Here is a 115,343-nt window from a genome sequence, read left to right on the forward strand (position 1 = left end):
CCGAAAAACCCGAGGGGGGGGCGGGCACTCGCCCCCCGTCAATGCGCGTGTTTAAGGCGTGAAGAACGGATGTAAATGTTCTTCAGTCGTGGTCTTTGTGTAAGAACGTCACACCAACGGCCACCGCGGCCGGCACGACGCAGAGAAGCAGCGAGTAGTCGGACAGCGTCGGGTACAACCAAGTCGATCGGACTCCAAGCAGGCTCGGCAGCCAGAACCAGCCTGTGATCGACACGAGTGCGACGACTAGGAACAGCACGCCCCGAAGGCGCGGAGCGACCGGGTCGATCGGCTGCTCATCCGCGTCCGTTGCTGCGTACTCAAGCGTCGGGGCCATCTGCACCAAGGGTAACCGACCCGCCACCGGCGTGGGCGTTATCCACCCGGCGAGCGGACTCTCAAAGCGTCGGGACAAAAGCCCACGACCCGCGCCGTGGCCGACGCGGGTCGTGGGCGTGTTGGCGAGTTTCCCTTGCGGTTACTTCAGCGCCGCATGGGCGGCGGAGAGCAACGCGATCGGGACGCGATACGGGCTGCAGCTGACGTAGTCGAGGCCGACTTCGTGGCAGAAGTGGACGGACTTGGGGTCGCCGCCGTGTTCGCCGCAGATGCCGAGCTTGATGCCCTCGCGGCCCTTGCGGCCGGCCTTGGCGGCGTGGTCAACGAGGAAGCCCACGCCGTCGGTGTCGAGCGACTCGAACGGGTTGCGCTCGAGGATGCCGACGTCCGGCTTGATGTACTCGTTGATGAACGGACCGGAATCGTCACGCGAGTAGCCGAAGGTCATCTGCGTGAGGTCGTTGGTGCCGAAGCTGAAGAATTCGGCTTCCTTGGCGATCTCCTCAGCGGTGACCGCGGCGCGGGGCACTTCGATCATCGTGCCGACTAGGTACTTGACCTTGGTCTTGTGCTCCTTGAACACGGCCTTGGCTTCGTCCTCGAGGTGCTCCTTGAGGAAGGAAAGCTCTTCCACGACGCCCACCAGCGGGATCATGATCTCGGGGATGACCTTGATCTTTTTCTTCTTGCACTCGATGGCGGCTTCAAGGATGGCACGGACCTGCATGCGGAGGATCTCCGGGTAGGTCACGGCCAGTCGGCAGCCGCGGTGGCCAAGCATCGGGTTCATCTCGTGCAGCTCCTCGACACGGGCGTGGAGCTCGGAGAACGACAGGCCCATTTCCTCGGCCAGTTCCTTCTGCGTGTTGTTCGAATGCGGCAGGAACTCGTGCAACGGCGGGTCGAGCAGGCGGATGGTCACCGGCAGGCCCTTCATCGCCTTAAACAGCTCGAAGAAGTCCTTCTTCTGGAACGGCGCGAGCTTGTCGAGGGCGATCTTTCGGCCTTCTTCCGAATCCGAGAGAATCATCTGCCGCATGGCGCTGATGCGCTCGGGGTCGAAGAACATGTGCTCGGTGCGGCAGAGGCCGATGCCCTGGGCGCCGTAGTCGCGGGCGACATGGGCGTCCTCGGGCGTGTCGGCGTTGGCGCGGACCTTCATGGTGCGGTACTTGTCGACCAGCTTCATGAACTTGGCGAAGTCGCCGGAGACCTTCGGCTTGAGCGTGGGCAGCTCGCCTTCGTAGACCTCGCCGGTGGTGCCGTCGATGGAGAGGAAGTCGCCGACGCCGAAGGTCTTGTTGCCGATGACGCACTTTTTCTTGGCCGCGTCGATCTTGACCTCGGCGGCGCCGCAGACGCAGGGCGTGCCCATGCCGCGGGCGACGACGGCGGCGTGGGAGGTGTTGCCGCCTGTGGAGGTGAGGATGCCTTCGCACACCTTCATGCCGCCGATGTCGGCCGGCTCGGTCTCGCGGCGGACCAGCAGAACCTTCTCACCCTTGGCCACGCGCTCTTCGGCCTCGTCGGCGGTGAAGGCGAGCTTGCCGACCGCCGCGCCGGGGGCGGCGTTGAGACCCTTGGTCAGTGCCGTGGCTTTCGCCTTGGCCTTGGGGTCGATCATCGGGTGCAGCAGCTGGTCAAGGTGCTCGGGGTTGACCATGCGGACCGCCTGCTTCTCGTCGACGAGCTTCTCCTTGAGGAAGTCGAGGGCGATCTTGAGCGCCGCGACGCCGCCGCGCTTGCCGTTGCGGGTTTGCAGGATGTAGAGCTTGTTGCGCTCGATGGTGAACTCGAGGTCCTGGATGTCGCGGTAGCGCTTCTCGAGCTTGGCGCGGGTGTCCATCAACGCCTTGTACCACTTCGGGTGGGTCTTTTTCATCTGGGTGATCCAGATGGGCGTGCGGATGCCCGCGACGACGTCCTCGCCCTGGGCGTTGATGAGGTACTCGCCGTAGAAGGAGTTCTCGCCGGTGTTGGGGTCGCGGGTGAAGGCGACGCCGGTGGCGCAGTCATCACCCATGTTGCCGAAGACCATCGTCTGGACGTTGACGGCAGTGCCGGCCAGGCCGGTGATGTCGTTGATCTGGCGGTACTTGATCGCCCGCTCGGTCATCCACGAGCCGAACACGGCGCGGATGGAGGCTTCGAGCTGCTTCATCGGGTCCTGCGGGAAGGGCTTGCCGACTTCACGCTTGTAGACCTTCTTGTAGCGGTCGACGACGTCCTTGAGCTGATCGGCGGTGAGCTCGTTGTCGTTCTCGACGCCGGCCGCTTCCTTGACCGCGACCAGCTCGTGCTCGAAGTGCTCGTGCTCGGCGCCCATGACCACGTCGCCGAACATGTCGATCAGGCGGCGGTAGCTGTCGTAGGCGAACTTGGGGTTGTTCGTCGCCGCGGCCATCGCCTCGACGGCCTTGTCGTTGAGGCCCAGGTTGAGCACGGTGTCCATCATGCCGGGCATCGAGACGAAGGCGCCCGAGCGGACCGACACGAGCAGCGGATCCTTGTCGTCGCCGAACTTCTTGCCGGTGGCCTTCTCGACCTTCCGCAGCGCCTTGCCGACTTCGTCCATGAGGCCCTCGGGGAGCTTCTGGCCGAGGTCGTTGTAGGCCTTGCAGGTCTCGGTGGTGATGGTGAAGCCGGGCGGGACGGGGAAGCCCGAGACGGTCATGTCGGCCAGGTTCGCACCCTTGCCGCCGAGCAGGAGCTTGTCATCGCGGCCGCCCTCGGCCTTGCCGTCGCCGAAGAAGAACACCCGCTTGCCGGCTTTCGCCTTCGCACGGGTCACGGCTTTTTTCACGGCCTTCTTGGCCTTTTTGACGGTCTTCTTGGCGGTTGCCATGGTCTTGGAGCTCCGAGGTGAGTTGAAATTCAAAGGAAAACCGCCCATTTCCGGCGGTCAAAGGTCCGGAATATAGAAGTCGCGCAACCCCGGTTCAATCGGCCGACTTGTCCAAATCCGCCGCTAACACCCGCAGGATGTACCACGGCATCCACACCACGCACCGCCCGGTCACCGCGACGAGCGTCCCGACGATCACGCCAGCCAGCCCGAAGCCCAGCAGCACCGCCGCCGTCGAGATCGCCGCGTTGAGCGCCCCGAACGCGATCACGCTGATCGCCAGCGCCTTGGCCCGGCCCATGCCCAGCAGTACCGACCGGCCCACCGCGCCGCTGCCGCCGATGATCGTGTGGAGCAGCACGAACGGCAGGATGGCCCGGGTGGCCGGCAGGTCCTCGCCGAGCCAGAGCCGGAAGACCAGCGGTGCCGCGAGCCAGACGACGACCGCCCCGGCCACCAGCAGCGCCACCGACGCCAACGTCCCCCGCACATACTGCCGCCGCACCGCGTCTCGATCCCCGGCCGCATCCGCCAGCGCCGAGTACGGCAACACCACTGCCGCGATCCCCGATCCGACCAGCAACAACGCCGAGTCGAACATGACGGCAGGTGCATATGTCTCGATACCGCCGGGGACGAAACGGTTGAGCAGGATGTAGTCGATCGGCGCGTAGAGGTAATCGGCCGCAGCGGCGAGGGTGGTGAAGCCGCCGAGGGTGAGGAGGCGGGCGATCGGTACTCGAATCCCAATCGCCGTCGAGAGTGAAACGAGCAATCGCAACCCAGCCCCGATCGCTTCGGCCACGAAGAGTGCGAATCCGGCGTCACTCAGATTCCAGCGACCTGCCATCGACATCACGAGGACGATCGGCCACAGGAGCTCCGTGAGCGTCAGTATTGAGTTGTCGAGCCAGAGCCAGCCGCGGCTCTGCAGGAACCCGCTTGTCCAGTCCGTTCCCACGCGCAATGCCACGGCGAACGACAGCCACATGACCATCTGCTCCGCATGCCCGTACCACACTCCCGATGTCACCGTGAGCTTGTGCCATTGGTGGAAACTCTCCGCGTAGACCATGCCGGCGATGCCGATCACGAAGATGATTGGGAATCCAAGCAGGGCCGGATGGAGGAGCACCGGGCGATGAATCGGCTCGCGTGGAGTGTCGTATTCCAACGCAATCGGGACCGCATTGCCCGAGGCTTCGCTGCGCTCAGCCTTCGGCGTCGAGTCGGCGCGGTCCGCGTCCAGGGATTCGCGTGGCTCATCCCTCGGCGTTGGGGTTGCGTTGGTGATCGATCCGGGGGAAGCCGAGGGATGAGCGGAGCGAATCCCCGGGCCGGCGTCGGACGCGGTCTCCCCATCGATTGGCGACCGGCGAGAGCTTTCCTCCAAAGGCTCCCTCCGGTCGCCGCTCAACGGTTCGACCTGCCGCGCCCGCTCCTCCGCCAACAACCGTAGCGTCGCCGGGCCGAGCCCCAATCCCGTCACGCGCAGAATGCCGATCGTGCTCCGCGCCAACGCCAACACCGCGAACGCTTCCGGGCCTAGCTGCCGCCAGACGATCGCGAACACCGCGGCCCAGCTCACGATCCGGCTCACGCTCAGCGCGTAGCTGCTGGCCAGATCGACGCCGAGCCGACTCATTCAGAAGTGACCTCGTCATTTATGACCTCGGCCGGAACGGTCTCGTCGACCTCCTCGGCCGCGATGAAGTTCGCGTACACCCACCACGCCGCACCGAGCACGAGCAGCAGAATCCCGAGCACTTGCCAGAAGTTGAGCTTCACGGACGCCAGCATACCCGCGCAACCGAAATTCGCACGCGGTTCATATACGATGCTTCACCCGTGAGTGAGACCATCGCCCAACAGCTCGAAGACGTCCGCCGCAAGCTGCTGGACCTGACCCGCCGCAATCGGCTGCTCAACCACCGCGACAAGGGCCAGCGGACCTGTCGCGTCGTCCACGAACTGCCCCAGCAGGTCATCGAACGCCTGCTCGGCGGCAAGCGGTTCCAGTTCCTCTCCCGCGACGAGGCCCCCGAGGAAGTGGCCGACCTGCTCGACCCCTTCGACGATCCCGAGGACAACGAGGCGGACGCGCTTGCCTTCGATCTCGCCCCGATCCGCCGCGGCAAGGACGACCCGCAGAAGGACGACGCACTGCAAACCCTGCTCCCCGGCAAGGTGCTGCAGGACCGTTTGCTCAAGCTCAGCCGCGAGGCCGACGCCGCGCTGCGCGAGCAGGGGTACAACATCCTCTTCCTCACGCTTGGCGTCGTCGAATGGAAAGAGGACGACGATGATCCCGTCAGTCGCGCGCCGCTGTTGTTCATTCCCGTCGACCTGACCCGGCGGAACATCAACAGCCGCCACACGCTCCGCTGGCGCGGCGAGGACGTGATGGTCAACCCGTGCCTGATCGAACTCTGCAAGCGCGAGTTCGGCTTCGACCTGCCCGAGTTCGACGAGGAGACCGGCATCGGCCCGCTGCTCAAATCCGTCGGCGAACTGATTCCGAAGGACAAGGGCTGGGCGTTGGAGAACGAAATCCACCTCGGCCTGTTCAGCTTCCAGAAGCTGCTCATGTGGCGCGACCTCGACCTCGAAGCCTGGCCCGACGGCAAGCTCGCGGAGCACAAGCTGATCCGCGTCTTCGCCGGCGATGAGCCGGCGGATGTGTCGGGTCAGATGCCCGATCCCGACAAGCTCGACGACGAGATCCCACCGAGCGAAAACTTCCAGGTCATGGACGCCGACAGTTCACAGCAGTCGGCGATCATCGCGGCCAAGCGCGGCCTCGACCTCGTCATCGACGGCCCGCCCGGCACCGGCAAGTCGCAAACCATCACCAACATCATCGCCGAGCTGCTGGCCGAGGGGAAGACGGTGCTCTTCGTCGCGGAGAAGTCCGCAGCGCTCAACGTCGTGAAGCGCCGCCTGGAAAAGGTCGGCCTCGGCGACTTCGCGCTCGAACTCCACTCGCACAAGACGAGCAAGAAGCTCGTGCTCGGCGAGCTGTCGCGCGTGCTCAACCAGCCGCCGGGCGAGGCTGCCGACAAGCGGCTCGACGGCTCGGAACTCCAAGCGGTGCGCGATCGGCTCAACGCTTACGCCCGGCAGCTGCACCGCACGATCGGTGCCCAGGAGATGAGCGTCTACGAAGCGATCGGCCGACTCGTTGAGCTCGCCGATGCGCCCGATGCGCGGGCGGACTTGAAGAACGTCATGCAGTGGGATCGGCCGACCGTCGCGGCCGCGCTCGAACGACTCCGCACCATCGACACCCGCCTGCACCGCGTCGGCAATGTCAACGAGCACCCCTGGCGTGGCGTCGGCCTGACGTCGGTTGGTTTCCAGGACGTGCAGAAGCTCGGCGACGAAGCGACCACCGTCGCCGACACGATCGGGCAGACGCTCGACACCACGGCGAAGCTCGCCGAACACCTCGGCACCGACACGCCACACAAACCCGCCGGCGTCCAGCAACTGCTCCGCGACGCCAAGACGCTGCTGGTCGCGCCCAAGGTCGACCCGCACCTGATCGACGACGCCCAACTCGCCGGCGTCCCCGCCGAGGTTGAGGAGATCGTCGGCCACCTGCGCCTGCGCAACGAGCTCAAGTCGCAGTGGAACAAGCAGCTCAAGCCTGACGCGGAAACGCAGGACTGGACCGACGTGTTGGATCGTCGCCGCAAGCACGGCGAGTCGTTCACGCGGCTCTTCCGCCCGAGCTGGTACCGCGACAGCAAGCGGATGAAGCAGGCGTCTGTCACGTCATTGCCGCCGACGCCGCAGCAGATCAAGGTGCTGCAGGCGGTCGGTGAGAGTCGACGTGTGCGTGGCGAGATCGAAGCCGAAGCTGCCGCCATCAAGCCGTTGCTCGGCGACGTGTGGCAGGGCGTCGAAACCGAACCCGACACGATCCTTGCGCACATCGACGCGCTGCGAAAAGTGTGGGCACTCGTCCAGCGCGGCGGGGCAACCATGGACGCGGCGAAGGCGGCTCTGAGCTCTGAGGGCCGGGAGATCCTGCGGCGTAAGACCGACCCCGCCAACGAAGCGGCCGAGGCGATGAACCAACGCCTCCGCGGCTTCTTCGACCAAACCCAGGCCGACCCGAAGACCTTCCTCGACGGCGAGTGGCTCGACGCCGACCTGCCGGCATTGAAGGAACGTCTCGCGAGCCTGCCACAACACGCCGACCGGCTGAGCGACCTCGCTGATTTGAACAGTGCCCGCAATCAAGCCGGCGACGGCGTCGAAGCGCCCTTCCTCGGCTGGGCGCTCACCGAGGACTTACCCGAAGGCCAGCTCGCCGACATCTTCGAACGCCACTACCTGCGGCTCTGGCTCGAGACGGCGATGAAGCAGCTGCCGGCGTTGCACGGCTTCCGCGGCGCGGAGTTCCAACAGCTCACCGACCGCTTCCGCCAGCTTGACGTGCAATGGCTAGACGCCACGCGCGACCGACTCGCCGCCAAGGTCTCTGCACGAAAGCCCGACTACCGCCACAAAGCACAGAAGGCCAGCAAGCTCGGCACGCTCCAGGCCGAGGCGCGTAAGAAGTCGCGGCACATGCCGCTGCGCAAACTGCTCGACGTCTGCGGCGATGTGATCAAGGACGTGAAGCCGTGCTTCATGATGAGCCCGATCAGCGTCGCGCAGTACCTCAAGCCGGGCGCGATTGAGTTCGACGTGGTGATCTTCGACGAGGCGTCACAGATCGAGCCGGCCGATGCGTTCGGGGCGATCGCGCGGGGTAAGCAGCTCATCCTCGTCGGAGACGAGAAGCAGCTGCCGCCGACGAACTTCTTCTCGAAGATGGACGCCGGCAGCGAGTGGGACGACGAAGACGATGCGTACGTCGGGGCCGGCGATCTCGAGTCGATCCTCTCGCTCGGCATCGTGCGCCTGCCACACCGCAGCGGTCTACGTTGGCACTACCGCTCCAAGCACGCGTCACTCATCGGCTTTTCCAACCGCCACTTTTACGACGGCACGCTGCGCATTTTCCCCTCGCCCGACACCGACCGCCGCAACCTCGGCGTGACACTGCGCAAGTGCGAAGGCATCTACAAGCGAGGCCGCGGCCGCACCAACCCCGACGAAGCGAAGGCCGTCGCCGAGGCGGTGATCGAACACGCCCGCACCAAGCCCGAATGGTCCCTCGGCGTCGCCGCCCTGAACCTCCCGCAGCAGCAACAGATCCTGGACGAGGTCGAAAAGCTTCGCCGCGAACTCAACGACAAGGAAGTCGAGAAGTTCTTCGCGCTGCACGAGGACGAGCCGTTCTTCGTGAAGAACCTTGAGAGCGTGCAGGGCGACGAGCGGGACGTGATCTACATCAGCGTCGCGTTCGGCCGGGACGAGGACGGCAAGATCAGCATGAACTTCGGCCCGCTCAACGCCGACGGCGGCTGGCGGCGGTTGAACGTGCTGGTCACGCGTGCCAAGCGGCGGTGTGTGGTGTTCAGCACGATCACGGCGGATGACTTTGCGAGCGACCTGACGGCTGAGGGGGTGATCGCGCTGCGGGACTACCTTTACTTCGCCGAGCACGGGCGGGCACCGAGCGAGTCGGAAGAGCGCGATCCTGAGGCGACCGTTGAGGCTGTCGTGGCGAAGGGGCTGGAAGAGAAGGGCTGGACGATTCGTCCGCGCGTCGGCGAAGAGGGCTTCGCCGTGCCGTTGGGCGTGGTCGATCCGAAGGACGACGCGAAGTACCTCGCCGGCATCGAGTGCGATGGCCGCGTGTACGACCGTTGCCCAACAGCGCGCGATCGCGAACGGACCCGTCCGTCGGTGCTGAAGATGCTCGGGTGGGACGTGCTGCGCTTGTGGAGTCCCGATGTGATGCGCGATCCCGACGAGGTGATCGACCGCATCGACGAACAGCTTCGCAAACCCGACCTCGCGTTGCATGACGACGCGGCTACCGAAGAAGCCACTCCCGAAGAACCAAGTAGCCCGGTTGCCACGCAACCGGAGGCCGAACCGACTCCCACCCCCGACGACCCGCCCCTCACCCGCCCGTACACCCACAACCGCGGCAAGACCTACGGCGACGTCGAGGACCTCAAGGTCATGCCCCCGTCCGGGCTCGCGCGCCAGGTCCACTCCATACTCAAGTCCGAAGCCCCGATCCACCTCGACGACGCCGTCGCGGTGCTCGCTGACCGTTATCAGACCAAGCGTTCCAAGGGCGTGCGACGCTGCTTCAACCGCGGCCTGGAAAAGGTCCTCGACAAAGGCAAGGCCGTCATGCGCGGCAAGTTCATCTGGCTCGCCGAGGACGATCCGGACGCGATCGTCCCGCGCGATCGCGGGGCCGACGACTGTCCCGTGACCAATCCCAAGCGCATCCCGCCGCAGGAACTGGCCGCGGCCGTACGTATCGCCGTGGCCAGGGAATACGGCGTTCCAGCCGACGCGCTGCCCACCGCCGCCGCCCGGCTCATGGGCTACGACCGCACCACCCGCACCGTCCGTGAGGCCTTTGCGGCGGTCGTCGATCACATGGTCGAGCAGGGCGAACTGATGGCCGACGGTGAGTTCCTACAGCTTCGTCCGACCGACGGGGCGGACTGATTACCGGACGCAGTATCCGGCGGTTTGTGCCGGGATTTGGGGCTGTCCGAACTGAAATGGGTCGCCCGAAAATTCGATGCTCCCTGTATGGGCCGTGCCACGGGTGATCCGTGCGCCGCCCCCCGCAGGAGCGCACGTGACCGATCCGAAACCAAGTAAGCCGACGACTACCCCGAAGTCCCTGACGGACGCCGCCGCTTCGGCCGCGCCTTCCGTGGACGGCCTGGCGATGCCCGCCGCGGGAGAGTTGCGCGCCGAGATGCTCGAGCAACGCATCCTGCTCAGCGGCAGTTGGTATGACGCCGACGGTGATCCGCAAGGTGGCGGGACTAGCGGCGCGGACGCCTACGGTGGCGACGGCGACGACGAACTCGCCGACGGCTTCGGCGGCGACGACACCCTTTTCGGTGGCCTCGGCGATGACACCCTCGCGGGCAGCAGCGGCTTCGATCAACTCTCCGGCGACGGCGACTTGCGCCAACTGATCACCCGCACCAATACTTTCGACGACGCCAACAACGGCTGGGCCGGCTTCCACAACGACGATGCTGGCTTGGGCACCGACTTCGGTTGGCAAAGCGCCAACGTTGCCGGCGGTGACGCTGCCGGCGAAGGCGGTGGCCACTTCTCACGCGCCGCCGAGGTCAACTGGTATGCTGACAGCGACATTGGCACACTCACCCTCGCCGATGATCTTGCATTCTCCACGAACCTTACCGTCGAGGGCTCGGTCACCCCCGACAACGAGGTGCAGCTGGGTTGGTTCGACGCAAAGGACAACTTCCTGGGCATCGAGGTCCGTGAGCCGGGATCAGGTGGCTTTCGCTTGTTTGTCGTCGCCGAGCATCCCGGCGGCGAGATCCAAAGCACCGTCATCGAGATCGCGGAAGACATCGACTTTACCGTCAACTACAGCTACGACGCAGCCACGACCACCGCGAGCGTTGAGGTGCGTAACGCATCGACCTCGGCACTGATCGGGCAGCAGTCGTTGAACATTTCCGGCTCCGGCATCAGCGGCGAGGCCTTCAACCGCTTCGGCCTTCGGGCCGACAATCTCGCCAGTGCCTCGGCGTCGCAGTCGATCGACCTGCGGATCGACGATGTTAGCTATACCGTCGCCACCGAGGCGAACCACGGCGTCGGTGGTGCCGACAGCCTTAGCGGAGGCGATAACGATGACACGCTCTACGGCAATGCCGGCGACGACACGCTCGACGGCGAGGGTGGCAACGACTATCTCGTGGGTGACGCGCCCGATATTGCGAGGATTCTGCTGGACCATCCCGAACTGAGTTACAGCGTTGAGACCGGTAAGTTTTACAAGGTCGTGCTCAACGAGATGACCCGGGAAGAGATCGCGGCGAATCTTGATCAGTTCGATGTGGCCGGCATGTCGGCCAAACTCGCCCGCATCGAAAGCGCCGCAGAGAACGCGTTTCTAGCACAGTTGATCGCGGGCTCGGTGGCGGATGCATATATCGATGCGAGCGACGCGGACACCGAAGGCACATTCCTCGACGCCGACGGCAAACCGATCGTTTACAGCAACTGGGCTGGCGGCGCGCCCAACGCCGACACGACCGATCACGACTCGGCGGTCCTGAGCAGCGATGGTACCTGGTTTAACCAGACTAACTCCAAAGCCGACGACTTTATTCTTGAGTTCGACCCGGCCGACTTGCTCGGTGGCAACGATTCGCTTGTTGGCGGTGCCGACAACGACACGCTCATCGGCAACGCCGGCGACGACACGCTCTCCGGCGGCGACGGCGACGACGTGCTGCTCGGCGATGGCATCGATGTTCAGGCGATCCTTGACGCCGACAGTTCGTTGGCATGGAACCCGGCGACAGGCAAGTTTTACCGGCTCGTCACGACGTTGGAGACCTTCGACGACGCGGTTGTACTCGCCTCCGAGGAACAGGTTGCCGGCGTGCAGGGTCGGCTTGTCCAGATCCAGAGTGCTGATGAAAACGCGTTCGTTGACACGCTCGCCGGAACGAACAAGGTGTTCATCGGAGCAACCGACCGCTCGGACGAAGGGACGTTTCGCTGGACGGACGGTACCGCGCTGCGCTACGACAACTTTGTCACGCCTGCCGACAACGCCGGCGGCAACGAGCACGCGGTCGAGCTGCGCGATGGCGGCTCGTGGAACGATATCGATCCTTCCTTCCCCAGGGCTTACGTGGTCGAGTTCGACGTATCCGCGCAGGTTGTCGGTGATGACCAACTATCCGGGGGCGACGGGGCGGACACGCTCATGGGTGGGCTCGGCAACGACACGCTCACCGGTGGCGCAGGCGACGACCTGTTGGTCGGCGGCAACACGACCGACTCGCCTTCCAATCTCATCTCGGACAGCGGCTTCATTGGCTTGTCGGGCAACTACGACGCGGGCGAGAAAGTCGGCAACTGGCAGGTGGAATCCGGCGATATCAACGTGCGCGGCTTCTCGAGTCATCGCGCGCCCGGTGGGGGCATTGGTGTCGATCTCAACGGCCAGTCGTCGCCGGGGGCGATCAGCCAGTCGTTCCCCACTGTTGTCGGTGAGACATACACGGTCAGGTACGCAATGGGCATGCACTCGCATGGCCCGGTACTTGACCGCACCATGGACGTCTCAGCGGGAGACAACGTCCATAGCGACACTTATGTCTATGAGAGTGACCTGGGGCACTCGAACTATGGCTGGGAGCCGCGATCCTTCTCGTTCACCGCGACGGAAGATGTCACCACCCTGCGGTTCGCGAGCACGACGCCAAGCTCGCAAGGGCCGCATATCAGTGACGTTCAAGTCTTCGCGAACGACTCGGTCGAGACGGCGGGTAACCTCGTGGTCGACGGGCAGTTCGGCCAAGACGCGAGAGAGGATGACACCGATTTTTCAGCCGGCGGCATGGTCGGTCGGTGGGACGTCGACGGTGGCACGGTCACCATCCTCGGCGAAGACTGGGACCGCACGCCCGATGGCGGCCGCGCGCTCGATTTGTCCGACAATCCGGATACGCCGTCTGTCTCGCAAACGATCACGACGGAACCTGGCAAGACATACACGCTCTCGTTCGCCCTCTCGGGCAATTTCGTCGACGTGGCCGGCACTGGGGCGACCGTTGCCGTCACCGCGGGCGACGTGGCGGACACGTTCGTCTACACGAAACCGACCGGCTACAGCCAGACCGATCTCAAGTGGGCCTCCCACACGCTCACGTTTACCGCCACGTCGACGACGACGGACATTTCGTTCGCCAACAACGTCAGCGGTGACATAACCGGCCCGATCATCGGCGACATCCATGTCTACGAGCCGGTCAACAACGACGTTGCCGTCTTCTCCGGCAACGCCGCCAACTACACCATCACCGACAACGGCGACGGAACCCACACCGTCACCGACAACGTCGGCACCGATGGCACCGACACGCTCTACGGCATCGAGACGCTCGACTTCGCCGACGTGCGAATGGACCTCGCGGGCAACATACTGGCCTACAACGCGCCCGTGGCCGGCAGCGCGGGCGACGACACGCTCGTCGCCGGCGAAGGGGACAACACGGTCTCCGGCGAGGGCGGCGATGATGTGATTCTTGGCGACGGGTACGACGTGCAGCCGCTGCTGAACGCCGACCCAATGCTCAGTTGGAACCCTGAGACCGGCAAGCTGTATCGTCTGGTCACGGACCCCGCCACATACGAGGACGCCATTCTGGCCGCCCAGCAGAGTGAGGTGGCTGGCGTCAACGGGCGGTTGGTCCAGATTCAAAGCGCTCAGGAGAACGCGTTCGTCCATACGGTTGCGTCGGGGAACAGCGTTTTCATTGGCCTCCAAGACCTTTCCAACGAGGGCGACTTCCGTTGGACCGACGGGTCGACGCCGACGTTCGACAACTTCGTGTTGCCGCCAAACAACGCCGGTGACGAAGATGCCGTGGAGATGAGCGCCGGCGGAGACTGGAACGACGTCGATGTGAGCGTCATGCGTGCCTATGTCGTGGAATACGACTTGGCATCGGCGGCGATAGGTGACGATCAACTCGCCGGGGGCGATGGGGCCGACACGCTGTTCGGTGGCCTCGGTGCGGACACGCTCACCGGCGGTGCCGGCGATGATTTGCTCGTCGGTGGCAACACCACCGACAGTCCGGCGAACCTGATCGACAACGGTCAATTCCTCGAAACCTACACCGGCTCGGAGCAAATCCTTAGTGCCGGTGCGACTCTTGGGGCGTGGTCCGTCGACTCAGGCGAGATCAATTTTCGCGATGACAACTACCAGCGATCCCCCGGTGGCGGTTTTGCGGTCGATCTGAATGGCATGTCCACCCCGGGTTCGATCAGCCAATCGTTCGAAACGATTCCCGGCCAAACGTACACGGTCAGTTACGCCATGGGCATGCTCGCACACACGCAAAGCGGTGACCGCACCATGGACGTTACCGCCGGGGACACGACGCATAGCGACACCTACGTTTACGACGGCTCCACGACCCACGGCAACTTTGCTTGGCAGCCACGCTCCTTCGAGTTCGTCGCGACTGACGAGGTCACAACATTGGCATTCGTTAGCACCAATGCTGGCGGCCAAGGCCCGCAGCTCGGCGACATCCGGGTCACCGCGAATACCGGCACCGACACCGCCGTCTTCAGCGGCAACGCCACCAACTACACCGTTACCGACAATGGCGACGGTACCCACACCGTCACCGACAACGTCGGTACCGATGGTACCGACACGCTCTACGGCATCGATCGCCTCGAGTTCGCCGATGCCCAGGCCGACATCGACGGGAACATTCTCGCCTATTACGACCCGACCGCCGGCGACGATCTTGTCACGCACACCGATGCGGGTGCGCCCGTAACGTACGTCTCGGCATCCGGCAGCGACACGTTCCGGTTCACCACGATCGGCAACTACGCCAGTAGCGTTCTCATCGAGGACGCGGACACCTACAACGCACGGATCGGCGGGAGCGTCGATGCCGGCCGAGTGTTGATCTCCGTTGACGGCACCGTGGCTGCGGAGCTCGACGGGTTCTCCGCTATCGAGGTCGTTGCCGCCCACGAGCAGGACACGCTTCAGTTTGCCAGCGACATTTCGGCGGGTTCGTTGACCGCGAGCGCGATCAGCTTCGACGACACCGGTCCGCAGAACACCGGTGCCGGCACCGGCCCGCTCGGTTACACGGCTTACGCGCCACAGGTCTCAGGCGTCACGATCGACGGAGCGCTCGATGCGGCCTGGGCTGACGTGCCGACGTTCGCGATCGACAGCGTCGTTCAAGGCAGCGCGCCGGCCAACGCGGCGGACTTCGACGCCGACTTCCGCGTCTCGTGGGACAGCACCAACGTCTACCTGATCGTGGACGTGTCCGACGATGCGATCGTCGGCGACTCGGGGTCGGCTTGGTACTACGACGACACGATCGAAGTCATGTTCGACATAGGGCATGACGCGGACGGTGCCTACGACGCGACCGACTTCCAGTTTTATTTCGGCGTCGCGGGCGAGACCTTCGGGGAGGCCAAGCACGGGGACGTCACCGGCGTTCAGTTCAACCGGACGACGGTCGCGGGCGGATATCTTGCCGAAATCGCGATCCCGTGGTCCACCCTCGGTACGACGGCCGACGCCGGCAATGTCGAGGGCTTTGGCATACAGATCGACGACGACGATGACGGCGGCATTCGTGAACGTCAGGTTGCCTGGCACACGACCAGCGATCTGATGTGGAACGACACATCGCTGCTCGGTGATCTTCGGCTGGAGGACACGCCCGGCGATTCGACCGGTACCAGCAGCTCGGAGGTCATGTTCGGATCGTCGGCGAACAACCAACTCACCGGCGGCGAGGGCGATGACTACATCACCGGCGGTGCTGGTGACGACACGCTCAAGGGTAATGGCGGGGACGATACACTCATCGGCGGAGACGGCTTCGACTACTTCGAGGTCGATTTCGGCAATGATGTGGTTGAAGGCGGAGGCGGTTTCGACGGTGTGCTCATCAACGGCCACTACCGCGACCACGTCTTTACCGACAACGGCGACGGCACATACAGCATCAGCGGCCCGACCGGTGTCAAGACCGTGAGCAGTATCGAGTACTTCGACTTCGTCGACGGACGTTACTCGCTGGCCGCCAACCCGGTCGAAGGCACGGCTTCCGACGATGTCATCAACGGTTCGAACAACCCCCAGACGATGATCGGCAACGCCGGCGATGACACGCTCATCGGTACCGCCGGCGATGACATCATCTACGGCGATTCCCGTATCACCACCGTCGTTGCCAACGAGAACTTCGAGTCCGGTGCAACTGGCTGGACTGACAATTCGACCTACAACCTGCTTGATGGGAATGGCATACTCGGCCGTTTCGGCGACTCCGGGGAGGCCCAGGCGGTCTCGAAGACCTTCACTTTGCCGACCGACGCTCTTGAGGCCAAGGCCACGCTCGATCTCTGGGCGCTTGACAGCCACGACAACGGCGAGGACATCACTGTCTACGTCAACGACGTCGCTATCGGCACGTTCAATGTGGACAAATACGATGCCGGCTATCACGACACCGGCACCATCGGCAATGTCCGCTGGACCATTATCGCGACCGAGGAACAGGACCAGCATGGCGGAAACCTGGGCACCGATCCGTGGTGGAAAGATCAAAAGGCTCAGCTCACCATCGTCATTGACGATCCTGGCGCGGACTTGAAGCTGGGCTTCGGTGCGGACTTTAACGGTACGATCATCGACGAGTCCTATGGCGTCGACAACGTCGTCATTACCGCCGACACCGCCTCGGGTACGGGCGACGACACCGCCGTCTTCAGTGGCAACTTCGCCGACTACACCGTCACTCACAATGCCAACGGAACGGTCACCGTGGACGGCCCCGATGGCGCTGACACTGTGGTCGGCGTCGAGACGTTCGTCTTCGATGACGGAGCGTACGACGTCGCCACTCAGACGATGGACGCAGCCCCGACGGATCTCGCGCTGTCCAGTGCGACCGTCGATGAGAACGCAACGCCTGGGACAACTGTTGGGACACTCACGCCGACCAACACCGACGGCACGGACACGCACACCTTTAGTCTCACCGATGACGCCGACGGCCGTTTCACGGTCGATCCCAACAGCGGCGTTGTTTCGACACTCGTTGCACTCGATCACGAAACCGCGGATAGCTACGACATCACCGCCCGCGTTGTTGATGCGGAGGGCAATGGATACGAGGAAACGTTCACGATCGCCGTCGCCGACATCAACGAAGCCCCGACATTGGATAACCCGCTGGTGGACCAGGGCGCCACGGAGGACACGCCGTTCAGCTATCAGTTTGCGGCGAACTCCTTCAGCGATGTCGATTCGGGCGACACCATCACGTACGCCGCGACGTTGGCCAATGGTGACCCGCTGCCCAGTTGGCTGAGCTTCGATGCAAACACCCGCACGTTCACCGGTACGCCGGCCAACGGCGACGTCGGCACGGTCACCGTCCGTGTCACCGCTGAAGACGGGAATGGCACAACTGTCAGCGACGATTTCGATCTGACCGTGGCCAACACCAACGACGCGCCCGACGCCCTCACGGTGACCCCGCCCAACCTCCTATCCAACGGCAGCTTGGAGAGCGGCACGGCCGGGTGGGATCTCACCGGTAACGTCTTCCGCACCATGTCCCTTAATGGCGGCGGCTTCTCCAGCGATGGCGACTATCGCTTAGTGTTCGGTGCCGGTAACAACGATGGCGGCGTGGCGGAAACGACTCTCCAAACCGTCCCCGGCAAAACCTACACGCTCTCGTTCGATTACGGTGCCAACTCTGCCGCCAACCTTCAATCTCTTGAAGTTCAGGCCATCGGTTCGACGACACTGCTTACCCAAACCGTCATCGACACCGGTTCCAACCCGATGACCTACGAGCGGTACACGTACACGTTTACCGCAGACTCGGATCAGACGACGCTGCGCTTCGACGATGTGTCTGCCACAAGTGGTCAAACCGATGGCAACGTGGACAATGTGGTGGTCACCGCAAACGACCCGCTTGTCGTTGAGGAAGCAACCGGCGGTACCGTGGTTGCGACGGCCGACGCCACCGATCCCGACGTTGGCGACAGCATCACCTATTCACTCTTCGAAGACGCTGACGGCCGGTTCGAAATCGATCCGAACACTGGAGTCATCACCGTGGCTGCAGGGGCCGATCTGGACTTCGAATCCAGCCCGACGCATGACATCACCGTTCGTGCGACGGATTCGTCTTCGGCAACGCGTGACATGACCGTGACAGTCATGCTCGTCGACATCAACGATGCCCCGACGCTCGACAACGCCTTGGCCGACCAGAACGCGACCGAGGACGCTCCGTTCAGCTACCAGTTTGCGGCCAACAGCTTCGGCGATGTCGATGCCGGCGACACGCTCGCCTACACCGCGACGTTGAGCAATGGCGATCCGCTGCCGGGCTGGCTGAGTTTCGATGACGCGACCCGCACCTTCACCGGCACGCCGCTCAACGACGATGTGGGCACGATCACCATCCGCGTGACGGCCGACGATGGCAACGGCGGCTCCATCACCGACGACTTCGACCTGGCGGTTGCGAACACCAATGACGCGCCGACCGTGGACAACGCACTGGCCGATCAGTCGGCCACCGAAGACGCACCGTTTAGCTACCAGTTCGCGTCGAACGCTTTTGGTGACATCGACGCCGGCGACACGCTCACTTACTCGGCGACGCTCGCCAACGGCGATCCGCTGCCGAGCTGGCTCAGCTTCGACGACGCGACACGCACGTTCACCGGCACGCCGGCGAATGATGACGTTGGCACCCTCACCGTGCGCGTCACCGCGGACGACGGCAACGGCGGCACGGTCACGGACGACTTCTCCGTCACTGTCACCAACACCAACGACGCCCCAACGGTTGACAACGCACTTGTCGATCAGAACGCAACCGAGGACACCGCGTTCTCCTACCAGTTCGCCACTGGTAGCTTCGGCGATGTCGATGCTGGTGACACGCTCGCCTACACGGCGACGTTGTCCAACGGTGATCCGCTGCCGAACTGGCTGAGCTTCGATGACGCGACCCGCACGTTCAGCGGCACGCCGGCCAATGACGACGTCGGCACGATCACCGTCCGCGTGACGGCGGAAGATGCGGCCGGTGCGACCGTGACCGATGACTTCGATCTCGTCGTCGCCAACACCAACGACGCGCCGACACTCGATAATGCTCTGGCCGACCAGAATGCGACCGAGGATGCTCCGTTCAGCTACCAGTTCGCGACGAACTCCTTCGGTGATATCGATGCCGGTGACACGCTGACTTACGCCGCGACGCTGTCCAACGGTGATCCGCTGCCGAACTGGCTGAGCTTCGATGACGCGACACGCACGTTCACCGGCACGCCGCTCAACGACGACGTCGGCGCGATCACCATCCGCGTCACGGCCGACGACGGCAACGGCGGTTCCATCACCGATGATTTCACCGTCACTATTGCGAACACGAACGACGCCCCGACGGTCGACAGCGCGTTGGCCGACCAGAACGCGACCGAAGATAGCCCGTTCAGTTATCAGTTCGCCGCGAACTCCTTTGGCGATGTCGACGCCGGCGACACGCTTGTCTACACGGCGACGCTGAGCAACGGCGATCCGCTTTCGGGCTGGCTGAGCTTCGACGCCAACACGCGCACTTTCAGCGGCACGCCGACCAACGATGATGTCGGCGGCGTCACCGTGCGTGTCACCGCCGATGACGGCAACGGCGGCACGGTTAGCGACGACTTCACGGTCACGGTGACCAACACCAACGACGCACCCACCGTCGACGGTGCTTTGGCCGACCAAAACGCGACCGAGGACAGCCCGTTCAGCTACCAGTTCGCCGCGAACTCTTTTGGCGATGTTGATGCCGGCGACACGCTGACGTATGCCGCCACGCTCTCGAATGGCGATCCGTTGCCGTCGTGGCTGAGCTTCGACGCCAACACGCGTACGTTCACCGGCACGCCGGCCAACGACGATGTTGGCACGGTCACCGTCCGCGTCACCGCTGATGACGGCAACGGCGGTACCGTCACCGACGACTTCGACCTCGTTGTCGCCAACACCAACGACGCGCCGACCGTCGACAACGCGCTGGCGGACCAGGGCGCGACGGAAGATGTGGCATTTAGCTACCAGTTTGCCGCGAACTCCTTCGGCGATGTCGATGCTGGCGACTCGTTGACTTACGGTGCGACGCTTGCCAACGGTGACCCGCTGCCGTCGTGGCTGAGTTTCGACGCCAACACCCGCACGTTCTCCGGCACGCCGCTCGAAGGCGACGACGGCACTTTCACCGTCCGAGTCACCACCACCGACGGAAGCGGGGCGGACACGGCCGACGACTTCGACATCACCGTTGCTGCCGTCAACGACGCGCCCGATGCCGACGACGCGACGTTCGCCATCGACGAGTCGGCCGAGCCCGGTGCGACCGTTGGTACCGTCAGCGCCACCGATGTTGATAGCACCTTCACTTTCGCGGTCACCTCGGGTAACGACGACGGCAAGTTCACCATCGATCCCAACACCGGTGTCATCACCACCGTTGATCGGCTCGACTACGAAGACACCACGCAGTACGTCCTGAACGTTCGCGTGACCGACACCGGCAGCGCGGTTGATGACGCGACGGTCACCATCAATGTCAACAACATCGGTGACCGGACCATCACCGGCACCACCGGCGACGATCAACTCGTCAGCGGTGACGAGAACGACACGCTCGTCGGTTTGGCCGGCGATGACACGCTCATCGGCGGCGATGGCGCGGACGTGGCCAACTACAGCGGCAACTATCGCGACTACGCCATCACCGATAATGGCGACGGCACCTTTACCGTCGATGGCCCGGACGGAACCGACCTGGTACACACGGACGTCGAGACGCTCGCGTTCGATGACGGCACTTTCACGACGGTCGACAAGACGTTCCGCGGCACCGCTGGTAACGACACGCTGATCGGCTCCGGCGACGGCGACACGATCGCGGCCGACGATGGCGATGACCTCATCACCGGCGGGGCGGGTGACGACTCGATCACCGGCGGCGGCGGGACCGACACGGCCGTCTTTGCCGGAGACTACGCCGACTACCTTGTCACCGACAACGGCGACGGCACCTTCACCGTCACGGGGCCCGATGGCGCCGACACCGTGAGCAACGATGTCGAGACGCTCCGCTTCGACGACTACGACTACGCGACCGCCGACGGGTCGATCACGCTGACAGCCGGCGATGACATGTTCACCGGTGGCGACAGCGATGACAGCATCCTAGGCCTCGCGGGTGACGACACGCTCTCCGGCGGACGCGGCGACGACGTGCTTGATAGCGGCGACAACGACGATGTGCTCACGCCCGGCCTTGGGAATGACACAGTCATCGGCGGCGACGGTACCGACACCGTCGTCTTCGGCGGTCTCTTCGAGCACTACACGATCGCCGACAACGGCGACGGCACCCACACCATCACCGGGCCGACCGGCACCGCTGTCGTCCACGACGATGTCGAGAACCTCCAGTTTGCCGACGGCACGTTCGTCTTCGCCGACAACCCCGCGACGGGTACGTCAGGCGACGACGCGCTCACCGGTAGCACGAACCCCGAGACGCTCATCGGCGAAACGGGGGATGACACGATCATCGCCGGTGATGCCGACGATGTGATTTACGGCGACGGTCGCACGGTCACCGTCGTCGCGAGCGAGGACTTCGAGTCCGGCGCGACAGGTTGGTCCGACAACACGACGACAGTGTTGCCCAACGGAAACACAGTCCTCGGCAACTTTGGCGGCTCGGGTGGGGCCCAGGCGGTTTCGAAGACGTTCACGTTGCCGGGCGACGCCCAGCAGGCGACGGCGACGTTCGACGTTTGGCTGTTCGACAGCCATGACGCCGAGAATGTGACCGTCTTTGTGAACGACACAGCGGTGACGTTGCCGCGCTTCCGTCCGGACGATGCGGGGACCGTTCACACCGGCACCTCCGGCGGGATCTCGTGGACGTTGGTCGTCCCTGAAGAACTGGATCATGTCGCGTTCTCCGATACCACGGATGTCTTCATGGACCGTCGCGGGGAAGTCACCCTCACCGTGGCCAATCCCGGCGATGATCTGAAGATCGGTTTCGGTTCTGATCTGAACGCGCCGCTCAATGACGAGTCCTATGGCATCGACAACCTCGCCATCACCGCCGCCACCACCAGTGGTAGTGGTGACGACCTGATCACCGGTGGCGCCGGCGACGACACCATCCTCGGCGGTGGCGGTGACGATGCTGCCATCTTCTCGGGCAACTACGCCGACTACACCATCACCAACAACGTCGACGGTACTTACACCGTCGACGGCCCCGACGGGACCGACCTCGTGTTCGACGATGTCGAAGCGTTGGTCTTCGATGACGGCACGTTCATTCCCTCGGCCAATGGCTTTGCAGGCACCGATTCCGACGACAGTCTCGTCGGTACGGCGGCCGATGAAACCATCGCCGGTTTCGGCGGGGATGACACGATCGTCGGTAACGGCGGCGACGACAACATCATCGGCGGCGACGGCACGGACAACGCCCAGTACAGCGGCGCCTGGGACGACTACACGGTCACCGACAACGGCGACGGCACGTTCACCGTCACCGACAATCGGCCCGGCAGCCCCGACGGCACCGACCAGATCGACAGTACCGTTGAGAACCTGGTTTTCACCAACGGCCGGCTTGACCTGACCACCGGTTACTTTGAGGACACCGCTGCCGATGACGACATCACGGGAACGAGCGGTGACGATGTCATTCTGGCTGACGCCGGCAACGACACCATCGATGGCGGTACCGGGGACGACGGTATCGGTGGTGGCGATGGCAATGACAGCATCGTCGGCGGCAGCGGTGATGACATACTGGACGGTGCCGAAGGGGATGACACGCTCGAAGGCGGAAGCAACGTCGATGTGCTTTCGGGCGATGCCGGTGCGGACCGGCTCGACGGTGGAAGTTCCAACGACACGTTGATCGGCGGTGCCGGGGACGACACGCTCATCGGTGGCGGCGGTACCGATGATCGCGCTTACTACTTCGGCAACTTCGCTGACTACACGGTAACCAAAAACGGCGACGGCACCTACACCGTCGTCGATACCCGCCCGGGCAGCCCCGACGGCACCGATATCGTTCACGATGACGTGGAGTACCTCTACTTCAACGATGTCGCCTTCCGCACGTCCGACGACACGGTGGTCGATCAGTTCGACACCAACACGCTCGTCGGCGGCGTCGGCGGCGATCGCATCGACGGCCAGTCCAACGACGACAGCATTCACGGCGGCCAGGGCAACGACACGTTGATCGGCGGCTCGTCCGATGACACCCTCGACGGCGGGGAAGGCGATGACGAGCTTTACGGCGATGCGGGCGACGACACATTGCTCGCCAGTGCTGGCAACGACACGCTCCACGGCGGTAACAACAACGACGTCGCCGTCTACACCGGCAGCTACACCGACTACACCGTCACCCCCAATGGCGACGGCACCACGACCGTCACCGATAACCGGCCCGGCTCGCCCAACGGTACCGACACGGTCCACGACGACGTCGAAACGCTTCGCTTCGACGACGCCACCGTACGCACCAGCGACGGGGCATTGATCGACGATGGCAGCGACGTGATCACCGGTACGTCCGGCGACGATCTGATCGACGGCGGCAACGGTGGCGACACGATCAACGGACTCGGCGGCAACGACACCATCGCGGGCGGTAGTGGTAGCGATGCCATCTACGGCGGTGCCGGCGACGACGACATCGACGGCGGCACCGGCGGCGACACGCTCGAAGGCGGTGCCGGTAACGACACCATCGCCGGGGGCGACGGTACCGACTTCGCCGATTACTCCGGCAATTTCGCCGACTACAGCGTGACCAACAACGGCGATGGCACCTGGACCGTGACCGACAACCGCCCCGGCAGCCCCGACGGGACCGACGCCATCCAGTCCGACGTCGAGCAGCTCCGCTTCGCCGACGCGTACTACGACATCGCCACCGACACGTTCACCGACGGCTACAACACCAACGTACTCACCGGCGGGGATAGCGCCGAGCGAATCGACGGCGGTAACAGCGGCGACGCCATCACCGGCGGCGGCGGCGGTGACACGCTCATCGGCGGTATTGGCAATGACACGCCCGCCGGCGAGGCCGGCGACGACGTGATCATCGGCGGCGACGGCGGTGGCGATGTCGCCGTGTACGCCGGTAACTTCGGCGCACACACCATCACCAATAACGGCGACGGCACCTACATCGTCGCCGGGCCCGAGGGCACCGACACCGTCCATGACGATGTCGAGACCATCCGCTTCGCCGATGGCGATTTCACCACCGCCGACGACAGGTTCACCGCCACGACCGGAAACGACACGGTCGCCGGAACCGCCGGGGATGATCGCATCGCGCTGCTCGACGGTGACGACACCGTGCAGGGCGGCGGAGGTGCGGACACCCTCCTCGGTGGTGACGGTAACGACGTCGCCGTCTACGCCGGCAATCGCGCCGACTACACCGTCACCGATAACGGCGACGGCACCCTCACCGTCACCGACGATCGCTCCGGTTCGCCTGACGGCGTCGATACGGTCCACACCGACATCGAGACCCTCCGCTTCGCCGATGCCGACTATGACGTGGCGACCGGTCATGTCACCGGTTTCGCCGGCAACGACACCATCACCGGCACCGCCGGCGACGACCGCATCGAGACATTCGACGGGAACGACAGCGTCTTTGGCGCCGGCGGCGACGACACCCTCATCGGCGGCTCGGGCAATGACACCCTCGAAGGGGCAAGCGGTCGCGATGCCCTCGACGGTGGTACGGGCGACGACACCCTCGAAGGCGGCGGTGGGAACGACACCCTCGACGCCGGCGATGGCGACGACCGCGTCGACGGCGGTACCGGCAACGACACCCTCGTTGGTGGCGCGGGTGACGATACCCTCATCGGCGGGGCCGGCGAAGACGACGTCTTCTACACCGGTGCATGGCACGAGTACGACGTGAACGACAACGGCGACGGCACCTACACCGTTGTCGACAATCGCCCCGGCAGCCCCGACGGAACCGATTTGGTTCACGACGATGTCGAGCGACTCGTGTTCAGCAACGGCACGCTCGAACTCGCGACCGGTGCCTTCACCGGAACCGCCGGTAGTGAAAGCATCATCGGCACTGCGGCTGGTGAATATATCGATGGCCACCAAGGCAACGATACTATCGACGGTGGCGCTGGCGACGACACCATCACCGGCAGCAACGGCAAGGACAGCCACGATGGCGGCGATGGAACCGACACGATCGACTACAGCTTTGTCGGTCCCAATACCGGGATGCACATCAATCTCGGTGCAGGTGAAATGGTGCATGATGGCTTCCGCGAAGACGTGATCAACTTCGAGAACGCCATCGCAACGCAGAACGATGACACGTTGACCGGCACCGCTGGCGATAACATCCTCGATGGTCGTGGCGGCGATGATCAGCTTTACGGCGGTACCGGTGACGACACCCTCATCGGTGGTGTGGGTGACGATACCGCCCACCTCACCGCCAACTTCGCCGATGTCACGATCACCGATAACGGCGATGGCACCTTCACTGTCGACGGTCCTGACGGTACCGATGTCCTCGATGGCGTCGAAACCATCCAGTTCGCGGACGGAACTTACGATGTTGCCAGTGCCACGTTCGGAGGCAGCACCGGCGCGGACAACCTTGTTGGTGGCAATGCGGCGGATACTCTCGACGGCAACGCCGGCGACGACACACTTACCGGCGGCGCGGGTAACGATCTACTCATCGGCGGCGATGGCAACGACGTCGCCACCTACGCCGGCAACTACCGTGACTACACGATCACCGACAACGGCGACGGCACCTACACCGTCACCGACAACGTCGGCACCGATGGCTCCGACACCGTCACCGACGACGTCGAAGTTCTTCAGTTCGCCGACGGTACCTACACCACCAACACCGGAACCTTCAACGGCACGACCGGCGACGACTTGCTGGTCGGCAGCAGCGGCGGCGATACGATCCTTGGCCACGACGGCAACGACACGATCGACGGCGGAGCCAACGATGACCAGGTGACCGGCGGTGCCGGCGACGATGTGCTGCTCGACAGCAGCGGTTCGACCAACGACACCGCGCACTACTCGGGCAACTTCGCCGACTACACCGTGACCAACAACGGCGACGGCACTTACACCGTTACCGACAACCGTCCCGGCAGCCCCGACGGGACGGACACCGTCTCTGACGCGTTCGAACGGTTCATGTTCGCCGATGTGGCGTTCCGCACGGCCGACGACACGGTGATCGATGTCTACGACACGGACGTCCTTGCCGGCGGGGCGGGTGACGATCGGATCGATGGCGGCAGCGGTAACGACACCATCACCGGCGGCGCGGGCGACGACACGCTCATCAACGGCTCGGGTGCCGACACCTTCCAAGGTGGCGACAACACCGACACGGTTGTTTTTGCCGGTAACATCGCTGACCACACCGTCACGGACAATGGCAATGGCACTTACGCCGTCACCGGGCCTAACGGCACCGACACCGTTCATGACGATGTCGAGATCCTCCAGTTCGACGATGCCACGCTGGCCCTCACGGATAACAAGATCACCGGCACCGCCGGCAACGATGACCTCACCGGTACCGGGGGTGACGAAGAACTCGACGGCGATGCTGGCGATGACACGCTTGCCGGTCTCGGTGGCGACGACACGCTCGTCGGCGGCGATGGCACGGATGTCGCCGTGTACGCCGGCAATTTCGCCGATTACACCGTCGCCGACAACGGCGATGGCACACTGACCGTGACCGACAACCGCCCGGGTAGCCCGGACGGCACCGATACCGTCCACACCGACATTGAGATGCTCGAGTTCGCCGACGCCACCTACGACGTGGCCACCGCGACCTTCGAGGGTACCGGCGTCGGCGAAACGCTCACCGACAACGACGATGGACGCAACATCTTCGGCTCGGGCGGCGACGACACCATCGCGGGCAACGGCGGTGACGATTCCATCACCGGCGGTGCCGGTGACGACGTGCTCGACGGCGGCGCGGGTGCCGACACTTTGCAGGGATGGGCGGATGACGATTCCATCACCGGCGGCACCGGCGACGACGTTCTCGACGGCAATGCCGGCCGTGACACGCTCCGCGGCGGTGACGGCAACGACGTGCTCTACGGCGGCGATGGCGACGACAGCCTCTTCGGTGACGCCGGCAATGACACGCTCTACGGCAGCCCCGGCAACGACACGCTCGAAGGTGGCGATGGTGACGATCTGTTGAGCGGCCGTGACGGCGACGATGTGCTCACCGGTGGTGCGGGCAACGACACGCTCCAGGGCGACGTCGGTGCCGACACGGGCGACGACATCGCCAACTACAGCGGCGACTACCGCGACTACGCCATCACCGACAACGGCGATGGTACCTTCACCGTCGCCGACAATCGCCCCGGCAGCCCCGACGGCACCGACCTCGTCTATGACACCGTCGAGACTCTCGTCTTCACGGACGGCACCTACACGACGGCCGACCAGACGTTCCGCGGCACCGCCGGTGCCGACGCCATGATCGGCTCGTCCGATGACGATCGCATCGATGCCGGTGCGGGTGATGACGGCATCGACGCGACCCTTGGCAACGACACCGCGCTAGGCAATGCCGGTGACGACACGATCGATGGCGGCCTTGGTGATGACCAACTTGACGGCGGGGCCGATGACGACTTGCTCATCGGCGGGGACGGCAACGACACCATCATCGGCGGGGACGGCGACGATACCGCCGTCTTCACCGGGGACTTCCGTTTCTACACCGTCACCAACAACGGCGACGGCACCCTCACCGTCGACGGCCCCAACGGCACCGACACGGTCCACACCGACGTCGAAACACTCGTCTTCGACGACGTGACCTACGATGTCGCGAGCGGTGCGTTCCGTGCCACCGAGTCCGGTGACAACCTCACCGGCAGCGCCAACGACGAACGCATCGAACTCCTCGGCGATGACGACTACGTCAACGCCGAAGGCGGCGACGACACCGTCCTTGGCGGTAGCGGCGATGACACGATCGCTGGCTCCGACGGTGCTGACCAACTCTTCGGCGGCAGCGGGCAGGATCGGATCGACGGCGGCGAAGGCGATGATTATATCGACGGCGAAAGCCGCAGCGATACCCTCGTCGGCGGCAGCGGCAACGACACCCTCGTCGGCGGCGCTGGAAACGACACCGCCGTCTACACCGGCGACTGGGCCGACTACACCGTCACCGACAACGGCGACGGCACCCTCACCGTCGCGGGTCCCGACGGTACCGATGTCGTCACCAACGACATCGAGCAGCTCCAGTTCGACGATGTCACCGTCGCGCTGGCCGATGCCGTCAACGACGCGCCGGTCGTCGATCATCCGATCGCCGATCAAGCGGCAACGGAAGATGTCCCGTTCAGCTTCCAGGTTCCGGCCAACGCGTTCAGCGATCCCGACGCGGGCGATGCGATCACGTACTCGGCCACGCTGAGCGACGGCAGCCCGCTGCCCGGTTGGCTGAGCTTCGACGCCAACACACGGACCTTCGCCGGCACTCCGACCAACAGCGATGTCGGTGCCGTGGACGTTCGCGTCACCGCCATCGACCTCGCCGGTGCGGCCGAGAGCGATGTGTTCGCGCTGACCGTCGCCAACACCAACGACGCCCCGACGCTCGACAACGCGTTGGCCGATCAGGGCGCGACCGAGGATGCGGCGTTTAGCTACCAGTTCGCGTCGAACGCTTTTGGTGACATCGACGCCGGCGACACGCTCACCTACTCGGCAACGCTCACCAACGGCGATCCGCTGCCGAGTTGGCTCAGCTTCGACGACGCGACACGCACGTTCACAGGCACGCCGGCGAATGTTGACGTTGGTACCCTCACCGTGCGCGTGACCGCCACGGACGGCAGCGGCGCGACGGCGACCGACGACTTCGATCTCACCATCGCCAACGCCAACGACGCACCGGTTATCGATAACGGGCTCGCCGATCAAAGCGCAACGGAGGACGCGGCGTTCTCGTATCAGTTTGCTTCCGATGCGTTTGGCGACCCCGACGTCGGCGACACGCTCACTTACGCGGCGACGCTCTCCAACGGCGATCCGTTGCCGAGCTGGCTGAGTTTCGACGATGCGACACGCACGTTCACCGGCACGCCGGTCAATGACGACGTCGGCGCGATCAACGTCCGCGTGACCGCGACCGACGGGGGCGGTGCGACGGTCACCGATGACTTCAGCCTCACCGTCGCGAACACCAACGACGCGCCGACGCTGGACAACGCACTCGTCGATCAGGCCGCGATCGAAGACGCCGCGTTCAGTTATCAGTTCGCATCCGACACGTTTGGCGACGTGGATGCGGGTGACACGCTGACTTATGCCGCGACCCTTGCCAACGGCGATCCGCTGCCGAACTGGCTGAGCTTCGATGACGCGACACGCACGTTCACCGGCATGCCGACCAACGACGACGTCGGTACGGTCACGATCCGTGTGACGGCGGACGATGGCAACGGCGGAATCGCAACCGACGACTTCGATCTCACCGTTGCCAACACCAACGACGCCCCGACGCTCGACAACGCATTGGCGGATCAGAGCGCGACGGAGGACGTGGCGTTCAGCTACCAGTTCGCGGCGAACAGCTTCGGTGACGTGGATGCCGGCGACACGCTGACTTATGCCGCGACACTCGTGAACGGCGACCCGCTGCCGGCTTGGCTGAGCTTCGACGCGAACACCCGCACGTTCAGCGGGACGCCCGGGAACGGGGATGTCGGTGCCTTGGACGTTCGTGTCACCGCCACCGACGGCAGTGGTGAGACGGTCACCGACGATTTCGCTCTGACCGTGTCGAACGTCAACAACGCGCCGACCGATTTGGCGATCGACAACGACCAAGTGAGTGAGTCCGTCGCGCCTGGCACCCGCGTGGGAACGTTCACGGTCGCCGACATCGACGCGGCCGAGAATCACACGTTCGCATTGCTCGACGATGCCGACGGCCGGTTCACCATCGACGCCAACACGGGCGAACTCTTCGCCCAAGGGCCGTTCGACCACGAGACCGACACGCAGCACACCGTCCGCGTCGAGGTCGCCGACATCGCCGGCGCGACGTATGCCGAGGACGTGATCATCGGCGTCACCGACAACGACGATCTGCCGACACTCTCGACCGTGGCAACGTTTGCCGCGACCGAAGACACCGGCCGGGCGTTGGCCTTCGCCGATCTCCTCGCCGCTTCGGACGCGTCCGATCCAGACGGCCCGATCGAAGGCTTCCTTATCGCGTCGATCGACGTGGGATCATTGCAGGTCAACGGTACCGACGCGATCGCGGGCGTGACCGAGGTCCGTGCCGGTGACACGCTGGTCTGGACCGCGCCGTCGCACGCCGACGGCAACATCGCCGGCTTCCAGGTCCGTGCCATCGACGGGACGGGCAACCTCACCGACCCGGCCACCGTGGCGTTCGATGTCACGGCGGTTGCCGATGGGCCGACGATCACCGCGTCCGTGCCCTCGACGTCACCGGAAGACGCGAGCGTGCCGATCTCGATCGCCGTGGCCAGCGCCGACACCGACGGCAGCGAAACGCTTGCCGTGTCGATCGCCGGCGTGCCGACCGGCGCGACGCTCTCGGCCGGCGTTGATCAGGGCGGCGGCGTGTGGAGCGTCGATGTGGCCGATCTGTCCGGCCTGGCGTTCGAGCCTGCCGACAACTTCAGCGGCCCGGTCCAACTCACGATCACCGCAACCGCCACCGAAGCCGCCAACGCCGACACGGCCACGTCGACGCAAACCCTCTCGTTCACCGTCGAGGGTGTCGCCGATGCCCCGACGCTGACGGTGTCCGACGCCTCGGGCGATGAGGACACGACGATCCCGCTGGCCATCGACGCCGGCCTGAACGACACCGATGGCAGCGAAACGCTCGCGGTTCGCATCGCAGGCGTGCCCGCCGGTGCGACGCTCTCGGCCGGAGCCGACCTGGGCGGCGGAGCGTGGAGTCTCGCGCCCGAGGAGCTTGCCGGTTTGCGGTTCACACCCGCAGAGAACGCCAACGGTCCGGTCAATCTCATCGTCACCGCGACGAGCATCGAGGGCGACACCGGCTCGGTCGCGACGACCCAGTCGGCGCTGCTGGTCGATGTGGCACCGGTGAATGACGCCCCGACGGCACTGGCCCTCGACGGCGCCAGCGTTGCCGAGAACAGCCCGGTCGGCACCGTCGTCGGCCGAGTCACCGCCGGCGATATCGACTTTGCGACCGAGGCCGACGAGCGACTCACCTACACCCTGGTGGAGGGCGACCAACGCTTTGCGATCGATCCCGATACGGGTGAACTGACGACGCGCGTCGTGTTCAACCATGAGGTGACGCCGACCGCGACGGTCGTGGTTCGCGTCGCCGATGCGGCCGGTTCCGCGATCGTGCGTTCGTTCGTCATCGACGTCGAAGATCGGGCCGAAGTGCCGACCGATCTGCGGGTCGCGGCCGGTCCGCTACCCGAAGAAACCGAGGTCGGCACGGTGGTGGGTCGAGCGTTCGCCGCCGATCCGGATGCGGGCGACGAGGTGCGCTTCGCGCTGGCCGACGACGCCGACGGCCGGTTCGCGATCGACCCGGTGACCGGGTTCGTGACGGTGCTCGATCCGACGCGTATCGACTTCGAGTCGGCCCCGTTCCACGACATCGTCGTCCGTGCGACGGACACGACGGGACTCGCGTCCGAGGTGCGGTTCGAGGTGAAGCTCGAGGACTTGCCCGAGCCGATCGTGCCGGCGGAGCCGGTGTCGGTGTTTGAGCCGGTCCCGACGGTCGAAGAGCCGCCCGTGTCGGTCGAGCCGACGGTCGGCGACGAGCCTGCCGCGTCCGAAGAACCCACTGACGCCGAGCCCGTGACCACCGAGCCGGCCGGCGATACTCCGGTTGCGCCCGCAAGTGCCCAGGAGCCCTCCGCCGAGGCGACCGGTACGGAAGCACCGTCATCCGCCGACTCGGCCATGGCACCGGAGATGCCCCAGTCCATCGGCAACATGTTCGGCCATGTCGACGCGATCGAACTCGACGATGTCACCACCGTCGACACGAACTCGACCGACACGCCGAGCGTCGGTGACTACACGGTCCAACGGTCGCTCGCCGACGGCCTTGTCGGGCGCATCGGCACCGGCGGCGACGGCCCGCAGGTTGTCGAGTCGGCCGACCTTTGGGAGACGGCGTCCGAAACGCTCTACCTCCGCGAGGATCGCAATGTCGCGGAGGATGCGGTCGAGCGTTCCGAGGCCGAGTCCGGCAAGCAGCAGCGCGAGGAGCCGTACAAGTTCGGCGCGGGGCTCTGGCTCATGCTCCGCCAGATGGTCGGTGCGACGCCCAAGCAGGACGGCAGCCCGACGCTGCCGACCAACCCCCACGGCGCACGTGACGAGAACAGGCGGAAGTCCGCATAAGGCTCAGTTCAGCCCCGGTTCGTCGGGGATGCGCTCGGGGTCGATGTATTGCTCGAGATGCAGCCGTGTGAGTAGACGCTGCCAAAGGTCGGGCGGCTCACGGAACACGTCGTCGGCTTTCGCGTCGGCGATGAGCCAGGCGTCTTCGGAGACCTCGTCTTCGAGCTGGGCCGGTCCCCAGCCGGCGTAGCCCGCGATGTACTTGCTCCGCGCGGGGTCCGAGCGCATGAGCCGTTCGATTTCCGCACGGTCGTTGGTGAACCTAACGCCCTCGATCACATCATGGCCAATGGCGTTGTCGTCGTGCAGCACCGAGAGCAAGCCCGGACATGGTCCGCCCAAGTGCAACTGGCTCTCCAGCCCGTCGGCTGCCTCGACATCATCGTCCACCGCGTCGGCGACGGTCAACTCCATCGGCCGATTGACGATCAGGCCCAGCGCACCTTCGTCATCGTGCTGCACGATGAGAATGACGCTGCGGTAGAAGTTCGGATCCCGCAGCGACGGGGCGGCGATGAGAAACTGACCGGCAAGCGAGGGCACGCCCGATCATAACGAAAAGCCTGCGACGATGCCGCAGGCTTTCCGTGGGATCAAGTTGGTCGACCGGCGTTACGCCGAGCGACGACGCAGCAGGCCGAGGCCCGCGACACCGAGCAGCGCGATGCTGGCCGGCTCCGGGATGACGTTGCTCACGCCGGGCGTGTCGAGGCTGTCGTCACCGAAAGCGCCGGGGACGAACGTGAAGTCGCCGGTGATGTCCGGCGTGCGGAGCACCAGTGCGGCCGGGAACGTTCCGTCGGGACCGACGACCGGGCCGCCGCCGAAGAAGATGTCGGTGGTCGCATCACCGTCGGTCAGCGAAACGGCGTCGAGGATGTTGCCGATGACGCTCGGGTCGTCGAGGACGCCGTCGTCGTCGGCGTCGAGATCGTCGCCGGCCAAGCCTTCGAAGTTGTCGGTGATGATGAAGCTCACGGGCGAGCCGAAGAAGTCGGGGCCGCCGATCTGGTCGGCGACCGCATCATCGTCACCGCTGCTGAGAAGCCAGAAACCATCGGCGGGGATCGCGCCGGTCAGGGGCACCGCGAAGTCGACCTGACCGGGGGCAAACTCGGCACTGATGGCGAGAAGCGTCAGGCTGCTGAGGTCGGTGCCGGGCGTGCCGGCGATTTCAACGAAATTGCTCGTGTCATCCGAGCCACCTGGGCTGGAAATGCGAATCTCGTTGAGGACCTGCGCGGAAGCGACGGTCGAAACGGCGAGCACACCGGCCGAGGCCAGAAGAAGGGATTGCTTGTGCATGGGGGATATTTCTCCGGGATTTTGTCGGGCGACACGTGCTCGGGACATCCGCTCACGCGTTGGCGAAAGAATAGCCACATCCGGGGCCGGTGAGAATGAAGAACTGGTAAAGGTTGATGTGGGGCGTGGGGGAATAGGAAAAGCCGCCGGTTTGTACCGACGGCCGTTCCTGATTTGGGGGTTTGTTCAAAGCGTTACGCCGAGCGACGACGCAGCAGGCCGAGGCCCGCGACGCCGAGCAGGCCGAGGCTGGCGGGCTCGGGGATGACGCCGACCGACGGGTTGACTTCGCCAAAGGTCGGGGTGACCGGATCGAAGCCGAGGCTCGCGATCTCGAACGTGTTGCCGTCCTGATCGAAGATCAGCTCCCCGGCCGGGTCGTTGACCGCGAGGATCGTGCTCGGGTTGGCACCGTCACGGAAAACCAGACCCGGCTCGTCGCCGGTGAACGCGAAGTCGACGCCACCGAGCTCCGCGCCATAAACCGGCTCATCATCGGCGTCGGAAATGCCGATAGCGTCGAAGATGGTGCCGAACGCGCTGAGGTCATCAACGAAGCCGTCATCGTCGGTGTCGATGTCGGTTGGGACGCCGCCGGCTGCCGGGTCGGTCGCCGAGCCACCGTCCTCATTGAAGCCGGTGAAGGTGTCGGTGAGCAGAAGGGTGAAGCTGGGGTTCTCCAAGTCGCCGATTTCGACGAGCAGGAGTCCGTTGGCGTCGAACGTGCCGGAGATCGGTTCGATGTCGTCGTCCGGGCCGGAGTTGCTGATCACGCCGGGTGCGCCGGGGTCACTCTCGATGCTGATGAGGAAACCGTCGAAGGTTTCCCCGGGGGTGCCGAGCAGTTCGATGACCTGGGTGGCGGCGTCGGCGCCCACCTGGTTCGGCTCGAACTCATTGATGAGCACTTGCGCCGAGGCGGCGGAGGTCATGGCGGTGGCCGCGATGGCGGCAGCGAAAAGGTTGGTCTTACGCATGGTGTCGTTTCTCCCGCTCGCGGTTGGCGAGCGTCTTGATTTGGCGGAGTGCTCAACCGACACCACGCGGTGCCGAATTCGTGTTCGCCTGTGACGACCACGCCCACCGGGCCGCGTCGCAACCTCCTCATCGAACACGGCACCCCGTTTACGGGTGCCTCGCACTCACTCTCCTGTCTCCGGGTGGAAACATATCGGTGCCCTGATCAGGCCGATTGAGCGTTGCGTGAATGGGTTGGCAATGTCGCGCGATGAACCGGCTAAGGAATCGTGAAGTACCCACGACCCACGCCGACGATCGCGCCGGCGAGGATGAGCCACGTCGCGTTGGGCTTCTTCCAGAGCAACAGCCCGAGCGCCGCCGCGGCGATGGTGATCGCGAGCCAATCCGTCCGCACCGTGCCGGCCAACCGCACGGCGACCAGTGCGATGAGCCCGACAACCGCAGCATTCATCGCCGCAAGCGCCGACGACGCCAGCCGGTGACGCCGCATCTTCTCCAACACTGGACCGAACACCGCCACGAGGATGAGCGCCGGCGCGAACATCGCCGCCGTCGCGAGCAGGGCGGCGGTGATCGGGTCCATCCCCGGCGTTTGCGCACCGATGAGGTAGCCGACGAACGTGCTGGTCGTCAGCAACGGCCCCGGCGTGGTCTGGCCGATGGCGATCGCGTCGAGGAGTTGCGTTTCGGTGAGCCAGCCGAGGTTGCGGACCAGGCCGGTGTCGAGGTAGCTCACCAGCACGTACCCCGAGCCGAAGAGCGTACCGCCGACGATGAGCATGAACGTCGCGAGCTTGAGCAGCGTCGGCTCGTCGGTGACCACCGGAAGCGTCGCCGGCAACGCCACCGCCAACGTCGGCAACTTCGCATGTGCCACGCCCAGCGCCGCCGCGACGGCCAGCACCGCGATCTCCGGCTGCACCGGCGACCCGGTCAACAGCCAAGCCCCCGGCAACGCCAACACGGCCACCCCGATATGAAACGCCGACCGGCACGAAGTCTGAGCGAACCGCACCCCGGCATTGACGATGATCGCCAGCACCACCGGCGCGATGCCCGCCATGATCGCTTCAAGCCACGGCCGAAACTCGCCCTGCTGTCCCGCGACGTACAACCACGCCAGCGGCAGGATGATCAGCACCGCCGGCCCGATGAAGCACGCCCCGGCCACGACCAGCCCCGGCAGCCCGCCCCGCAGCCAGCCCATGTGGATCGCCAGTTCCGTCGAGTTGGGCCCCGGCACGACCTGCACCGCCGCGACAGCGTCGAGGAAGTGCTGCCGGTCGAGCCATTTTCGCTTCTCGACGAGCTCGTCCTCCATCATCGCGACGTGCGCTGCTGGGCCGCCGAAGGCGAGGAACCCGAGCTTGGTGAAAACCGTGGCGATCTCCCGCAAATAAGCCATCGATCCGCACGGTAGCCCGCTGACGGCGTGGAATACGCGCCCTTAGTCCCGCCGAACGCATACGCTGTCCGTGGAGTGACTGCCACGGTCGATCACAACTCGACACACGACACCCGCGTCCGACTTCTCGACGCGGCGGGGAAGGTCTTCGCCGAGCACGGCTTCGAGCAGGCGACCATCCGCGACATCTGCGCCATCGCCGCGGCCAACGTGGCCAGCGTCAAGTACCACTTCGGTGGCAAGACCGAACTCTACCGCGCGACCATGCGCCACTTCCGCGCCACCGCCGAGGAGCGCATCCCAGAGTCCGCGCCGCCCGACGCCGAGCCTGCCGAACGCCTGCGGGCCTACATCCGCCGCGCGATCTACCTCATCCTCGACCAGGGCCCCGAATCGGTCCACGGCCGGCTCATGGCCTGGGAAATGACCAAGCCGACGCCCGCCCTCGACGACCACGTCGAGGAAGTCGTGCGCCCGATGGCCGGCGAACTGCGCGAGATCGTGCTCGCCCTGAGCCCCGGCCTCGACGAGCAAGCCGCCCGCGCGATGATGGGCTCGATCATCGGCCAGGTGCTCTTCTACAAGCACAGCCGCCCGGTGCTGGAAAAACTCTTCCCCGGCCAACCCACCGACGCCGAAGCCTTCGAACGCCTCGCCGAACACATCACCAGCTTCAGCCTGCGGGGGCTGGGGGTGGAGGGGTAGGAACGTTCCTTGTGCCGCTACTTCAGTGGGTAAAAGAATGCAGTAGCATTGGGCAACAGCGAAGTTTGTGACTAATCGTCGATTAGTGCGGCAGCCATCTCGTTATCCGAGACAACACGGGGGCCATCCTCAACAATTTTTCTCGATCCAAGACGGCGATCGAGGACACCCACACGTCCTGCCGGTACTTCGATCCCAAGAACATCATCAGTGAGGGACATGGAGTGATACTCTGTGACTGCGGCATGGAAAATAGTATCGTCAGCTTTCCACACCGAGATTTCACGAACAAGGCCCGGCACTTGTTTGAAATCACCAACACCGAAATTTTCAAAATGATAGATGATGCTAAGGCGGTTGTCGTCAATGTTGACGGATGAGATGCGAACAAAATCGCCCCCAGCAACTATATCTACATTTGCGGTTACGGTTGTGTTTTCGTAGCGAAAGAGAAGGACGGCACTCTCGGAGGTAATCGACTCGATCTGCCAGTTCTCGTACGGAGGATATCCCTTTTTGTGGTTTAGGGCAAAAGGTAGAGAAAAGCCGATGACTTGCGGCGCTGCAGAGGGGCGTCCGATGAAGAACGCATAATCATACCCGCCGCCATGGCTAGGTTGAAGATATTCTGACCGCTCTCCTGTGTTGCAAGTAGCCCACATGAAGCTAGGATCAACAAAATCATTTGATCGCGCGAGATCGGGGAGTCCGCGGCCTTCCACTTTCCAAGAAAATCGTGTTGATGAATGCCAGAGATGAGATTCGCCACCGCTTAGGGCGGAGATAGATTGCTGTGCATCGAGCGATAGCAGCTGCCGGATGGATTTGGCTTCGCGTGCATCAGCAGAAACGTCTTGTGACAAGACCCCAAAGGATGCTTCGCAACGAACACTTACGTTAGCTAGTTCGCTTAATCGCTGTCGAAATACTTCGGGCGAAGCTTCGGCCGGCGGAGTAGCGAAGACAATCGTAGCAACGAGATGTAATAGAACATTCATGGGCCAAATAGGTGTTTATTGTGCCACATCGCCGTAACAATTCGAGGGACTCGTTTTGATCAGCGGATCAAGAGCATTGTGCGGATTTTCACACTCACCTAAAGGATTTTTGTTCATAAAGTATATTCTTCTTGCACACGCGATCTCTGGATCATTTACGTTAACTGCGGCATCGCAGTCACTGTCGATTTCATCGTGAGGTTCGCACTGCACGTAATTGATAGGGTCGTCTTTCGCAAACCAAGGCCCGACCGGATAGCACTCGTCTATCGCACAATCAGATAATTGGCAAACAAACCTTAGCTCTGCGATCGGGCCGTCACTCGGAAGTCTAAATTGGCCGAACGTTATCGCTGCTGCTCCGCAGGCTAGCAGAGCAAGAGTTGATGGTATGATCAAGCGTGTCATTATGTGCTCCGTGAAAGTTGGATGATTACCGGTGTAGTGAAATCACATGTCCAAAAAGAACAAGTTCATGCCGACCGTTGGGAAGGCCGTTTAAATCGACCTGAATAGAGACTACGGCTCTATCTCCTGATCTTTCCCGGGGTACATCTAATATGGGGTAGTTTCCGTCCCACTTGATTTTTGACGGGATCTGATCGCGTATTTCGATAGGGCAAACCACGGTCAATGTTGTTGATGTTAAGCCCGATTGTGCATTGATCGCCATTGGAACAATGTCGATCAATGGTGCAACAACATCCATGACAATGGGTAATGAGTAGACGGCTTGCTGGAATTCACCTAGTTCCACGGAGATTCGGAGGGTTCGTTGAGTGACACCGAGGTCTCTACTCGCGGGGTTCGCTAATATGTCAAACTGTGTGTCTTCACCAGGAGCCAACTCAACTGGCAATGCCTGGGTCGGTGTTGTTACGCACCCACAATCGGATTCAGCACCAAGCACGCTGATCGTTGCATCGGATGTATTGGTTATGTTTACACCTGTCGAGGATCTCTTGCCGCCTGTGATGATGCCGAAATCAATCACATGTGGCTCGAATACCAAATCATCTTGAACAGGCTGAGACACCTCGATGAAGCTTGTGCTTGGTGTAATCTCTTGTTCCTCTTCGCATCCGACAATGGTAGGCACGAATGCCAATAAGCATGCGAAAAAGAAACCAGTTCTATGCATTGTATCGGCAAGGTAACAATCCCCTCGCGTGGTTGCAATGGCAAACTCAGAAATACCCGTATCGGCCGGGACTGTTTTGGCTGTTTCCAGGGATGGTCGCAAGTTAAGCAGGGTGGGCAATACTCGTCTCACCCTCGAACATCCGCTGCTGTTGTCGCTCCTTCGCTTTCCGGCGGCGGTCGCCTTCGCCGAAGAACTGGACGTTGCCTTTGCCGAGGAGCGTTTCGAGCTTGGCTTGCAGGGCGGGGCTGGGGATGACGCCGAGCTTTTTGTCGAGCTTGACGATGACTTGGCCGGTGCCGTTGCGCGGGTGGCTTGTGTAGACGTCGACGCGGCCTTTGTTTTCCATCAGGACCGGCTTGAGGTCGTGGACCACCGCCGGCGGGTGCTTCTCCGCGTCGAACTTCAGGATCACCAGCTGCGTGAGCTTTCGGCAGGCCTCCTCGATCGGCAGGACTTCCTGCACGATCAGGCACGGCGTTTCGCGGCGGCGGTCGATGGTGGCGCTCACGAAGACGGACGTGTCCTTGGTGATGACGCCGGGGTACTTCTCTTCGGCCTCGGCGTAGGCGTCGGCGAAGACCATGCCGTCGATCTTGCCGTCGAGATCTTCGAGTTCGATGATGGCCCATTTCATGCCGGCGGACCGGCCGGACTTGCCGACCTTGGGGCGGACGACGTTGATCATGCCGCCGACCCAGACGGGGCTGCCCTCGGGGAGCTTGTCGATGTCGGCGATCGTCGCGGTGGCGAAGCTGTCGAGCGAGGCCTTGTGCTCCTGCAGCGGGTGGGATGAGACGTAGAAGCCGAGCAGGTCTTTCTCGAGTTGGAGCAGTTCGGACTTTTGGAGCTCTTTCATCTTCGGCAGCGCGACGGCGGGGGCGTCCTCGGTGGCCTCGCCGCCGCCGAAGAGGTTGGACTGGCCGGAGCGCTTGTCCTGCTGGGCTTGTTGGCCCATCTCGACGGCGCGTTCGACGGAGGCGAGTTGGGCGGCGCGGGTGCCGTCGGTGTTGGAGAACGCGCCGCACTTGATTAGCGCTTCGACCGTCGACTTCCCCGCGGCCCGCAGGTCCACGCGGTCGCAGAAGTCGAACAGGTCGGTGTAGTCCTTCTCCTTGCGACCCTCGATGACGGCGTCGACGGCCTTCTCGCCGACACCCTTGATCGCGCCCAGGCCGAAGCGAATCACTTCTTCGGTTTCATTCTTCCCCACCTTGCGTTTGGTGGGCGTGAAGTCCTTGCCGGATAGGTTGACGTCCGGCGGCAGCACCGCGATGCCCGTCCCGCCGGCGGCGTTCTTCATGCGTCGGCATTCGTCGAGGTACTCGATCGCCTTCTCGGTGTTGTGCGCTTCGAAGGTGAGCAGGGCGGCCATGTACTCGGTCGGGTGGTACGCCTTCATGTAGGCCGTCTGGTAGGCGACCATGGCGTAGCGGGAGGAGTGCGACTTGTTGAAGCCGTAGCCGCCGAACTTGAGAATGAGTTCGAACACTTCCTCGGCCTTGTCCTTGGCCAGACCGCGTTGTTCCGCGCCTTCGATGAACTGCGGGCGGAAAGCGTCGATGATCTCCTTCTTCTTCTTGGAGATCGCCTTGATCATCTTGTACGCCTTGGCCAACTCGACGCCGCCGAGCTGGTTGAAGATCTGCATGACCTGTTCCTGATAGACCATGATGCCGTAGGTCTCTTCGAGGATGGCGTCCATGACCGGGTGGACGGTGGGGACCTGCTGCCGGCCGTGCTTGCGGTCGCAGTAGTCCGGGATCAGCTCCATCGGCCCGGGTCGGTAGAGCGCGTTGGCGGCGATGAGGTCTTCGAGGCGATCGGGCTGCATCTTCATGAGCAGGTCCTGCATGCCGCCGGACTCGAACTGGAAGATGCCGCGCGTCTCGCCGCGGCAGAAAACGGCCAGCACATGAGGGTCGTCGTAGGGAATCGCCTCGATGTCGATCTCGATGCCCTTGGTCTGCTTCACGAGATCGACCGAACGCGTGAGGATGGTGAGGGTGCGCAGGCCGAGGAAGTCCATCTTGAGCAGGCCGCATTTCTCGGCGGTCGGCCCTTCGAACTGGGTGAGCACGTTCCCGTCGCGATCCGTGTAGAGCGGCACCAGCGTGTCCAGCGGCTGGTCGGCGACGATCACGCCTGCGGCATGGCAGCCCGCGTTGCGGTTCATGCCTTCGAGCTTCCTGGCGATTTCGATGACCTTGCCGATGTTGCGGTCGTTGTTGATCAGGTCCTTGAGTTCGCCGGAGGACTTGATGGCCTTGTCGAGGGTCATGCCCGGAACGCCGGGGATGAGCTTGGTGAGCTTGTCGATGTCGGCCAGCGGCACGCCCATGACCCGGCCGACGTCCTTGCAGGCAGCCTTCGCGGCGAGGGTGCCGAAGGTGATGATCTGCGCGACGTGGCCGTACTTCTCGCGGACGTACTCGATGACCTTGCCCCGGCCGTTCATGCAGATGTCGATGTCGATATCCGGGAACTCATTACGGCTCGGGTCCATGAACCGCTCGAAGAGCAACCCGAACTCCAGCGGGTCGACATTGCACAGCCCCAGCAGGTACCCCACGATCGTCCCGACACCAGAGCCACGAGCGCCGACCGGGATGCCATGCTCCCGGGCGTAGTTGCAGAAGTCCCAGACGATCAGGAAGTACGACGCGAAGCCCTTGCCGACGATGACGGTGAGTTCTTTCTCCAGGCGTTCGCGGACTTCGGGGGCGACGTCGGTGGTGCCGTAGCGCCACTTCAGGCCGTCTTCGCAGAGCTGGCGGAGGTAGATCTCGTCGGCCTTGAGCTGCGAGACGTCGGTGTTGTCCGGCTCATTCGCAAGGGCGGGGACGTCGCTTCGGAGGATGCTGTTGTCGACCTGGTAGACTGGGGCGTAGGTTCTGCCAAAGTCGAGCTCGATGTCGCACAGCTGCGCGATGCGGTTGGTGTTGTCGGCGGCTTCGGGGAACTCCGCGAACGCCTCGACCATCTCGTCGGGGCCCTTGAGGTAGAGCTCCTTGGAGTAGGTCATCCGCGTTTCGTCGGTGACCATCTTGCCCATGCTGATGCAGCAGAGGCAGTCGTGGGCGTAGTGGTCTTCGCGGGTGAGGTAGTGGACGTCGTTGGTACCAACGAGGCCGACGCCGAGCTTACCGGCCAGCTCGGCCAGTTCGGGGTTCACCTGGTCCTGCTCGGGGATGGCATTCTTCTGGACCTCGATGAAGAAACGGTCGGGGCCGAAGATGTCGAGATAGGTTTCCGCCATCGCCTTGGCGGATTTCATGTCTTTCTTCAAAAACGCTCCGGCCACCTCACCGCCGAGACATGCCGACGTGCAGATCAGTCCTTCGGAGAACTCACGCAAGATCGCCTTGTCGATACGCGCCTTGTAGTGGAAGCCCTCGGTGTAACTGAGCGTGGAAAGCTTGAGCAGGTTGCGGTAGCCGGTGAGGTTCTGGGCGAGCAGCAGCAGATGAAAGCAGTCGTCCTTCTGCTTGCGCGTCTTGTCCGCCATCGACGTCGGCGACATGTACGCCTCGATCCCGAGGATGGGCTTGATGTCATGCGCCCGGCACGTGTCGTAGAAGTCGATCGCCCCGAACATTGCCCCGTGGTCCGTGATCGCGAGGCTATCCATGCCCAAGTCTTTGGTGCGCTTCACCAGGTCCTTGACCTTGCAGGCCCCGTCGAGCATCGAGTAGTGGGTGTGGACGTGGAGATGGGTGAAGGACGACATCGTCGCAGTTTAGGTGGCTGTTCGAAAATGCCGAATGACGAGTGCCCGAATGACGAACGCTCCACAGCATGTCCCGCTTTCGGATTTCGACATTCGGCTTCCATTCGTCATTCGGGCACTCGTCATTCGTCCTTACCATCGCCCCATGTCCAAAAACGCCGAGCTGGCCAAGCTCTTTGAGACCGCCGCGAAGATTCTCGATCTGAAGAACGACAACCCGTTCAAAGCCATCGCGTTCAACAAGGTCGCCCGGCTGCTCAAGGACGGCGACGTCGACGCGGAGAAGGCTTACGCCGACGGTAAGCTCGAGAAGACCAAGGGCATCGGCGGCAGCAGTGCGGACATGATCCGCGAGTACCTCGACACCGGAAAGTCCACCGACTTCGAGGAACTCAAGGCGAGCATACCCGAGGGCCTGATACCGATGTTCGACCTGCCGGGCATGGGCCCCAAGACGATCAAGCTGCTCTGGGACGAACGCAACATCACCAGCATCGGCAAGCTCAGTACCGCCATCGAGCGCGGCAAGCTCAAGGGCGTCAAAGGCATCGGCCCCAAGAAGATCGAAGGCTTCAAGGACGCGATCGCCATGGCCAAGCGCGGCGGCGAGCGGCGGGGCATCTGGAAGGTACTCGCCGTCGCCGACGAGTTGCTCGAAGCGGGCCGCGGCTTGGAAGGCGTGCTCGAAGCCGAGGCGGCCGGGTCCCTGCGGCGGCGGCGCGAGACGGTGAAGGACGTCGACCTGATCGCACGCGTCGCCGATGATGCCGACGGCTCCGCGATCACCGCCGCCTTCGCGAAGCTCGACGTCGTGAAGAAGGTGCTGGTCCAGGGCCCGACCAAGTGCAGCGTGCTCGTCGGCGACGACCTGCAGGTCGACTTGCGGATTATTCCCGAGAAGCATTACGGCGCGGCCCTCATCCACTTCACCGGCAGCAAGGAACACAACGTCGCCTTGCGTGGTATCGCCAACGACAAGGGCCTGACGCTCAACGACTGGGGCCTGTACGAAACGAAGAAGTGGGAGAAGGCCGACCGTAAGCCGGGCCTGCCGCCGGCGGACGTTGAGCCGGTGGCGTCGGCGAATGAGGGGGACGTGTACGCCGCGCTGGACATGACATGGATCGCGCCGGAGCTGCGCGAGGATCGCGGCGAGGTGCAGAAAGCGCAGGCCGATGAGCTCCCCGACCTGCTCGAACTCAAGGACCTGCGCGGCGACCTGCACACCCACACCGTCGCCTCCGACGGCCGTGCCACGATCGAGGAGATGGCCGAGGCCGCCAAGGCGTTGGGCCACAAGTACCTCGCCATCACCGACCACTCCAAGAGCAGCGTCATCGCCAACGGCCTCGACGCCGACCGCCTGCTCCACCACATCGACACCATCCACGAGATCAACAAGAAGATCGACGGCATCGAAATGCTCGCCGGTAGCGAGGTCGACATCCTCGCCGACGGCACGCTCGACTACCCCGACGACGTCCTCGAAAAGCTCGACTGGGTCGTCGCCTCCCCGCACACCGCGCTCAAGCAGGACCGTGCCAAAGCCACCGCGCGGATCATCGCCGCGATCGAGAACCCCAACGTCTGCGTCATCGGCCACCCGACCGGGCGGTACATCAACAAGCGCGAGGGCTTGCCGCTCGACTTGGACGCGGTGTTCGAGGCGTGCAAGGCGACCGGTTGTGCGCTGGAGATCAACGCGAGCTATCCGCGTCTTGACCTCGGTGACGTCCCCGCGCGAAAAGCCGCCGCGGCCGGGGTGATGCTCGTCATCAACACCGACGCCCACGGCACCGACGGACTCTCGGGTTTGCAGCCCGGCATCGACGTCGCCCGCCGCGCCGGTTTGGAGAAGAAGCACGTGCTCAACACGCGCACGTGGAAGCAACTCAAGGTTTGGCTCGATAAGAAGCGCGGCCGATAGCGCGCCCAACGCCCATGGCTTCAGCCGTGGGTCCGCGCCGACGCGTTCGCGGTTGCCGACCCACGCCTGAAGGCGTGGGCGTTCGAGCGCGAATCAAAACTGCGCAAACAAAAACGGTTCGAGGGGGAGCCACTTCCCTCGAACCGCAAGTTCATCACCGTTGGGTGATTGAACACCTTTGGTGATGTCATGAATGTAACGCGATGATGCGTTCGGTCAACTGTTTGTCGGCGTTTCGCGCGCGGCTCATCCACCGAAAAGTTCGCGCGCCAACGGCGCGATGCGCTCGCGCATCTGCTGGTCACGCGCCGCGTAGATCAGGTTGGTCTCGAGCCAGTCGGTCGGGTTGCCGATGTCGTGGCGTTGTGCCTCGAGAACGACGCCATGCACCGGCTCGATATTGCACAGGCGTTGCAACGCATCGGTGAGTTGGATCTCGCCGTCGGCGCCGGGTTTGGTGTCTTCGAGCAGCGGGAAGATCGTCGGCGAAAGCAGGTACCGCGCGGCGATGGCGAGGTCGCTCGGAGCCGCATCTGGAGCGGGTTTTTCCACGAACCCGCTCACGCGCATCGTCGCGTGATCAACCATCTCGCCGGCCGCGATGCCGTAGCGACCCACGCGATCGGTCGGCACGCGCTCCAGGCCGACGACGCTGCCGCCGAGGCGCTTCTGGGCTTCGATCAGTTGCGTCGCCGGCGCGGTGCCGCCGGAGAAGATCGTGTCGCCAAGCGCGCAGATGAAAGGCTCCTCGCCGACGTGCCGCTTGCCCTGGAGCACCGCGTGTCCGAGCCCGAGTTGCTCGCGCTGACGCACCGAAAAAACTTGCACCCGCTCCATCAACGCGTCCACCGATGCGACGAACGCGCGCTTGCCTTTTTCGTCGAGTCGGCGTTCGAGTTCGCCGCGCCGGTCGAAGTGATCCTCGATCGCCTTCTTGTCGTCGCTGACCACGAGCAGCACGTCGTCACACCCGGCGTCGGCGAGTTCTTGCACGACGTACTGGATCACCGGCACGTTGAGCACCGGCAACATCTCCTTGGGCACCGCCTTCGCGGCGGGCAGCATGCGCGTCCCGAAGCCGGCGGCGGGGATGAGCGTCTTCATGACTGGGCCTCCGCGAAGATCGTCGGCTTGAACGTGGTGCAGCCGATGCCGGCGAGCGCGTTTTTCGCGGCGGCGTACTCGGCGTCGTTGCGGTAGACGCCGACGATCGCACCGCCGCTGCCGGCGAACTTGGCGCTCACGCCGGCGGCGCGGGCGGTGTCGATCATGCGTTGGTTCTCCGGGGCGATGGACATGATCTTCTTGCGGATGTCGAAGTTGGCGTTGGTCACTTCGTGGAGTTCGTCGACGTCGCCAGCGAGTAGCGCGGCGCGGCCACGGTCGGTCAGGTCGCGCAGGTCGGTCATGGCCTGCACCACGTCCTTCTCGCCCGCCTCCCATGCGGCCCGCAGGTTGCGGTGGGCGACGTCGCTCACCTCGGCACGCTCGGCGTCGAAGGCGACATAGATCGGCGGCTGCACCTCCGGCGTCAGCGACTCGTAACGACCGCCGCCGGTCTCCTCGACGAGCTTGCGGTCGAAGTCCATGAACACAATCCCCTCGTACGTCTGCACCACGCGGTCCTGCAGCCCCGCGGCGATGTGCAGCTCCTTGGTTTCGGTTTCGAGGGCAACGGTCGGCATCTGCGACATCGGGATCATCACGCCGTAGAACTTCTCAAGGGCGCGGAGCGTGGCGACGACGATCGCGCTGCTGCCCGAGAGGCCGACGAGGCGGGGGATGTCGGTCGTGAAGGCGAGTTTGAAGTTGCCGCGCCCGGCGAGGTCGTGCCCTGCGGCGTCGGCCCACGTGTGGAACCTCGCGACGGCCGCTTTCATGAGCCGAAGCGCGCCGTAGTAGCCCATGAGTTTCGTGTGGCGCAGGAACTCGTCGACCGAGTCGTGGTCGCACAGGTCGGCCGGGCTCGGCTCGATGGTGAGCCGCTCGGCCGGCGTGAGCGTGGCGGTCACGCCGAAGTCGCGGACGATGATCGAGATCGTCTTGCCGAAGTAGCCGTCCGACGGATTGCCGACCAGCCCGGCGCGGGCGAAGGCTCTAGTTTGGATCGCTTGAGGCATCGGTTTCGACAACATACACCGCCCACCGTCGGTCGCCAGAGACGAACGCGGCCGACTCGCCGTCGGTCGGCGGCGCGACGACAAAGTCGGCGTCGTAGTCCGTGGCAACGCCGCGTAGTTCGTGCAGCGGGCGCGTTCGGTAGCGCTGGTCCATCCACGAGAGCTTTTCCGGCAACGTGCCGGGCACCGTGGTCAGGTCGTCGATCGCCAACACGTCCTGCAACGCGTTGCGCCAGGTTCGCATCTCGCCCGAGAGTTGCGGGACATGCTTGAACGTCACGACGGCGGCCCGCCGGGCATCGAGGCGAAAGGCGGTGTTGCCCGGTGGCACGACGAACACCGCGTCGGCCGGCGTGTTGGTTTGGGCCCATGCGGCGACTTCGCGCAGGGCGGGGTCGCCGGGCTTCTCGGCGGTGCCGTTCCAGCCGAGCGTTGCCACCATCAACGCCAGCCCCGGCAACGCGAACCACCAACGCCCCAGCGCGATCGGCAAACCGGCGGCGATGCACGCAAGCACCGTCCAACCGGTGAGCACGTGATCTTCGGGGACGATGCCGGTGAACAGCGAGACAAGTCCGATGGCCGGAACACCACCGGCGATGAACCACGCGCCGCGCCGGTCCCACGCCGTTGTCCGGCTGGACGAGTCTCGCCCACGGTTCAAAGCGGCGACGAGCCAGACGCTCGCCGCGACGCAGAGGATCAACTTCGGGAAGACGCTGAAGCGCCAAAGTGACATTTGAATGAGCGTGCCGCTGGTCCAGAAGATCCCCGCCCCGAGCAAAGCGATGAGCAACACCGCCAGCGTTGCGTACACCAAGGCCGAGCCACGTCGCCAGGCGATGGTTCGTGGCACGATCTTCCAAGCCCGCCATGCCAGCGGGATCGGTGCGAGGAAGGTGATCCACATCACCACCGGCCAGGAGACGGGGTGGTAGTGGTGGGGGTGGCGCAGTTTGACGTACAGGTCGACGTACTCGTCGAGCGGGATGCGCAGGTCGTCGGTCTGGGCCTTGCCGATCAGTGCGGGGATGATGTTGAGCAGGCACGGCCCCCATGCCGCGAGTGTCGCCCAGGCGAGCGGTCGCCAGTCACCCCGGGCAAACCCCAACCGCCACACGAGGTAAATCCCCCACGCGCCAACCCCGACGACCGCGTAGTTCAGATGCCACACCCCGGCAAATCCCACGCACAGCCCGGCCGCGACATCCCGCCGAATCAGCCAATACGAAACTCCCCACAGCAATGCCACCGCCGCGACGTTGCTCGGCAGAAACGCGCTGTCCTGCAGGAACGCGTAGAACCCGAGCCCGAACCCGCCGAGCAGCGCGTGATACAGCAACACGCTCACGATGTACGTCGCGACGCCACCCCGATATAGCCGCACGATCCGCCACCATGCAATGTGCAACAAAACGACGGTCGCGAGGTGTGCAATAAAGAAGGCGGGCACCTCGATACCCAGCCGCATGACCGCAGCGGCGAAGTACGAAAACAGCCAGTGATATTGCAACGTGTTGGCGGTCCACCAGTCATTTTGCAGCAACGCCGGATCGTTGATTCGCAGGGCGTCGAGCAGGTAGACCTGGTGGTTGCTCAGCCCGAACTGATAGCCGCGGACCGCGTAGGAAACGAAGACGCCGAACGCGATCACGGCAACGGTTTGGAGCGGGACACGACGCAAGGTGGGCGGCGATCGTAGCCGATGCCGCCGAGAAACGTTGACCCCGGTCCCCGACCAGCGCATGCTTATTGGCACACCTCGCACGGGAGCGGAACATGGCCGATCAACCGAAGAACACCGACGAGAAAACTCACGGCAGCACCGCGACGGCCGCCCGGCCCGAAAGTACCCACAAGCTCGAAAAACTCCCGCCGTACAACGTCGTTCTCCTCGACGACGCGTCGCACACTTACGAGTACGTTATCGAGATGCTCGCCGGCCTGTTCGGCTACAACGAAGTGAAGGGCTTCCAACTCGCCAAGCGGGTCGACAGCGAAGGCCGCGCGATCGTTGCGACGATGCACAGGGAGAAGGCCGAGTTGAAGGTTGCACAAATCGAAGCCTTCGGCCTCGACCCGCGCATCCCCACGTGCAAGAGCGGAATGAAAGCGTTCATCGAGCCGGCGGAGGGGTAGCGGGTTCGCGTCCCGTCGCGGCAAGCCCGGCGGCGAAGAGCAACACCGTGCCGCCGATGATCGTGCCGACGGTCATCGCCTCGCCGTGGAACGCCCAGACGAGCGTCGGATTGAGCACCGGCTCGATGAGCACGATCAGGGCCGCCGCAACCGGGACGACCGTGCGGATGCCGTGCTGGAACAGCACATACGGGATCGCCATCTGCACCACGCCGACGCCGAGGATGAACACGGTCACCGCGACGCCCGGCATCGCGTCGACGCCGGCCGCGATCGGTAACAGCACCGCCGCACTCCCCGCGTTGTTGAGCAACACGATCTTGAACGCATCCACCGGCCCGTCCGTCACTGCATCGATCCGCTCCAGCAGGAAGATCACACTGCCGTAGGCGAGCCCGCTAGCCGTGCCGAGTAGCAGCGGCGTGAAGTCGCTTGGCACGCCATCGGCGAACACCATCACACCCACGCCGACCACCGCGGCGATCAGGCCGAACCGAACGTTTCGGCGCAGCGTCCGGCCTACCAGGGCGTACCCAAGCAAGGCACACACCACCGGCCCGACGTATTGCAGCAGAATTCCTTGCGCCGCCGTGCCAACGGTCATCGCCGCGATCAACGTCCCGACCATGACCGTGTGTGCCACGACGCACGTCCCCATGACCGATCCGCGTGGCCAACCGCCGTTGCGTAGCGCCATGGGCAGCAACACCAACGCCGCCCCGAGTGACCTCAACCCCGCGAACCACAACGGCGGCGCATCGGCCAACTTCACCGCGATGCCCGACAATGACCACATCACCCCGGCAAGCAACAACAGGAGAATGCCGGTGCGCCGGGACATGGACAGTGAGCTTACAGCCGCGCCGTGGTTTGAACGACGGATGTGGGCCGGCGCTTACTTGCCGGGCGCTTACTTCTCGAAGTCCGGCGTGCTCGGCATCGTGGTCGGCTGCGTTGCCGGTCCGGTGGCGGGCTGGGTCGAGGTGTCCTTGCCCATCGTCGGGGCTTCGTCGGTCGCCGGGGTTGCCGCCGGGGCCGTCGTCGGACTGTCCTTGCTCATTTCCGGGGCGGCGTCTTTGCTCATCTCGACCTGCGGGGTCGCTTCGGCGGCATCGGCCCGTGCGGCTTCGGCGGCCTTGGCCGCTTCCGCCTTACGCTTCTCGGCGTCGGCTTTTGCCTTGGCCGCGGCGTCCGCTTTGGCTTTCGCGTTGGCGGCTTCACGTTCGGCCTGAGCCTTCGCGGCGGCTGCCTCGGACTCACGCTCGGCTTTCGCCACCGCCTCGGCACGCTCGGCGCGGGCTTTCGCCGCCGCAAGCTCCGACTCCCGCGCGATCCGGTCGGCCTGCTCCTTTTCGAGCTGTGCCGCGAGCCGGTCCCGCTCGTCCTTGACCGCTTCGGCCGAAACGTCGTCGCTCGACTTGGCGCAGCCGGCGAGGCCAACGCTCAGGGCAGCGATACCGACGGCATTCAACAAGGTCTTCACTTTTTTCGAGGTCATACCGCAATCATCGCGATTGCACGCGGGACCGCAATGCTGAACTGACTTGATGCCGATCGCTGCGTTGCCGGTCGGCTGCCTGCAACTGAGCGGCGAGGGCATGATCGCCTCTGGCCCGTGCCAAGTCGAGCGGGCGTTGGCGTGAGCTGGCCGGGTTGGGGTCTGCCCCTGCGTCGAGCAACGCGCGGGCGGCGGCAGGGGAACCGCTGCGACACGCCAACACCAAGGCCGTGTTTCCGTCGGACCCGGCTGCGTCGACCGATGCCCCTTGTGCGAGTAGTCGGCGGATCAGGTCGGGCCGATCGGCCCGCGCCGCCAGCATCAACGGCGTCATCCCGAACACCACCGGCCGGTCCAGCACGGCCGAACCGCCCAACGCCACAAGCGCGTCTTCGAAAGCCGTCATGCCTGGTATGTGCGCGGCCTCCTCCGCACGCAGCATTGCGACGATCTCGTCGTGTACGTTCGCCTGTCGTTGTGCCAGCACTTGCCCAAGGAAAATCGCTGTCAGAACAAGCAACAGCCCCCAAATGCCAACGCACTGGCGAAACACCGGCTTCATGTGCTCATGGGTCATGCCCCTGAAACGTCGGACTCCGGGCACTTTTGCGAGATTTCCGGATTTTTTTGATCGTCGGTGCCAATTTTTCGGATGCGGGCGTCTTAGGTCTAAGCAGCGATGCCACGAAATCGGTCCCGGGCCATGCAATCAACGTCAAAGCCAGCGCTGGATGAGCCGGGCGTGCGGGATTGGTACGCGCTCATCGAACACCAACGGCCCCTGGTCGCATCGGTCTGCCAACGCTGGCTGAGCGATCCGAACGATGTGGATGACGCGATCCAGCAGACGTTCCTGCGATTCTGGCAGCATCGTCAACGCGTCCACGGTCGCCTCGAAGCGTGGCTCGCGGCGACGGCCCGGAGTGTGTCGGTTGATCTGATCCGCCGCGAGGTGCGTGAGCGGGATCGGCGGGTGAAGGTCGCCGGTGAAGCCGACGTGCATCGCAGTGCCGCGTTCACCAGGGAGCTCGCGCGGAATCAGTTGCCGGCGGCGTTGCGTGTGCTCCCGGACAACGATGCCGAGTTGCTGCGGCGCCGGTTTCTGAGTCGGGAACCGCTGCGCGTGTTGGCGGATTGGGCACGGGTCGACGTATCCACGATGAGTCGACGGGTGACTGCGGTTTTGGAGCGGCTCGCGTCGGTTCTGCGGGAGATGGGCGTGTTCGACGCGGATGTCGTCACCGTGGCCTCGATCTTCGACGATGCCGTTCATCTCGCGTCGGCGTTGTGGTGCAATGTCCACGTTGAGCCGGACGGTTTGCGTATGGCCGCCAGTTGGGAGGGGTTGCTGCAGGATGTAGCGGCTAACGCCGTGTATCTCCCGGGTTGGTCTCGGCCGATACGTGCCGGCGTGTTCGTCGGTTGGGGCACGATCAGCCGTCAGAGTTCGATGATGCGCATGATCGTTCCGCCGGAGTGGCAGGTGAGCATCAGCAAATACGTCGAGCGCGGTCCGGTGGAACTGGTCGGGCTGATCGAGCCCGGCACGAGCGACAAGGGGCCGGTCGAAGCAACGCTGCGCGACTACGAGCTCAATGCCGGGCTGATCGATGCGACCGACGCGGAGGCGCTGCGGACGCTGGACGTGATCTCGTTGGGCTTTGACCTGATGACATCGGCCGCCGTGCTACGCGCGGTTTGCGATGCCGTTCAGAGTGGTGTCGGATTACACAACGAAGGTTACATTGGCCTCGATACGATCCCCGCGAACAATCCGGACTTGCGAGCGGTCTTTCTCTCGGCAAGTGACGTGACGGATTTTCACAGCACGCCGCATGGTTTGCCCGTGCCTCTGCGGGTGGTCGGGCGGCATCCTGCGGTGCCATCGGTGGTCGAACGGGATCGCACGGCCAGTGCCTGCGGCCCGGTTTATCAGCCGCGGGCCGATGCGACCACGGTTTTGCGGAAGAACCTGCAACGGCTCAAGGCGACCCATCCCAACGCCCCAGCGACGGTGCCGGCGCTGGTGTGCGGTGAACTCGGCTCGGGGCGGGTCGTCGTCAATAGCCTGCAAAACAATGAAATCCTTGTCGATCTGTCCGCATTGGACGGTCCGGCGCTGGTGCTCGACCTGCTGCGGTGGCTCGCCGAGCCGCGTCGCAAAAGCACCGATGGCGACGGGGCCGCCGATCCCTAGGATCGGGCGTATGAGCCAATCTGCCGCACAAGCCGTCTATTTGAACGCCGACCACAATCCGCTCGGGAGCCGCAAGACGTTGACCAGCGGGGGGCGGGAGTTGACGTATTTCGACATTGGGGTGCTCGGAGACGTGTCGAAGCTGCCGTTCTCGATCAAGGTCTTGCTCGAAGCGGCACTACGGAACATGGACGGGTTCGAGGTGGACGAGGACGCGGTGCGGGCGCTGGCGGCGTGGAGTCCGACGGGCGAAGCGACCGAGGTGCCGTTCAAGCCGGCGCGGGTGATTTTGCAGGACTTCACCGGCGTGCCGTGCGTGGTGGATCTGGCGGCGATGCGGTCGGCGATGAAGCGGGCCGGCGGCGATCCGCAGAAAATCAATCCGTTGGTGCCGGTGGACCTTGTCATCGACCACTCGGTGCAGGTCGACGAGTATGCCAACCCGCTGGCGCTGGTGAAGAATGCGCAGATCGAGTTCGAACGGAACCGGGAACGGTACGAGTTCCTGAAGTGGGGGCAGAAGGCGTTCGACAACTTCGGCGTGACCCCGCCGAGCATCGGCATCGTGCACCAGGTGAACCTCGAACATCTCGCCGGCGTGGTCTTGGAGCAGGGCGGCGTCGCGATGCCCGACAGCCTCGTCGGTACCGACTCGCACACGACGATGATCAACGGCTTGGGCGTGCTGGGCTGGGGCGTGGGCGGCATCGAAGCCGAGGCGGCGATGCTCGGGCAGCCGACGTACATGCTCACCCCCGAGGTCGTTGGCATGAAGCTCACCGGCGAACTGCCCGAAGGCGCGACCGCAACGGACCTTGTCCTGCGTGTCACGGAGATCCTCCGCGGCCACGGCGTGGTCGGGAAGTTCGTCGAGTTCTTCGGCCCCGGCATGAAGCACATGTCCGTCGCCGACCGCGCGACCATCGCCAACATGGCCCCCGAGTACGGGGCGACGATGGGCTTCTTCCCTGTTGACGAGAAGACGCTCGACTACCTGCGTCTGACCGGCCGCGAGGAGTCGCAGATCGAACTCGTCGAGGCGTACACGAAAGCGAACCACCTTTGGTGCGACAGCGATTGCGAGCCGGTGTTCACGGACCTGCTGGAGCTTGACCTCGGCACGATCACGCCGAGTGTCGCCGGCCCGCGCCGTCCGCAGGACCGCATCGAACTCACGCAAACGCGCAGCAGCTTCCGCAGCGTGCTCATGGACGATTTCGGCCAGAACCTCGACGGCCAAGTCCCGCGGCTCGATCGCTGGGCGACCGATGGCCCGGTACACAGCGACATCAGCGCCGACGCTGCCGATGCGGCCCAGCACGCCGACGAAAAGCCGAGCGTTGTCGGCAGTGCGCTCCAGGCCGTCGCCGACACCGCCGCGTCCGTTGCCGGGGCCATCGAGCAGAAGCTGCACCCCAAGGACGGCCTTCAACACGGCGACATCGTCATCGCCGCGATCACGTCCTGCACCAACACGAGCAACCCGAGCGTGATGGTCGCCGCGGGTTTGGTCGCGCAGAAAGCCAACGCGCTGGGTCTGAAGGTGCCGAGCTTTGTCAAAACGTCGCTCGCGCCCGGCAGCCGCGTTGTGACCGACTACCTGGAGAAGTCCGGCCTGCAAACCGAGCTCGACAACCTCGGTTTCAACACCGTCGGCTACGGCTGCACGACCTGCATCGGCAACTCCGGCCCGCTGCCGGAACACATCAGCCGTGAGATCGAGGCCAACGACCTCGTCGCGTGCAGCGTGCTCTCGGGCAACCGCAACTTCGAGGGTCGGATCAACCCACACGTCAAAGCGAACTACCTTGCGAGCCCGCCGCTGGTCGTGGCGTTTGCGTTGGCCGGGAGCATGGACGTCGATCTCACCGACGAGCCGATCCAGAACGTCGACGGCCGCGACATCTACCTCAAGGACATCTGGCCCACGCAGGCCGAGATCGAGGAGACCGTCGCCAAGTGCATCACGCCCGAGATGTTCCGCGCTCAGTACACCGGCGTCGCCGACAAGAACGAAGACTGGAACAAGATCCCCGTCAAGGGCGGCGAGCTGTTCGAGTGGGACGAAAAGAGCACGTACGTGCAGGAGCCGCCGTTCTTCGTGGACCTCGGTGCCGAGCCGGAGCCGATCAAGCCGATCAAGGGCGCGAAGGTGCTCGTGAAGGTCGGCGACAGCGTCACGACCGACCACATTAGTCCCGCTGGCGCGATCAAGACCGACAGCCCCGCGGGCAAGTACCTCATCGACAACGGCGTGCCGCGCAGCATGTTCAACAGCTTCGGCGCACGCCGCGGCAACGACCGCGTCATGGTCCGCGGCACCTTTGCCAACATCCGCCTCAAGAACCAACTCGCCCTCGGCACCGAGGGCGGCTGGACCAAGTACATGGGCGATGGCGACCTACCCGCCGGCACCGTCACCACCACCGGCGACGACGGCGACTACCCGAGCATCTTCGACGCCGCCCGCGCCTATGGCGTGGCCAACACGTCCGATCCCGACATTGCCCCGACCGCCGGCGCGACGCCGCTGGTCGTGCTCAGCGGCAAGGACTACGGCATGGGCAGCAGCCGCGACTGGGCGGCCAAGGGGACGATCCTGTTGGGCGTGAAGGCCGTCATCGCCGAGAGCTTCGAGCGCATCCACCGCTCCAATCTCGTCGGCATGGGCGTGCTGCCGTTGACGTACGCCGAGGGCCAGTCCGCCGACACGATCGGCCTCGACGGCACCGAAACCTTCGACATCGCCGTCGACGACAACCTCAAGGCCCGCCAAACCGTCCACGTCACCGCGACCCGCGTCGACGGCACGACGATGCAGTTCGATACCGTCTGCCGCGTCGATACTCCCGTGGAAGTCGAGTACTACCGCAACGGCGGCATCCTCCAAACGGTGCTACGCCGGTTGATGAAGAACTGACCGATGTTGGGTAAGCGACGATGGCTGACACGTCGAAGATTTCGGCGTTGACCGACCGAGGCGGCCGCTGGGGCGAGGATGCGGTGAGCCGTTCTTTGATCGATTCGAATAGCTCGTGAGTGACGGTGCATCTTCGGCTTAGCCGCCGGTCCGAAGGTTGATACACTCGTGCGATGCTTCGCTCGCTGATCTGTTTGCCGTTGCTGTTTCTATTTGCCCTTGCCCCGCTGGACGTTTCGGACACTGACGCGCTTCTTGAGAAGGTCGATGACCGTGTTACCGTCGAGGGGATGGTTGAGCATGCGGCGTGGAGTCGTAGCGGAAAGGTCATGAACATCCGCTTCAAGGATGTCGGGGAGAAGGGCTTCATGGCGGCGCTGTTCGAGCGGCAGCGGGAGAAGTTCGACGAAGCGTTCGACGGAGACGTCGCCAAGGCGATCGCCGGCAGGCGCGTTCGCATCACGGGGAAGCTCGTGCTTTATGGTGGCCACATCGAGGAACTTAAGGGCCGGCCCGAGATCATCCTGCGCGATCCCGACCAACTTGAGATCGTCAAACCGGATAGTCCGACATCTCGGCCCGCCGACGACGAGGAAGAACCCGACGCACCGTCCACTCAGCCGTCGGAGACCGAAGGAACCAAGAAGGGGTTGAAGCTCAACAACGAAAGCGATCAGTAACGTGACGCCGATGTTCGCAGCGGCCGCGCTGGCTTCGTCGGGGGTGGCCTCACCGGTCGATCAGGGAACCGCGTTGCTGGTGATGTTCGCTTTCACGGGCCTGCTCACGGCCGGCATTGTTGTCTTGGCGGTCGGGTTGGGCTTGCTTCGATGGAAGGGCGTCCTGCTCGGTACACGTCAGCCCGAGCGCAACGAAGCACCGATCCGTTGGGCGTTGTTCGGCATCGGCCTGTTCGTGTGGTTCTTCGCCCAACTCGCGGCCGTCGGGATTGTCGTCGCCTTCGTCGGCGGCGTGGAAGAGATGCAGGAGGCGATCCAGGAGATACGCTACCTGCTCGCGGTGAGTGTCGGCCCCTGGCTGGTCATCATCCCGGTCGTGGCGTTGGCGGGCGTGTTGCTTCCGCTCAAGCCGTGGCATCGACTCGGGTGGAAGCCGATCGGGTTCGCGCACGGCGCACTGTCGGTGCCCATGATCATCCCGGTGGTGTTGTTTGTCACCATGGGTACGCAACTCGTGCGGTACCACCTTGGTGCGTCGCTGGACGAGTCCCATCCGCTGCTCGCCGGCCTGGAAACCGACTGGTTGTTGGTGGCCGGGATGTTCCTTGGTGTCGGGTTGCTCGTGCCGATCGCGGAGGAGATCGCGTTTCGTGGGCTGCTGCAGGGGGCGCTCGGGGCCGGGCTGACGCGTTTGGCTGATCCGATGAAGGAGGCGGGCATGCGGTGGCTGGCGATCCTCATCAGCTCGCTGGTTTTCGCGGTGATTCATCCGTTCTTTTCCTGGCCGGCGATCTTCACGCTCTCGATCCTGCTCGGCTACGCCTACGACCGGTCCGGTTCGATCTGGACGCCGATCGTCGGGCACGCGGCGTTCAACACGTTCAACCTCTCGTTGGCCGTCTTGCTGCTCTATGCCGACGTGCCCGCGTAGCATGCCGGTCCCATGAGCCCGGCCGATCAAATCGAAACCCTCCGCCGCCGCTGCGAGCGCATCGTTTCCGAAGACGAGCTGATCAAGAAGCTCGGGTACGCCGCGAAGTCGGGCAAACAGCTCCGCGTGAAGCTCGGCATGGACCCAACCGCGCCGGACGTGACGCTGGGCCACTGCGTGCCGCTCAAGGTCATCCGCCAGTTCCAGGACTGGGGCCACAAGGCCGTGCTGATCATCGGGGACGCGACCGCCGCCGTCGGTGATCCGACCGGCGTGAACACGACGCGGCCGCTTTTGAGCCCCGAGCAGATCGCCGCCAACGCCGAGACGTACATCGCCCAGGTCGGCAAGGTCTTGCGCACCGACGATGATGCCCTCGAAGTCCGCCGCAACAGCGAATGGCTCGGGCAAATGGACCTGACGCAACTCATCAAACTCGCCGCAAGAAAGACCGTCGCGCAGGTGCTGGAGCGTGATGACTTCAAGCAGCGCTACGAGAGCAACACGCCGATCGGTCTGCACGAGTTTATCTACCCGTTGCTGCAGGGTTGGGACAGCGTCGCGATCGACGCTGACATCGAGTTCGGCGGGAACGACCAACTGTTCAACAACCTCGTCGGTCGCGACTTCCAACAGCAAGAGGGCAAGGCCCCGCAGGTCGTGATCGTCACGCCGCTTCTGGTCGGCACCGACGGGGCGCTGAAGATGTCCAAGTCCAAGGGCAACTACATCGCCGTTACCGACCCCCCTGGCGGCGACGGCGGCATGTTCGGCAAGGTCATGTCGCTGCCCGACGAGCTGATGGCGCAGTACTTCACGCTGCTGACCGAGTCCGAGCAACACGACGGCGAGTCGCCGCGCGATGCGAAGGTACGCCTGGCCAAGCTGATCGTCACCGAGTTCCACGACGCTGCCGCGGCCGACGACGCCGAGAAGCAGTTCATGACCGCCACCCACGGCGGCATCCCCGACGACATCCCCACCGCCTCGGCCACCGGCAACATCCTCGACGTCCTCGTCAAAGTCGGCTTCTGCAGGAGCAAGGGCGAAGCCAGACGAAAGATCAACGAAGGCGGCGTCCGTGTGGATGGCGAGAAGGTCGCCGACATCGACGCGACCGTGAGTGGTGGCGTTTTGCAGTTGGGGAAGAAGAAGTTTGTGAGACTCGGCTGAAGCTGCGATTCGATGGTGTGCCGCTGATATATTTGGGTCGGACGTCACTGATGAGGAGTGCGGCCGATGAAATCGACAGAAGTCAGCGAACTGGTTTCCAAAGCCGACAGTGTGATCGCCCGATTCATGGCGCGGACGGGTCACGGCGTTGAGCGGCTCATGCTCGGAGGATTGTTCGTTTGGTTTGGCACGCTCAAGGTCTTCGGCGAAGTGTCGGCCACGAGCATCGTGGCCAAGACGGTTTACATCGGCCGGCCCGAGGTGACGGTTCCGTTGCTCGGGGCGTGGGAAGTGATGATCGGCATATGCCTTTGGTTTCACGCGATGCTTCGGATCGCAATCGGTTTGCTCGTGATCCGGCTCATGGGAACGATCATCGCCTTCGTCGCTGCGCCGACCGATGTGATTTTCCATCACGTGCCATGGGCGCCGACGATTCAGGGGCAATATCTGGTCAAGGACGTGTGCCTGCTCGGGGCCGCCTTGGTCATTGGTGGGACCGTTCGGCATCGACACCGGAAGAAAGGCGTCCATTGACGAAGCGTCGGAATGTGACCGACCATTGCATTTTGTGACGCTGCTTAGGCGTGGTGCGGTTCGAAGAGCATTCGTGGGCGTTGTTCGGACTGGTTGATTTTGTTACAACCTGACCGTGAGGTTTACTTTGCTTGCGCTGTTGCTTGTAGCCGTGGTCGGTTGCACGCGCGGTCCGCGCGTGCCTGACCTGGGCGGGATCTACAACGAGGCCGCGCAGGAACTCTCGGGCACACCTGATCGAAATCCGGTCATCGTGATCCCCGGCATCCTCGGCTCGCGGCTCGAAACGCCGGACGGGCAGGTCGTCTGGGGGCAGTTTGGCAGAGGTAGCGTCAATCCGCGGACCGAAGAAGGCATTGCGCTCATGTCCCTGCCCGCTGACGGGTCCGACGACGGTGTCCGTGCGGTCGGCGTGATCGACCGTTTCAGCCTCAATCTGTGGGGCGGCTTGGGTTTCCAACAGGCGGCGTATGAAAACCTGCTCAAGACGCTTGGCGTTGGCGGTTACATCGACCGCGACATGAATTACAACCCGAGTGATAGTGTCGACTACGGCGAGGAGCATTTCACCTGCTTCCAGTTTCCCTACGACTGGCGGCGTGAGTTGAGCGAGTCGGCGATCGCGCTGCATGCATTCATCGAGACCGAGCGCGAGGTCGTGCGCCGACGGCGTATCGGGCTGTTCGGTGCCGAGGCGGTCGAAGCGGCGGGGCCGATCAAGTTCGATGTCGTCGCCCACAGCATGGGCGGGCTGGTGCTGCGGTACTACTTGATGTACGGCCCGACGCCGCTGGACGAGGTGCCGGATACGCCGACCTGGGCGGGGGCGAAGTACATCGACAAGGCGATCTTCGTCGGCACGCCGCACGGCGGGAGTGTCGAGGCGTTACGGACGCTGATCGAGGGCAAACGATTCGCGCCGATCCTTCCGCATTACCCGGCCCGCGTGCTCCAGTCCTACCCGTCGATGTTCCAACTCGTACCGACGCACGAGTTGTGGCGCATTCCCGTCGGGGCACGCAAGGATGCCTTGCCTTTGGAAACGCTCGAGCGGCATGTGGACATGGCCGAACGATTCCATGCGGCGATCCGTGTCGAGGCCGATCCTCCCGCGAACCTGCGACAATATCTCTTCGTCGCGGACGCCATCCAGACCGCCGACAAGCTCGGCCCCGACCTGCGGACGGTCGCCAGTGCCCCCGGTGACCAGACCGTTACCCGTGATGCGGCCATCCTCGATCGCGACCCGGGGCCGCTGCTGGACAGTCCCATTCCCTGGGACCGAATCCAGTTCCTGCACACCGATCACCTCGGCATGACGCAGGACCCGGGGTTCACCGACAACATGCTGTTTCTTTTACTCATCCAAAAGTGATATGGACGTCCGGTGATTGCGGGAGGATGGTGCAGTTTTACGTGACACGCACATGAACCCCATCGCCGCATATACCAACTGGCTCCACACGCGCTGGCCCGCCGGGAAGCCCGAGAAGCTTCCGATCGCTGACGAGAGAGGCCGGACCAACGTCAAGGGCCTGTACATCGTTGGCGACCTCACCGGGATTCCGCTGCTCAAGCTCAGCGCCAACGCCGGTGTCAACGCCGTGCGCGAGATCGCCGAGGAACTCAAGGGCGAATCGGCGCAGGACGGCGTGCTCGACGTGGCCATCATCGGCGGCGGTACCTCCGGCTTCGCTGCGGCGACCGAGTGCGAAGAACTCGGCCTGAAGTACTGCGTCTTCGAAGCGAGCAAGCCGTTCTCGACGATCAAGGACTTCCCCAAGGGCAAGCCGATCTTCACCTATCCGACCGACACGCCCATCGAGGGGCGGATCTCGCTGCACGAGAAGTCGGACATCAAGGAAGGGCTCATCGAAGACCTCGAGGAGCAGACCGTCGACACCGGGCTCAAGTGGGTCAAGGGCAACGTCACGCACATCGAGAAGGGCAGCCCGCTGACGGTGGTGCTCGGCAAGAAGGCCGAGACGCCCGAGAACGTCCATCTCAACGGCACCGGCTTCGTCACCGAAGGCGAAAAGATCAAGGCCAAGCGGGTCATCGTCGGCATCGGCCGCAGCGGCAACTACCGCTCCCTCGGCGTCCCCGGTGAGGGCATGACCGAAAAGGTCAGCCACCGCCTGCACGACCCGGCCGACTACTGCGGCAAGAACATTCTCATCGTCGGCGGCGGCGACAGCGCGCTCGAGACCGCCATCGCCCTGACCAAGTGCGGTGCCGACGTGACGCTCAGCTATCGCAAGCCCGAGTTCAACCGGCCCAAGCCCGAGAACGCCGAGACCATCGCCGTTCTGGCCCAGAATCCCGAGGCCGAGGTCGGCGTCGAGCAATCCTCCGATCCGCGTCAGTCCAGCAGTGTCGGCGAATGGATGAAGGACGACGGCGGTTCACCCCCACCGAACATCGAGGCCAAGGGCACGCTCAAGCTGCTCATGAACTCCGATGTCACCGATATCCGACAGGACGCGGTCGACATCAAGCTCAAGGACAACGGCGAAACCACGACGGTCGAGAACGATCAAGTTTTCCTGATGATCGGCCGTGAAGCCCCGCTTGGCTTCTTCCGCAAGTCCGGCGTGCGCATCCGCGGGGAGCGGACGCTTTGGTGGTGGACGTCGCTGATCCTGTTCCTCACCTTCTGCATGTGGATGTACCACTGGAAGGCGGGCAAGGGTCTGCTCGGCTTCGAGGCACTTGCCCCGGATGCGTGGCCTGGCTGGCTCGTCTGGGAACCGAGCGCGACCTGGCAAGCGGTCACCGGTTTATTCGCCGCGCCGTTCACCAACTACTTTCGCGCCGACGACACGCTCGGCGGCGTCATCGTCAACTCGATGGGTAGCCGGTCGTTCTATTACTCGCTCGCCTACTCGTTGTGCGTCGTCATCTTCGGCATCGACCGGATCATGCGCCGCAAGACGCCTTACGTGAAGGTACAGACCTACTCACTGATGGCGATCCAGGTGATCCCGTTGTTCCTGTTGCCGGAGATCATCCTGCCGTACATGGGCGCGACCGGCTGGTTCGACGGTGGGCCGCTGGGCTGGATCGCGGATCAGTTGTTCCCCGGCGGGTCCTACTGGCGGGCATACGGGTTGATCCTGGCGTGGCCGTTGATGGCGTGGAACTGGTTCACCGGCGATCCGATCTGGGGCTGGCTCATTCTCGGCTTCGTGCAGACGTTCATGATCATCCCGGCGATGGTCTACTACCTCGGCAAGGGCAGCTACTGCGGGTGGGTCTGCTCCTGCGGCGCGCTCGCCGAGACGCTCGGCGACCGTCACCGCGAGAAGATGCCGCACGGGCCGTTCTGGAATCGGTTCAACATGGTCGGCCAGGCGATCCTCGCCTTCTCGCTAATCATCATGGCCTTCCGCCTGATCGGCTGGCTGGCCGCTGGCAAGCTCATCCCCGGTGTCGAGGTCGGCTGGCTCATGTGGGCCGAGGACGGTTACGAGTGGCTCGCCAACAAGGCGCCGCTCATCAGCTTCGCGTGGTTCGTCGATTTGCTGTGGGCGGGCGTGCTGGGTGTCGGGCTGTACTTCTGGTTCTCCGGTCGATTCTGGTGCCGGTTCGCCTGTCCGCTGGCCGCGTTGATGCACATCTATCACCGCTTCGGCCAGTTCGCGATCATCCCTGACAAGAAGAAGTGCATCAGTTGCAACGTCTGCACCAGCGTGTGCCACCAGGGCATCGACATCATGAGCTTCGCCAACAAAGGCCGGCCGATGCGTGATCCCGAGTGCGTAAGATGCAGTGCCTGCGTGCAGATGTGCCCGACCGGCGTGCTGAGCTTCGGACGTGTGAACAAGGACGGCGTGACCATCGCCGTCGACGGGCTGGCCGCCTCGCCGGTGCGGATGAAGGAAACCCAACTGACGGTCAACGGAAAGGCATTGTCATGAGTACCGCAAACCACTACGGAAAAGCCGGCTGGATCGCAGCCATCATCGTCAGCGTCGTCGTAACTTTCGTCGGCACGTTGCTGTTCGCGCAGAGCGTCTGGAGCCACAATCAAGGTCCGACCGCGGGCGCCAAGCCGACGACCAATCCCGCGACGCAGCCGGCGACCCAGCCCGGTGCCGGGTCCGCCGAAGCGACCGCGATGATGGGCGGTCCCAATGACACGCTCGTCTCCACCGCCGCCGGTAAGATCGCCGGCGTCGGCAGCTTCGACGGCACCATGGATGTCGATCACTCCGCGTTCCATGACCTGCTCCAAGCCCACGTCGACAACGAACGTGTCGACTACGCCGCGCTCAACGGCGGGGCCGAGCGCCAGAAGTTCGATGCTTATCTCGACATGATGAGCAAGGTCGACATCGACGCGCTCTCCGAGGCCGAACGGCTCGCATATTGGATCAATCTCTACAACGCGTCGATGATCGAGGCGGTGTTGCTCGAATATCCCGTCGATCACGTCGAGAACGATCTCGGTTTCGGCGTGTTCAAGAAGCAGTTCATCGAAACCACCAAGGGCACCATGAGCCTCGACGACATCGAGCACGCGACGATTCGCGAGCAGTGGGACGAGCCCCGCATCCACGCCGCACTGGTTTGCGGCGCGATCAGTTGTCCGCCACTGGCCGACACGGCTTTCACCGCCGAAAATGTCGACGCGCTCTTGGAGAAGAACTTCACGCAGTGGATCAACGGTGCCCGCAACGAGTTCGATCACGCGGGCAAGAGGGCCAAGCTCTCGAGCATCTTCAGCTGGTACGGCGTCGATTTCGGTGACTCGAACGCCGACACGCTGGCTTACATCAACAAATACCTCGACCAGGACATCACTGGCTACAGCGTTGAATTCCTCGACTACGACTGGTCGCTTAACACCCAATGATCGCCGCGTGCGACACGTCGCCTAGGGTTGAGCATGCTTGATGAGGCCAAGCCGCAACTTGTTCATCCGGTCTGCAACGAGGATCACGTCAAAGGCGCAAAGGATGCGGTCGTCACCATCGTCGAATATGGCGACTACGAGTGTCCATCGTGTGCCAACGCGATACCGGTGCTCGACAGACTGATCGAGGACTTTCACGACCAGCTCTGCGTGGCGTTTCGGCATTTCCCGATGAACAGCGTCCACGCTCACGCCGGGGTCGCTGCCGAGGCCGCCGAGTGCGCCGCCGCTCAAGGTAAGTTCTGGGAGATGCACCACCTGCTTTACAAGCACCAGCAGGAGTTGTGTGACATCGACATGGCCTCACTGGCGGTGCGTGCCGAACTCGACCTGTACAAGTTCAATCATGACCTGGCAAATCACACCTATGAGGCTCGTATCGCCGAGATGCGGACGCTCGGCGAAAAGTCGGGCGTGACCGGTACGCCGGTGCTTTTTCTCAACAGCATCCGCTACGTTGGTAGCATCCACCCGTTGTCCATCCGCCAGGACATCGAATCCCTCCTGGAGACTTCATCATGATCGCATCGCTCATGCTTGCCGCGGCCATTGGGCCACTGACCAGTCCGCCGCCCGCGACCCAGCCTGCCGTGACCGATCCGGCCGCCTTCGTTGCGCAGATCGAGACGGCTCACGGCGGCGCCGACGTGTACTACGCCAAGCCCGCCATCAAGGCCCAGGTCGTCGTCGAGTTCGGCGGCGCGGTGCGCCATGACGGGCCGATGTGGTACTTGCCACCGGCGCATGTCACGCGTCTGGAGTCCGGTGGCCAGACCATCGTCTTCGACGGCGAGACTTGTCACGTCGCGCCCGCCGCCGAGGCCGATCCGTCCGATCGCTTCGCCGCGCTGACTTGGCCTTACTTCTTTGCCGCTCCGTTCAAGCTCGACGACGATGGCGTGACCCTCGCCGACGGGGGCATGCAGCCGCTCACCGGCGACCCGCAGCCGACGATTTCGTTGACCTTCGGCGACGGTGTCGGTGACGCGCCCGATGACTGGTACCTCGTTTGGAAAAACGATGACGGCTCGCTCGCCGCGCTGGCGTACATCGTCACCTTTGGCGGCGGCCCGCCCGAGCCGCATGTCGCGCTCTACAGCGATTACGTCGATGTCGGTGGCAACGCGCTGCCGACCAAGCTGACGTTCTACGACTGGTCGCCGGAGAAGGGCGTCTTTGGTGACCCGCTCGGCGTCGTGACCGTCGCGTCTTACGAAGTCGTCGACCCCCCGGCGGGCGCGTTCGAAGCGCCCGAGGGTTCGGTGGAAGTGCCGCTGCCGTAATCAGGGATGCCCGACCTCGCGTCAATCCCGATCCCCGCCGTCCGTCTTGACGACGAGCGTCGGGTGGTCGATGTTAACGAGGCGGCGTGCCTGTTCCGTGGACGCGTGCTCCCTGAACGGGCGGATGTCGAGTTGCCGACCGACGCGGGGCTCGGCGTGTTCCGTTTGCAGGACGCGGGCGATGGCTGGTACCTACTGACCGACGTGACCGACTTTCGCCGGCAGTACGAGGCCATCGCCGAAGTGAGCAATTCGGTATTGAGCAACGCCGAGAGCTTTCGCCACGAAACCAACCTGCTCGGCGACGTGGTCAAGCAACAGACCGTCGATCTGCAAGCGGCGTATGAAGACACCGTCACCATGCTCGCCGTCGCGTCCGAGGCCAAAGATCAAGACACCGGCGAGCACGTCCGCCGCATCCGCCGAACCGTCGAAGCGCTCGCGATCGAACTCGGAGAGGGCAAGGCCGTCGCACGGCGGATCGGCATCGCCTCGGTCTTGCACGACATCGGCAAGATCCATGTTCCTGACGCGGTCCTGAAAAAGCCTGGCAAGCTCGATCAGGACGAACGCCGGATCATCGAACGCCACACCATCGACGGCGAACGCATCCTCGGCGACAATCCGACGTTTGATCTCGCCCGTCGCATCGCGCGGCACCATCATGAAAACTGGGACGGCACCGGTTACCCCGACGGTGTCGCCGGCGAGTCGATCCCGGTCGAGGCGAATCTGACCCATGTCGCCGATGTGTTCGATGCACTGACCAACCGGCGCGTGTACAAGCCCGCGTGGACCAACGACAACGCCGCCGGTGTGATCCGCGAGAGTATCGGGCTGTCGTTCGCCCCCGACGCCGTGGCCGCGTTCGATCGGCTGTGGAAGCGCGGCTTCTTCGAGCCGGACGCCCAGCCTTAATCGCGCTCACCGTGGATCACGGCATGCCGGATCACGCCGTCGATCTCGACTTCCATGACGAGTTGCGTCCGGCCATCTTTCCCGGTGCGGCCCTCGACGGACACGCGTCCGCGTCCGTCGGGTAGTTGCAGTGATTCGCCATTCATCGCGGCGATGAAGAGCAACCGCGCCTGCGCGTCACGGTGAAGTTGCTCGGTGCGTTTGGCGTCGTAGCGGACGTAGCCGATGCCCGCCGCGATCGCGCCGGCGACGATGGTCAGGATCAACACGGCGAGCAGCGTCGCCATGCCGCGTTGTCGGGGCAATCCACGGTTCATCGCGTACCCCGCAATCGCTCGGCGTTGGCCAAGACCAGCACGTCGCCGTCGCCAACGATCAGGCGGATGCCAACGTCGCACGGCTCAAACCGCAAACCGTCCAGGCGCGTGAAGTAGATACGCTCGCCGCGAACGAGTCGTTCACCGTCGATCACCCAGGTTGCGCCGGCGTCGAGTTGGCCGGGCGCGACGCGGAGTGTGCGTGCGGTGCGAATATCATAACTCATCTGAAGCACGGCTTCGTCGAACGCCGTCGCCGCTTCCTGGAGGTCGCGTGACTGTTGCACCATCCGCAGGCTCAGCCGGGTCGCTTGCGCGGCGATGAGCGCGACGACGGCAAAGACAGCGAGAATGAAGAACATCGACAGCAGGCCGATGCCACGCCGGCGTTGCGTGTGTCTCATCGCGGCACCTCCGACAGAGCGGCGACGAGCGAGGCGGACTGTTCATTGACCGTCGCGGTCGCTTCGACCCAGCGCCGCCCATCGCCTGTTTGACCGAGGTCGGCGAACGTCACGCCGGCATCGTCGGGCAACGCCTCGGGTTCGAGTAAGGCCCGCTCGGCAAGCCGCAGCGCGGCACGGCGATCGGCCTGCACTTCGCTCGATCGGTTGATCGCCGTCGCCGCGACGACGATCGTTGCGAGCACCGCGGCGAGAATGAAGACCCCGAGGGCGGCGTCGATTTCAAAGAAGCCACGTTGGCGTTGGACGTTTCTCACGGCATGCCCTCCATGTTCATCACGGTGTCGGCCAGGTCGATGAGCGGCAGGAACATCGCCAGCGCGATCCAGCCGATGAGCGTGGCCAATAGCAGCGTCACCGCCGGCGTGAGCAACGCGGCGGCGAGGTGGGCGAGTCGGTGATGCGTCGCGGCGAAGGTGCGCGCGAGGAACCGGCAGGTGGCGGCGAGGCTCTGGGTTTGCTCGGCGCTGCCGAGGAACTGTGCCATCCGCCCGCCGATGCCGGCCTGGCTTGCCGCGGCCGACCACGGCTGGCCCCGGCGCAACGCGCCTGCCATCTGGTTCACACGGACCCGCAGCGGCCCAGCGATCCCCGGGGCCGCGGCGATTTGCAACGCCTCGGCTGCAGGGCGTCCCAGTTCGATCCCGTCGGCCGTCGCGTCGAGCACGGCCGACCATTGCCGGGCCTTCCACGCACGTCCGACCAACGGCAACCGCCACGCAACCCATTTGAACATCGGCAAGAACAACGCCCGCCGTGGTTCCGATGAACGGATTTCCCGCAGCGTCTGCCCGGTGATCCATGGCAAGATCAGGAGCAACGGCAGGAACAAAACCCAACCGTACGAGTCGACCACGAAGCGGCTTGCCGCGAGCATGGACTTGGTGATGGCCGGCAGCTCCGTACCGAAATCGGCGAACAGTTCCTCATACCTCGGGATGACGAAAATCATCAGCGCCGCCGTGATGATGAGCGTGAAGACGACCACGACCGTTGCGTAGACGGCGAGCATGCGGGCGTTGGGGTCGACGCTCGCGGGCTGGTCGTTGGTGGTATGGTGGATCCGCGCCAGGGCGGCGGCGAGGGTGCCGTTGCGTTCGGCGGCGTCGAGGCGGGCGGCGGTTTCGCCGTCGAGATGGGGTGTGGTGCGATGGACGGCGTGGCCGATCGGTACGCCGGCGGTAATCGCTTCGGCGGCGGTGGTGAGTTGTCGGCGACGCGTGGACGTTTCGCCTTGGGCGGCGGCACGAAGCATCTGCGGGATCGGCAGGTTCAGCCGAACCGCCATCGCGATGTGCCCGAGGATTGCGTCGATACGGCGTTGGCGTAGGCGGCTGAGATTGCTCGCGAGCATGACCGCCGCGAGCAGCAGTAGCGGGCCCGACACCATGAAGATGGTCGCCAGCCCGAGCCCACTCACCCCCAACAGCACGGGCGGTCCGTAAACCAGGCCGAACAGCACGCCCACGCCTGCTCCAAACCACAGAAGCCGAACCCCGATCTCGGCGATCACGCTGCGCTCGCTGCCGGACTCGGCGCGGACCGTGGCCGGTTCGACGTACTCGAGTGTGACGGGTGTTGGCTCGTGGTGCGCGTCGTTCATCCGGCCACCGTCTGGATCAAGGTCAGCAACGGCGCGATTAGCGCGATCATCAGCACGGCGACAACGAGGCTGATGACGCCGAGCATGATCGGCATGAGCACCAACGGCAACCGCTGCACCGACTGCTCGGCGCGACGGCGGTAAAGATCCGAGAGGGTTTGCAGCGTTCGCGGCAGTTCTGCTTGTTGTGCGGCGAGGGCCATGGCGGCGGGCACGGCGGCGGGGAGCGTGCGAACGCGCCCCTCGATGCGGTCCGGCGGCAGACCACGCTCGACGGCGTCGCGGACGAGCTTGGTGTCCCGGCTCAGGCGGGGCGAGTCGATCGCATCGTCGGCCAGCCCCATCGCGGCCGGTAGGTCCAGCCCGCCGCGCGTCCCGACCGCGGCGGCGTTGAGCCACCGCGCGACCAGGCCGTACCGAAACACCGGCCCGATCATCGGTACCCGCATGAGCGTCTGGTCGATCCACATCTGACCCTTGCCGCCGGCGATGAACAGACCGTAAACAATCGGCCAAACCACGAGCAAAACGACCGTTGTCACGAGAACGGCGGGCGTGAGCCGACCGACCGTGAGAACGAACTCGGTGATCACGGGCAGTTGCACGCCGAAGTCGTCGAACACGACCTCGAACTGCGGCAACACCGCCAGCGAGATGAACCCACCGACGACCAGCAACGCGAGCAAGAGCACCACGGGATACGTGAGTGCCCGCCACATTGCACCACGCAACCGGGCGCGCAAGTCGAGATGTTCGCCGAGGCCGAGCAGCACGCCGGGCAGGTCGCCGCTGGCGCTGCCGGCGGCGATGAGTTTGCCGTAGAGCGGGGGGAGTTTGCCGCCGACGGACTTGATCGCTTCCTCGGGCGGCTGGCCGGCTTCGAGCGCGTCGGCCAGCCGGCGGACGGTCGCGGCCTGCCCGGCACGCATGTCGTCAGCGATGAGCCGAAGGCCTTGTTCGAGCGGCAGTCCCGCGCGGGTCAGGTGCAAGAGTTGTTCGTTGAACGCGGCGAGTTCGTCGCCAGTGATCGGCCGGGTGGCCTTGGTCTCGGTCGGGGAAAGTGACTGAACTTGCAGACCGAGTTGGACCAGCGCGGCCTCCGCGGCGGAACCGTCCTCGGCGTTGATGTGCCCCGACAAGCGTCGTCCCGCGGCATCATGCGCGACATACTCGAACGCTGCTCCCATGCCGGCGGTTATACCGACCTGCGGGCGAGGTTGCGAAACCATCAGTCGGCGGGATCGTTTCTGCCAAGAACGAGCACGAGCTCCGCGTCGTCGGTCACGCCCCGCCGAACCAGTTCGGCTCCGGCGGCGTGAAGCGTGGGTAGATCGACCGGTTCCCTCGCCGCCAGTTGGCGCAGCAGGTCGTCGCGGGTGCGAACGAAGGTGGCGACCGGTGTGCGGCCGCGATAGCCGGCGTCGGTCTTGCGCCGCACGAGCCGCTGGCTGAGCACGCCGAAGAGCGTGCCCGTGATCCCGAACGGCTCGACGCCCATTTCCAAGAGCCGACCGACCGCGCCGGCGGCGTCGGCGGCATGGAGTGTCGCGACCAGCCGATGCCCCGAGAGCGCGGCCTGCACCGCGAGCCGGGCCGTCGCGGCATCGCGGATCTCGCCGAGCATCAGCACCTGCGGGTCCTGCCGGAGCATGCTGCGCAGGGCACGTTCGTAAGTGAGCTCGCCGAAGGGCGTGACCTCGATCTGCGTGACGCCGGGTAGTTGGCGTTCGACCGGGTCTTCGAGGCTGACGATCGAAAGCCCGGGCTGGCGTTCGGCGATGTGACCGAGCAACGCGTAGAGCGTGGTGGTCTTGCCGCTGCCGGCCGGGCCGACAACCAGCAGCATGCCGCTGTCGCCGTCTGCGAAGTCGTGCAGGTGGGTAACGGCATTGTCGGGCAAACCGAGTTCACCGAGCGACCGCTCCGCCTCGGGCGTCGGCAGACGCAACACCGCACGCAGCCCCCGGGTGGTCGGCATGACGCTGACGCGTACCGCTTCGTCGCCATGGGTTAGCCGGCCTTCCTGCGGCACGTCCTGGCGGTACGTCAACAGCCCGGCCATCACCATAAGCCGGGCGACGACCGAGCGGCCGTCGCCCGTGGTGAGCGTCGCGTCGGTCGTGAGCAGGCCGTCGATCCGCTTGCGTAGCTCGTACCCATCGGCGACCGGTTCGACATGAACGTCCGACGCACCGGCGGCGTCGCGCAGGAAGTCGTCGACGAACTGAACCGCGTCGAAGTTCATGCCCGAAGCGTAACCGCCATGCGATCACGCGTCGGCGGGTGTTTCGGGGTATTGCCGGACAGCGACGGTGGGGCGGTGGCGCTCGGAGAGGGTTTTGCAAAGATCAACGGCCAAAGCGTAAGCACCCGACGCGCTGGTGTCGGGCAGCAGGGCGACGATCCCGACCCCGCCGACGCGTTGCAGCGGGCCCGAGTCGTCGGCATGGCCGACCAGGTCCGAGAGCCGCATCCGGTCGCGCATCCGCCGGCGGACCTTGCGGGCGCTGGCGGCGGACCGGCAGTAGAGGTGCAGCACCACGAAGGTACCGCCTTTTCGTTGGACCAATGCCGACTCGCGGGCGATGGCGGCGCTCATGCGTTGGGGGCTGAGCAGTTCGCCGGTGGAGAGGCGATTGTCGGGGAAGAGGCTGCGGAGTTTGCCGATCCGCTGGCCGAAGGTGGCGGTGTCGGTGCGGGCGGTCGTGAGTCGGGGCGCGAGCCCCCGGCGTTGGGTGGGCGAGATGGACGGTGAACTGGACATGGCACTGTCTCCCTTGGGGAGGTCCCCAGGCGGGGATACGCATCCTGCGACGTGATGTCGGGCGGGCGTGGGCCACGACCGACGGTGATTCCGTTGTAACTGCAGTTTCCCCCGCCGGCCCGAACGGGTCAGCGGCTTGGCTGCACGGTAGCTTGGCAGATGGACCGGTCGCGCTGCAAGGGAAAAGAAGTCCGATAGTCCATATGTTGAACCTGCGGGATTTGCCCGTGGTCGCCAGCCGTGCTGGCCGTCACAACCCGTCGGTCCGGCCCGCCGGCGCGACGTCCGACAACGTCGCAGCGGGGTCGGCCTCCCTAGCATGCGACCAATTCCTCTCTGAACCCCAACCAACCACCCTTTGGAGCAACCCCGATGAGCGCGATGATCGAACACGTCCAGGCCCGCCAAGTCCTCGACTCCCGTGGCAACCCGACCGTCGAGGTCGACGTGCTGCTGGAGGACGGCAGCCTCGGCCGCGCGGCCGTCCCGTCGGGCGCGTCCACCGGTGAGAACGAAGCCGTCGAGCTCCGCGACGGCGACAAGAACGTCTACCTCGGCAAGGCCGTCACCAAGGCCGTCGACAACGTCAACGACACGATCGCCCCGCAGCTGCTGGGCACGGACGCCCGTGAGCAGGCGGGCATCGACCACCTGATGCTCGAGATCGACGGCACCGAGAACAAGAGCGTGCTGGGCGCCAACGCGGTGCTGGGCGTGAGCCTGGCGGTCGCCAAGGCTGCGGCCGAGTCGAGCGGGCTGCCGCTGTGGCGCTACGTCGGCGGGCCCGGCGCGGTGACGTTGCCGGTGCCGATGCTCAACATCCTCAACGGCGGCAAGCACGCCGACAACACCGTCGACTTCCAGGAGTTCATGATCCAGCCGTGGGGCTTCGACAACTTCGAGGAGGCCCTGCGGGCGGGCGTGGAGATCTACCACGCGCTCAAGAAGGTGCTGGCCAAGCGGAACATGTCCACCGCCGTCGGCGACGAGGGCGGCTTCGCCCCCAACCTCGAGAACAACGAGGACGCGCTCAAGGTCATCGAGGAAGCCACCGACGCCGCGGGGTACAAGTGGGGCGAGCAGATCTTCGTCGCCCTCGACCCGGCCACGTCCGAGCTCTGGAACGAAGCCGAGAAGGACGGCAAGGAAGGTTACAAGTTCTTCAGCTCCACCCAGGAGATCCTCAGCAGCACCGAGATGGCCGACCTGTGGGCCGGCTGGTGCAAGAAGTACCCCATCCGCAGCATCGAGGACGGTCTGGCCGAGAACGACTGGGCCGGCTGGAAAACCCTCACCGACAAGATCGGCGACACCGTCCAACTCGTCGGCGACGACCTGTTCGTCACCAACTCCAAGTTCCTCAAGCGCGGTATCGACGAGGGCTGTGCAAACTCCATCCTCGTCAAGGTCAACCAGATCGGCAGCCTGACCGAAACCCTCGACGCGGTGAACATGGCGATCCGCAACAAGTACACCGCCGTCATGTCCCACCGCAGCGGCGAGACCGAGGACGCCACCATCGCCGACCTCGCCGTCGCCACCAACTGCGGCCAGATCAAAACCGGCGCCCCCGCCCGCAGCGACCGCAACGCCAAGTACAACCAGCTGTTGCGAATCAGCGAACAACTCGACGACGCCGCCGTGTACGGCGGAGCGCTGTGGAACAAAGGTTGAGCTGGAGGCTCGGATCAACCAGCAAGCCCACCGCTTTCGGGCGGTGGGCTTGCTGGTTGCATGGCCCCGTTCATGCCGGCGACGCGAAGCGGCGAGCCGCGATCTTGTGGAATGGCGGCGTTACCGACGACGGCGGCCCAGTGCCAGCAGCGGGATCGCGGCGAGGCCGAGCGTGGCTGGCTCGGGGATGCCTACGACGGTGACGGCGTCGACGATCTGCGAGCCGGTGAACTCGTCGCCGCCTTCCATGAAGAGGGTGACCGTGCCGCTAAGCGTGTTGTAGATCACGAGGTCGTCGCGATTGAAGGTGACGCCGCCGATGGTCATCGTGTCCGAACTGCCACCTTCGGACGCGGCGAAAAGGAGCGTCTCGTCGTTCAGGATGGCGGCCGCGCGTAGGTTGGGCTCCGTGCCGTTGATGAGCGAGCCGTCGAAGGCGAGGCTGGCGGTACCGGCCACGGGGTCGTAGCTGATCAAGTCTTCCTTGCCGTAGTCGACCCCGAACAGCGTCGCGTCGTTGCGTGTGGAGAAGAACACCAAGCCGTTGGGCAGCACGGAGACCGCGTCGATGTTGGGGACGCTGCCGCCTTGTCCGGTCAGACCGACCGCGCTGGCATCGAAGAACAGCGAGGCCGTCCCGGTGGTGCGGTCGAGTTCGATGAGGTCGCTTTCGGTAAAAGCTACGCCGCCGATGGTGTCGCCGGCTTGGGTGGAGACGATCAGGTTGCCGTTGGGCATCTCGTGGGCGGCGATGAGGTTGCGGCTGATGCCGAACTCGTCCTCGAGATCGAAAAGTTGGGCAGCGACATCCGTGAGCGGGTCGTACTGGATGAGGGAGTCGTTCTCGAAGTTGACGCCGCTGAGGCCGGTCGGCGAGGCGGTCGAGAGCGCGATGGTCTGGGCGTGGGCGATCGACGTGGCCGCGAAAACCGTGAAGGCGGCACAGGTGACGAGGGGTCGAAATCGGGCGGGCATGGTCTCTCCTGTGGGTGAAACATCGACTCGGATCGATGAGTTTGCCCAAACAAGTTGGCAATGTCAACCTATTGCGAAGCCATCGCCCTTCGGCGGGCGGTGCCGATGGGGACGAAGGTCCAGCTTCACGCTCCTCGGTCGCGTCGGCCGATAACGACGTAATGCGTGCGGTTGGCAACCTCTGGGCGATCCCCGTGCTTTGTCTCGGTCTTGGGCTGATGGCGTGCGCGGTGCTCGTGCCGGCGGCGGCGGAGACGCGCGACCTCGCCCTGCGGCGTGATGTGCTCCAACAGGACCTGGATCACCTCGACATGCAGGCGGCCCGCAACGCCCAACTGCTCAACCGCATCGGCCAAGACCCGGTACTGGCCCAGCGGCTCGAGCGGCGTCAGCTCAATCGTGTCGAGGAGGGGGCCGAGCAGGTCGCGATCGGGCTGGAGCCATCGCCGTTTGCCAGCACGCCGTTCGCGCTGGTCGCGGTGGAAACGCCGAGCGAGATACCGGTGGCGACGACACGCGGCGGCCGGCTGATGGAGGCGTGCCTGGATGGCCGCGGGCGGTTGGTCGTATTCGGCTTCGCCGGACTCTGCATCGCGACCGGGCTGGTCTGCGGGAGTGTGCGGGAGTGAACCAATGCCCGACGTCGCCATTTGGTGTGACTCGGCAGGTGCGTGCGGTCTTGCCGACCCACGGCTGAAGCCGTGGGCTTTCGGGGGTCTACTCAACCGGTGGGAGTTCGCTTCGGTCGCGGCCTTCGAGGAGGCCGGTGGCACGGGCGATGGCGGGGCGGAGGATTCTGGCGATGTCCTCGTAGCGGACGTCGGTCGTCTGATCGCGTACCGAGGCGATGGTGAAATCGACGTTGGCCAACGCGGCTTCGACTTCGGCGGAGGCGAGATACGCCGCGAGTTTGGCGGCGTCGGTATCGTTCCGGCCGGCGACCAGCGCGACGGTGGTTGGGATGTACAACGTGTCGTTGGGGATGATGGCAGCGATGCCCGTGCGGTGGGCGACGTCATCGTTGTCGGTCAGGGCGTAGGTCGCGACGCCGTCGGCGACGGCCTGGGCGGCGGGGCCGTTGCCGCCAACGAGGGTGATCCCATTGTCCCGCAAGGCGCTGAAGTAAGCGTCGCCGGCGTCTTGGCCGAGCGTGGCGTAGATGAACGCGACGTGTCCGCCGGTGGTCCCGGCCGTGGGTCGGGCGGCGACGACGCCTTCCGCAAATGCAAGGGATGAAAAGTTGGGTTTCTGGGCGATCTGCATCTGATCGGAGATGCCGATGACCCGCGCCCGCAGGCCGTTGCCGACCCAGAAATTTCCGGTGCCTACGAAGCTCGGGTGGATATCGGCGGGGATATCGATCGGGCGGAAAAGGCCGTCCTCGGCGAGGCCGACGGTGTAGAACGGCTCGTTGCCCCACCACACGTCGGCACGGGGTCGGTCGCGCTCGGCACGGAGGCGCTCGGCCAGCCCGACCGATTTGCTTGCCTCGGTGTCGGTGACGAGCTTGACCGCGATGCCCGTGTCAGCCGTGAACCGCTCGACGATCGGTCGAGCGATCGGCTCGTCGACGGAGGTGTAGAGCACCAACTCGTCGGTTGCTTCGTCGCACCCGGCAAGCAGCGCGAGGAGCAACGAGCAGTGAGCGATGAGAATCAGAAAGTGGCGTACAACCGGCCTGTGTTGCTGGGGACTCATTGCTCATCGCTTTCTTCGGTGAGCGAGTTGAAGTAGTTCCGCACGGCGTTTTGTGCTTCGCGGCTGATGCGTTGCTGGTCGACTTCGTCGGTCTGGTTCTTGACGGCCGACTCGGCGACTTCCTTGAGTTGCTGCTTGGCTTCACCGACGAGGGCTTCGGCCTGAACGTAGTAGCTGGCGAGGAGTTGGCCGTCTTCCTGGTTCTCAGAGGGGGAGAACTCCTGCTTGACGCCGAAGGGGGCGGCGACTTTGCCGGGATCGCCGCCCTGCCCTTGGCCGGGTCCGCCACCACCACCGCCTTGCTGGCCTTGGCCGGGTTGGTTCCATTGGCCGCCTTGACCTTGGCCCTGCCCCTGACCGCCTTGCTGGCCTTGGTTGCCCTGGCCTTGTTGGCCGCCTTGGCCGCCGGGCTGACCGCCGGCTTGGGCCATCCCGCCTTGTTGGCCCTGGCCTTGGCCGCCCTGACCTTGTTGGCCTTGCTGTTGGCCCTGCTGACCGTTGCCCTGGGGGCCGTTGGGGTTCTGGTTCGCGGCGGCTTGTGCTTGTTGGGCGGCCTGCTGGGCGGCGCGGACGGCTTGCATGTCCTGCTGGATCGCCTGCATTTGCTGCATCGTCTGCTGCATCTGCTGGGCACCTTGCTGCATGCCTTGTTGGGCCCCTTGTTGTGCGTTGGCCTGTTGTTGGGCACCGCCGGGCTGTTGACCACCTTGCTGGCCCTGTTGTCCTTGCTGAGCTTGGCCCTGCTGGGCGGCTTGCATGGCTTGGGCCATTTGTTGGGCGGCCTGGGCCATCTGGGCGGCTTGCTGCTGGGTATTGGCCTGGGCCTGCATCTGTTGCATGGCCTGCTGAATTTTCTGCTGTTGCTGCTGCGTCGGGCCTTGGCCGTTGTTCATCTGCTGCATGGCTTGTTGGGCCATTTGTTGCAGTTGCTGGGCAGCTTGCTGGTTGCCTTGCGCGGCCTGCTGCATGAGCTGGGCGGCCTGCTGCGCTTGCTGCTGGTTCATGCCCATCTGCTGCAGTTGGTTCTGCATCTGCTGCTGGGCCTGGGGGTTGTTCGCGGCCTGCTGGAGTTGCTGGGCCATCTGCTGCATCTGCTGGGTGGCCTCGGCCTGCTTCTCCGGGGTCATCTCCTGGAAGTCATCGACGAGTTGCTCGATGGCCTCGGTGGCTTTGGAGAAGTCGCCTTCCTTGATCGCGTCGGATGCCTCGCCGACGGGGCCGTCGGCCCCTTCGAGCGGCGGCATGTTGGCGAGCATGCGCTGCTGCTCTCGTGCCTCGGCGAACTTCTGGTTGCCGCGAACCTGCTCGGCCAGCGCGTCCTGCAAACTTTCCAGCGACTGGCTCGCGGTTTGACGGGCCTGCTCGGGTTGGAATGTCGGCGACGCGAGCAACGATTCGAGGTCCGCTTTGGCTTGCTCGACCGACTCGTCAGCCATCACCACCGGCGGGGCCGCGTTGATCGTTTGCAGGGCCCGCTCGACGACCGCCTTGGCTTCGACTTCCGCTTGTTGCTGTTGCGCGAGGACGGCCGGGTCTTCGGCCGGGTTGTTGAACAGGTCGAAGTCGCCGAGAAAGGCGGCCGTCGCACCCATGCCCAGCAGCACGGCCAATGCGAGCCACGCCGAGTTCGGGAACGCCGGGCGGAACTCCTTGCCGAGGTTGACGCCGGTCGCGGTCTGCTCGGCATCCTGCACGGCGGCACGGGCGAACGGATCGCTGTCGTTGCGGAAAGACAACGCCGAGGCGAACTTGGACTTGAGTCCGAGCTTCTCGTCGATCGCCACAGCGGCCTCGTGCTCGGCGGGTCGATTGACGAACGCCCAAATCATCGCCGCGACCAGCGCGAGCACCGCGCCGCCGATGAGCCAGAACATTTCGCCCGGCAGTCGCATGGCAAACACGCGCGCGGCGATGACGTACACCCACAGCGCTCCACCGGCGATCAGTAGCGTGACGGCCGCCCGTTTGAGCAGGTCGCCAAGGAGCATCTGCGTCCGAACCGCTGCGACGTGTTTGTCCAAGCGCGACATATGCTGATGGTATCGGCAAGTGCCGCGAAAGTTACGCGTATTCCGACGGAACCGCGTTGCAGAGCAACGCAGCTTGGCGAATCTCTCCGTACATCACTCCGCATTCATCATTTCCGCCCATGCCCACGCTCATCGACCTCGTCCACAACATGCCCGGCAAGCGGATCGTGCTGGTCGGCGACTTCATGCTCGATCGGTATCTCTACGGCAACGCCAACCGGCTCTCGCCCGAGGCGCCTGTGCCGGTGCTGCACTTTTCGCGGGAGGAGCAGCGGCTCGGCGGGGCGGGATCGGTCGCGGCGGACCTGGCGGCGCTGGGCTGCGGGGTGCATTGCGTCGGCGTGACCGGCACCGATGCGGCCGCGACGGAACTGCGGCGGTTGCTCGAAGATGCCGACGCCAACGCGGACGATCTGGTTCCCGACAGTTCACGCCCGACGACGGCGAAGGTGCGGTTGGTCGGACGCGTGAGCAATCGCCCGGGCCAGATGTTGCGGCTGGACTACGAGGACGCCGGCCCGGTGTCGGCGGACGTGGAGGACGAGATCGTCCGCCGGGCCGAGGGTGCGCTGGCGGACGCCGATGCGCTGTGCCTGGAGGATTATGCGAAAGGCGTGCTGACGCCGGGCGTGTGTCGGCGGCTGATCGAGGCGGCCCGCGCGCTGGGCAAGCCGGTGCTGATCGACCCGGCCTGCGTGGAGGATTTTTCGATCTACCGAGGTGCGACACTGTTGAAGCTCAACCGCGTCGAGACGTGCAAGGCGACCGGCCAGCCATGTGAGACGATCGAGGACTTCGAACGCTCGGCCCGGGACTTGCTGGATCGGCTCGATCTCGAAGCGGTCGTCGTGACCGCCGACAAGGACGGGGCGTATCTCGCGACCAAGGACGGCGTCGCCCGGCACCTCGCGACCAAGGCACGCGACGTGTCGGACGTGACCGGCGCGGGCGACATGATGCTCGCGGGGTTGGCCGCGGCGCGGGCCGCGGGGGCGGACTGGGCATCGGCGACGGCGCTGGCCAACGTCGCGGCGGGGCTGGAAGTGGAGCGGTTCGGCGCGGTGCCGGTGACGCCGCAGGAGATCATCGCCGAGCTGCTCGCCGAAGCCCACGCGGCCGGCGGAAAGGTTCGCGAGCTTGCAACGCTGCTCCCCGAGATCGCCCAGCACAAAGCCGCCGGCAAACGCATCGTCTTCACCAACGGCTGCTTCGACGTGCTCCACCTCGGTCACGTGCAGTACTTCCGCTTCGCCCGCCAGCAGGGCGACGTACTCGTCGTCGGCGTGAACACCGACGCGAGCATCTCCAAGCTCAAGGGCGAGAAGCGCCCCGTCGTGCCTGAGGACGATCGCGTCGGTGTGCTCGAGGAACTGGAGTCGATCGACTATTTGGTGAAGTTCGGCGACGACACGCCGATGCGGCTCATCGAGGCGATCCTGCCGGATGTGCTGGTCAAGGGTGCGGACTATGCCGAGCACGAGGTCGTGGGCCACGAGGTGGTCAAAGCCCACGGCGGCAGCGTCGCGCTGGCCCCGCTGGTCGACGGGCGCAGCACGACGAACCTGATCGCCCGGGTGCTGGATGCGTACGGAAGCGGGCCTGAAAAAGCCCACGCCTAGGGCATGGGCCTTGTTCGGAGTCGCGCTCGGAGACGTTTTTACGGGCGGACGGGCCGGGCGCCTTCGCACTTGGTCGCGGCCTGGGACATGATGGCTTGAGCTTGTCGGCTGGTCGCGGGGGCCCACTCTTCCATGTCGGCGATGTTTTCGGGAAGAGCGATCATTTTGCCGGTGATCTCAAGTTCCATCGTGCCCATCGCCAACTCCGGCGATGCGTCCGGGGCACGAGCGGCCCGCAACGTTTCCTGGGCCTGGGGGGTGTAACCCTCGATGTAACCGATGTACCGCTCGCCGTCCGGACATTCGTAGACGAACGCGCGGAACGCCTTGGCACCGTCCTTGTCGAACGGATAGATCTTGGAAGCCTCATCGGCGAAGAACGTTTGGCCGTCGGTCGTGTAGTAGAACTCCAGGCTGCCGCCACTGAGATCGGGGCGGCCGCTGCACATCAGTTGTCCGGCCACGAAGAGCAGGGCGATACCGATGATCACGATGGTCGCGATCGTGACGATCTTTTCATTCTGGTTGAGCGTTTCGCGAATGCCCACGGGGATCCTCCTGGAGTCACTCGGTCCGTCTCGCGGACGGCCGGTCTTCGCCGGGCGGTCGAATGACTGCCATATCTCGGCGGTTTCCGATCGTATCGCCTTCGGGCCGGCGTCACAATCGGCAACCATTCACGGCGTCGGGTCCGATACGGGCCGGTGTTCGGCCGGATTCGGCGCTGCGGTGGTGACTGGCACCGGATTAGCTTGGGCTGAAACCGACAACGGAAAAGCCATGGAAGACACATTCAACGGACGGCACAGCGATACGACCCCGCCGAACGGCACCGGGCATGGCCCGACACACGACTCGGCCGCCGACGCGATCGACCCCGAGGCGCTACGTGAAGAAGCCGAGCGTCAACTCAACGAAGCGGCCCAGCAGGCCCGGGAAAAGCTCGGGGACCTGCAAAGCGGCATCGAGAACTACATCCGCGAGAAGCCGGTGCAGACACTGCTCGTCGCCGCAGGCGTCGGCCTGCTCGTCGGCACCTTGCTCAAACGCTAGGTCAAGGTGCCCGTGACCGACGATCCAACCCATGGCACGGATGCGTCTTCATCCACGGAGCCGAAAGGTGACGCTGCGCCGGACGCGACCGGTTCGTTCAAGTCGGCGGCCGGCAATCTGGGCGAGATCGGTGCCTACGCCTTGCAGTACGCATCGGCACAGGTCGATCGGACAGTTGCCGCGATTCGGAACGCCGCACTCAGCGTTTTTCTTGGGATCGTTGCCGGGGTGATCGCATTGGCGATCGCGGTGACATCGGCGGCACTTTTGGTCATCGGTTTGGCACAGGGCGTCGCGGCAGCGATCAGCGACGACCCGAGCGTCGGTGCCGCATGGCACGGCAACGTCATCGTCGGCGGCGTGCTCAGTTTGGTGACGGTTCTCGGAGTTTGGCTGGTGTCCAAATGGATCAAGTCCGCCGCGTTCGCCGCCACGGTGCGCCGGTACGAGAGAATGCAACAAGCTCAGCGTGACACGGTCGGCCACACCGCCGGCGAGCGTGCCGCGGAGAAGATCAAGGCAAAAGCGAATGACGATACGAGCCACCACTGAGTCGGAGTTTCTCGCCCAGCGTGCCGCCGAGGCGAAGGCCGGGATCGGTCGGGCCTTCGCGCTCGGCAAGGACAGCGTCAGGCACGCCGTCGATCCCCGACGTCTCGCCCAGGCCCATCCGTTCATGGCGTTGGGTGGAGCCATGGTTGCCGGCATCGCGGCTGTATGGGTGGCGGTTCCGTCGAAGCGACAAAAGGCCAACGATGAGACGGTCAAAGCAAAGCCGCCGCGAAAGTGGCGCAAGCAGCTTTTGCGGGTTGGGTTTCGGTTGGCCAAGCCGATGATCATCCGCACCATCACTACAGCCCTCAGCGGGGCCAAAGGCGGGAATGCCGGGCCAGGGCAACAGGCCGGCACCGCGACCGGGCAATCCCCGACCGAGCCGCTATCATCCGGCGATGCAGCAGCTGGACGCCGATAGCCCCATTGTCAATGACGTCCGCTGGGACGACCCGACCGGCAGCCTGCTGGCCAAGATCGACGGCGAAATCGACTTGCATGTTTCGCCGGGGATGCGTGAGGTCTTGATGGGTTTGGTCGACGGTCGTCCGGTGAAGAAGCTGGTGCTCAATCTCGAGGGCGTGCCCTACATGGACAGCAGCGCGATCGCGGTGCTGGTCGAGTTGCTCCAGAAGTTGCGTGCCAACGAGGGGCGGATTTTCTTGTGCAACCTGCACGAACGCGTGCGGGGTCTGTTGGAGATCGCTCGGCTCGAGACGATCTTCGAGCTCGTGGACAGCGAGCAAAACGCGTTAGGTTCTTGACGCATGGCCTCGGCCGACCGTCGCAAGCAACGCCGCCGTCGCACGAGGATGCCGGGCATTCTGCACTTGTCCCATTGGTCGGGCGAGGTGGCGATGCGGGATGTCTCGCCCGAGGCGGTGGCGTTCACCTGTCCGCAACCGGCAAAACCCGGCGACACCGCCACGCTCAAGATCGGCATCGGCCCCAACCGCCAGGCCGTTCGCCTCATCGTGGTCCGGTGCGACCCGGCCGGTGACACACACATGATCGCCGCCAAGTTCGCCGGCGGGGCCGACGTCGACGACACCTCAGCCAGGTAGGGATTCCTCGCCGGTGAGGATGGCCCACCGATCGGTTGCCCGGGAAGTCAGTTCTTCATTTTCGCGATACGACGCGGTCGATGTTGCAAGCCGGTTACGCAGTCGCTGCTGGTCGATCTTGTCCCAGCACGCCTTGATGTCGGCAAAGTCCTTGTCGCGTCGGGTGAAGAACTTGCCGGTCAACACATCAAGGGGATCGACGATGCGCACACTGAGTTTCCGGAAGACGCCAAGGCTTTGAACGCGATTCGCCCAGCAGTCGGGCAAATAGTGCGAAGCGAAATGCGTCATGCGGATTTTGTACTCGTCGGCAAGTCGATCGAGGAGGTCGTACTCGGTTCGGATGGCTTCGGGAAGTTCGTCGACGACGTCGACATCCTCAGTCGAACGAACCAGGAGCTTCGACAACAGCAGGGCGGATGAGCCGCCCACGGTGATCTGGGTCGGCCGACGAATGCCTCGACCAAGCTCGTCGAGCATTCGGCGAATCATCTGGTTCGGGTCGTGTGCCATGACATGCGTTCGGAGTGAGGGCCAGCCCCCTTCCTCAAAAGTTTCCGCCTGAATGGTCTTGAGTTCGGCACCGTGGGATTCGTGTGCAATCCTCTCGGCAAGGTATCTCTTGCCGAGAACGCGCTCGACCGCGGCGAGTGACTCGTGAATCAGCCAACGCTCGCGGTAATCCGGAGCGTGTCTGGCGGCAGCTGCAGCGACTTCGTACAACTCGCTCGCCACGAGGTGACCCGGCTGCCGCACATAATCCCACAAGTCCGGCTTGTCCGCGGTGGCGGGCATGGTGTGAGTTTACCACGCAAACGCGGCGACCGGGGACGGTCGCTGCGTTGCTCGGTTGGGTTATTGGCTCACGCCGACTTGCGGCGTTTCTGGGCGAAGAGATCGCCGCGGCCCTCGACGATGTCCTCGTCGATGACGTAGGTGCCACCGTCGCCCTTGTCGGGCAACTCGTACATCAGGTCGAGCATGATCTCCTCGCACACCGCACGCAGGGCACGGGCACCGGTCTCCCGCTTGAGCGCCCGCTCGGCGATGATCTGCAGGGCACCGGGCGTGAACTCCAGCTTGCAGCCTTCCATTTCGAAGAAGCGTTCGTACTGCTTGGTGATCGCGTTCTTCGGGGCGGTGAGAATGTTGACCAGCGTGGCCACGTCGAGCGGCGCGAGGGTCGCGACGACGGGGAGTCGGCCGACGAACTCGGGGATCATGCCGAACTCGACCAGGTCATCGGGCTGGACCTGCGCGAGAACATCGCCGGTGGTCTCGGCGGTGTCCTCGATTTCGTTCTCGGTGCCGAAGCCGATCATGCGTCGGCCCAGGCGCTTGCGGATGATGTCGACCAGGCCGACGAACGATCCGCCGCAGATGAACAGGATCTGGCTCGTGTCCATCTGGATGTACTGCTGCTCGGGGTGCTTGCGGCCGCCCTGGGGTGGGATGTTCGCGACGGTCCCTTCGAGCATTTTCAGCAGGGCCTGCTGGACGCCTTCGCCCGAGACGTCGCGGGTGATGCTGACGTTGCCGGAGGTCTTGCCGATCTTGTCGATCTCGTCGAGGTAGATGATGCCGCGCTGGGCGGCGTCGAGGTCGTAGTCGGCGGATTGCAGGAGTCGGAGCAGGATGTTCTCGACGTCTTCGCCGACGTAACCGGCCTCGGTGAGCGTCGTCGCATCGCCGATGGCGAAGGGGACGTTGAGCACGTCGGCCAGCGTCCGGGCCAGCAGGGTCTTGCCGCTGCCGGTGGAGCCGATGAGCAGCACGTTCGACTTGTCGAGCTCGACGCCGGTGTGGGCGGCGTCCGCTTCACCGTCAGCCTTGCCTTCCGCTTCTTCTTCCGCTTGGGCGTCCTTTTGCTGGGCGAGCAGGCGCTTGTAGTGATTGTGGACTGCGACGGACATGCTGCGTTTCGCGCGTTCCTGGCCGACGACGTAAAGGTCGAGATGATTGTTGATCTGCCGCGGGGTCGGGATCGTGTTGAACAACGGCTGGTTGGCCGTGAGCTTGCGCTTCTCCTGGCGGATGATGTTGTGGGCCAGGTCGACGCAGTTGGAACAGATGTAGACGTCGTTAGGCCCTTCGACCATGGGGCCGACATCACGGGAGGACTTGCCGCAGAAGCTGCAAGTCGTCACGCGTCGTCCACGGAATCCACCACCGCCGCCTCCGCCACCGCCGGCTTGCGGAGCGGGCGCGTTGTTGGGGCCATCACCGTTGTTGTTGCCGGATCGATTGGAGGGCATGTCGCGTTACGTCCTTGCGGGTCTGTGGCCTTGGGTGTGTATCCGCCACGAATGTATCAGCATCGAGCGTGTACGTTGCATTGTTCTCGCCGACCAGCCTCGGCCGACGTGGCATCCCCGTTCACGCAGTCCGCTAATCCTGATACGAGCTTGGCAACGGTGGGGTTCCGTTCGGGCTTGCGGGCGGGGGTGCTTTTCTCTTCATCGAACCGCCGGGCGGGTCGACTTGACGGCGGGGCGGACCGATCGACCAGCCGCGCGTCGGCGTCGGCCGGTTTTGGTTGGCATTGCGCCAGTCCAAGACAATAAAAGCAACCCTGGCGGGTCGCAAACGCCATCGACTGCCTTCCAAGCCTGTATGTTATTGGACAGCAAGCCGGCCCCGCAAGCGCACTGTCAGCGCTGCATCAGGTCCAGATTCTTGGGTTTTTCGACCTTCAGGTCGTCGGTGGGCAACTTCTCCTGACCGAGCCTGGCCTTCGCCTCGGCCTCGCGGCGCTCTCGGCGAAGGTGAGCTTCGACGATGTTGGCCTTCATCCGATCGAACTCTTCCTCGCTGATCTCGCCCTTGCGCCGCAGTTCACGCAGCTCGCTAAGCCCGAAACCCACCGGTGCGTCCGGTTGCCGAACCCAGTTGCGTGCGAAGATCACGCCGAAGAACCCGAGTAACGCCAGGACGAACAACCCCGCGAGGGTGAGGAAGATGGTGCCGAAGCCCGCTGCGAGCATGGCCAAATGGTAGGAGATGACTCCAGGAGACGGTCAGGCCCGAAATCCCAAACCCTTTCAGATTTCCCAGCTTCCGGTTTCCCACGCGCCGGCGCTGGTACCGGCGATGAGATCGGGAGTCAGGCCGGTCTGTTTCTCGTACTCGGCCATGAGCTCGGCGAGAGCGTCGTCGGTGTCGGTTTTGCACAGCACGGCGACGGTTCCGCCGCTGCCGCCGCCGGTGATCTTGGCACCGTGGAACCCGGCCGGCTCGTTCTTGCGGACCAGGTCGACCAAGACGTCGCACTCGTCGGCTCCGAGTTGGGCTTTCGTCGTGTAACTGTGGTGCGAAGCATACATGAGGTGCCCGGCCTTGTCGAGGTGGCCGGCACCAAGGAACGCCGCGAACTGCTTCACGCGCCGGGCTTCGAGGACATGGTGATCGCAGGCGGCCTGAACGTGGTAGAAGGTGCCGCGCTTCGGCGTGGTGATCGGGTCGGCCGTGTCACCGTGCTCGTCGAGAAAAGCCCCGCCCTCGACGTGCTCCGGCAGCAGCGGGCGGAAGTGCCGTTTGTAGTCGTCGGGGTCGACGTTGGCGAGATAGCCGCCGGTCGGGTCGGCGATCATTTCCTTGTCGGCCTTGGCGGCCATCTTGCGGATCGCGTCGAGGATCAGCGTGTGACCCATGAACGCGGCCGTGCGGGTCTTGCCGTAAGCACCGCCGCCGACGCTGTGCTTGACGTTGCTGTTGATCCCGACCACGCGGACGCCGTCGGGCAGGGCGAGCGGCTCGAGCAACTCGTGTGGCTGACACACCATGCGCATCAGCTTCCCCGCCTCGCCCATGACGCTGGCCATCTGGTCCATCAATCCGCACGGCGCACCGACGATCTCGTTCTCCACCCGCTGACAAAGCACCGCCACCTGCGGCCCGTCGATCTCCCCTGACTGATCAAGGCCGAACCGGCCAACGAGGTTCATCATCGTCGCGACCTCGACCGCCGCCGAGCTGCTCACGCCCGCGCCGCTGGGCACCGTCGAGTAGAGCGCAAGGTTCAGCCCCGGCACGCTCGCCAGATCGAGCAGGCCCTCGTCTGAGAGGATTTTCAGGCAGCCGATGACGTAACCCGCCCACGCCCGGTTCTCCCCGTGGCCGTCGGGCAGGGATTCGTGCAGCTGCGCCCGCAGTGTCGCGGCATTGGTCGCCGCCAGCGCATCGAGCGGCATTTGGAACTGGAACGGCTTGTGCTCGTCGAGCAGGTTGAGTCCGACGACGCTCACGTTGCGGTCGGTGCGTTCCTGCGTGGCAACGGCGGCCGATTGCTCGATGGGCATCTCGCAGACGAGCGAGCCGGTGTAGTCGGCGATCCCGCCCATGACGTCGAGTCGGCCGGGTGCCCGGCTGACCCGCATCGGCCGCTCGGGCGTGAACATCGCCGACAGTTCCTCACGCACCCGCCGGACCAACGTGGTCGTGGCTTGATCGCTGGCTGGCCCCATCACGGCTCCGGCATCCGCATGGTCGGCGAGTTGGGCGGCATCGCGTCATCGGGGTCGGCCGCGGGTGGTGGTCCGCCGGGATCCCTGTTGTCGAGCACCAGCGTGTCCGAAAGCCGGCGCCCGTCGAGCAGGTTCATCGTCGCCTGCAGAACGATCCGGTTGCCATCGCCGGCCGCGTCCCATTCGAGCTCGAAGTCGTAAGCGCGGAGCGACTTGTTCCAGCGACGTTCCTGTAGGTCGAGCGTGGCGATGGAACCGGTCCAGGGTTCGCCGAGCCGATCGCCGCGTGGGTCGGGGCTGTTGGGCTGGTAAGCGTAGACCTCGAAGATCACGTTGCCCGACGCCTTGACCGGATCGCCGAAGCGGTCGGTGAACTCGACGACGGCGGCGATGCCGTCGATGGCCGGGTCATCCTGAAAATCGGCCGGTCGGGTGAAGATCGGGTGCAACCGGAGCCGCTCGGCGGCGAAGCGGGTGTCGTCGACGGTCGTCGGGCCACGGTTGCCACGGCAACCGACCAGCACCAACATCAGGCAGATCAGGATCATCCTCACAGTTAAATCGTAAGCGGGCGTTCCCGTGTCGCAAATGTCGTCGGCGTAAGGTTCCGCATGCGTGTCGCTGCCTTGCTGTTGCCTTGGTTGATCGTCGGTTCCGTGTTTGCTCAGCCGGCCCGAGAAGTGCGTCTGCCGAACATCGAGCGGCCGTTGGCACGCGATGCCGACCAGGCGCTCGACACGGTCGCGAAACTGCGCCGTGCGGCCACTGGCGTCGAACCGGACGCGCGGGTCGATCTGCGACTGCTGCGGAACTGGCTGCTAAGCGTCGCGGCCAACGCCGAGCCGATGAGCGATGTCCAGGCGACGGCGCTATTGCGGGCCGACGACTTGAGCGTGCTCATCGGGGTCGCCGACGAGGGTGCGTTGGCGAACGACGACGTGTTGCACCGGGCGACGTTCGGCCTGCCCGACACGCCGGACTTGGCCGCGTTGCAAGCGACGCTCGCGCCGGTCGGTGATGCGATCGCGCGATAGTTGAACGTGTCTTCGGTGGTGATCGACCCGCAGCGGGTGAGCGACCTGCGCCGCGGCGGCCTGCCGCCCGTGGCCGATCTCGCCGCCATCGTCGAGCGGCTCAAGGTGTCGGCGGTCCTTCGCCGGCAGATGCAGGCCCTTGCGGAAGCCGCCGCGACGCCGCGTGCTGATCGTCCGACCCAGGTTGATGCGACCGGCGCGCTCGCGCTGGTGGTCGAGTTAGCCGACGGGCTGGAACGGAACAAGGCCGTCGCGGCCGGTGAGCGGGCGGCACTCGAGACGCGGATCGCCGACGGAATCGCGCTGTTCCTCGACCCACGCACCGTCGATGCTGGCGCGGCCCGGCTCTCGGCGATGCGGAATTACCGTGATTTGATCCGCCGCGTCGACACGCTGGCGCTGCCGGAGCAGGAACTCCGGCAACTGTCGAACGTCCTCAAGCTCGCCCGTGGCAAGGACGAGACCGCCGTCGCGATGCTGCGTGGCCTCGATGCCTTCGCCGAAGCACGGGCGGTCGCCGACGGGATCGACGCGGGCCGTCTTCCGGCGAAACTTGCGCGGCAGTTGCAAGGCATGCGGCAGCGCTTTGAACGGCAGCGGCTGGAGGTGCTGCGGACCGCCGGCGAGGTTGGCGGGTCCAGCGTGTTCGACGCGCCACCGACCGCGTTTGCACGGGAAGCGGCCGAGCATCTGGAGATGGCCAACGCCTTGGCCGCACTGGCCGAAGCGAGCGAGGTGATGCCGACGCTCGAAAGGGCCGGCGTTCGGCCGGTCGGCGGGCTCGACCGCGCTGTCACCGGGGCAGCCGTCGCGCTCACCGAACGCTCGGACGAAGCGGCGCTAGGCGTGCTCAACCAGGTTGCCGCGCTCGGAGAGTTGCTCGAGTTGGCCGAGGCGTTCGAGCCGGACGCGGAGTTGGACCGGTTTCTTGGCGGCCGCGTGTCGGCGTCGCGGGACCTGGTCCGGCAGGGCGTGATCGAGTTGGGCGATGAACTTGCCGGCGGCAGCCCGACCAATGCCGACGCGGTTGCGGCCCTGCGAAAGATCGTTGCTCGATGGGACCGGCTTGCCGACGCTGACCTGCACCGCCGGGCGCTCGAACAATCCGGACGGCTTGCGGCGTGGCCGGATTGGCCCGGTGACGCCGAGACGTTGGACCTGATCGTGGAGCCGTCTCGCGCGGCGTTGGCCGCCGCTCTGGTCGATCTGGCTCCGACAGGCGATGCCCGTCTCGTGCAGGTCGATGCCGAATTCGGTCCGATGCTCGCGGCACTGGCCAACGGCGTGGTCGCCGCCGAGGCGGTGGAGGCGACCGATCGCACCGCCGCCGCTGTCGCCGGATTACGAGCACCGGTGACGGATTGGTCTGACCTGCGTCGGCTGCGGGCGCTGGTGCCATACCTCGAAGCGGCAGACGATCAGCAGCGCCCGCTGGTGTTGCGGACATGGCGCGAGTGAGACCGAGCTATCACGTCACAATCCGACGCACACACTCTTGGTCTCGAGATAGTTCTCGAGTACCGCGTGGCCCATCTCGCGGCCCCAGCCGCTCTGCTTGTAGCCGCCGAAGGGCAGCGCCGCGTCGAAGATGTTGTAGCAGTTGACCCAGACCGTGCCGGCACGAATCGCCGCGGCCAGGCGGTGGGCCTTGCCGACGTCTTTGGTCCAGACGCCCGCGGCCAAGCCGTAGTTGGTGTTGTTGGCCCGATGGATCAGATCTTCCTCGGAGTCATACGGCGTGGCGACGACGACCGGGCCGAAGATCTCTTCCTGGATGAGCTTGTTGGACTCGTCGGTGGATTCGAGAACGGTCGGTTCGACGAAGTAGCCGGCGCTGGACGGGGCGTTGCCGCCGGTGATGGTTTTGACGCCGGAGGTCCGGCCGTAGTCGAGGTAGCCGGTGACGCGGTTGAACTGCTCCTTCGACACGAGCGGGCCCATCTGCGTGTTGCTGTCGAAAGCATTGCCGACCTTGATGTTCCTGGCGTTGTCGGCAACACCGGACACGACATCGTCATAGATCGACTTGTGGACGAAAAGGCGTGAGCCGGCACAGCAGACCTGACCCTGGTTGAAGAAGATCGCGCTGGCCGCACCGGGGATCGCGGTGTCGAGGTCGGCGTCGGGGAGGATGAGGTTGGGGTTCTTGCCGCCGAGTTCGAGCGTGACTTTCTTGAGGTTGCCCGCGGCCGCTTTGGCGATGAGCTTGCCGACCTCGGTGCTGCCGGTGAACGCGATCTTGTCGACCAGATCATGGGAGGCGAGCGGCGCGCCGGCGTCCTCGCCCATGCCGGTGACGATGTTCACGACGCCCTCGGGGAAGCCCGCTTCGACGATGAGCTCGCCGAGCCGCAGGGCCGAGAGGGGCGTCTGTTCGGCGGGTTTGAGCACCACGCAGCAGCCCGCCGCGAGTGCCGGTGCCAGCTTCCACGCGACCATCAACAGCGGGAAGTTCCACGGCGTGATCTGCCCCACCACGCCCACCGGCTCACGCAACGTGTAAGCGTGGAACTGCGCGTCGGGCGCGTAAGGCACGTTGAGCGAGATCGTGTTGCCTTCGATCTTCGTACACCAGCCGGCCATGTAGCGGAAGATGTCGATCGCCAGCGGCACGTCGGCGGCGGCGGCGACGGCGAGCGGCTTGCCGTTGTCGAGCGCGTCCAGTGCGGCGAACTCGTCGGCGTGCTTCTCAAGCAGGTCCGCGAGCCGCCAGATCATCGTGCCGCGATCACTTGCGGTCATCTTCGTCCACGGCCCGTTGTCGAACGCACGCCGGGCGGCCATCACCGCCTTGTCGATGTCGGCCTTGTTGCCCGACGGGCACTGCGCGATCTCGCTGTCGTCGGCGGGGTTGTACACGGCAAACGAAGCGCTGCTCTCGGACTCGACCCATTCGTTGTTGATCAGCAGCTTCTTCGGCCGGGAAAGGAAATCTTTCACGACCGACGGAATTGTGGCGGCGGGGGCATCAGCGACAGACATGGCGTCCTCCTGGGGATTTGAGATTTCAAATCTGAGATTTGAGATGACGAAGTGCGGGTCGCCGGCTCCTCTCCGGCATTCAACCGGCGTGTGAGCTTACCGCAACGACACGCGCACCGAAACCGTCTCCATTCCACATTTCCCTACGCCCTCGTCGGCCGCTAAAGTCTTGCATGGCTTGGCTTGCAGAAGACAAACGTGCCGCACTGACCGACGCCGGCGAACCGCTGCTCACCGACGCGATGAAGGCGACGTTGCGTGACACGTACTTTCCCCGCTACCCGACCAAGCAGGCGTGCCTTTTGCCGGGGCTTCACCTGCTTCAGCACGAGTACGGCTGGATCCCTGCCCAGGCGATGAGCGAGATCGCCGAATTCCTCGAACTCTCCGAGGCCGAGGTCATTGATACGGCCAGCTTCTACGAGGAGTACTGGCTCCAGCCCAAGGGCAAATATCTCCTGCAAGTCTGCCGAAGTCTCGCGTGTGAGGTTTGCCAGTCCAGCAAGATCACCGATTACCTCTCCGAGTCGCTCAATGTCGAGGTCGGCGAGACCAGCGATGATCAGCGGTTCACTCTCGTTGAACTCGAATGCCTCGGGTCATGCGGCACCGCGCCGGTCTTGATGATCAACGACGTGCTTCACGAGAACGTCGAAGTCGGCCAACTCGACGATCTCATCGCCGCCTTGCCCGACGACCCCCATGATCTGAAAGACCCCAGCGTCGACTGGGACGCGGGTCACTGATCCGTCCGAAAGCCGACGTCGCGGGCGTGGGTTTTCAGTTGGGCTTTTGGCACTTCGGGCACCAGGTGATCGGTCGGCTGCCGATGGTGCTGGTTTTGAGGTCGCTCCGGCAGCGGCGGCACTTGCCGCGTTTGTACACAAGAAAGCGCTCGCCCGAGCCGAGCTTGCTCGGCGGCTTGTCGATGTCCTTGCGGTCCACGCCGATGATCTTGCCGGTCTTCGTGGCGTAACGCATCAGGTGGAGCATGTCCTCCCACAACGCGTTGAACTGCTTGGTGGTCAGTTCGTTGGCGGGGGTGGCGGGGTGGATGCCGGTGCGGAAGAGGGCCTCGGCTCGGAAGATGTTGCCGACGCCGGTCCAGACGGATTGATCGAGCAGCAGCGCACCGATCTGCTTTCGGCTCGCCTTGCATTTCTCACGCACCCACTTCTTCGCGGCCGACTCGTCAAAGTCCGGATGCAACGGGTCGGGCCCGAGCTTGTCGAGTTCGGCTTGGTGTTCGTCGACGCTGACGATTTTGCAGGTGATCGGCGCGATCAGGTCGAGGCCGGCATCGTTGGTGGCAAGCCGCATGCGGACCGCGCCGCGTGGCTCGGGTACATGGCCGGCGTGGTGCCGAAAGCGGCCGAGCCGACCGAGATGCACCATGACGATGTTGGGTTTGCCGAAGTGGTAGAACAGCACCTTGCCGCGACCTTCGACCGACGTGAGCTTGAGGCCGTCGATCGCGTCGGCTTCCTCGAACCGCCCCTGCGGGGAGGAAGCGCGCACCTTACGCCCGCCGAGCAACGCGTTTTGCCTGTCGGCTTCGATCCGAATGATGTGACCTTCTGGCATCTCAGTTAGAGCCTACGACGCACCATGTCGGCCAGTCGGCGTTCAAGGTTTTCGTCACGTCCGACGTCGTACCAGTATTGCCGGGGCAGGAAAACGCCACGGTCGGACTCGGGCGTGCCGCGCTCGTCGCCGCGGCGGAAGAAGTCGCGGTGAAACGCCGGGTCGGTGATCCGCCGCTCGGCAAGGCTCAGGCGTTCGACGCGAACGATCGGCTTCGCCACGAAGCCCGCGTCGGTCTCCTCGAAATCGAACCGAACCGTCCGGCGGTACGTTGCCGTCGCGCTGCGTGCCATGTCGTCCATCGTCGAGAGTTCGTGTCGAAACAGAATCTCGGTCGGCTGGGCGGCGATCATCGGCTCGGTCACCAGCACGCCGCGTCGTTTGTCCTGCAGGTCGGGTTTGAAATGCAGATCGCGGGCCGCGTCTTCGGCCGCGGCCCAGAGGTTGTCGAAGTCACCCGCGACGACCGGTTCGGCCGGCGCCACCGTCCGCGCGTTCGACGCACAGCCGACCGTCAGCCAGGGCACGAGTAGCAACAGGAACATCCAACGCATGTCGCTATTGAAGCGCCACCGGCCGGTCACGGCAACCGATCTTGTCGCGAGTGGTCTTGTTTCGGCGACCGGTCGGATACCATCCCGGCATGCGAATCGGACTATTTTTGGCGGCAATCGCTGTATTGATGATGACCGGCGGGTGTAGCTGGTTTCAGGTGTTGCGTGGTGACCGGACCGAGCCGAGCGACGTGATCGTGGCCGGTGAGCCGGGGCCGACCGGACCGAGCGAGGACGTGACGCCGGACGTGGGCCCGGTGGACGATGCGGGCATCGTCGAGCCGCTGGGGGATCCGGTGCCAGAGCCGACGCTCGACTCGGCCGGGGCAGGTGATTTGGCGGCCGGCAGTCCGTCGCCCGACGCCGCGGTCCCCGCCGGCATTTCCGTGCCGGAGCTTTCCGAAGCCGAGAACCTTGGGCCCGTGCAGACGGTGCCTTCCGATCGCGTCATACCCGTCGGTGGCGTGATCGCGCGGGTCAACGGCACGGCCCTCTACACCGACGAAGTCCTGCGAGACGTTCGTCCGATCCTCCGCGCCCGTGCACAAACGATGGAGCGTGAACGATACCGGGTTGTCGCCGAGCGTGAGATTCGTCAGCAGCTCGAACGCCTCATCGGCGATGAGGTCCGGCTCAGCCAGGCCCGCCGCGTGCTCAACGACAACGAGCGCGAGTTCGCCCGTCAGCGTGCTTTCGAGTGGCGACGTACGCAGGTGACCGAGGCGGGCGGCTCCTTCACCGAGGCCAACCGTCGGGCCAAGCAACTCGGCTTCGAAGACCTCGACGCGATGGTCGAACGCAAGTTCGATCAGTTCCTCATCGACACCTACGTGCAACGCAAGCTCCTGCCGCGGATTCAGGTCAGCCCGTCCGAGATGCGGTTGCGTTACCAGCAGATCGTCGATGACCGTTACACCGAGCAAGCCAAGGCGGAGTTTCGACTGCTACGGATCAACGAGAGCGCGGCCGGCGGTCCGGACGCGGCGCTGACCAAGGCCCGCGACATCAAAGCCCGCATCGACAGCGACGAGCTCGATTTCCTGACCGCTGCTGGCCAGTTCAACGACGACGCGATGCTCCGCGAGAGCGCCGGCGATCTGGGCATCGGGCTGATGGAACGTGGGGCGTATCGGTACAAGCAGATCGAGGATGCGGTGTTCGCCGGCGAGCCGGGCCAGACGCTCGGTCCACTTCCGCTGAGCGATCGACAGGGGCCGGCGCAGGTGCTGGTGTTCGTGGAGCAGAAGACGGTCGGCCGGGTACAGCCGTTCGCCGACGCGAAAGTTCAGCAGGACTTGCGCAACCAACTTCGCCAGGAGAAGTACACCGAGCTGCTCGCCGAGGAAGCCCGTGGCGAGCAGGCGATGGCCTTGGTCGAGCGGCTCAGTGACGGTGTGCAGACCGCGGTCGACATCGCGTTGCTCGACTACGACCGGTGGAACGCCGAGGAGTGAATCGCACGGCATAGGATGCCGCCGTGATTGCATCCATTTTTCTTGCCGTGGTTGTACCCTTGAACTATCCGACGACTCCGACCGACGACGTGGTCGACGACTTCCACGGCACACCCGTGGCCGACCCGTATCGCTGGCTCGAAGGTGACGGGCCGGAAGTTCGCGCGTTCATTGATGAGCAGAACGCCATCACCGACGCTTACCTCGACGTCGAGAGCAAGCCGGCCATCCGTGCCCGGCTCGAAGAGTTGACCGACTACCTGCGGTTCTCCACGCCGAGCCGGTACGGCGACACCGTCATCTACACCCGCAACGACGGCCTTCAGCCGCAGAGCGTGATGTACGTCCGTGGCGGCGGCGATGTCGAGGGTGACCGCGTGCTGATCGACCCCAACACTTTCAGCGATGACGGCACCGTCGCGCTTGCCGGGACGACCTTCACCAAGGACGGCGCGCTCATGGCATACGCCGTGTCCGTCGGCGGCTCGGACCAGCGTGTCGTGAAAGTTCGCCAAGTCGAGAGTGGCGAAGACCTCGCCGACGAGCTGACCAACATGCGGTTCAGCGGCATCGCGTGGAACCCGGACAACACCGGCTTCTGGTACAACCAGTACCCGTCCGACGAGAGCCGGCTGAACAACCGGTTGCGCTATCACGTCCTCGGCGAGCCGCAGGGTGATGGTGCGATCGTGTACACCGAGCCGGACGATCCGGAGCTTTCGCTGTTCCCGTTCGTTACCGACGCGGGGGATTACCTCGTGGTCTACAAGTCGCGTGGCACCGACCGCCGCAGCGGGGTGATGTACCGCGAGATCTGCGACGACTGCGACCCGGCCAAGCAGGGCGGCTTCACCGAGCTGTTCCCGGTGCAGGACGCCCGCTATTCCATCGTCGGCAACACCGACAGCACGTTCTACGTCCTGACCGACAAGGACGCGCCGCGCCGCAAGCTCGTCGCGGTCGACCTGCTCAAGCCGGAGATCGAGAACTGGCAGACGATCATCCCCGAGGGCGAGGCCGTTCTCGAAACCGTCGGCACGATCGACGGCGGCTTCGTGGCGGTTCACTCGAAGGACGGCCGCAGTGTGTTGACCGTCCGCGATCGCACCGGCGGTAGCGTGCGCAACGTCGAACTCCCCGGCGAGGGCACCGTCTTCGGCGTCGACACCGACCCGCAACGCGAGACGTTCACCTTCGGCTACACGAGCTACAACTTCCCGTCGGTTGCCTTTGCCGCCGACGAGGAGCTTGGCCTCGAGGAGGTGTTTCCAAGCACGCTCGACTTCGATCCGAGCGGGTTCGACGTGTCGCTGCACTTTGCCACGAGCAAGGACGGCACGCAGGTGCCGCTGTTCGTGACGCACAAGAAGGGGCTCGAACTCGACGGCGACAACCCCGCGATCCTCTATGGCTACGGCGGGTTCTCGATCGGCCAGTCGCCGTACTTCGCGCCGTCGTTGATCGCGTGGTTGGAACAGGGCGGCGTGTACATCTTCGCCGGGTTGCGCGGCGGCGACGAGTACGGTGCCGAGTGGCACGAAGCCGGCAAACTTGAGAACAAGCAGAACGTCTTCGACGACTTCATCGCGTCGGCCGAGTGGGCGATCGACAACGGCTACACCAAGCCGGAGAAGCTCGCGATCCGCGGCGGGTCCAATGGCGGCCTGCTCGTCGCCGCCGTCGAGCTCCAACGTCCCGACCTGTTCGGCGCGGTCATCTGCCAGGTGCCGGTGATCGACATGCTCCGTTACCACACCTTCGGCACCGGGCGGTTCTGGACCGTCGAGTACGGCAACGCGATGGAGAACCCCGAGCACTTCGAGTTCATGTACGCCTACTCGCCGTTGCACAACGTGGAAGAGGGCGTGCTTTACCCGCCGACGCTGGTGTTGACGGCCGACGGCGACGATCGTGTCGTCCCGGCCCACGCGTTCAAGTACGTCGCCACGCTCCAGGCCAACGCCGACCCCAACGGCATTTACCTCCTGCACCACCAGACCGACGCCGGCCACGGTGCCGGCAAGCCCACCGCCAAACGTCTCGACGAGGCAGCGGACATTTACGCATTTCTGGTCAAGCAGTTCGGGATGACTTGGGAGTAGTCGCAAAAATGTGTATATTCATCGGTGGCAAGGAGCTCCGATGAATCCACGTTTTGAGGCACGCCCGGCACTGACGGTTGTCGGATACCAGATCGACACCAAACCGATGTCGCCAGAGATTGGCGAGCTTTGGGGTAAGTTCGGTTCGGCCCACGACGTGCAATGGCCGCCATCAATCGGCGGCGGTGGTGCGTACGGCGTGATGCAATACCACGAGGACACGGGCGTGCTGACGTACATGGCCGGCATTCCCGTCGCGCCCGACGCGCAGGTGCCCGAGGGCATGCACAAGTGGGACGTACCGGAGACCGAGTACGCGATTTTCAGCACCGTCCTGGACAACCTCGCCGAGACGTTCACGAAGATTTACAACGAGTGGCTCCCCAATGCCGACGTTGACGGTGGCACCGGGCCCGCGCTCGAGTGGTATGGCCCCGGCTTCCACGAGAAGCACCTCGACGTGAACGTCCTGATCCCGATTCGTCGGCGGTAACTCGGGCTTGGCGATCGCGTTCGGTCGCCACCGCGTTCAGCGGCGAATGACGTTGATGCCCGGCTCGGCGTCGAAGGTGTCGACGATGTTGCCGTTGCGATCGAAGACGTCGACCGGAGTCGCCGCATCGCCGGTGTTGGTCACGACGTAGGTGCGGCGGTCGCCATCGGTGTACACACCACCGAGCGGCAGGCTCAGGTGATAGCCCGGGTCATGCCGGCCGATGTCGGCCAACGCGTGAGCGTGGAAGTAGTACAGACCGGCGTCGGGTTTGGTCATCGACGGGCTGTCCTGTTCAAGCAGGTCGCCCATGATCCGCGTCGCGCTGCCCGGGTCGGCCTGTGTCCAGTAGCCGAGCATGACGTTCTGCCAGTCGTTGGGCGTGCTGTCTTCCAGGTCCGCGAACGCGTCGGCGTCGATCTCTTCGACGTCCTGTCCCCGGGCGGCGAAGTACTTTCGGAGCGTCGCTTCGGTGTGGGCCGCGTCATGGCCTAGGTACGCGAGGTTGGGCCAGAGCGGCAACGCCTGGATACCGAGGATGTACTCGGGGTTCGGGCCGAACCACGTGCCCCAGGTCGCGCTGTCGTCGAACAGGATGCCGACGTTGGATTCGGTGAAACCCTCGGGCCAACTGCTGCCCGCGCTGTTGAACCAATAGCGCATCGTTGTTTCGGCTTCGATGGTGTAGCCCATCATGCCGGCCGCGAGCAGCCGCTGGTTGTCGGTCGCCGCACCGACCAGTGCAAGTCCGAGCCAGGACTGGATGGCTTCGGAGGTCGACTCCTGGTTGTTGCCGCGATCGCTGCTGGTTCCGGCCGCGTAGCTGTGGCCGACCCATGGTTCGAACGTGCGCAGATACGGAAACCGCTTGTCTTCGCGATCCGGGTTGGCGTACTGCTTTGCGACGAGCGTGGCCATCTCGCCGAAGTCTTCGGCGAACGCCGGGTCGCGCAGCATCAGCACGCCGGCGCTGGCGGTGAGGTAGCCGTAGTGGAAGTGATGATCGGTGAAGTTCTGTGAGCCGAAGTCCGGCGCGAAGCCGACGATCGCGCTGCTGCCCGGGTATGCGGCGTAGAAGCGCCCCTGTTCGCCGGGCGTGTAGGTGAGCCAGTCGGTGACGGACGTTTCGAGCGCGGCCTGGAACTCATCGGCCGTGTCGTCGCCGAGCGTGTCGGCCATGAGCGCGAACTCGGCGTAGCGCTGCATGTCCTTGCCGCCCCAGTAGGTGTTGTTTACATAGATCGGCCCGTTGTCGATGCGGACCATCTCGGCCGCGAACTCGTTGAGGTACTGCCGCATGCGGGCTTCGTCGAAGTCGGCACCCGTCGGCTTTGGCAGGACATACGGCATGCCATAGGCGCGGTGGGCGATGGTGAACGTGTTGCCGGTCGAGAGCGCGACGGGACCGCGGATGCTCGGGTAGGTATCGCCGGTGAGCCCAGCCGGCGGAATGGTTGCCTCGACGTGATGCGGCAGCCATGTTTGGAGTGCGGCTTCCCCGTTGGATGTTTCAATCGCCCACGTCGTCGTGACCAGGCCAGGCTCGTAGTCGAAGTCGAAGGTGCTGCCGACCGGTCGCGCCGTGGCGTGTTCGGCGAAGACGGGCAACGCCTCCGCGCTCGGGAGTGTCGCGACCGTGACCGCCGTGGCATTCACGACTGTGAGCACGTTGCCGTCGAGCACGAAGACGGCGTTATTGTCGTCGGTGAAGATGCCGAACTCTGCAGTCCCTTTGGTCAGGCGGATGTGGTCGCCGTTGTCCTCGGCCAGGACGGCGTTGCCGACGTCGAACCGCAATGGCATGCCCGACGCCTCGAACCAGACGGCCGGCATGCCGCGCCCGAGGGTGACATCGACGTGAGCTTTGGTGTCGCTTTCCATGCGAAAGTGGATCGTCCAGTCGCTGTGATCGAGCAGCGCGTCGCGGGTGAACGCGGCGTTGTTGGGCGGCATGAGCCGAATCGTTTCGCTGCCGCTGACGGCGATGGTTCCGGCGTCACCGCCGATGTCGGTGACGGCCATGACGGTCACGCCGTCGGGGCCGGTCCGCGCGCGCAGCGGGTAGGGCGTGAGCCAGCCGGCGAACGGCGATTCGAGAATGTTCGTCCACCAGTCGTTGGTCGGCAGCGGGGCATCGGCGGGGCGGTCGATCCAGTCGTACTCTTTCTCGAAGACCCGGGTAAACAGATCGCTGACCCGGTCGAGGACTACATTCGGCGGCGCGGCGGCGTATGAGCCGGCCCCGACCGCGACGGACTCAATGGCGGTGATCGCTCGCTCGATGGTGATGGATTCAATCGCGGCGTCGGTGCCGGTGAGATTCAGCACGCCCAACCCCGGCCGCAACGTGAGTTGGATTTCGGCACGATCGCTCTCGGCGGGGACGTCGACGGCGGCGGTGTACCCGTTGAACTCGGCGGTCACCGTTCCGCCATCTGGCGCGACGTCGGCGAGTGCGAACGTGGCCTTGTGGTAACCGGACCGCGTCAGCCGCATCGTGTATGGCAGGGGCGTTTCGCTCAGCATCGGCGGCGCGTCCCGACCGAGCCGCCGGGTCGTGTCGAAGTGACGCCCGTCGATCACGCTTGCCTCGTCGCCCACAACCCATGCTTTGCCCTCGTTCCCGTAAGTCGGTGCGGCGAGCAGTTCGAAGTAGTCGAGGTTGATCGCGCCAACATCGACCGCCTCGACGCGAATGACGTTGGTGCCGGCGTCGAGCGGCAAGACGCCGTTGGCGATCGTGAAACTCAGCCAGCCGCCGGTCGGTCCGAGCACGATGTCGGTCGACCTGCCATTGACGGTGAATCGCAGCGTCGAAGCCTCGGCCGCGCCACGGGCGTATGACACGAACAACTCACGCTCGCCGGCGGTCGGGACATCGAGCGTGTACTCCCACCACTCGCCCGGCTCGACGTAGCCGATGGTGACGCCGCTGCCCGCGTAGCCGAGATCGACGCTGACTTCCGGGCGGGTCTCGCCGGCGTTGGCCGGCCGTTCGTCAGGATTTGGTTCGTGATAGGCGATGCCGGGACCGCCGTTGTCGAAGTGCTCGGCTTCGACCCGAACCACGCCAACCTCGGGCACCGAGACAGGCTGACCCGTCTCATCCACCCACGGCGTCTGCTCGGCCAACGCGGTGTGTGCAAGCAACGAAAAAGCAACCAAGAACAGCGATGGGAAGGCGTAACGACACATTGTAACAGTTACACGATCGTCGTTGGCCGTGTTTCTGTCAACGGGCAATCGCCCCGAATCGTCTCGCTTAGACCGACACTTCCGGGATCGCGGCCACGATCTTCTCGGCGGTTTCCACGGCACGCATGCCGTCCTCGGCGCTGATCTCGGGCTTCTGCTCACCCGTCGCGGCGGCGATGAAGCTGTCGGCCTGCGCCCGCAACGGTTCGGTATCGTCGATGGTGAGTTGCTCGACGTTGACGAGTTCCTCGTAGTCGATGTCGCCGAGGTCACGCACCTCGCCGCTGCGGAGTTGCTCGACGAGCTGCCGCATCTTCTCGACGTTGTCGCCCTTGCGAATGAAGACGCCGGCCTTCTTGTGGTAGTCGAGTGAGACGTACGCCTCGGGGCTGAACACGCGGAGCTTGCGTTCGGTCTTGAGCGCCATCCGGCTCGCGGTGAGGTTGGCGACGCAGCCGTTGGCGTAGCGAATCCGCGCGTTGCACACGTCCTCGACGCCCGGCACCAACACCGGCACCCCGACCGCCTCGACGCCTTCGACCGTGCTGCCCGCCAGCCAGGTCACGATGTCGATGTCGTGGATCATCATGTCCAGCACCACGCCCACGTCGACGCTGCGGAACGTCATCGGCGACACGCGCGTGACCTCGATGAACCGTGGCGTGATCGAAAGGCTCCGCAGCGAACGCACCACCGGGTTGAACCGTTCGATGTGCCCGACCTGCACGACGGCGTCGTGCTTGGCGGCGAGCTCGGCGATCTCGCGGGCCGTGGCGGTGTCCTGGGCCAGGGGCTTTTCGATCAGGCAGGCGATGCCGGCTTCGAGCAGGGGCTTGGCGACTTCGAGGTGATGGATGGTCGGCACCGCGATGGTGACGGCCTTGACGTTGCCGATGAGGTCGGTGACGTCGGTGGTGTGCCGGCCGCCATAGGTCTCGGCCACACGCCGGGCGTTGTCTCCGTCGGCATCACACACCGACACGAGCTCGACGTTCGGCATCTCGCCATACACCCGCGCATGCAAACGACCCATCCGGCCACAACCGATCACACCTACTGGAAGCATGCGACATGCTACGCGACGGATCGCACGGGCAGGCGGTGGGGCCTGGATATGTTGTCAAACCCGGCGGGTATTTAGAAAGAGCAGGGGGTTGTCCGTTGCTTGGAGATCGCAAAGGTCCAACTCGGGCACCGTGATGACTGAGTTGGACGCCGAAGTCCGGTGATGGGTTTTCACGGCAAACTCGGATTTAGTCTGCTCGCAGGCCTTCGCGGTAGCGGCCGTTGACGCCTTGGTCGCGGCGGCGGAGGAAGGCGAGGACTTGGCGGACGCACGGGTTCGTCGCGGAGCGTTCGAGTTCGCGGCGAACTTCGGCGAACGGTGCCCGGTCGCGGCGGATCCAGAGCCGGCGGACCATCTCGCCCAGGGCTTCGATGTCGTCGGTGGAGTGGCCGTGACGGAGAAGGCCGACGCCGTTGAGTCCGCGAACGCTCCCTTCGTCGTCGACTTTGACGAAGGGGGGGACGTCCTTGGAAATCTGGGCGTAGGCCGCGATGTAGGAGTAGTCGCCGATGGTCGTGAAATGATGTACGCCGACGCCGCCCATGAGCGCGACGCCGTCGCCGGAGTGGACGTGGCCGGCGATCATGCAGTTGTTGGCGACGATGGAGTGACTGCCCCAGCGGACGTCGTGGCCGAAGTGGGCGTTGACCATCAGCAGGTTGTAGTCGCCGATGCTGGTGACGCTGCCGCCCTGGATGGTGCCGGCGTGGATGGTGACCGCCTCGCGGAGGCAGTTGTAGTCGCCGATCTCGGTGCGGGTGGGCTCGCCGCGATACTTCTTGTCCTGCGGCTCCGAGCCGATCACGCAGTTGGGGTGGAACAGGTTGTGATCGCCGACGACGGTGCGGCCGACGATGGTGACGTTGTTGGTCAACTTGTTGTTGCGGCCGATGACCACGTCGGGGCCGATGACGCAGAACGGGCCGATGACGGTGCCCTCGCCGATGCACGCGTTCTCGTGAACGGCGGCCAACGGGTGGATGACCGGCTTGCCGTCACCGCGGAGGCCACGCAACTCTTCATGGAGCAGGCGGGCATCACGCTGGTGATTGCGCAGCAGGTCGTCGTCGTGTTCGGCGGTGCGGGGCATCGCGGCAGTGCTGGACATCGCTGTGTTGGACGCCGAGGGATTGGCGACGGCGCTGTTGGATGCCCGCTCGTCGAGGACGGCGACACCAGTGCGGTCGCCGCGTGTGTCAGCCTCGGCGGGAGTGTCGGCATCCCAGCCAAAGCCGTGCATGACGGCGCTGGAACCCGAGCGAAAAACTGTGGAAAGGTTATTGAAGAGGTTCGCCATGGAAGGGAGGGCAGTTACGCCCCGGGGAGGACCCGGCCTGTGGTATGTCCTTCGCGGCGGTTGGCGACAAGGGCTGATGAGGTGCCTTGCATTCCGTGGCCGTTGGGGGACTGCTGGGGTGCCTTGGGGCGATCGGGCGGCGAGTCCTTTAGGAGTCTCGCCGGGGTCATCCATGACCTTTCGCCTTGGGCGGGTATTCGGTTTCAAGAATCGCCGGGGACACAACCCGCCGGGATTCGTATCGAGCAACAGCCTGGAGGGCTGAAAGCTCGATCCCGACTCATCGGCATACGGCCGCAGTCGGGGAGTCCGTTGTAATCACTCGTTCGCGGGGATCGCAATCGCTGAACAGTCGTGCGGGCCCGTTGGTCGGAGTGAGTTACCTCCATGTTGTTGGCCTGATCATTGGCAAGGCGATCGGGCTGGGTTTCAAACTTGCGCCAGCACCGTTGGCTGGTCGGACGCGGGTGTCAAGGCCGTCTTGACGCTTGTCGCATCCCTTGATCACGCCGAAGCGACTTTGGGCCGCTCGGCCGTCGGATGTGCCCGACGACGCATTTTTCTGTGTCGGATCGCCCGGCGTAACCGCTACAACCAAAACCAAAGCGTCCGATAAATTCAAGTGAAGTTTCGTCCCATCCGGTCACCGCTCAAAGTTTCATCCGGTTTGCGCCAGCCCGTCAGACCACCGGCTCGGCGTCGACGAGCATGAATTTGATGTCCGCCTCGGCCGCCGTCTTGTCTTGGACGTAGGCCTTGCAGCGCATGTGACCGGTCCGGCTTTTGACCCGCACCGCGCGGGCCTCGAGGATGAGCTGATCGCCGGGCACGACGGGAGTCCGCATCTTCACGCGGTCCATGCTCAACAGGACGGCCAACTTACCGGTGTGTTCGAGCTTTCGGCTCAGCAGGATACCGCCAAGCTGAGCCATCGCTTCGACGATCAGCACGCCCGGGAAGATCGGCGTGCCGGGGTAGTGGCCCTGAAAGTAGATGTCGTTGAACGTGACGTTCTTGACGCCGACCGCCTTTTGGTCGCCGTCGATTTCCAGCACTTTGTCCACCAGCAGCATGGGGAAGCGGTGCGGCAGGATGCGCTGGATCGCTCGAACGTCCATGGCGGCGTCGGTACGGTCAAGCATCGCCGACCGGGCGTCGGACTGGCGTTGGAGCAGCAGTTGGCGGGCGAGGCGGTGGTTGAGGCCGTGCCCGGACTTATAGGCGACGAGCCGACCGCAGAGCGGCCGTCCCACCAGCGAGAGATCACCGATGAGGTCGAGGATTTTGTGCCGGACCAGTTCGTCCTCGAACCGGTAAGCGTTCTCGACGGGGCCGTCCTTGCCGATGACGAGCAGGTCGCGCGGGGTCAGGTGCTTGCCGAAGCCGCGCCGGCGGAGTTCCTCGGCTTCGTGTTCGAAGATGAACGTGCGTGCCGGGGCGATCTGCTCGACGAAATCGTCCGCCGTGCCCTTCCCGGCGTAGGGCGGGTAGAGCTTGAAAAACTTCGTTTGACGTCCCACCACGCCGGTGCCGTCGGGGCCTTCATCCTCGAACTGATACAGGATTTCCAGGTGGTCGGTCGGCCCGGGCAGGGCGGCGAGGGTGGCGTCGCCGTGGGCGACCTGAACCGGTTGGCGGATGATCAGCGGCTCGACCGTGCCGGCCTGCTCTTGAACGCCGGCTTCCAGAACGGCGTCCACGAACGGCCGGCTCGAGCCGTCAACCATCGGCAGTTCGCCGGAAAAGCCCTCTCCTGACCCCTCCGCGTCGCTCTCGACGCTGATGACGGTGTTCCGAATGCCCAGTCCGGCAAGGGCGGCGAGGCAGTGCTCCACGGTTTCGACCCGCAGCGACCCGTTGCGGAGGCAGGTGTGGCGAGGGCGTTCGAGGAGATTGTCGATCAGGGCGGGTATGTCCGCCCGCACATCCCCGGCGGAGCGTTGGAACCGGATGCCGGTGTCCGGCTCGGCCGGTCGAAAGGTCAGCCGGGCCGGCTCGCCGGAAAAGAGCCCAGGGCCGTCCACCGTGACCGAATTGGCAATTGTTGTCTGCGGCAGCACGGCAGAAACCTCGGCGAAATGAAGCGTCAGCGGCGGTACGTCCGCATGACAATGCGAAATCATAGAGTCGGCGGCGGCGTCACTCAACGGCGGTCTCCGAAGCCGTTGCCGGGCGGCTTGGTCAAGATGTCGCAACCGGTGAGGCTGACCGGTGAACGCGACCGGTTCAGCGGCTCCCGTAAACCGCCGATGTCCCAGATGGTGCGCCTTGCATGTAGGCCATTTGGGCGTCATGCTTTCGTACCGGTCGTCGGTGCGTGATCGGAACCGTTGCGCACGACCGGCCCCGACACAGCCGAGCTGTCGGCATCTTGAAGTCACCCAACCTCGCCATTTTCACAAGCGATCGCCCATCCCGGGTATTCAACGCCCACCCAACGCCATGTCAGACCGACCTGTCCAACACGCCCTGCTCCGCCGCACCGGGCTTATCGCCGCGGCTGCCTTTGCCTTCACGGCCATCGGCTGCGAAACCAAGAGCTTCATCGACCCCAGCGAGCTTGTCGAAGCCAGCAAGCGACACACCATCGCCCAGCCGTTGGTGGTGCCGATCATCGACGACCTCGATTTCGGCATGACCGACAACAACGCCTACTTCACGCAGGCCCGGTCGGTCCGTCCCGAGGATCTGGAGACGGCCAACGAGGACTACCGCATCGGTCCCAACGACGCCTTGCAGGTGTCGGTCGCCGACCTGCTCGCTCCGGGGACCAGCGTGCCGGAGGTTCGCCGGGTCACTGCCAGTGGCAACATCTCGCTGCCGCTGCTCGAACGCCCCATCAACGTCGAAGACCTCACTGAAGCCCAAGCGGTCCAGGCGATTCGTGATGCGTACGAAGACGAAGAGCTTCTCAACAACGCCCAGGTTTCGCTGGTAGTGCTCGAAGCTCGTAATCGCACATTCCAGATTTACGGCTCGGTCCCCCAGCCCAGCGAGTACCCGATCCTCCGTAAGAACTTCCGCCTGTTGGACGCGATGCTCCAGGCTGGCGGCGTCAACGCGGCCAGCGGCGTGGAATATGTCTACATCATCCGCAACATTGCTGAGGATGCCGAGGTCGGTGACGACTCCGATAGTCCGATCCAGCCGAACGAAGAGGGCTTCGACGACCTGAACCCCGGCGCAGACGCCGGCTGGAATGGGGCCGAGTTAGTCAGCTTTCAGGACGCCGATGACGCGGTCGAGTTCGTCCCGTCCGAGGATGCGTCCGGCACCCCCGGTGCTGGTGCGACCGAGGGACGTGTCATCATCGTGGACGGCAAGGAAGTCGAGCTTGATGCGGCCATGGGAGGCGAAGCCGGCGAGGCGTTGGTCGAGCCGGGCACGCTGACCGATGGCCCCGCGACCACGACGGCACCGGCCACCATGCCGATGGCGTTGGAGCCGCTCGCCGAACTCCCGTCGACCCAACCGGTCATCGAGTTCAACGTGCCTGAGGAGCCGGACGACGTGGAAGTCATCAAGGTTCCGGTGAACCTACTTCTGCGTGGTCAGATGAAATACAACGTGGCGATCCAGCCGGGCGACTTCGTGTATGTCGCACCGCCGCGGAGCCTGGGCTTCTACTACATGGGCGGTCACTTCGCCCGTGTCGGCGTGTACCAGTTCTCCGGCCAGAAGCTCACGATTACGCAGGCCACCATCGCGGCCGGCATGCTGGACCCCGTCGCGATCCCGCGACGCACCATGCTGGTTCGTTACGTCTCGACGCCGACCGGCGACTACAAGGTCCACGCCCGTATTGATCTGTCGAAGATTTTCGCGGGCACCGAGCCGGACATCTACCTGATGCCCAATGACGAGATCCGCGTCGGCACCAACGCCGGGGCACCGTTCGTCGCGGCCCTTCGGAACGCCTTCCGTATCACCTACGGTTTCGGCTTCCTCTACGACCGCAACTACGCTGCTCCCGACCCGTTCGACGATCCCGATTTCAGCAGCTAATCGGGTTGTCAGGAAAGCCCCTCGCCCCGGACAGGCGCGGTCGAGCCTGTCCGGGGTGTTGGCGTTTAAAGGCGTCGTGTCAAAGTGCCGTGTCGTGGCGCTAATCCGGCGCGAAACTCCAAACTCCGCAGCTTGCCGGGCGTAGAGACTGCTTAGAATGTACGTTGACGAGGTCTGACGCTCGGTCAGGTCAAGTCGGAACCGTCGTTGCCCGAACCTGTTAGAAGATGCCGGGCCTTACCCACATGCCGCCGTTGGGAAATCACTTCGGAGGGGCTTTTTCGTGACAAGTCTGAGCACATCCAAACCGATCACCGCCAAGCCCACATCGGCCGATAACGCCGGCCCGTTGGGCCTGTCGGTCACCACGTGGGTGCAGATCGGAATCATCCTCGCGCTCTTCGCGGCGGTGTTCTACCCCAATCTCACCCGGCTCTGGCTCAAGACCGCACCGATGATCGGTTCGCCCAACTGGAGCCACTCGGTCGCCGTTCCGATCATCGGCCTTTACTACCTGTTCATGCGCCGCGAGGACCTCCTCGTCGCACCGGTCAAACCGCTGCTCGGGCTCGACTTCACTAAAAGCCGGTTCATCGGCGGCGGGGTCGTCATCGCGCTGGGCCTCGTCGGTTGGCTGCTGGGCCCGGTGCTTCTTGGCGACATGCAGGTGGGCTTGTTCAACGTCGGTAACATCGCGGAGACCGCGGGTCTTGGCCTCGCCGGTTTCGGTGTTCTGGTGTTGATGCTTGATTGGGGGCTGGCCTCGCTCATCGGCGGGCTGGTGCTCTCGGCTCTTGCCATTTGGCGAATCCAGAACGACTACATCTGGGACATCGCGATGATCCTCGCGCTCTTCGGTGTCGTCCTCACACTCACCGGTTGGGCCGTCACGAAATACTGCCTGTTCCCGATCGCGTTCCTGATCTGCGCAATCCCCTGGCCGCCAATCGTCTATAGCCAGATCGCGACGCCGTTGCAGTTCCTGGCGGCCAACGCGGCGGTCGTGGTGCTGAACCTCACCGGTGTCGCCGCGGTCGTGGAGGGCACGGTGATCAACATCCCGATGGACAACGGCCAGATCGAGCCGCTCAACGTCGCCGAAGCTTGTGCTGGGATGCGCTCGCTGATGACATTCATCACGGTCGGCGCGGCCGTCGGCTTCCTCTCGGACCGCCCGCTCTGGCAGAAGTGGATCATCACGCTCAGCGCGATCCCGATCGCGATCTTCTGCAACATGCTGCGGGTCAGCGGCATGGGTGTGTTGTATCACTACGTCAGCCGGGACTACGCGACCGGGTTTGCCCATTCGTTCGTGGGACTCGTGTTGTTGGTGCCGGCGTTCTTCATGATCCTCGGCGTGGCGTGGCTCACCGACCGCCTCATCATCGAAGAAGCCGACGACGAAGAGTCGCCCGATGAGCCCGCGCAGACGACCAAGCCCGCCACGGCGTAGTGGAAAGAAAATGCCATGAGTGACCCCAATCCCAATCACGCGAAGTCAGGCCTGTTCAGGCCGTCGTTTATTGTCGTCGCCTCGATCCTGCTGGTCTCGGCACTATCGCTGACGGCCGTGGTGCAGGCGCTGGAACTGCACTTCAAGAAAGAGCCCGTGTCGTTGGAGAGGCCGCTGCAGTTGGCGGTGCCGCGCGAGTTCGGGCCCTGGGTCTTGGCGTCGGTCGACGTGCCGATGGGGGCGGACATCGAGGAGGCGATGGGCACCGATGAGTACCTGACCCGCTTCTATCTGAACCGTGAGATCGCCGGCGATCTGATCCCCGACAATATCGCCGAGCTGACGTCCGACCAACTCGCCCCGATCGTCAACCGGGTCGTCCGTGACAAGCCCGAAGCAGCGGTGAAGCTGCACATGGCTTACTACACCGGCTCGGTCGACACCGTGCCGCACGTCCCCGACCGCTGCATGGTGGCCGGCGGGTTCGCCCCGGTGAACCCGCGGACCGCCGAGTGGAACGTGCTGCCGACCGACGACGGCTTCGCGCCGACCAAGCTGCGTTTCGTCGAGTTCCGCGACGAGGCCATCACGAAAGACGGTCCGGCTTACAACGTCGCCTACTTCTTTCAGGTCAACGGCGAGTACGAGCATGACCCGATCACCGGCGTACGGGCCAAGCTGATGAGCCTCACCGACACGCACGCCTATTTCTGCAAGATCGAACTTCTGTGCATCAGCCCCGATTCGGTCGCGGCCGAGGCAGCGATGGAGAACTTCCTCCAGCACGCCATGCCCAGCCTCGAAGAAGTGCTTCCCGATTGGGATCGCATCGTCAACGAGAAGCCGACCGACGAAATCAAGCCCGACGAATCAAAGCCGACGGCTGACACGATCGCCGCCGCCGACTAATTCCTTTCGCAGTTCGACCCCCACGCATCGCTCCATCATCATGGCCAAGAAACGCGTCAACAAGTCCATCCTGACCGCCGTCGTTGTCGGCTTCATCGTCATCGTCGGCGGTGGTGCGGTTGCTTACTGGGCCACGCAATCCGTGGATGTGGGTGAAGCGATGGCCGCGGGTGATGCGGCGTACGAGGCCGGCGACTACGAAGAAGCGCTGATTCAGTACCGTCGAATCACCAGCAAGATCAAGGACGATCCCGAGATCATCGTCAAGGTTGCCGACACGCGCAACCAGATGGCCGGCCGCGACCGCGACCCCGAGGACTTTGCCGCCGCTCGCGGCTTCTATCGCAATGCCCTCGAAGTCGATCCCGGTTACCTGCCGGCGCACTACCGGGTCGTCGACACGCTCACCACGATGGTCGAATACGGGATACGCCAGGACGGCATCCTCGGCAATCCGCGTGAGCGGGCCACCGATCTCCTCGCGCTCGAACCGGACAACGTCGCCGCCAAGAAACTGTTCGTGCTCTCGACCGTGCGTGAGTACATCGGCTCGCCCGAGGACATCAGCCCCGACGATCTCGATCAGGCCAGGTTGTACATGCAGGAGCTGATCGCGGCCGACTACGCGCTCGACGGGATGTCGGTGCAATGGCTGTCGCAACTGGCGGCCTTCGATGCTTCTCGGGATCGCAGCGTTCTCCCCAACGCGCCGACCGAGGCGGTCGAGGAGATCAATCGCCTCGTGAGCGGCCTTGAAGAGGTTGCCGGCGACGACGCGATGCGTTGGTACCACGCGTCCACCGCCGCCATGTCGGCCATGCAGATCGCCGGCATCGACCAGCAAGTCGACGTCGTTGATACCTGGCGTGAGCGTCAGCGTGCGGCCATCACCAAGGCCGCCGAACTGGCCGCCGAGGCTGCCGACGGTGAGCAGTTGATGACGATCGCGCCGACGTTCTCCCGGTTCATGGCCGGTGAGGGCGATGAGAAGTCCGAAGCGCTGTTCCGGCAGTTGCGTGAAGTGCGTCCCTGGGACGAGCGTCCGCGACAGCTGCTCGCGGAGTTTCTCAACGATCGCCAACGCTCGGATGAGGCCGTCGAAGTGCTCGAAGGTGAACTGCCCGAGGGTCCGGTCCTTCCCGGTCAGGATGGGCTGGCCGTCCGCAATCACCAAGCCCAGACGATTCGCCTGCGTGCCCTCTACCGCCTCGAAGCGCTCAAGAGAGTCGAGCCTGAGAACGCCGACGAGCGAGCCACGCGACTTGCCGAGATTCAGCCGTTGATCGACGCTTACGAGGAGCGTTGGCGTCGCCTGACCGACGTGCCGGTCGATAGCAGTCCAGACCTTCTGCAACTCAACGGCATGTACCAGATCGCCCAGGGCGATTACGCTCGCGGCATCGCCACGCTCAAGCGGGCCGACACTCTGGTCCGTCCCGCTGATCGGCTTCGCAAGCTCCGCCTTTGGTATGAACTGGCCCAGGCGAACCTTGCACTGCGTCAGACGGGCCCGGCCCGTCAGTACCTCGAGCAGATCCTGCAGTTCAATCCGGGCTTTGCCCCGGCCCGGTTGTCGTTGGCGCGGATGCACATCAGCGAACGTCGGTTCGATGCCGCTCAGGAGCAGGTCGAAGCATTGCTCGAAGCCGATCCTGACAACGAGTCTTACCAGCAGCTCGCCGTCCTCGCGCTCGGCGACGAAGCCCGCGGTCAATACGACGCGCTTCCCGAACAGACGGCATCACAGATCGCACGCAAACGTCAGGCGGCGATACAACTCAACATGCTCGACGAGGCGGGCCGGCTTCTCGCGAAGCTTGTCGAGGTTCAACCGAACAACCCCTCGGTCGCGTCGGCCCATGCGATCGGCTTGGTGCGTGCCGGTAAGACCGACGAAGCGATCGCCGTGCTTGAGCGTTCGCTCGAAGACCCGGTCGAAGGCATCGACAAATCACGGGCTGAAGCTCTGCTCAAACGCCTCAAAGCCGGCAGCATCGAAGAGTACGTCGACGCCAATGCGACCGAGTACCAGAAGAAGCTTTACGAGTACCAGGTGGCTCGCCTTCGCGGCGACATGGAGGGTGCCGATCTCGCCCTCGAAGAGGCCGAGAGGCTCCAACCCGAGGACAACGATCGGGCAACCCGTCTGAAGTTTCGCCGTCTTCTCGAGAAGGGCGAATTCGATGCCGCCGAGCCGTACTTGCAGCGTCTGGCCGCAAGCGCCAACGACGGGCTCGACGGCGCGAGTTACCGCATCGAGTGGTTGATGGCCCAATCGACGTCACGCGCCATTGAGGCGACCGAACGGCAGGCCGTTGTCGATCAAGCGTTAAGTGAATCGCGGGCGTTGGTTCGCGATCTTCCAGAGAGCGCCAACGCGGCACTTGTTCTCGCCAAGCTCCTCGAACAGGTCGGCGACAACGCCGGTGCGTTGACCGCTTACGAACGGGTGCGTGAACTCCAACCGAGCAACAGCGAAGCACTCGACGGACTCATCCGCATCAACCTCCGAGGTCAGAACGAACGGCAGGCCCGCTTCTACATTGACGAAGCCCGCGCCCTGTTCCCGCGGGATGAAACCTTCCAGGAGCGTGAGCTTCTGTGGGAGATGGCGTTCGGTGATCCCAAGATTGCCGTCGATGCCCGCCGTCGCGTTTACAACAACGACCCCGACGATGTCGAAAACCAGTTGCAACTTGCCCTCGCGCTGCGGCAGCAGGGCGAGCGCGCGATCCTCGATGACGTACGCAACAGCGAACGTGTCGCCCGGGAGTCCTTCACCGAAGCGGCGAGCCTCCTCGAGGGCATTATCACCAACGCTCCGGAGACGCGGCAGATTCTGCGCGTGATCCAGTTGGCCGTCGACACGCACCGCGCGAACAAAGATCTTCAGGGCGGACTGGCCGCGATTGAGAAGGCATCGGCCGTTGCCGATCTCAAAGACTCACCGTTCCTCGTCGGCTTGCAGGCGCAGTTCCTGTTCGAAGTCGGGGATGAGAACAACAACGGCAAGCCCCGCGCCGTCGAGTTCCTCGCACGGGAGATCGACCGTTTCGAGTCGGAAGCCGGCGAGGTTCGGGCGGACATGCGTCGTCGGCTTAGCGACTATCTCACGCAGATGGGCGAGCACGATCGGGCCATCGCAGTGCTCAATGTCGAGGACACGGCACTGCAGGAAGTGCGGCTCGAGAAGATGGCCAACCTTGGCCGGCTCGATGAAGCCGCCGCCGCCGTCGAGATACTCCTCCAGACCAAGCCGAACGATGTCGAGGTGCTGACCCTCGCGGCGTTCACCGAACTCAAGCGGCGTGACTTTGAGACCGCCAAGCAGTACATCGATCGCGCGGTCGACGTGACCAACGGCGGCAATGCCGCAGTGAAGTTCGTCCGAGGGATCTGGTACATGAGCGTGCCCGAAGGGCAGCGTGACTACGCCGCGGCGGTGGCCGATCTGTCGGACGTGCGTGACGTGCGGCCCGGCAACATTCAGGCTCGGTCTTACCTCGCGAACGCCATGCACAACACCGGTGCCCACGGTGACGCGATCAACGAGCTGATCAGCGCCCTGCAGGTCGCCCCGACCAACGTTCCGCTGCGACTTCAATTGGCCGGCCTGTACCGGACCGGCAACATCAAGAACGCCGAGTTCGACACACGTCGGCCGGATCTCGCGGCCAACGTGTTGGCCGACGGCCGGAACGAACCCGGGCTCGAGAACAACGTGGTGTTGCTGCGTGAGGAAGCGCGTTTGCGTTCGTTGCTCGGCGAGAACCGACTTGCCGAGGAACTGTTCAAGCGGGCAGTAGCCGCGTCGAACAACAATCCGCAGATCGTGCTGGGTTATCTCGAACTTCTGCTCGGCAATGGCAAGCCGCGGCTCGTGCTCACCGAATCAACCGAATTGGCCAACGGCGATACGGCTCAGACGTGGTGGATCCGTCCCGTGCGTGCCGAGGCGCTCGTCGCCGAAGGACGCAGCAGCGAAGCTCGCCGGGAGTTGGCGATGACGTTCGGGGCCGTGGCTGACAGCAACTTTGCCGCCGCCCGTGCGATCACCGAAGCTGCCGCGAAGATCATCGGTCCCGACTATGCCGTTGAACTGATCGGCGACCGGACCGAGGTGGCCCCGCGTTGGCGTGTGCTGTCGGCGGTCTACAAGTTCCGTGCCGGCAACGCCGAGCAAGCGATCGCCGAAGCCCGCTCGGCGTTGGAAGAAATGGATGCCGTCGATCCGATGCGCTGGCTGGCGATCAGCAGCCTCGGCAGCGCGCTGCTCGAGGTCGATCCCGCCCGCCCGGACGAAGCCCGGCCGTACCTCGAGCAACTCGTCGAGCGCGACGCCAACGATTTCAGTGCCTTGAACAACCTCGCATACTGCCTGACGCTCATCGGCGGTGATGACAATATTGATCGGGCGGTCGAGTTGAGCGGACGGGCTGTTGAGCTGATCGACCGTGTCATGGCGACCGGCAACACGCCCATCGCGCCGCGAAATCTGGCTTTCGTTTACGACACGCACGGCTGGGCATTGGTTCAAGACGGACAACTCGAAGCCGGCATTCCGATGCTGCTCAAGGCGGTCAACACGAACGAGTTCGTGCAGGGCTACTACCACCTCGCCGAGGCATATCGCCGCAATGGCGAGATGGAGCTGATGCGTGAGGTGGCCGGCCTGGGTGCGAAGCTGCTGAATCAGCCGTTGCAGCAGGGCGAGAACGTGACCGACGAAGTCCGAGCCCAATTGATCCAATGGGCCAACAACCAAGTGCCGACCAACTGACGCACGCTTATCCGCTCTGGGCCGGCTGGATCGGATAGTCGGGTGAAAGGAATTCCCGGCAGCGGCGTTGACTATGAGGTATGTTTCACTGTCCCGAACACGATTTTCGCGCCAGACGCGGTTGTCCGTCACGGGACCGCGCTGCACACTTAGCCCCACCCGAACACCACCACCCCACTTCCCGCTGCGTCCGAAAGACGTACCCGTTCGCGATCGAGGAGCCGGAGACTTGCCATGACCACGTTGCCGCAAACCCAGAGTCGTTTTCCACGTCCGACCAACGGCGTCGGAGCCAGTAACGGCCATCCGATGCCGCTGGCCCCGTTGGCCGGTCCGGCCGTTCCTGGGTCCGCGCCCGGCGGGCTGACCCCGGCCGACGTCTTCCGCGTCCTGCGGCAGAACCTGATTTGGATCATCCTCATCACCGGCTTGTTCCTCGCCGCCGGCTATGGCGTGTTCTACTACCTCAATCAGAACCACAAGGAGTTCCAAGCAATCGGCCTGTTGCGGATCAACAACGCAACAGCCGTCGACCCGGTCACCGGTCGGGTGCTCGAAACCAGTTCGGGCCGGATCAACATCGAGATCAAGCAGGCCACCGAGGCGGCGCTGCTCAAGTCCGACGACCTTTGGAGCGCGGTTCTTTCCGACACGACTTACAACGTGCAGGACACGGCCTGGTATCAGAACTTCGTCACTGGTACGCGGTTCAACGCTGCCGCGGCCAAGGCCGATTTCGAGGACCGTATCTCGATCAACGCGATTCCCGAGTCGGAACTGGTCCGCGTTGCCGTTAGTGCGCCGAGTCCTGATGACGCTCGCATCCTGACTAATGCCCTGATCAGCACGCACGTCGATCGCCAGAGCAACAACAACAGCAACAACGTCCGCAACCTGATCGCCGACTACAACCAGCAGATCAGCTCGCTTTCGGCCGAGATCGGCCAGATCGAAGCACGCATTTCCTCGCTGAGCCGCGGCACGGGTAGCGAAGGCAATGTCGATGCCCAGTCGCTGCTGGCCCAACAGGCCTTGCAGGACCTCCAGCGTCAGCGTTCCACCGCCATTGCCGACCTTGAAGCGGCCAAGCAGGCGTCGTCAGCGTTCAACAGCCAGATCAGCCGCGGCCTCGAGCCGACGGAGGTACAGCAGGCCGTCGAGATGGATCCCGAGGTGCAGAACCTGCGCCAGACGGTGACCGGACTCGAGATTCAACTTGAGCAGCTCCGCGAGAGGTTCGGTAGTGGCAACCAGGTCGTGAGGGACACCGAGCTACAGCTACGCGAGTTCAGTGCACGGATGGAAGACAAGGCCGCGATCGTCCGCAGTCGGGTTCGCGACCAGTTGATCACCGTCTACGGCAACGCCACCAACTCCGCCCAGGCAATCGTGGATGGCATTGATGAAGAGATCGAGATTCTCGAAGAGCGGATCGCGTCGTTGACGCAGCGGCGTACCGAACTCGCTGTCGCGACCGAGCAACGTGACCGAAAGGTCGAGCAGCGCGACAGCATTCAGAGCTACGTGTCGGCCCTGCGTACCACCATCAACCGCGGCGGTAGTGTTGCCATCGCCAACACGGTGCAAACGCCTGACATGCCGTCGTTCCCGAATCGCACGGTTGTCATGGGGGCGGCCGGTGTGTTGGGTCTCGGGCTGTCGCTCGGACTCGCATTCCTGCGTGAGCTGACCGACACCTCGGTCCGCAGCCCGCGTGACATCTCCCGCGTCGGCCAACTCTCGTTGCTGGGCATGATCCCACACGAGGACGACGACCCGCAGGCTGGCACTGGTCCGGTCAGCCGTGCCATCGAGCAGTCACCCGGTGGGATCATTGCCGAAGGTTTCCGTCAGCTTCGCAGCCGGTTCAACTACGCCGCGCCGCTCGAGACGACCCGCACAGTCATGGTCACCAGTTGTGGCCCCGAGGACGGCAAGACTTCGGTGGCAACCAACTTGGCGACCAGTCTCGCATTGGCCGGCCGGCGAGTTCTCTTGGTCGACGCCAACTTCCGTCGCCCGGAAATCGGCGGGCTTTATGGCATCGACACGCCCGGCTTCGCCGCCGCGTTGCAGACGCCGGGCCAACTGCCCAACCTCGTCGGCGCGACCGACGTCAACGGCCTGAGCGTGCTCCCTGCCGGCGAGGCGATGAACACCAACGAGCTCGTTGAGAGCCATCACTTCATCGAGTTCGTCGATCGTGCCCTCGAAGATT

76 protein-coding genes (1 of these 76 running past the window's edge) are annotated in these 115,343 nt (G+C 64.5%); 36 read left to right on the top strand and 40 right to left on the bottom strand.

Translation table 11 applies throughout. From position 1 onward, the window contains the following. Positions 1 to 82: 82 nt before the first annotated feature. From AAGD32_01100 to AAGD32_01115, 4 genes are all read right to left on the bottom strand, one after another. Entirely contained in the window at positions 83 to 337 is a 255-nt protein-coding gene (locus tag AAGD32_01100; GenBank protein MEM8872828.1) for a hypothetical protein, read from the bottom strand. A 141-nt stretch (positions 338 to 478) separates the two neighbouring features. Next, positions 479 to 3,184, bottom strand: coding sequence for a pyruvate, phosphate dikinase (gene ppdK, locus AAGD32_01105; GenBank protein ID MEM8872829.1), 2,706 nt, complete (start codon positions 3,182 to 3,184; stop codon positions 479 to 481). Between the two features lie 94 nt (positions 3,185 to 3,278). Further along, positions 3,279 to 4,829: an MATE family efflux transporter gene (locus AAGD32_01110; GenBank protein ID MEM8872830.1), complete on the bottom strand. Its 1,551-nt coding sequence runs from the start codon at positions 4,827 to 4,829 to the stop codon at positions 3,279 to 3,281. Beyond that, positions 4,826 to 4,972 carry a hypothetical protein gene (locus AAGD32_01115; GenBank protein ID MEM8872831.1) on the bottom strand — a complete coding sequence of 49 codons (147 nt, stop codon included), beginning with the start codon at positions 4,970 to 4,972 and terminating at the stop codon, positions 4,826 to 4,828. Before AAGD32_01115 ends, AAGD32_01110 begins: the two co-directional genes overlap by 4 nt. A 60-nt stretch (positions 4,973 to 5,032) precedes the next feature. Between AAGD32_01115 and AAGD32_01120 the strand changes: the two genes are divergently transcribed. Together AAGD32_01120 and AAGD32_01125 are read left to right on the top strand one after the other, a co-directional pair. Beyond that, positions 5,033 to 9,775, top strand: coding sequence for a DUF4011 domain-containing protein (locus tag AAGD32_01120; protein MEM8872832.1), 4,743 nt, complete (start codon positions 5,033 to 5,035; stop codon positions 9,773 to 9,775). 229 nt (positions 9,776 to 10,004) lie between these two features. After that, complete coding sequence (locus AAGD32_01125; GenBank protein ID MEM8872833.1) at positions 10,005 to 32,435, top strand: putative Ig domain-containing protein; 22,431 nt, start codon at positions 10,005 to 10,007, stop codon at positions 32,433 to 32,435. A gap of 3 nt (positions 32,436 to 32,438) precedes the next feature. Here AAGD32_01125 and AAGD32_01130 read toward each other — a convergent pair whose 3' ends face one another. The 4 genes from AAGD32_01130 to chrA all read right to left on the bottom strand — a co-directional run bounded on the left by AAGD32_01130 (position 32,439) and on the right by chrA (position 36,126). Continuing rightward, a complete protein-coding gene (locus AAGD32_01130) occupies positions 32,439 to 32,978 on the bottom strand; it encodes a YqgE/AlgH family protein (GenBank protein ID MEM8872834.1) in 540 nt (179 codons plus the stop codon). A 69-nt stretch (positions 32,979 to 33,047) separates the two neighbouring features. Then, positions 33,048 to 33,740: a PEP-CTERM sorting domain-containing protein gene (locus tag AAGD32_01135; protein MEM8872835.1), complete on the bottom strand. Its 693-nt coding sequence runs from the start codon at positions 33,738 to 33,740 to the stop codon at positions 33,048 to 33,050. A gap of 194 nt (positions 33,741 to 33,934) precedes the next feature. After that, complete coding sequence (locus tag AAGD32_01140; protein ID MEM8872836.1) at positions 33,935 to 34,717, bottom strand: PEP-CTERM sorting domain-containing protein; 783 nt, start codon at positions 34,715 to 34,717, stop codon at positions 33,935 to 33,937. 260 nt (positions 34,718 to 34,977) lie between these two features. Beyond that, positions 34,978 to 36,126 carry a chromate efflux transporter gene (gene chrA, locus AAGD32_01145; protein ID MEM8872837.1) on the bottom strand — a complete coding sequence of 383 codons (1,149 nt, stop codon included), beginning with the start codon at positions 36,124 to 36,126 and terminating at the stop codon, positions 34,978 to 34,980. 75 nt (positions 36,127 to 36,201) lie between these two features. Between chrA and AAGD32_01150 the strand changes: the two genes are divergently transcribed. Beyond that, positions 36,202 to 36,831 (top strand): CerR family C-terminal domain-containing protein, encoded by a 630-nt coding sequence (locus AAGD32_01150; GenBank protein ID MEM8872838.1) that lies wholly within the window; start codon positions 36,202 to 36,204, stop codon positions 36,829 to 36,831. Positions 36,832 to 36,902: 71 nt separating this feature from the next. On the opposite strand, the gene AAGD32_01155 is transcribed toward AAGD32_01150, so the two are convergent. The 3 genes from AAGD32_01155 to dnaE all read right to left on the bottom strand — a co-directional run bounded on the left by AAGD32_01155 (position 36,903) and on the right by dnaE (position 42,700). Further along, positions 36,903 to 37,829: a hypothetical protein gene (locus tag AAGD32_01155; GenBank protein MEM8872839.1), complete on the bottom strand. Its 927-nt coding sequence runs from the start codon at positions 37,827 to 37,829 to the stop codon at positions 36,903 to 36,905. Positions 37,830 to 38,262: 433 nt separating this feature from the next. Continuing rightward, positions 38,263 to 39,072 (bottom strand): DUF1573 domain-containing protein, encoded by an 810-nt coding sequence (locus AAGD32_01160; protein MEM8872840.1) that lies wholly within the window; start codon positions 39,070 to 39,072, stop codon positions 38,263 to 38,265. Between the two features lies 1 nt (position 39,073). Then, positions 39,074 to 42,700 carry a DNA polymerase III subunit alpha gene (dnaE, locus tag AAGD32_01165; GenBank protein ID MEM8872841.1) on the bottom strand — a complete coding sequence of 1,209 codons (3,627 nt, stop codon included), beginning with the start codon at positions 42,698 to 42,700 and terminating at the stop codon, positions 39,074 to 39,076. A 145-nt stretch (positions 42,701 to 42,845) separates the two neighbouring features. Here dnaE and polX point away from each other — a divergent pair, with 145 nt between their 5' ends. Continuing rightward, positions 42,846 to 44,627, top strand: a complete 1,782-nt coding sequence (gene polX, locus AAGD32_01170; GenBank protein ID MEM8872842.1) for a DNA polymerase/3'-5' exonuclease PolX — start codon at positions 42,846 to 42,848, stop codon at positions 44,625 to 44,627. Between the two features lie 246 nt (positions 44,628 to 44,873). On the opposite strand, the gene AAGD32_01175 is transcribed toward polX, so the two are convergent. Genes AAGD32_01175 through AAGD32_01185 form a run of 3 tightly spaced genes read right to left on the bottom strand, consistent with a single transcriptional unit; the run spans position 44,874 to position 48,431 of the window. Continuing rightward, positions 44,874 to 45,731 carry a UTP--glucose-1-phosphate uridylyltransferase gene (locus AAGD32_01175; GenBank protein MEM8872843.1) on the bottom strand — a complete coding sequence of 286 codons (858 nt, stop codon included), beginning with the start codon at positions 45,729 to 45,731 and terminating at the stop codon, positions 44,874 to 44,876. Continuing rightward, positions 45,728 to 46,747: a GHMP kinase gene (locus AAGD32_01180; protein MEM8872844.1), complete on the bottom strand. Its 1,020-nt coding sequence runs from the start codon at positions 46,745 to 46,747 to the stop codon at positions 45,728 to 45,730. The genes AAGD32_01175 and AAGD32_01180 overlap by 4 nt, the downstream gene beginning before the upstream one ends. Next, a complete protein-coding gene (locus tag AAGD32_01185) occupies positions 46,725 to 48,431 on the bottom strand; it encodes a DUF6798 domain-containing protein (protein ID MEM8872845.1) in 1,707 nt (568 codons plus the stop codon). Before AAGD32_01185 ends, AAGD32_01180 begins: the two co-directional genes overlap by 23 nt. 95 nt (positions 48,432 to 48,526) lie before the next feature. Between AAGD32_01185 and AAGD32_01190 the strand changes: the two genes are divergently transcribed. Continuing rightward, entirely contained in the window at positions 48,527 to 48,886 is a 360-nt protein-coding gene (locus AAGD32_01190) for an ATP-dependent Clp protease adaptor ClpS (protein MEM8872846.1), read from the top strand. Here the strand turns inward: AAGD32_01190 and AAGD32_01195 are convergent. From AAGD32_01195 to AAGD32_01205, 3 genes are all read right to left on the bottom strand, one after another. Continuing rightward, entirely contained in the window at positions 48,864 to 49,727 is an 864-nt protein-coding gene (locus AAGD32_01195; GenBank protein MEM8872847.1) for a DMT family transporter, read from the bottom strand. The two genes, AAGD32_01190 and AAGD32_01195, sit on opposite strands and share 23 nt — an antisense overlap. 69 nt (positions 49,728 to 49,796) lie before the next feature. Then, complete coding sequence (locus AAGD32_01200) at positions 49,797 to 50,384, bottom strand: hypothetical protein (GenBank protein MEM8872848.1); 588 nt, start codon at positions 50,382 to 50,384, stop codon at positions 49,797 to 49,799. A 7-nt stretch (positions 50,385 to 50,391) separates the two neighbouring features. Continuing rightward, entirely contained in the window at positions 50,392 to 50,961 is a 570-nt protein-coding gene (locus AAGD32_01205; protein ID MEM8872849.1) for an ankyrin repeat domain-containing protein, read from the bottom strand. A 126-nt stretch (positions 50,962 to 51,087) separates the two neighbouring features. On the opposite strand from AAGD32_01205, the gene AAGD32_01210 reads away from it, so the two are divergent. From AAGD32_01210 to AAGD32_01265, 12 genes are all read left to right on the top strand, one after another. After that, a complete protein-coding gene (locus tag AAGD32_01210) occupies positions 51,088 to 52,581 on the top strand; it encodes a sigma-70 family RNA polymerase sigma factor (GenBank protein MEM8872850.1) in 1,494 nt (497 codons plus the stop codon). A 10-nt stretch (positions 52,582 to 52,591) separates the two neighbouring features. After that, the gene (locus AAGD32_01215) at positions 52,592 to 55,501 is read left to right on the top strand and encodes an aconitate hydratase (protein MEM8872851.1); all 2,910 of its coding nucleotides are present in this window, start codon (positions 52,592 to 52,594) and stop codon (positions 55,499 to 55,501) included. A gap of 173 nt (positions 55,502 to 55,674) precedes the next feature. Then, on the top strand, positions 55,675 to 56,181 hold the full coding sequence (locus tag AAGD32_01220; protein ID MEM8872852.1) for a hypothetical protein: 507 nt from the start codon (positions 55,675 to 55,677) through the stop codon (positions 56,179 to 56,181). Positions 56,182 to 56,191: 10 nt separating this feature from the next. After that, positions 56,192 to 57,112, top strand: coding sequence for a CPBP family intramembrane glutamic endopeptidase (locus AAGD32_01225; protein MEM8872853.1), 921 nt, complete (start codon positions 56,192 to 56,194; stop codon positions 57,110 to 57,112). Positions 57,113 to 57,124: 12 nt separating this feature from the next. Beyond that, on the top strand, positions 57,125 to 58,285 hold the full coding sequence (tyrS, locus tag AAGD32_01230) for a tyrosine--tRNA ligase (protein ID MEM8872854.1): 1,161 nt from the start codon (positions 57,125 to 57,127) through the stop codon (positions 58,283 to 58,285). Positions 58,286 to 58,351: 66 nt separating this feature from the next. After that, complete coding sequence (locus AAGD32_01235; GenBank protein MEM8872855.1) at positions 58,352 to 58,822, top strand: DoxX family protein; 471 nt, start codon at positions 58,352 to 58,354, stop codon at positions 58,820 to 58,822. A 178-nt stretch (positions 58,823 to 59,000) separates the two neighbouring features. Further along, positions 59,001 to 60,197, top strand: coding sequence for a hypothetical protein (locus tag AAGD32_01240; protein ID MEM8872856.1), 1,197 nt, complete (start codon positions 59,001 to 59,003; stop codon positions 60,195 to 60,197). A gap of 52 nt (positions 60,198 to 60,249) precedes the next feature. Continuing rightward, positions 60,250 to 62,742 (top strand): NAD(P)-binding domain-containing protein, encoded by a 2,493-nt coding sequence (locus tag AAGD32_01245; protein MEM8872857.1) that lies wholly within the window; start codon positions 60,250 to 60,252, stop codon positions 62,740 to 62,742. After that, positions 62,739 to 63,680, top strand: coding sequence for a DUF547 domain-containing protein (locus tag AAGD32_01250; GenBank protein ID MEM8872858.1), 942 nt, complete (start codon positions 62,739 to 62,741; stop codon positions 63,678 to 63,680). Before AAGD32_01245 ends, AAGD32_01250 begins: the two co-directional genes overlap by 4 nt. 33 nt (positions 63,681 to 63,713) lie before the next feature. Next, positions 63,714 to 64,262: a thioredoxin domain-containing protein gene (locus AAGD32_01255; protein MEM8872859.1), complete on the top strand. Its 549-nt coding sequence runs from the start codon at positions 63,714 to 63,716 to the stop codon at positions 64,260 to 64,262. Further along, a complete protein-coding gene (locus AAGD32_01260) occupies positions 64,259 to 65,023 on the top strand; it encodes a hypothetical protein (GenBank protein MEM8872860.1) in 765 nt (254 codons plus the stop codon). Before AAGD32_01255 ends, AAGD32_01260 begins: the two co-directional genes overlap by 4 nt. Before the next feature lie 6 nt (positions 65,024 to 65,029). Beyond that, entirely contained in the window at positions 65,030 to 65,941 is a 912-nt protein-coding gene (locus AAGD32_01265; GenBank protein MEM8872861.1) for an HD domain-containing phosphohydrolase, read from the top strand. Here the strand turns inward: AAGD32_01265 and AAGD32_01270 are convergent. The 7 genes from AAGD32_01270 to AAGD32_01300 are packed head-to-tail and all read right to left on the bottom strand — an operon-like array spanning position 65,938 to position 71,089. Beyond that, positions 65,938 to 66,246 (bottom strand): hypothetical protein, encoded by a 309-nt coding sequence (locus AAGD32_01270; protein ID MEM8872862.1) that lies wholly within the window; start codon positions 66,244 to 66,246, stop codon positions 65,938 to 65,940. The genes AAGD32_01265 and AAGD32_01270 overlap by 4 nt on opposite strands. Positions 66,247 to 66,254: 8 nt before the next feature. Continuing rightward, positions 66,255 to 66,662, bottom strand: coding sequence for a hypothetical protein (locus AAGD32_01275; protein ID MEM8872863.1), 408 nt, complete (start codon positions 66,660 to 66,662; stop codon positions 66,255 to 66,257). Beyond that, positions 66,659 to 66,979, bottom strand: coding sequence for a hypothetical protein (locus tag AAGD32_01280; protein ID MEM8872864.1), 321 nt, complete (start codon positions 66,977 to 66,979; stop codon positions 66,659 to 66,661). The genes AAGD32_01275 and AAGD32_01280 overlap by 4 nt, the downstream gene beginning before the upstream one ends. Then, positions 66,976 to 68,325, bottom strand: coding sequence for a type II secretion system F family protein (locus AAGD32_01285; GenBank protein ID MEM8872865.1), 1,350 nt, complete (start codon positions 68,323 to 68,325; stop codon positions 66,976 to 66,978). Before AAGD32_01285 ends, AAGD32_01280 begins: the two co-directional genes overlap by 4 nt. Further along, positions 68,322 to 69,512 carry a type II secretion system F family protein gene (locus tag AAGD32_01290; protein ID MEM8872866.1) on the bottom strand — a complete coding sequence of 397 codons (1,191 nt, stop codon included), beginning with the start codon at positions 69,510 to 69,512 and terminating at the stop codon, positions 68,322 to 68,324. Before AAGD32_01290 ends, AAGD32_01285 begins: the two co-directional genes overlap by 4 nt. Before the next feature lie 41 nt (positions 69,513 to 69,553). Next, a complete protein-coding gene (locus tag AAGD32_01295) occupies positions 69,554 to 70,570 on the bottom strand; it encodes an ATPase, T2SS/T4P/T4SS family (GenBank protein MEM8872867.1) in 1,017 nt (338 codons plus the stop codon). A 24-nt stretch (positions 70,571 to 70,594) separates the two neighbouring features. Then, on the bottom strand, positions 70,595 to 71,089 hold the full coding sequence (locus tag AAGD32_01300; GenBank protein ID MEM8872868.1) for a hypothetical protein: 495 nt from the start codon (positions 71,087 to 71,089) through the stop codon (positions 70,595 to 70,597). 372 nt (positions 71,090 to 71,461) lie between these two features. On the opposite strand from AAGD32_01300, the gene eno reads away from it, so the two are divergent. Further along, positions 71,462 to 72,763: a phosphopyruvate hydratase gene (gene eno / locus AAGD32_01305; protein MEM8872869.1), complete on the top strand. Its 1,302-nt coding sequence runs from the start codon at positions 71,462 to 71,464 to the stop codon at positions 72,761 to 72,763. A gap of 120 nt (positions 72,764 to 72,883) precedes the next feature. Here the strand turns inward: eno and AAGD32_01310 are convergent, their stop codons facing one another. After that, entirely contained in the window at positions 72,884 to 73,738 is an 855-nt protein-coding gene (locus tag AAGD32_01310) for a PEP-CTERM sorting domain-containing protein (GenBank protein ID MEM8872870.1), read from the bottom strand. A gap of 161 nt (positions 73,739 to 73,899) precedes the next feature. On the opposite strand from AAGD32_01310, the gene AAGD32_01315 reads away from it, so the two are divergent. Further along, positions 73,900 to 74,367 (top strand): hypothetical protein, encoded by a 468-nt coding sequence (locus AAGD32_01315; protein MEM8872871.1) that lies wholly within the window; start codon positions 73,900 to 73,902, stop codon positions 74,365 to 74,367. A gap of 88 nt (positions 74,368 to 74,455) precedes the next feature. Here AAGD32_01315 and AAGD32_01320 read toward each other — a convergent pair whose 3' ends face one another. Next, on the bottom strand, positions 74,456 to 75,436 hold the full coding sequence (locus tag AAGD32_01320; GenBank protein MEM8872872.1) for a substrate-binding domain-containing protein: 981 nt from the start codon (positions 75,434 to 75,436) through the stop codon (positions 74,456 to 74,458). Next, positions 75,433 to 77,466, bottom strand: a complete 2,034-nt coding sequence (locus AAGD32_01325) for a hypothetical protein (protein MEM8872873.1) — start codon at positions 77,464 to 77,466, stop codon at positions 75,433 to 75,435. Before AAGD32_01325 ends, AAGD32_01320 begins: the two co-directional genes overlap by 4 nt. A gap of 119 nt (positions 77,467 to 77,585) precedes the next feature. On the opposite strand from AAGD32_01325, the gene rfaE2 reads away from it, so the two are divergent. Beyond that, entirely contained in the window at positions 77,586 to 79,085 is a 1,500-nt protein-coding gene (gene rfaE2 / locus AAGD32_01330) for a D-glycero-beta-D-manno-heptose 1-phosphate adenylyltransferase (protein ID MEM8872874.1), read from the top strand. Between the two features lie 38 nt (positions 79,086 to 79,123). Here the strand turns inward: rfaE2 and AAGD32_01335 are convergent, their stop codons facing one another. Next, positions 79,124 to 79,633, bottom strand: a complete 510-nt coding sequence (locus AAGD32_01335; protein MEM8872875.1) for a hypothetical protein — start codon at positions 79,631 to 79,633, stop codon at positions 79,124 to 79,126. A gap of 232 nt (positions 79,634 to 79,865) precedes the next feature. On the opposite strand from AAGD32_01335, the gene AAGD32_01340 reads away from it, so the two are divergent. The 5 genes from AAGD32_01340 to AAGD32_01360 are packed head-to-tail and all read left to right on the top strand — an operon-like array spanning position 79,866 to position 81,754. Beyond that, positions 79,866 to 80,138 carry a hypothetical protein gene (locus AAGD32_01340; protein MEM8872876.1) on the top strand — a complete coding sequence of 91 codons (273 nt, stop codon included), beginning with the start codon at positions 79,866 to 79,868 and terminating at the stop codon, positions 80,136 to 80,138. A gap of 12 nt (positions 80,139 to 80,150) precedes the next feature. Further along, the gene (locus AAGD32_01345) at positions 80,151 to 80,690 is read left to right on the top strand and encodes a hypothetical protein (protein MEM8872877.1); all 540 of its coding nucleotides are present in this window, start codon (positions 80,151 to 80,153) and stop codon (positions 80,688 to 80,690) included. Further along, positions 80,668 to 81,111 carry a hypothetical protein gene (locus AAGD32_01350; protein MEM8872878.1) on the top strand — a complete coding sequence of 148 codons (444 nt, stop codon included), beginning with the start codon at positions 80,668 to 80,670 and terminating at the stop codon, positions 81,109 to 81,111. Before AAGD32_01345 ends, AAGD32_01350 begins: the two co-directional genes overlap by 23 nt. Then, positions 81,089 to 81,454, top strand: coding sequence for an STAS domain-containing protein (locus AAGD32_01355; protein ID MEM8872879.1), 366 nt, complete (start codon positions 81,089 to 81,091; stop codon positions 81,452 to 81,454). The genes AAGD32_01350 and AAGD32_01355 overlap by 23 nt, the downstream gene beginning before the upstream one ends. Before the next feature lie 3 nt (positions 81,455 to 81,457). Then, positions 81,458 to 81,754 (top strand): PilZ domain-containing protein, encoded by a 297-nt coding sequence (locus tag AAGD32_01360; protein ID MEM8872880.1) that lies wholly within the window; start codon positions 81,458 to 81,460, stop codon positions 81,752 to 81,754. Here AAGD32_01360 and AAGD32_01365 read toward each other — a convergent pair. From AAGD32_01365 to AAGD32_01385, 5 genes are all read right to left on the bottom strand, one after another. Continuing rightward, complete coding sequence (locus AAGD32_01365) at positions 81,743 to 82,549, bottom strand: DUF6036 family nucleotidyltransferase (protein MEM8872881.1); 807 nt, start codon at positions 82,547 to 82,549, stop codon at positions 81,743 to 81,745. The two genes, AAGD32_01360 and AAGD32_01365, sit on opposite strands and share 12 nt — an antisense overlap. Before the next feature lie 68 nt (positions 82,550 to 82,617). Next, positions 82,618 to 84,009 (bottom strand): ATP-dependent Clp protease ATP-binding subunit ClpX, encoded by a 1,392-nt coding sequence (clpX, locus tag AAGD32_01370; GenBank protein MEM8872882.1) that lies wholly within the window; start codon positions 84,007 to 84,009, stop codon positions 82,618 to 82,620. A 396-nt stretch (positions 84,010 to 84,405) separates the two neighbouring features. Beyond that, positions 84,406 to 84,738 carry an SHOCT domain-containing protein gene (locus AAGD32_01375; GenBank protein ID MEM8872883.1) on the bottom strand — a complete coding sequence of 111 codons (333 nt, stop codon included), beginning with the start codon at positions 84,736 to 84,738 and terminating at the stop codon, positions 84,406 to 84,408. 57 nt (positions 84,739 to 84,795) lie between these two features. Continuing rightward, complete coding sequence (locus AAGD32_01380; GenBank protein ID MEM8872884.1) at positions 84,796 to 86,217, bottom strand: galactokinase family protein; 1,422 nt, start codon at positions 86,215 to 86,217, stop codon at positions 84,796 to 84,798. Further along, positions 86,217 to 86,765 carry a hypothetical protein gene (locus AAGD32_01385; protein ID MEM8872885.1) on the bottom strand — a complete coding sequence of 183 codons (549 nt, stop codon included), beginning with the start codon at positions 86,763 to 86,765 and terminating at the stop codon, positions 86,217 to 86,219. The genes AAGD32_01380 and AAGD32_01385 overlap by 1 nt, the downstream gene beginning before the upstream one ends. Before the next feature lie 63 nt (positions 86,766 to 86,828). Between AAGD32_01385 and AAGD32_01390 the strand changes: the two genes are divergently transcribed. Together AAGD32_01390 and AAGD32_01395 are read left to right on the top strand one after the other, a co-directional pair. Then, positions 86,829 to 87,251: a hypothetical protein gene (locus AAGD32_01390; protein ID MEM8872886.1), complete on the top strand. Its 423-nt coding sequence runs from the start codon at positions 86,829 to 86,831 to the stop codon at positions 87,249 to 87,251. A 15-nt stretch (positions 87,252 to 87,266) separates the two neighbouring features. Further along, entirely contained in the window at positions 87,267 to 88,709 is a 1,443-nt protein-coding gene (locus AAGD32_01395; protein MEM8872887.1) for a hypothetical protein, read from the top strand. A gap of 15 nt (positions 88,710 to 88,724) precedes the next feature. On the opposite strand, the gene AAGD32_01400 is transcribed toward AAGD32_01395, so the two are convergent. Further along, positions 88,725 to 90,233 carry an aldehyde dehydrogenase family protein gene (locus tag AAGD32_01400; protein ID MEM8872888.1) on the bottom strand — a complete coding sequence of 503 codons (1,509 nt, stop codon included), beginning with the start codon at positions 90,231 to 90,233 and terminating at the stop codon, positions 88,725 to 88,727. 173 nt (positions 90,234 to 90,406) lie between these two features. Between AAGD32_01400 and AAGD32_01405 the strand changes: the two genes are divergently transcribed. After that, positions 90,407 to 90,979, top strand: a complete 573-nt coding sequence (locus tag AAGD32_01405) for an NAD(P)H-dependent oxidoreductase subunit E (protein ID MEM8872889.1) — start codon at positions 90,407 to 90,409, stop codon at positions 90,977 to 90,979. Between the two features lie 34 nt (positions 90,980 to 91,013). On the opposite strand, the gene AAGD32_01410 is transcribed toward AAGD32_01405, so the two are convergent. Then, complete coding sequence (locus AAGD32_01410; protein ID MEM8872890.1) at positions 91,014 to 91,817, bottom strand: DNA-formamidopyrimidine glycosylase family protein; 804 nt, start codon at positions 91,815 to 91,817, stop codon at positions 91,014 to 91,016. Between the two features lie 5 nt (positions 91,818 to 91,822). After that, positions 91,823 to 92,371, bottom strand: coding sequence for a hypothetical protein (locus tag AAGD32_01415; protein ID MEM8872891.1), 549 nt, complete (start codon positions 92,369 to 92,371; stop codon positions 91,823 to 91,825). 89 nt (positions 92,372 to 92,460) lie between these two features. Here AAGD32_01415 and AAGD32_01420 point away from each other — a divergent pair, with 89 nt between their 5' ends. Genes AAGD32_01420 through AAGD32_01430 form a run of 3 tightly spaced genes read left to right on the top strand, consistent with a single transcriptional unit; the run spans position 92,461 to position 96,420 of the window. Continuing rightward, complete coding sequence (locus tag AAGD32_01420) at positions 92,461 to 93,825, top strand: peptidylprolyl isomerase (protein ID MEM8872892.1); 1,365 nt, start codon at positions 92,461 to 92,463, stop codon at positions 93,823 to 93,825. Positions 93,826 to 93,848: 23 nt separating this feature from the next. Then, positions 93,849 to 95,927 carry a prolyl oligopeptidase family serine peptidase gene (locus AAGD32_01425; protein MEM8872893.1) on the top strand — a complete coding sequence of 693 codons (2,079 nt, stop codon included), beginning with the start codon at positions 93,849 to 93,851 and terminating at the stop codon, positions 95,925 to 95,927. 40 nt (positions 95,928 to 95,967) lie between these two features. Beyond that, positions 95,968 to 96,420: a GyrI-like domain-containing protein gene (locus AAGD32_01430; GenBank protein ID MEM8872894.1), complete on the top strand. Its 453-nt coding sequence runs from the start codon at positions 95,968 to 95,970 to the stop codon at positions 96,418 to 96,420. Positions 96,421 to 96,456: 36 nt separating this feature from the next. Here the strand turns inward: AAGD32_01430 and AAGD32_01435 are convergent, their stop codons facing one another. From AAGD32_01435 to lpxC, 4 genes are all read right to left on the bottom strand, one after another. Beyond that, positions 96,457 to 99,570 (bottom strand): glycosyl hydrolase, encoded by a 3,114-nt coding sequence (locus AAGD32_01435; protein MEM8872895.1) that lies wholly within the window; start codon positions 99,568 to 99,570, stop codon positions 96,457 to 96,459. Between the two features lie 112 nt (positions 99,571 to 99,682). Next, positions 99,683 to 100,681 (bottom strand): Gfo/Idh/MocA family oxidoreductase, encoded by a 999-nt coding sequence (locus tag AAGD32_01440; protein MEM8872896.1) that lies wholly within the window; start codon positions 100,679 to 100,681, stop codon positions 99,683 to 99,685. A gap of 187 nt (positions 100,682 to 100,868) precedes the next feature. Then, on the bottom strand, positions 100,869 to 101,978 hold the full coding sequence (gene lpxA / locus AAGD32_01445; GenBank protein MEM8872897.1) for an acyl-ACP--UDP-N-acetylglucosamine O-acyltransferase: 1,110 nt from the start codon (positions 101,976 to 101,978) through the stop codon (positions 100,869 to 100,871). A gap of 680 nt (positions 101,979 to 102,658) precedes the next feature. After that, positions 102,659 to 104,038: a UDP-3-O-acyl-N-acetylglucosamine deacetylase gene (gene lpxC / locus AAGD32_01450; protein ID MEM8872898.1), complete on the bottom strand. Its 1,380-nt coding sequence runs from the start codon at positions 104,036 to 104,038 to the stop codon at positions 102,659 to 102,661. Positions 104,039 to 104,420: 382 nt separating this feature from the next. Between lpxC and AAGD32_01455 the strand changes: the two genes are divergently transcribed. From AAGD32_01455 to AAGD32_01475, 5 genes are all read left to right on the top strand, one after another. Then, positions 104,421 to 105,983, top strand: coding sequence for a polysaccharide biosynthesis/export family protein (locus AAGD32_01455; GenBank protein MEM8872899.1), 1,563 nt, complete (start codon positions 104,421 to 104,423; stop codon positions 105,981 to 105,983). 283 nt (positions 105,984 to 106,266) lie between these two features. Continuing rightward, the gene (locus AAGD32_01460; GenBank protein ID MEM8872900.1) at positions 106,267 to 107,436 is read left to right on the top strand and encodes an exosortase/archaeosortase family protein; all 1,170 of its coding nucleotides are present in this window, start codon (positions 106,267 to 106,269) and stop codon (positions 107,434 to 107,436) included. 15 nt (positions 107,437 to 107,451) lie between these two features. Beyond that, on the top strand, positions 107,452 to 108,345 hold the full coding sequence (locus tag AAGD32_01465; protein ID MEM8872901.1) for an exosortase-associated EpsI family protein: 894 nt from the start codon (positions 107,452 to 107,454) through the stop codon (positions 108,343 to 108,345). A 40-nt stretch (positions 108,346 to 108,385) separates the two neighbouring features. Continuing rightward, positions 108,386 to 113,125: a tetratricopeptide repeat protein gene (locus AAGD32_01470; protein MEM8872902.1), complete on the top strand. Its 4,740-nt coding sequence runs from the start codon at positions 108,386 to 108,388 to the stop codon at positions 113,123 to 113,125. A 234-nt stretch (positions 113,126 to 113,359) separates the two neighbouring features. Then, positions 113,360 to 115,343, top strand: partial view of a hypothetical protein gene (locus AAGD32_01475; GenBank protein MEM8872903.1) — the 5' portion only. It continues 263 nt past the right edge of the window; only the first 1,984 of its 2,247 coding nucleotides appear in the window; it begins with the start codon at positions 113,360 to 113,362; the stop codon falls past the right edge of the window.

It is taken from the genome of Planctomycetota bacterium (assembly GCA_039182125.1).
Taxonomy (GTDB): Bacteria; Planctomycetota; Phycisphaerae; order Tepidisphaerales; family Tepidisphaeraceae; genus JBCDCH01.

Coding starts and splice junctions, on each gene's coding strand:
- AAGD32_01225 (MEM8872853.1), top strand. CDS start 56,192: ATGTTCGCAGCGGCCGCGCTGGCTTCGTCGGGGGTGGCCTCACCGGTC.
- dnaE (MEM8872841.1), bottom strand. CDS start 42,700: ATGTCGTCCTTCACCCATCTCCACGTCCACACCCACTACTCGATGCTC.
- AAGD32_01320 (MEM8872872.1), bottom strand. CDS start 75,436: ATGAGTCCCCAGCAACACAGGCCGGTTGTACGCCACTTTCTGATTCTC.
- AAGD32_01250 (MEM8872858.1), top strand. CDS start 62,739: ATGAGTACCGCAAACCACTACGGAAAAGCCGGCTGGATCGCAGCCATC.
- clpX (MEM8872882.1), bottom strand. CDS start 84,009: ATGCCCTCCAATCGATCCGGCAACAACAACGGTGATGGCCCCAACAAC.
- AAGD32_01400 (MEM8872888.1), bottom strand. CDS start 90,233: ATGTCTGTCGCTGATGCCCCCGCCGCCACAATTCCGTCGGTCGTGAAA.
- AAGD32_01135 (MEM8872835.1), bottom strand. CDS start 33,740: ATGCACAAGCAATCCCTTCTTCTGGCCTCGGCCGGTGTGCTCGCCGTT.
- AAGD32_01355 (MEM8872879.1), top strand. CDS start 81,089: ATGCAGCAGCTGGACGCCGATAGCCCCATTGTCAATGACGTCCGCTGG.
- AAGD32_01175 (MEM8872843.1), bottom strand. CDS start 45,731: ATGAAGACGCTCATCCCCGCCGCCGGCTTCGGGACGCGCATGCTGCCC.
- AAGD32_01365 (MEM8872881.1), bottom strand. CDS start 82,549: ATGCCCGCCACCGCGGACAAGCCGGACTTGTGGGATTATGTGCGGCAG.
- polX (MEM8872842.1), top strand. CDS start 42,846: ATGTCCAAAAACGCCGAGCTGGCCAAGCTCTTTGAGACCGCCGCGAAG.
- AAGD32_01290 (MEM8872866.1), bottom strand. CDS start 69,512: ATGGGAGCAGCGTTCGAGTATGTCGCGCATGATGCCGCGGGACGACGC.
- tyrS (MEM8872854.1), top strand. CDS start 57,125: ATGAGCCCGGCCGATCAAATCGAAACCCTCCGCCGCCGCTGCGAGCGC.
- AAGD32_01310 (MEM8872870.1), bottom strand. CDS start 73,738: ATGCCCGCCCGATTTCGACCCCTCGTCACCTGTGCCGCCTTCACGGTT.
- AAGD32_01260 (MEM8872860.1), top strand. CDS start 64,259: ATGATCGCATCGCTCATGCTTGCCGCGGCCATTGGGCCACTGACCAGT.
- chrA (MEM8872837.1), bottom strand. CDS start 36,126: ATGGCTTATTTGCGGGAGATCGCCACGGTTTTCACCAAGCTCGGGTTC.
- rfaE2 (MEM8872874.1), top strand. CDS start 77,586: ATGCCCACGCTCATCGACCTCGTCCACAACATGCCCGGCAAGCGGATC.
- AAGD32_01360 (MEM8872880.1), top strand. CDS start 81,458: ATGGCCTCGGCCGACCGTCGCAAGCAACGCCGCCGTCGCACGAGGATG.
- lpxA (MEM8872897.1), bottom strand. CDS start 101,978: ATGGCGAACCTCTTCAATAACCTTTCCACAGTTTTTCGCTCGGGTTCC.
- AAGD32_01180 (MEM8872844.1), bottom strand. CDS start 46,747: ATGCCTCAAGCGATCCAAACTAGAGCCTTCGCCCGCGCCGGGCTGGTC.
- AAGD32_01390 (MEM8872886.1), top strand. CDS start 86,829: ATGCGTGTCGCTGCCTTGCTGTTGCCTTGGTTGATCGTCGGTTCCGTG.
- AAGD32_01385 (MEM8872885.1), bottom strand. CDS start 86,765: ATGATCCTGATCTGCCTGATGTTGGTGCTGGTCGGTTGCCGTGGCAAC.
- AAGD32_01315 (MEM8872871.1), top strand. CDS start 73,900: ATGCGTGCGGTTGGCAACCTCTGGGCGATCCCCGTGCTTTGTCTCGGT.
- AAGD32_01205 (MEM8872849.1), bottom strand. CDS start 50,961: ATGACCCATGAGCACATGAAGCCGGTGTTTCGCCAGTGCGTTGGCATT.
- ppdK (MEM8872829.1), bottom strand. CDS start 3,184: ATGGCAACCGCCAAGAAGACCGTCAAAAAGGCCAAGAAGGCCGTGAAA.
- AAGD32_01430 (MEM8872894.1), top strand. CDS start 95,968: ATGAATCCACGTTTTGAGGCACGCCCGGCACTGACGGTTGTCGGATAC.
- AAGD32_01110 (MEM8872830.1), bottom strand. CDS start 4,829: ATGAGTCGGCTCGGCGTCGATCTGGCCAGCAGCTACGCGCTGAGCGTG.
- AAGD32_01140 (MEM8872836.1), bottom strand. CDS start 34,717: ATGCGTAAGACCAACCTTTTCGCTGCCGCCATCGCGGCCACCGCCATG.
- AAGD32_01285 (MEM8872865.1), bottom strand. CDS start 68,325: ATGAACGACGCGCACCACGAGCCAACACCCGTCACACTCGAGTACGTC.
- AAGD32_01245 (MEM8872857.1), top strand. CDS start 60,250: ATGAACCCCATCGCCGCATATACCAACTGGCTCCACACGCGCTGGCCC.
- AAGD32_01440 (MEM8872896.1), bottom strand. CDS start 100,681: ATGCTTCCAGTAGGTGTGATCGGTTGTGGCCGGATGGGTCGTTTGCAT.
- AAGD32_01200 (MEM8872848.1), bottom strand. CDS start 50,384: ATGACCTCGAAAAAAGTGAAGACCTTGTTGAATGCCGTCGGTATCGCT.
- AAGD32_01325 (MEM8872873.1), bottom strand. CDS start 77,466: ATGTCGCGCTTGGACAAACACGTCGCAGCGGTTCGGACGCAGATGCTC.
- AAGD32_01265 (MEM8872861.1), top strand. CDS start 65,030: ATGCCCGACCTCGCGTCAATCCCGATCCCCGCCGTCCGTCTTGACGAC.
- AAGD32_01350 (MEM8872878.1), top strand. CDS start 80,668: ATGACGATACGAGCCACCACTGAGTCGGAGTTTCTCGCCCAGCGTGCC.
- AAGD32_01155 (MEM8872839.1), bottom strand. CDS start 37,829: ATGAATGTTCTATTACATCTCGTTGCTACGATTGTCTTCGCTACTCCG.
- AAGD32_01210 (MEM8872850.1), top strand. CDS start 51,088: ATGCAATCAACGTCAAAGCCAGCGCTGGATGAGCCGGGCGTGCGGGAT.
- AAGD32_01220 (MEM8872852.1), top strand. CDS start 55,675: ATGCTTCGCTCGCTGATCTGTTTGCCGTTGCTGTTTCTATTTGCCCTT.
- AAGD32_01380 (MEM8872884.1), bottom strand. CDS start 86,217: ATGGGGCCAGCCAGCGATCAAGCCACGACCACGTTGGTCCGGCGGGTG.
- AAGD32_01235 (MEM8872855.1), top strand. CDS start 58,352: ATGAAATCGACAGAAGTCAGCGAACTGGTTTCCAAAGCCGACAGTGTG.
- AAGD32_01125 (MEM8872833.1), top strand. CDS start 10,005: ATGCCCGCCGCGGGAGAGTTGCGCGCCGAGATGCTCGAGCAACGCATC.
- AAGD32_01455 (MEM8872899.1), top strand. CDS start 104,421: ATGTCAGACCGACCTGTCCAACACGCCCTGCTCCGCCGCACCGGGCTT.
- AAGD32_01100 (MEM8872828.1), bottom strand. CDS start 337: ATGGCCCCGACGCTTGAGTACGCAGCAACGGACGCGGATGAGCAGCCG.
- AAGD32_01295 (MEM8872867.1), bottom strand. CDS start 70,570: ATGAACTTCGACGCGGTTCAGTTCGTCGACGACTTCCTGCGCGACGCC.
- eno (MEM8872869.1), top strand. CDS start 71,462: ATGAGCGCGATGATCGAACACGTCCAGGCCCGCCAAGTCCTCGACTCC.
- AAGD32_01340 (MEM8872876.1), top strand. CDS start 79,866: ATGGAAGACACATTCAACGGACGGCACAGCGATACGACCCCGCCGAAC.
- AAGD32_01300 (MEM8872868.1), bottom strand. CDS start 71,089: ATGTCCAGTTCACCGTCCATCTCGCCCACCCAACGCCGGGGGCTCGCG.
- AAGD32_01470 (MEM8872902.1), top strand. CDS start 108,386: ATGGCCAAGAAACGCGTCAACAAGTCCATCCTGACCGCCGTCGTTGTC.
- AAGD32_01375 (MEM8872883.1), bottom strand. CDS start 84,738: ATGCTCGCAGCGGGCTTCGGCACCATCTTCCTCACCCTCGCGGGGTTG.
- AAGD32_01190 (MEM8872846.1), top strand. CDS start 48,527: ATGGCCGATCAACCGAAGAACACCGACGAGAAAACTCACGGCAGCACC.
- AAGD32_01275 (MEM8872863.1), bottom strand. CDS start 66,662: ATGAGACACACGCAACGCCGGCGTGGCATCGGCCTGCTGTCGATGTTC.
- AAGD32_01410 (MEM8872890.1), bottom strand. CDS start 91,817: ATGCCAGAAGGTCACATCATTCGGATCGAAGCCGACAGGCAAAACGCG.
- AAGD32_01255 (MEM8872859.1), top strand. CDS start 63,714: ATGCTTGATGAGGCCAAGCCGCAACTTGTTCATCCGGTCTGCAACGAG.
- AAGD32_01195 (MEM8872847.1), bottom strand. CDS start 49,727: ATGTCCCGGCGCACCGGCATTCTCCTGTTGTTGCTTGCCGGGGTGATG.
- AAGD32_01415 (MEM8872891.1), bottom strand. CDS start 92,371: ATGCGTTGGATGTTCCTGTTGCTACTCGTGCCCTGGCTGACGGTCGGC.
- AAGD32_01465 (MEM8872901.1), top strand. CDS start 107,452: ATGAGTGACCCCAATCCCAATCACGCGAAGTCAGGCCTGTTCAGGCCG.
- AAGD32_01420 (MEM8872892.1), top strand. CDS start 92,461: ATGCGAATCGGACTATTTTTGGCGGCAATCGCTGTATTGATGATGACC.
- AAGD32_01405 (MEM8872889.1), top strand. CDS start 90,407: ATGGCTTGGCTTGCAGAAGACAAACGTGCCGCACTGACCGACGCCGGC.
- AAGD32_01215 (MEM8872851.1), top strand. CDS start 52,592: ATGAGCCAATCTGCCGCACAAGCCGTCTATTTGAACGCCGACCACAAT.